Source organism: Amorphus orientalis, assembly GCF_030814015.1.
GTDB lineage: Bacteria > Pseudomonadota > Alphaproteobacteria > Rhizobiales > Amorphaceae > Amorphus > Amorphus orientalis.
The window spans coordinates 1084569-1199911 of record NZ_JAUSUL010000002.1 but is presented as its reverse complement, the minus strand read 5'-3'; the positions used below and the strand labels follow the sequence as shown (position 1 = coordinate 1199911).

The 115343-nt window shown below is 65.4% G+C and carries 102 protein-coding genes and 2 riboswitches (2 of these 104 cut by a window edge); of the genes, 46 read left to right on the top strand and 56 right to left on the bottom strand.

The features are described from left to right. Window positions 1–1381 carry the 5' portion of a RimK family ATP-grasp domain-containing protein gene (locus J2S73_RS13350; RefSeq protein WP_306886042.1) on the bottom strand. 86 nt of this gene lie to the left of the window's left edge, so the window shows 1381 of its 1467 coding nt (coding positions 1–1381); its start codon is at window positions 1379–1381; its stop codon lies beyond the left edge, outside the window. Further along, on the bottom strand, window positions 1378–1791 hold the full coding sequence (locus J2S73_RS13345) for a GNAT family N-acetyltransferase (RefSeq protein WP_306886321.1): 414 nt from the start codon (window positions 1789–1791) through the stop codon (window positions 1378–1380). Before J2S73_RS13345 ends, J2S73_RS13350 begins: the two co-directional genes overlap by 4 nt. Between J2S73_RS13345 and J2S73_RS13340 the strand changes: the two genes are divergently transcribed. The 3 genes from J2S73_RS13340 to J2S73_RS13330 are packed head-to-tail and all read left to right on the top strand — an operon-like array spanning window position 1700 to window position 3908. Continuing rightward, window positions 1700–2098 carry a hypothetical protein gene (locus J2S73_RS13340; RefSeq protein WP_306886329.1) on the top strand — a complete coding sequence of 133 codons (399 nt, stop codon included), beginning with the start codon at window positions 1700–1702 and terminating at the stop codon, window positions 2096–2098. The genes J2S73_RS13345 and J2S73_RS13340 overlap by 92 nt on opposite strands. Continuing rightward, the gene (locus J2S73_RS13335; RefSeq protein ID WP_306886041.1) at window positions 2099–2788 is read left to right on the top strand and encodes a protein tyrosine phosphatase family protein; all 690 of its coding nucleotides are present in this window, start codon (window positions 2099–2101) and stop codon (window positions 2786–2788) included. A gap of 55 nt (window positions 2789–2843) precedes the next feature. Beyond that, window positions 2844–3908 carry a glycosyltransferase family protein gene (locus J2S73_RS13330; protein WP_306886040.1) on the top strand — a complete coding sequence of 355 codons (1065 nt, stop codon included), beginning with the start codon at window positions 2844–2846 and terminating at the stop codon, window positions 3906–3908. Here the strand turns inward: J2S73_RS13330 and J2S73_RS13325 are convergent. Beyond that, window positions 3891–7556, bottom strand: coding sequence for a glycosyltransferase family 4 protein (locus tag J2S73_RS13325; protein ID WP_306886039.1), 3666 nt, complete (start codon window positions 7554–7556; stop codon window positions 3891–3893). The two genes, J2S73_RS13330 and J2S73_RS13325, sit on opposite strands and share 18 nt — an antisense overlap. Window positions 7557–7964: 408 nt before the next feature. Then, window positions 7965–8999 carry a GDP-mannose 4,6-dehydratase gene (gene gmd, locus J2S73_RS13320; RefSeq protein ID WP_306886038.1) on the bottom strand — a complete coding sequence of 345 codons (1035 nt, stop codon included), beginning with the start codon at window positions 8997–8999 and terminating at the stop codon, window positions 7965–7967. Window positions 9000–9471: 472 nt separating this feature from the next. On the opposite strand from gmd, the gene J2S73_RS13315 reads away from it, so the two are divergent. Continuing rightward, window positions 9472–11304 carry an ABC transporter ATP-binding protein gene (locus tag J2S73_RS13315; RefSeq protein ID WP_306886037.1) on the top strand — a complete coding sequence of 611 codons (1833 nt, stop codon included), beginning with the start codon at window positions 9472–9474 and terminating at the stop codon, window positions 11302–11304. Window positions 11305–11329: 25 nt separating this feature from the next. Here the strand turns inward: J2S73_RS13315 and J2S73_RS13310 are convergent, their stop codons facing one another. The 10 genes from J2S73_RS13310 to wecB form a co-directional block, all read right to left on the bottom strand. Then, window positions 11330–12610, bottom strand: coding sequence for a glycosyltransferase family 4 protein (locus J2S73_RS13310; protein WP_306886036.1), 1281 nt, complete (start codon window positions 12608–12610; stop codon window positions 11330–11332). Beyond that, entirely contained in the window at window positions 12607–14007 is a 1401-nt protein-coding gene (locus J2S73_RS13305) for a mannose-1-phosphate guanylyltransferase/mannose-6-phosphate isomerase (RefSeq protein WP_306886035.1), read from the bottom strand. Before J2S73_RS13305 ends, J2S73_RS13310 begins: the two co-directional genes overlap by 4 nt. Window positions 14008–14108: 101 nt before the next feature. Continuing rightward, a complete protein-coding gene (locus J2S73_RS13300; protein WP_306886034.1) occupies window positions 14109–14702 on the bottom strand; it encodes an acyltransferase in 594 nt (197 codons plus the stop codon). Window positions 14703–14798: 96 nt separating this feature from the next. Further along, window positions 14799–16169, bottom strand: coding sequence for a nucleotide sugar dehydrogenase (locus tag J2S73_RS13295; RefSeq protein ID WP_306886033.1), 1371 nt, complete (start codon window positions 16167–16169; stop codon window positions 14799–14801). A 2-nt stretch (window positions 16170–16171) separates the two neighbouring features. Then, the gene (locus tag J2S73_RS13290) at window positions 16172–17305 is read right to left on the bottom strand and encodes a DegT/DnrJ/EryC1/StrS family aminotransferase (protein WP_306886320.1); all 1134 of its coding nucleotides are present in this window, start codon (window positions 17303–17305) and stop codon (window positions 16172–16174) included. Window positions 17306–17362: 57 nt separating this feature from the next. After that, on the bottom strand, window positions 17363–18313 hold the full coding sequence (locus J2S73_RS13285) for a Gfo/Idh/MocA family protein (RefSeq protein ID WP_306886032.1): 951 nt from the start codon (window positions 18311–18313) through the stop codon (window positions 17363–17365). A gap of 101 nt (window positions 18314–18414) precedes the next feature. Next, complete coding sequence (locus tag J2S73_RS13280) at window positions 18415–19194, bottom strand: glycosyltransferase family 2 protein (protein WP_306886031.1); 780 nt, start codon at window positions 19192–19194, stop codon at window positions 18415–18417. Between the two features lie 8 nt (window positions 19195–19202). Continuing rightward, window positions 19203–20207: an NAD-dependent epimerase/dehydratase family protein gene (locus tag J2S73_RS13275; RefSeq protein WP_306886030.1), complete on the bottom strand. Its 1005-nt coding sequence runs from the start codon at window positions 20205–20207 to the stop codon at window positions 19203–19205. A 4-nt stretch (window positions 20208–20211) separates the two neighbouring features. Continuing rightward, on the bottom strand, window positions 20212–21231 hold the full coding sequence (locus tag J2S73_RS13270) for a lysylphosphatidylglycerol synthase transmembrane domain-containing protein (protein ID WP_306886029.1): 1020 nt from the start codon (window positions 21229–21231) through the stop codon (window positions 20212–20214). Window positions 21232–21437: 206 nt separating this feature from the next. Further along, window positions 21438–22508, bottom strand: coding sequence for a non-hydrolyzing UDP-N-acetylglucosamine 2-epimerase (gene wecB / locus J2S73_RS13265; protein ID WP_306886028.1), 1071 nt, complete (start codon window positions 22506–22508; stop codon window positions 21438–21440). A 433-nt stretch (window positions 22509–22941) separates the two neighbouring features. Between wecB and J2S73_RS13260 the strand changes: the two genes are divergently transcribed. Genes J2S73_RS13260 through J2S73_RS13250 form a run of 3 tightly spaced genes read left to right on the top strand, consistent with a single transcriptional unit; the run spans window position 22942 to window position 28032 of the window. Beyond that, window positions 22942–25047, top strand: coding sequence for a glycosyltransferase family 39 protein (locus tag J2S73_RS13260; protein WP_306886027.1), 2106 nt, complete (start codon window positions 22942–22944; stop codon window positions 25045–25047). Further along, window positions 25048–26556, top strand: a complete 1509-nt coding sequence (locus tag J2S73_RS13255) for a hypothetical protein (RefSeq protein WP_306886025.1) — start codon at window positions 25048–25050, stop codon at window positions 26554–26556. It abuts the gene before it with no gap. Between the two features lie 12 nt (window positions 26557–26568). Continuing rightward, entirely contained in the window at window positions 26569–28032 is a 1464-nt protein-coding gene (locus J2S73_RS13250; protein ID WP_306886024.1) for an MBOAT family O-acyltransferase, read from the top strand. A 76-nt stretch (window positions 28033–28108) separates the two neighbouring features. Here the strand turns inward: J2S73_RS13250 and J2S73_RS13245 are convergent, their stop codons facing one another. From J2S73_RS13245 to fcl, 6 genes are all read right to left on the bottom strand, one after another. After that, entirely contained in the window at window positions 28109–28708 is a 600-nt protein-coding gene (locus J2S73_RS13245) for a sulfotransferase family 2 domain-containing protein (RefSeq protein ID WP_306886023.1), read from the bottom strand. A 28-nt stretch (window positions 28709–28736) separates the two neighbouring features. Then, window positions 28737–29642, bottom strand: coding sequence for an FkbM family methyltransferase (locus tag J2S73_RS13240; protein WP_306886022.1), 906 nt, complete (start codon window positions 29640–29642; stop codon window positions 28737–28739). Window positions 29643–29733: 91 nt separating this feature from the next. Next, window positions 29734–30963 carry a hypothetical protein gene (locus J2S73_RS13235; RefSeq protein WP_306886021.1) on the bottom strand — a complete coding sequence of 410 codons (1230 nt, stop codon included), beginning with the start codon at window positions 30961–30963 and terminating at the stop codon, window positions 29734–29736. Between the two features lie 201 nt (window positions 30964–31164). Further along, on the bottom strand, window positions 31165–31812 hold the full coding sequence (locus J2S73_RS13230) for a hypothetical protein (RefSeq protein WP_306886020.1): 648 nt from the start codon (window positions 31810–31812) through the stop codon (window positions 31165–31167). Then, the gene (locus tag J2S73_RS13225) at window positions 31809–33356 is read right to left on the bottom strand and encodes a glycosyltransferase (protein WP_306886019.1); all 1548 of its coding nucleotides are present in this window, start codon (window positions 33354–33356) and stop codon (window positions 31809–31811) included. Before J2S73_RS13225 ends, J2S73_RS13230 begins: the two co-directional genes overlap by 4 nt. Before the next feature lie 253 nt (window positions 33357–33609). After that, on the bottom strand, window positions 33610–34548 hold the full coding sequence (fcl, locus tag J2S73_RS13220; protein WP_306886319.1) for a GDP-L-fucose synthase: 939 nt from the start codon (window positions 34546–34548) through the stop codon (window positions 33610–33612). A gap of 268 nt (window positions 34549–34816) precedes the next feature. Here fcl and J2S73_RS13215 point away from each other — a divergent pair, with 268 nt between their 5' ends. Further along, on the top strand, window positions 34817–36433 hold the full coding sequence (locus J2S73_RS13215) for a hypothetical protein (protein ID WP_306886018.1): 1617 nt from the start codon (window positions 34817–34819) through the stop codon (window positions 36431–36433). A 117-nt stretch (window positions 36434–36550) separates the two neighbouring features. Further along, entirely contained in the window at window positions 36551–36973 is a 423-nt protein-coding gene (locus J2S73_RS13210; RefSeq protein ID WP_306886016.1) for a GtrA family protein, read from the top strand. Window positions 36974–36999: 26 nt separating this feature from the next. Here the strand turns inward: J2S73_RS13210 and J2S73_RS13205 are convergent, their stop codons facing one another. From J2S73_RS13205 to rsmI, 8 genes are all read right to left on the bottom strand, one after another. Beyond that, window positions 37000–37971 carry a glycosyltransferase family 2 protein gene (locus J2S73_RS13205; RefSeq protein WP_306886015.1) on the bottom strand — a complete coding sequence of 324 codons (972 nt, stop codon included), beginning with the start codon at window positions 37969–37971 and terminating at the stop codon, window positions 37000–37002. Between the two features lie 195 nt (window positions 37972–38166). Then, the gene (locus J2S73_RS13200; protein ID WP_306886014.1) at window positions 38167–40221 is read right to left on the bottom strand and encodes an NAD(+) synthase; all 2055 of its coding nucleotides are present in this window, start codon (window positions 40219–40221) and stop codon (window positions 38167–38169) included. Window positions 40222–40356: 135 nt separating this feature from the next. After that, complete coding sequence (locus J2S73_RS13195) at window positions 40357–42429, bottom strand: DUF2207 domain-containing protein (protein ID WP_306886012.1); 2073 nt, start codon at window positions 42427–42429, stop codon at window positions 40357–40359. Between the two features lie 113 nt (window positions 42430–42542). Continuing rightward, the gene (locus J2S73_RS13190; protein ID WP_306886011.1) at window positions 42543–43112 is read right to left on the bottom strand and encodes a LemA family protein; all 570 of its coding nucleotides are present in this window, start codon (window positions 43110–43112) and stop codon (window positions 42543–42545) included. A 75-nt stretch (window positions 43113–43187) separates the two neighbouring features. After that, entirely contained in the window at window positions 43188–44600 is a 1413-nt protein-coding gene (mgtE, locus tag J2S73_RS13185; RefSeq protein ID WP_306886010.1) for a magnesium transporter, read from the bottom strand. A 167-nt stretch (window positions 44601–44767) separates the two neighbouring features. Continuing rightward, on the bottom strand, window positions 44768–45715 hold the full coding sequence (gene gshB / locus J2S73_RS13180; protein ID WP_306886009.1) for a glutathione synthase: 948 nt from the start codon (window positions 45713–45715) through the stop codon (window positions 44768–44770). A gap of 88 nt (window positions 45716–45803) precedes the next feature. After that, window positions 45804–46190 carry a YraN family protein gene (locus J2S73_RS13175; RefSeq protein ID WP_306886008.1) on the bottom strand — a complete coding sequence of 129 codons (387 nt, stop codon included), beginning with the start codon at window positions 46188–46190 and terminating at the stop codon, window positions 45804–45806. Next, window positions 46187–47026: a 16S rRNA (cytidine(1402)-2'-O)-methyltransferase gene (gene rsmI, locus J2S73_RS13170; RefSeq protein WP_306886007.1), complete on the bottom strand. Its 840-nt coding sequence runs from the start codon at window positions 47024–47026 to the stop codon at window positions 46187–46189. Before rsmI ends, J2S73_RS13175 begins: the two co-directional genes overlap by 4 nt. Window positions 47027–47240: 214 nt before the next feature. Here rsmI and J2S73_RS13165 point away from each other — a divergent pair, with 214 nt between their 5' ends. The 10 genes from J2S73_RS13165 (at window position 47241) to J2S73_RS13120 (ending at window position 57943) form a co-directional block, all read left to right on the top strand. After that, window positions 47241–48431 carry a penicillin-binding protein activator gene (locus J2S73_RS13165; RefSeq protein ID WP_306886006.1) on the top strand — a complete coding sequence of 397 codons (1191 nt, stop codon included), beginning with the start codon at window positions 47241–47243 and terminating at the stop codon, window positions 48429–48431. 41 nt (window positions 48432–48472) lie between these two features. Then, window positions 48473–49714 carry a bifunctional phosphopantothenoylcysteine decarboxylase/phosphopantothenate--cysteine ligase CoaBC gene (gene coaBC / locus J2S73_RS13160; RefSeq protein WP_306886005.1) on the top strand — a complete coding sequence of 414 codons (1242 nt, stop codon included), beginning with the start codon at window positions 48473–48475 and terminating at the stop codon, window positions 49712–49714. Next, window positions 49711–50172, top strand: coding sequence for a dUTP diphosphatase (gene dut / locus J2S73_RS13155; RefSeq protein WP_306886004.1), 462 nt, complete (start codon window positions 49711–49713; stop codon window positions 50170–50172). Before coaBC ends, dut begins: the two co-directional genes overlap by 4 nt. Before the next feature lie 64 nt (window positions 50173–50236). Beyond that, window positions 50237–51019: a HesA/MoeB/ThiF family protein gene (locus J2S73_RS13150; RefSeq protein ID WP_306886003.1), complete on the top strand. Its 783-nt coding sequence runs from the start codon at window positions 50237–50239 to the stop codon at window positions 51017–51019. 181 nt (window positions 51020–51200) lie between these two features. Continuing rightward, on the top strand, window positions 51201–52397 hold the full coding sequence (locus J2S73_RS13145) for a multidrug effflux MFS transporter (protein ID WP_306886002.1): 1197 nt from the start codon (window positions 51201–51203) through the stop codon (window positions 52395–52397). Window positions 52398–52952: 555 nt separating this feature from the next. Further along, complete coding sequence (ccoG, locus tag J2S73_RS13140; protein ID WP_306886001.1) at window positions 52953–54407, top strand: cytochrome c oxidase accessory protein CcoG; 1455 nt, start codon at window positions 52953–52955, stop codon at window positions 54405–54407. A gap of 87 nt (window positions 54408–54494) precedes the next feature. Further along, complete coding sequence (locus J2S73_RS13135; RefSeq protein WP_306886000.1) at window positions 54495–55028, top strand: FixH family protein; 534 nt, start codon at window positions 54495–54497, stop codon at window positions 55026–55028. Next, window positions 55025–57277 (top strand): heavy metal translocating P-type ATPase, encoded by a 2253-nt coding sequence (locus tag J2S73_RS13130; RefSeq protein ID WP_306885999.1) that lies wholly within the window; start codon window positions 55025–55027, stop codon window positions 57275–57277. Before J2S73_RS13135 ends, J2S73_RS13130 begins: the two co-directional genes overlap by 4 nt. Continuing rightward, entirely contained in the window at window positions 57274–57468 is a 195-nt protein-coding gene (gene ccoS / locus J2S73_RS13125) for a cbb3-type cytochrome oxidase assembly protein CcoS (protein WP_306885998.1), read from the top strand. Before J2S73_RS13130 ends, ccoS begins: the two co-directional genes overlap by 4 nt. A 100-nt stretch (window positions 57469–57568) precedes the next feature. Then, window positions 57569–57943 carry a DUF427 domain-containing protein gene (locus J2S73_RS13120; protein WP_306885997.1) on the top strand — a complete coding sequence of 125 codons (375 nt, stop codon included), beginning with the start codon at window positions 57569–57571 and terminating at the stop codon, window positions 57941–57943. Window positions 57944–57998: 55 nt separating this feature from the next. Here the strand turns inward: J2S73_RS13120 and J2S73_RS13115 are convergent, their stop codons facing one another. From J2S73_RS13115 to J2S73_RS13085, 7 genes are all read right to left on the bottom strand, one after another. Beyond that, on the bottom strand, window positions 57999–58691 hold the full coding sequence (locus J2S73_RS13115) for an SDR family oxidoreductase (protein WP_306885996.1): 693 nt from the start codon (window positions 58689–58691) through the stop codon (window positions 57999–58001). Window positions 58692–58899: 208 nt separating this feature from the next. Then, a complete protein-coding gene (locus J2S73_RS13110; protein WP_306885995.1) occupies window positions 58900–60234 on the bottom strand; it encodes a M16 family metallopeptidase in 1335 nt (444 codons plus the stop codon). Window positions 60235–60328: 94 nt separating this feature from the next. Next, entirely contained in the window at window positions 60329–61702 is a 1374-nt protein-coding gene (locus J2S73_RS13105) for a M16 family metallopeptidase (RefSeq protein ID WP_306885994.1), read from the bottom strand. A gap of 394 nt (window positions 61703–62096) precedes the next feature. Then, window positions 62097–62819 (bottom strand): hypothetical protein, encoded by a 723-nt coding sequence (locus J2S73_RS13100; RefSeq protein WP_306885993.1) that lies wholly within the window; start codon window positions 62817–62819, stop codon window positions 62097–62099. Window positions 62820–62911: 92 nt separating this feature from the next. Next, on the bottom strand, window positions 62912–63442 hold the full coding sequence (gene lspA, locus J2S73_RS13095) for a signal peptidase II (RefSeq protein WP_306885992.1): 531 nt from the start codon (window positions 63440–63442) through the stop codon (window positions 62912–62914). Beyond that, the gene (ileS, locus tag J2S73_RS13090; protein WP_306885991.1) at window positions 63442–66480 is read right to left on the bottom strand and encodes an isoleucine--tRNA ligase; all 3039 of its coding nucleotides are present in this window, start codon (window positions 66478–66480) and stop codon (window positions 63442–63444) included. Before ileS ends, lspA begins: the two co-directional genes overlap by 1 nt. Before the next feature lie 264 nt (window positions 66481–66744). Next, window positions 66745–67230 carry a peroxiredoxin gene (locus J2S73_RS13085; RefSeq protein ID WP_306885990.1) on the bottom strand — a complete coding sequence of 162 codons (486 nt, stop codon included), beginning with the start codon at window positions 67228–67230 and terminating at the stop codon, window positions 66745–66747. A gap of 282 nt (window positions 67231–67512) precedes the next feature. Between J2S73_RS13085 and J2S73_RS13080 the strand changes: the two genes are divergently transcribed. The 6 genes from J2S73_RS13080 to J2S73_RS13055 all read left to right on the top strand — a co-directional run bounded on the left by J2S73_RS13080 (window position 67513) and on the right by J2S73_RS13055 (window position 75239). Next, window positions 67513–68109, top strand: a complete 597-nt coding sequence (locus J2S73_RS13080) for a YqgE/AlgH family protein (protein WP_370874431.1) — start codon at window positions 67513–67515, stop codon at window positions 68107–68109. 126 nt (window positions 68110–68235) lie between these two features. Continuing rightward, window positions 68236–69648: a threonine synthase gene (gene thrC / locus J2S73_RS13075; protein WP_306885989.1), complete on the top strand. Its 1413-nt coding sequence runs from the start codon at window positions 68236–68238 to the stop codon at window positions 69646–69648. Beyond that, window positions 69645–70946 carry a M16 family metallopeptidase gene (locus tag J2S73_RS13070; RefSeq protein ID WP_306885988.1) on the top strand — a complete coding sequence of 434 codons (1302 nt, stop codon included), beginning with the start codon at window positions 69645–69647 and terminating at the stop codon, window positions 70944–70946. The genes thrC and J2S73_RS13070 overlap by 4 nt, the downstream gene beginning before the upstream one ends. Window positions 70947–70949: 3 nt before the next feature. After that, complete coding sequence (locus J2S73_RS13065) at window positions 70950–71576, top strand: GNAT family N-acetyltransferase (RefSeq protein ID WP_306885987.1); 627 nt, start codon at window positions 70950–70952, stop codon at window positions 71574–71576. 176 nt (window positions 71577–71752) lie between these two features. Beyond that, on the top strand, window positions 71753–74518 hold the full coding sequence (locus J2S73_RS13060) for an EAL domain-containing protein (RefSeq protein ID WP_306885986.1): 2766 nt from the start codon (window positions 71753–71755) through the stop codon (window positions 74516–74518). 250 nt (window positions 74519–74768) lie between these two features. Continuing rightward, window positions 74769–75239, top strand: coding sequence for a P-loop NTPase family protein (locus J2S73_RS13055; RefSeq protein WP_306885985.1), 471 nt, complete (start codon window positions 74769–74771; stop codon window positions 75237–75239). Between the two features lie 98 nt (window positions 75240–75337). On the opposite strand, the gene J2S73_RS13050 is transcribed toward J2S73_RS13055, so the two are convergent. The 4 genes from J2S73_RS13050 to ispH are packed head-to-tail and all read right to left on the bottom strand — an operon-like array spanning window position 75338 to window position 78755. Then, window positions 75338–76279 (bottom strand): diacylglycerol/lipid kinase family protein, encoded by a 942-nt coding sequence (locus J2S73_RS13050; RefSeq protein ID WP_306885984.1) that lies wholly within the window; start codon window positions 76277–76279, stop codon window positions 75338–75340. A gap of 59 nt (window positions 76280–76338) precedes the next feature. After that, window positions 76339–76821 carry a ribonuclease HI gene (gene rnhA, locus J2S73_RS13045; protein WP_306885983.1) on the bottom strand — a complete coding sequence of 161 codons (483 nt, stop codon included), beginning with the start codon at window positions 76819–76821 and terminating at the stop codon, window positions 76339–76341. Beyond that, entirely contained in the window at window positions 76818–77783 is a 966-nt protein-coding gene (locus tag J2S73_RS13040) for a homoserine kinase (protein WP_306885982.1), read from the bottom strand. The genes rnhA and J2S73_RS13040 overlap by 4 nt, the downstream gene beginning before the upstream one ends. Before the next feature lie 9 nt (window positions 77784–77792). Then, entirely contained in the window at window positions 77793–78755 is a 963-nt protein-coding gene (ispH, locus tag J2S73_RS13035; RefSeq protein ID WP_306885981.1) for a 4-hydroxy-3-methylbut-2-enyl diphosphate reductase, read from the bottom strand. A gap of 67 nt (window positions 78756–78822) precedes the next feature. On the opposite strand from ispH, the gene J2S73_RS13030 reads away from it, so the two are divergent. The 6 genes from J2S73_RS13030 to gcvPB all read left to right on the top strand — a co-directional run bounded on the left by J2S73_RS13030 (window position 78823) and on the right by gcvPB (window position 85322). After that, a complete protein-coding gene (locus tag J2S73_RS13030; RefSeq protein ID WP_306885980.1) occupies window positions 78823–79416 on the top strand; it encodes a GNAT family N-acetyltransferase in 594 nt (197 codons plus the stop codon). A 117-nt stretch (window positions 79417–79533) separates the two neighbouring features. Beyond that, on the top strand, window positions 79534–80127 hold the full coding sequence (locus J2S73_RS13025; RefSeq protein ID WP_306885979.1) for a hypothetical protein: 594 nt from the start codon (window positions 79534–79536) through the stop codon (window positions 80125–80127). Window positions 80128–80542: 415 nt separating this feature from the next. Further along, window positions 80543–80631: riboswitch (glycine riboswitch) on the top strand. Between the two features lie 163 nt (window positions 80632–80794). Further along, entirely contained in the window at window positions 80795–81937 is a 1143-nt protein-coding gene (gcvT, locus tag J2S73_RS13020) for a glycine cleavage system aminomethyltransferase GcvT (RefSeq protein ID WP_306885978.1), read from the top strand. 50 nt (window positions 81938–81987) lie between these two features. Next, window positions 81988–82359 carry a glycine cleavage system protein GcvH gene (gene gcvH, locus J2S73_RS13015; RefSeq protein WP_306885977.1) on the top strand — a complete coding sequence of 124 codons (372 nt, stop codon included), beginning with the start codon at window positions 81988–81990 and terminating at the stop codon, window positions 82357–82359. 37 nt (window positions 82360–82396) lie between these two features. Next, on the top strand, window positions 82397–83737 hold the full coding sequence (gene gcvPA, locus J2S73_RS13010) for an aminomethyl-transferring glycine dehydrogenase subunit GcvPA (protein WP_306885976.1): 1341 nt from the start codon (window positions 82397–82399) through the stop codon (window positions 83735–83737). Between the two features lies 1 nt (window position 83738). After that, the gene (gene gcvPB / locus J2S73_RS13005) at window positions 83739–85322 is read left to right on the top strand and encodes an aminomethyl-transferring glycine dehydrogenase subunit GcvPB (RefSeq protein ID WP_306885975.1); all 1584 of its coding nucleotides are present in this window, start codon (window positions 83739–83741) and stop codon (window positions 85320–85322) included. A 105-nt stretch (window positions 85323–85427) separates the two neighbouring features. Here gcvPB and J2S73_RS13000 read toward each other — a convergent pair whose 3' ends face one another. From J2S73_RS13000 to J2S73_RS12980, 5 genes are all read right to left on the bottom strand, one after another. After that, the gene (locus J2S73_RS13000; RefSeq protein WP_306885973.1) at window positions 85428–87047 is read right to left on the bottom strand and encodes a BCCT family transporter; all 1620 of its coding nucleotides are present in this window, start codon (window positions 87045–87047) and stop codon (window positions 85428–85430) included. 240 nt (window positions 87048–87287) lie between these two features. Next, entirely contained in the window at window positions 87288–88325 is a 1038-nt protein-coding gene (gene ruvB / locus J2S73_RS12995) for a Holliday junction branch migration DNA helicase RuvB (RefSeq protein ID WP_306885972.1), read from the bottom strand. Window positions 88326–88346: 21 nt separating this feature from the next. Next, complete coding sequence (ruvA, locus tag J2S73_RS12990; RefSeq protein ID WP_306885970.1) at window positions 88347–88961, bottom strand: Holliday junction branch migration protein RuvA; 615 nt, start codon at window positions 88959–88961, stop codon at window positions 88347–88349. Next, on the bottom strand, window positions 88958–89479 hold the full coding sequence (gene ruvC / locus J2S73_RS12985; RefSeq protein ID WP_306885969.1) for a crossover junction endodeoxyribonuclease RuvC: 522 nt from the start codon (window positions 89477–89479) through the stop codon (window positions 88958–88960). The genes ruvA and ruvC overlap by 4 nt, the downstream gene beginning before the upstream one ends. Window positions 89480–89551: 72 nt before the next feature. Beyond that, a complete protein-coding gene (locus J2S73_RS12980; RefSeq protein ID WP_306885968.1) occupies window positions 89552–90403 on the bottom strand; it encodes an alpha/beta fold hydrolase in 852 nt (283 codons plus the stop codon). 314 nt (window positions 90404–90717) lie between these two features. On the opposite strand from J2S73_RS12980, the gene J2S73_RS12975 reads away from it, so the two are divergent. Then, window positions 90718–91467: a YebC/PmpR family DNA-binding transcriptional regulator gene (locus tag J2S73_RS12975; protein WP_306886318.1), complete on the top strand. Its 750-nt coding sequence runs from the start codon at window positions 90718–90720 to the stop codon at window positions 91465–91467. 6 nt (window positions 91468–91473) lie between these two features. Here the strand turns inward: J2S73_RS12975 and J2S73_RS12970 are convergent, their stop codons facing one another. Beyond that, on the bottom strand, window positions 91474–91944 hold the full coding sequence (locus tag J2S73_RS12970; protein ID WP_306885967.1) for an Lrp/AsnC family transcriptional regulator: 471 nt from the start codon (window positions 91942–91944) through the stop codon (window positions 91474–91476). Window positions 91945–92077: 133 nt separating this feature from the next. On the opposite strand from J2S73_RS12970, the gene J2S73_RS12965 reads away from it, so the two are divergent. From J2S73_RS12965 to J2S73_RS12955, 3 genes are all read left to right on the top strand, one after another. Then, complete coding sequence (locus tag J2S73_RS12965) at window positions 92078–93037, top strand: DMT family transporter (RefSeq protein ID WP_306885966.1); 960 nt, start codon at window positions 92078–92080, stop codon at window positions 93035–93037. A 62-nt stretch (window positions 93038–93099) separates the two neighbouring features. Further along, window positions 93100–94632, top strand: coding sequence for a cryptochrome/photolyase family protein (locus J2S73_RS12960; RefSeq protein WP_306885964.1), 1533 nt, complete (start codon window positions 93100–93102; stop codon window positions 94630–94632). A 98-nt stretch (window positions 94633–94730) separates the two neighbouring features. Beyond that, entirely contained in the window at window positions 94731–95165 is a 435-nt protein-coding gene (locus tag J2S73_RS12955; protein WP_306885963.1) for a c-type cytochrome, read from the top strand. Window positions 95166–95273: 108 nt separating this feature from the next. On the opposite strand, the gene J2S73_RS12950 is transcribed toward J2S73_RS12955, so the two are convergent. Beyond that, on the bottom strand, window positions 95274–95816 hold the full coding sequence (locus J2S73_RS12950) for a VOC family protein (RefSeq protein WP_306886317.1): 543 nt from the start codon (window positions 95814–95816) through the stop codon (window positions 95274–95276). A 140-nt stretch (window positions 95817–95956) separates the two neighbouring features. Beyond that, a complete protein-coding gene (locus J2S73_RS12945; RefSeq protein WP_306885962.1) occupies window positions 95957–96502 on the bottom strand; it encodes an MOSC domain-containing protein in 546 nt (181 codons plus the stop codon). Window positions 96503–96645: 143 nt separating this feature from the next. Here J2S73_RS12945 and J2S73_RS12940 point away from each other — a divergent pair, with 143 nt between their 5' ends. Continuing rightward, window positions 96646–97044, top strand: a complete 399-nt coding sequence (locus J2S73_RS12940; RefSeq protein ID WP_306885961.1) for a hypothetical protein — start codon at window positions 96646–96648, stop codon at window positions 97042–97044. 164 nt (window positions 97045–97208) lie between these two features. On the opposite strand, the gene J2S73_RS12935 is transcribed toward J2S73_RS12940, so the two are convergent. Both J2S73_RS12935 and J2S73_RS12930 read right to left on the bottom strand, forming a co-directional pair. Then, window positions 97209–97694, bottom strand: a complete 486-nt coding sequence (locus tag J2S73_RS12935) for a hypothetical protein (protein WP_306885960.1) — start codon at window positions 97692–97694, stop codon at window positions 97209–97211. A gap of 80 nt (window positions 97695–97774) precedes the next feature. Further along, window positions 97775–98011 (bottom strand): Lrp/AsnC ligand binding domain-containing protein, encoded by a 237-nt coding sequence (locus tag J2S73_RS12930; protein ID WP_306885959.1) that lies wholly within the window; start codon window positions 98009–98011, stop codon window positions 97775–97777. A 240-nt stretch (window positions 98012–98251) separates the two neighbouring features. On the opposite strand from J2S73_RS12930, the gene gatB reads away from it, so the two are divergent. From gatB to J2S73_RS12905, 5 genes are all read left to right on the top strand, one after another. Beyond that, on the top strand, window positions 98252–99733 hold the full coding sequence (gatB, locus tag J2S73_RS12925) for an Asp-tRNA(Asn)/Glu-tRNA(Gln) amidotransferase subunit GatB (RefSeq protein WP_306885957.1): 1482 nt from the start codon (window positions 98252–98254) through the stop codon (window positions 99731–99733). A 627-nt stretch (window positions 99734–100360) separates the two neighbouring features. Beyond that, a complete protein-coding gene (locus J2S73_RS12920; RefSeq protein WP_306885956.1) occupies window positions 100361–100816 on the top strand; it encodes a YaiI/YqxD family protein in 456 nt (151 codons plus the stop codon). 73 nt (window positions 100817–100889) lie between these two features. Continuing rightward, the gene (locus J2S73_RS12915) at window positions 100890–101405 is read left to right on the top strand and encodes a DUF421 domain-containing protein (protein ID WP_306885955.1); all 516 of its coding nucleotides are present in this window, start codon (window positions 100890–100892) and stop codon (window positions 101403–101405) included. Then, a complete protein-coding gene (locus tag J2S73_RS12910) occupies window positions 101402–102109 on the top strand; it encodes a GNAT family N-acetyltransferase (protein WP_306885954.1) in 708 nt (235 codons plus the stop codon). The genes J2S73_RS12915 and J2S73_RS12910 overlap by 4 nt, the downstream gene beginning before the upstream one ends. Before the next feature lie 114 nt (window positions 102110–102223). Continuing rightward, entirely contained in the window at window positions 102224–102697 is a 474-nt protein-coding gene (locus tag J2S73_RS12905) for a PaaI family thioesterase (RefSeq protein ID WP_306885953.1), read from the top strand. Between the two features lie 12 nt (window positions 102698–102709). Here J2S73_RS12905 and J2S73_RS12900 read toward each other — a convergent pair whose 3' ends face one another. Beyond that, window positions 102710–103102, bottom strand: coding sequence for a GFA family protein (locus J2S73_RS12900; RefSeq protein ID WP_306885952.1), 393 nt, complete (start codon window positions 103100–103102; stop codon window positions 102710–102712). 94 nt (window positions 103103–103196) lie between these two features. Beyond that, window positions 103197–103847, bottom strand: a complete 651-nt coding sequence (locus tag J2S73_RS12895) for a class I SAM-dependent methyltransferase (protein ID WP_306885951.1) — start codon at window positions 103845–103847, stop codon at window positions 103197–103199. Between the two features lie 262 nt (window positions 103848–104109). Between J2S73_RS12895 and J2S73_RS12890 the strand changes: the two genes are divergently transcribed. Beyond that, window positions 104110–105279, top strand: coding sequence for an isovaleryl-CoA dehydrogenase (locus tag J2S73_RS12890; protein ID WP_306885950.1), 1170 nt, complete (start codon window positions 104110–104112; stop codon window positions 105277–105279). Between the two features lie 14 nt (window positions 105280–105293). Here the strand turns inward: J2S73_RS12890 and thiE are convergent, their stop codons facing one another. The 4 genes from thiE to J2S73_RS12870 form a co-directional block, all read right to left on the bottom strand. Then, complete coding sequence (gene thiE / locus J2S73_RS12885; RefSeq protein WP_306885949.1) at window positions 105294–105929, bottom strand: thiamine phosphate synthase; 636 nt, start codon at window positions 105927–105929, stop codon at window positions 105294–105296. A 4-nt stretch (window positions 105930–105933) separates the two neighbouring features. Continuing rightward, window positions 105934–106734 carry a hydroxyethylthiazole kinase gene (gene thiM, locus J2S73_RS12880; RefSeq protein WP_306885948.1) on the bottom strand — a complete coding sequence of 267 codons (801 nt, stop codon included), beginning with the start codon at window positions 106732–106734 and terminating at the stop codon, window positions 105934–105936. A gap of 94 nt (window positions 106735–106828) precedes the next feature. Beyond that, window positions 106829–106921, bottom strand: a riboswitch (TPP riboswitch). Window positions 106922–107004: 83 nt separating this feature from the next. Beyond that, window positions 107005–108048: a helix-turn-helix domain-containing protein gene (locus J2S73_RS12875; RefSeq protein WP_306885946.1), complete on the bottom strand. Its 1044-nt coding sequence runs from the start codon at window positions 108046–108048 to the stop codon at window positions 107005–107007. 119 nt (window positions 108049–108167) lie between these two features. After that, window positions 108168–109196 (bottom strand): AraC family transcriptional regulator, encoded by a 1029-nt coding sequence (locus J2S73_RS12870; protein ID WP_306885945.1) that lies wholly within the window; start codon window positions 109194–109196, stop codon window positions 108168–108170. Between the two features lie 236 nt (window positions 109197–109432). Here J2S73_RS12870 and J2S73_RS12865 point away from each other — a divergent pair, with 236 nt between their 5' ends. The 4 genes from J2S73_RS12865 to J2S73_RS12850 all read left to right on the top strand — a co-directional run bounded on the left by J2S73_RS12865 (window position 109433) and on the right by J2S73_RS12850 (window position 114208). After that, a complete protein-coding gene (locus J2S73_RS12865) occupies window positions 109433–111103 on the top strand; it encodes an arylsulfatase (RefSeq protein ID WP_306885944.1) in 1671 nt (556 codons plus the stop codon). Window positions 111104–111309: 206 nt separating this feature from the next. Next, a complete protein-coding gene (locus tag J2S73_RS12860; protein WP_306885943.1) occupies window positions 111310–112323 on the top strand; it encodes an HAD family hydrolase in 1014 nt (337 codons plus the stop codon). A gap of 14 nt (window positions 112324–112337) precedes the next feature. Next, complete coding sequence (locus J2S73_RS12855) at window positions 112338–113180, top strand: neuromedin U (protein WP_306885942.1); 843 nt, start codon at window positions 112338–112340, stop codon at window positions 113178–113180. Window positions 113181–113218: 38 nt separating this feature from the next. Continuing rightward, complete coding sequence (locus J2S73_RS12850) at window positions 113219–114208, top strand: formylglycine-generating enzyme family protein (protein ID WP_306885941.1); 990 nt, start codon at window positions 113219–113221, stop codon at window positions 114206–114208. Between the two features lie 76 nt (window positions 114209–114284). On the opposite strand, the gene mgtE (J2S73_RS12845) is transcribed toward J2S73_RS12850, so the two are convergent. Further along, window positions 114285–115343 carry the 3' portion of a magnesium transporter gene (mgtE, locus tag J2S73_RS12845; protein WP_306885940.1) on the bottom strand. Its footprint extends 348 nt past the window's final position, so 1059 of the gene's 1407 nt are visible here — the last part of the coding sequence; the start codon falls outside the window, past its right edge — the gene reads right to left on this strand; it ends in the stop codon at window positions 114285–114287.

The window sequence follows — 115343 nt, the reverse complement described above, 5'->3', positions numbered from 1 at the left end:
TATCGAGATTCGGATTGTCGTTGATCTCGATGACCACCGGGCCTGCGGGGCCGACCTTGATGTCCACGCCATAGAGGCCGTCGCCGATCGGCGCGGCAGCCCTCAGGGCAAGGTCGATAACCTCCGCAGGCGCGTTGTCGACGGGGAAGGTGCGGAATCCGCCTTCGCGCGCGGGTTTTCCGTCCTCGTGCTTGATGATCTGCCAGTGGTTCTTGGCCATCAGATACTGACACGCGAACAGGGCTTTTCCACCCAGGACGCCGACACGCCAGTCGAACGAGGTCGGGAGATATTCCTGGGCCAGGAGCAGATCGGTCTGGCCGAGAAGGCTCGCGCTCAGCCTCTCCAGCTCCTCCTGTGTGTGCACTTTGTGTACACCCCGGCTGAAAGAGCCATCCGGGACCTTCAGGACGAGTGGCAGACCAAGGCTTTCTCCAAGGCGTCGTGCGTCGGAAAGGCGGCTGACCACCCGGCTGGCAGGCATGGGGACCCGGTGCGCTTCGAGAAGCTCCTTCAGGTAGATTTTGTTGGTGCACCGGATCATCGACACGGTGTCGTCGATCACCGGCATGCCTTCCTGTTCGGCACGACGTGCGAACCGGTAGGTGTGGTTTCCGATCGATGTGGTCTCGCGGATGAACAGCGCGTCGTATTCGGCCAGCCGCGTCAGGTCGGACTTCTGGATGGGCTCCACGGCGAATCGCATCTTCTCGCCAACGGCAGCAAGCTGCTCCAGCGACCGTCGGCTCGAGGGTGGCAGCGCTTCGCGCGGGTCGTGCAGGACGGCGAGGGTATAACGGGCTGGCCGTCGCGCCTTCGGCATCCGCCACCGCCGGCGCGTGTGCCTGGCCAGACTGGCCGCCACAAAGGCACGTCGCTCGCCGGACAACGTATGTATGGATGGTGTGCGCAGCCGCTCCACGGTCGCCCAGGCTTCTCCGCCGACCGTCACCTCGATCAACGGGGCGCGGTACCAGTCGAACAGAAGGGCGGCGAAGCGCTCGAACCCGGAGATGTCCGGAAGACCGAATGCGACCAGAAGCTTGAAGGGCCTTTGGTGCCCCTCGGAGACGCGCTTCCAGTCGCGATTGAGCGCATCCTCCAGCTCCGGCAGGCCGGCGCGGTACAGCGCCTTGCGGGACAGCTCGATGATCGTCTGGACAGAGGGCAGAACCCGCTGCCCGCGCGCTTCCGCCAGGAGTGAGGCGTAGTAGCCCATGCTCTGATAGGCGAAGCTGCGGGCGAGATTGATGAGGATCGGGCGGCGGCCTTCGAAGATCTCGGGGCGGGCCACATAGTCGCGCACCGACAGGACCTTGTGGATCGTGTCCGCCTGGTCGAAATCGCGGTACTGGTCGACAAGAATGACCCAGTCGCTCATCGCGCGGCCGCCGCTGCGCGCGCCACGCTGGCGGCCGCCTTCTGCGGAGCGAGTGTCTTTCTGAAGAGAAGGGCGGTTTCGCCGTCCTGGTAGTAGTTCGTCCGCCGCCCGCTGATGCGGTATCCGGCCCGGTCGTAAAGCGCAATGGCGGCTGCATTGTCGGCACGCACCTCGAGCCGGACGGCCGATTGCCTGCGGGAGACGGCATCTTCCTCCGCCGCGCCCAGCAGTTTCACGGCAACCCCGAGCCCGCGGGCGCGGGGCTCCACGGCGAGCGAATAGAGCCTGCCCACCGAAGCGGTCCGACGGTAAAGGACGATGACCGATCCGACGACCTCGGCGCCCAGCTGGGCCACAAGGACCGAAGCAGACGGCCGCGCGATCAGGGTCCGCAGGCTGCGCGGCGACAAACGGTCGCCGGAAAAGGATTCGGCTTCGATGCGCTCGAGCGCGGGAAGATCCGCACGGCTCGCCCTACGAACCGTCACCGACCTGGCGGATTGCGATCCGGAAGCTGAGGGACGTCTGATGGTCTGGAAGCTCATGGAGCACGTTCCGGGCAAGGTCCAGGCAGGACAATGCCGATCTGTCGCGATTCGATCCAATCAATTGGGTATTGCGGAGCCGAACACCATATTCCGGCTATGGAAAATTGCAGTGTGCGACCGCGTGGGCTATGCACGCGTGCTCGGCCGCCGCATCGGACCTCGGGACTGAATGACAAACGAAGATCGCGATCTCGGACGTTGGGAGCGTCCTCTCAAATCCGCTCCCGAACGATACGCCGCGTGGGCGAGCACGCTGGTCAAGGACCACGGCGTCTTCCGTCTGATCTACCGCAACCGCCATCAGGTGAGCGAGGAGCTCTGGCGGTCCTCCCAGCCGATCCCGTCCGATATCCGGTGGGCGCGGCGCAAGGGGGTTCGCACCATCATTTCGCTCAGGCACAGCTCCAACTTCGGGGCCTGGCCGCTGATGAAGGAGACCTGCGAGCGCAAGGGTCTGGCTCTGGTCAATCTGCCCCTGTTCTCCCGCGAGCCGCCGACGCATCAGGCCGTGCGCTACGCCAAGCATGTGTTCGACACGATCGAGTATCCGGCACTGCTGCACTGCAAGTCGGGTGCGGACCGGGCGGGGATGGGGTCGGCCCTCTACGTGCTGTTGCGCCAGGGCGGGACGGCCGACGAGGCGATTCGCCAGCTGAACTGGCGCTTTGGCCACTTCAGCTTCGCCAAGACCGGCATCCTCGACGCCTTCCTGAGGCGCTACAAGGAAGACGGCGAAGCGAAGGGCATCTCCTTCGTCGACTGGATCGAGACCGGATACGACCGTGCCGCGCTGTTCGAGGAGTTCCGCTCGAACTACTGGGCGGACGTGCTCACCGACAAGCTGCTGCGGCGCGAATGACCGGCGGCGAGGGGCGGTGGGACCCGTCTCTGCACCCGCATTCAGGGGGGCGATCGTGATCGAAACCGACCGTCCGCTCCGCATTCTCGTCTTCGCCAATTTCGATCGACGGCGGCGGCAGACCTTCTATTACAACGTCGACCAGAAGCTCTATCGGGGACTCATCCGCCTCGGGCACATGGTCCTCGGCTTTTCCGATCGGGACACCGCCCGCGAACTGGCGCCGTTGCCGGGCAAGCGGTGGGGCGTGGGTCGGATGCATGCGCGCCTGATCGAGACGGTCGCCCACTTCAAGCCTCATGTGGTGCTGATGGGCCATGCCGATCTCACCGGGCCGGAGGTGTTCGCGAAGATCCGCGGAGCGGCGCCGGGCGTGAAGATCGGCCGCTTCTGCGTGGACGACCCTCAAGTGAACACCAAGGCGGTTGCAGCGTTTGCGGATCAGGCCGCACTTGCCGATGTGGGGTTCATCACCACCGGCGATGCCGACGCCCTCAGCCGCATAAGCCGGCGGCCCGGATCGATCGCCTACCTGCCGGCGACCATGGTGGACCCTGCGGCCGAGACCGGCCGCGTCTTCGAGGCGCCGGCGACAAGCCTCAGGTGGGACGGCCTCTTTCTCGGCACGGGCCGGCTCGGCCGGGCCGCCCAGCTCGACTATCTGAAATCGCATCTTCCGGAGGGCTTCCGCTTCGAAATCGGCGGACGGGCCGCCACCGGCGTACAGCTCAGAAGTCTGGAGTTCTACGAGACGCTCGAAAAGGCGGCTATGTCGCCCTGTCTGCCGATCGACGAACGGGTACCGTCGCTGCGCTACTACTCCTCCGACCGGATCGGCCAGCTTCTCGGTGTCGGCGTCGCGACGCTGACCCATCGGCCGGCCGCGTTCGACGAGCTTCTGGAAGACGGTGTCATCCCTTTCGACGGGAGGGAGGACCTGGCTGAGGAAATGGCGCGGCTTTGGCGTGACGACGCGGAGCGGCGGCGGCGGGCTGAAATCGGCTGGCGGCTGGCCCGCGAACGCACCCCCAACTGGCGCGTGGCGCAGTATGTCGTGGAGACGCTCCTCGGCGAAGGCTATTCGAAGCGCTACGAGTGGCCCTCAGGGCCGATTGCCTGAGCGGGCCTTGGCCGTCCCAAGCGGAGGCTGGTCGGCTTCGCCGGTAAGGCTGGCAGTTCGGTAGAACTCCCCCTCGACGATCTTGCGGCCGAACGCGTCGGCGGCGTCCTTCCAGCTCAGATACGGCATGGCATCGGAGCGGGGATGGTCTCCGCGCTCGTAGGCGTCGAGCCATTTGCGAATCGCCGCGGCGAGGGCCGCACCGGTCTCCCCGGAGAAGTAGGCGGCATGCTCTCCGGCGACCTCGCGGAACACCGGAATGTCCCGGGCGAGGATCGGGATCTTGTGCTGGGCAGCCTCGATCAGCGGCAGGCCGAAGCCTTCGCCTTTCGAGGCGGCGAGCAGGCCGGCGCTTGCGCCATAGATCTGCTCCAGGAATTCATCGCTGATGCCCTCCAGCCAGAAGAGGCGCTTCTGGCGCTCCGGGTGTCCGGCCAGTCGTTTGACCAGCGGCTTCACCATCCAGCCTTCCTTGCCGACGATCACGAGATTCACGTCGACGCCGGCGCGCCACAGTTCGTCGAAGGCATCGAGCACCTGGGTGTGACCCTTGCGGGGCTCGACGGTCGCGACCATCAGGAACGTCGGCTTGGCCTTGATCGTCTCGATCAGCTTCTGTGCGTTGGCGGGAAGGCCGGTCCACGACTTGGCGGCCGTGAAGTCGGCGCCGAGATGGAACCAGCCGATATTGAACGGCCTGTCGGTCAAGCGGTCGGTGGCCGCGAGCCAGTCGGCGAGCTCGTCGGCCACCGCCCGCGAGATGCAGAAAGCGCCGTCGCTCTCCCGGACGACGTCGAGCCAATCCTCGTGCAGCTTCGTCATGCTCTTGGGGAAGGCGCCATCGATCAGGATCGGCAAGAGGTCATAGACCACGAAATAGACGCCCACCCCACGGGCTCGCAGCCAATGGAAGTAGGGGCGATTGACCGAGGCGACATGGTGCTGGAGGTCGAGCATCAGAAGCAGGTCGCCCGGCGCCGTATCGACGCCCTGGTCGACGATTCCGGACGAATCCTGGCCGAGCAGATCGAAGGTGAAGCGGGTGGCGTAGCGATAGCCGCGCGCCGATGCATAGACGGGCTCGACGCGCCAGCCCTTCGGTGGATTGCGGAGCCATTGGAGGACGATGTTGCGCACCACACGCTGGACCCCGCTGCGGGCATCGCGGTGGGTCAGCTCAGACACGTCGACCAGGAGCTGGCGCAGCGCGAACCGGGGCGGAAAGGTGTTCGCGATCGCGATCGCCGCGGCTTCCTGGTCCAGAACGCTCGTGTCGTTGGAAGGAGCCGTTCCCTGTGAGCCGGCCGACCCGGACAGATGCGCAATCGCACGTTCGGCTTGCAGGAGCCCGCCAACGGCTTCGTCGTAGATCTCTTCAAGTGCCGCACCGAACGCTCGCGCGGCCTCGGAGATAGCCGCCGGGGCGGTCGCAGCGGGCGTGACGGGTTCGTTGCCATCGATCCGGATACGTTCACCGGCGCCGGCTTCTGCCAGAAGGCGTGCCAGTCCGGACTCGCCCTGCGCGACCCGTTCTCCCGCAATGGCGATCGTTGATGCAGCCGCAACCGCGGCAGACAGGCTCGGCGCGTGGGTCGGATCGACAACGACGACATTTCCGATGTCGGAGCTGATGCGTCCGATCCGGGTCGCAAGCCGTTCACGGTCGGCATTGGTGCGGGAATCGAGCACCACGATCTGGACGTCGCTGCCGCCGGATCGGTCGATCTGGTCGAGCAATGCGGTGTCGGTCGGAGGGTCGGCTGCGACCGCTATGACCGGTCCCTCGCCAAGCCCGAGCGTCGCAAGCGCCTCGCTCCTGGCCATCGTCGGTCCGGTCGCGTCGGAGGAGGGGATGTCGATGAAAGGGACAACCGGCCACGCGCCACCGCCCGGCGGCGCTCCATATGTCTGCTGGAGTCGATCCCTGATCAGATCGCTTCCGGCGATGACGCCAACGGCTCGGGTGAGCGTGTCCTGCCACACCAGGGGAGCAGAACCGGTGTGCGTTCCGGTCGAGGCCAGGGCCAGAAAGCCTTCGGTGTCGTAGAGCAACTTCGACCGGGACGAAGGTGGCGCACCCTCCAGTCGGTTGGAGAGCGTGCTGTCGAGCAGGTAGATTGCGCCAGGCACGTCTTTGGCGAGCGCTGCCGAAAGCTCGGCGCCGCCTCCGTCGCCGAGGCAGTGCACCACGCGCTCGTAGGCAGGCAGTTGTGCTCTCGCCGTGTTGGCGCCCAGAACCAGACCGATCCCGGGAAGGGGCGGTTCGGGCGCGCGCCCGTCGAGACAGAACAGGTCGACCGAGTAGGTGCGGGCAAGTTCGGGGATCAGTGCCCGCATCCGATGGGCCGGTCCGCCCGCAAGCCGACCCGTCGGGACCACGATGGCGAGACGCCGGGATTGGACCGAAACATTTGGTTTGGTGCCTTCGGCGTCCTTTCCGAGTGCCTCCAGGCCTTTCAGCGCGGCCTGCGCGGTCGTGTCCCAGGAAAAGGCGTCGGACCGTTCCAGCGCGTAGGCCGCGAGATCCTTCCGGCACGCCTGGTCCGAAAGCACCGCCTTGATGCAGCCAGCGATCGCAGCGGGATCGGTCGGGTCGAACATGGCGTCGGCGCGCCCGATGACCTCCGGAATGCTCGATCTGTCGGAGCCGATGGTCGGTGCGCCGCAGGACATCGCTTCCAGGGCCGGCAAACCAAAGCCCTCGTGCAGCGAGGGAAACACGAACAGCTCGCAGAGCCGATAGAGATCGATGAGGTCGTCTTCGGGAACATAGCCGGTGAAAACAGTCTCGTTGTCTGCGAGCCCCTCCTTTCGGCAGGTCCGCGACAACTCCGACTCCAGGCCCGTGGGGAGCCGACTGGCGATGACGAGTTGCCGTTCGCCGCGCACCGAACGGGGGACCGCCGCCCAGGCACGGAGCAACCGCGGGATGTTCTTTCGCGGGTCGAACCCGCCGGGCGCATAGAGGACGAACTTGCCTTTGATCCGGTAGGCTTTCCGGATCCGCGAGGCCGTGTCTTCCGAGACGGGTCCCGGGGTGAACTCAGGCCCGGCCGCCCCGGAAATGTTGGTCAGCCGCTCGGAGGAGAAACCGAGATGCGTCGCGGCCTCGCGCGCACTTGACTCCGAGATCGCGAGTAACGCGTCGGCGCGTTTCAGATTGCTGATCCGATGGTCGTACCAGTCGCGTGTCAGCGCGTTGGTCAGATAGTTTTCGCGGTTGAGCAGCGGGATCAGGTCGTAAAGGACGGCCGCCGTCGGGTACGGCGCGGATTCTGGTATCGAGGTCACCGCGTCGTCTGCGAACCCCTCGAACAACGAAGAGATCAGGACGACGTCGGGCCGGAGGGAGGAGATGAAGGCTTCCCGTATTGCCTCGGCGGCAAGACGGCGCCAGCCATTGGCCGTGTCGCGACCGTTGACGTGGTCCAGCCCGTGAAAGACGTGGATGTTTTCCGGACCGATCAGGTCGGAGAAACTGGCGCGGATGGCGGCCACGGATTCGGGGAAAGCGGTGTTCAGGACCAGGCTGACGGTATGGCGCTGCCGGTTCCGCGCAATCGCCTTCGCCAGCGACAGTGAATACCGTCCAATGCCGCGAAAGCGGCTTTCCGACTGGGCGCCCTGCAGGTCGATGACGATGTGCACTACGGCCTCGTCTCGCTGAGGCGGCGGATATCAGCGGCGATCTGGGAGCTGCGCGGGGTCGGTGGCAGCCGCAGCTGCGGGGTCGCGACTGGACCGTTCGGAGAATACTTGATCAGGCGCCGCTCGAATTTTCGAATGTAGCGACGCGGCAGTACAGGAGACAGACGAAGCAGAAATTTGGCGGTCAGGTATTTCCGGCGCCGTTTGTCAAAGCCGCGGAGAGATCCGCCCTGTCCAAAAATAGAAAGCGACATGTCTGCCTGAGATCCCAGTCTACACCATCAACGCCCAGTGCCCGGCTGAACTCTGGAAGCACCCCGGTGCAGCGAAGGTGTGCAGCAATCGGCCGCGATTCGGCAACGACCATCGCGGCTTCTTAAGTGGATCTATCTATTAGCGTGTTCTAATTCAGAAGAACACCCGGCCGCTCTTCACTCGGTCGTAGTCCGCCTTCGCCATCATGTCGGCAAGACCGCGCACGTCGGTCTTAGGCTCCCAGCCGAGCTGCTTCTTCGCCTTCGCAGGGTCGCCGATCAGGATTTCGACCTCGGCCGGGCGGTAGAACTGGGGATCGACGCGCACGATCGTCTTGCCGGACTTGCGGTCGATGCCGACCTCGTTCTCGCCTTCGCCTTCCCATGCGATGTCGAAGCCGAGGCTCTCGCCTGCCCAGCCAACGAAATCGCGGACGGTATGGGTCGAGCCGGTCGCGAGCACGTAGTCGTCGGCCTCGTCCTGCTGCAGCATCCGCCACATGCCTTCGACATATTCCTTGGCGAAGCCCCAGTCGCGCTTCGCAGACATGTTGCCGAGGTCGAGGGTCTCCTGGTTACCCTGGGCGATGTTGGACAGCGCGAGCGTGATCTTGCGGGTCACGAACTCGACGCCGCGCAGCGGGCTCTCGTGATTGAAAAGGATGCCCGAGGAAGCGTGCAGATTGAACGATTCCCGGTAGTTCACTGTGATCCAGTGGCCATAGAGCTTCGCGACGCCATAAGGGCTGCGCGGATAGAACGGGGTGTCCTCCGTCTGCGGGATCTCACGGACGTGGCCGAACATCTCCGAGGTCGAGGCCTGGTAGTAGCGGCACTCGGGGAGTATGTCGCGCATGCCTTCGAGGATGCGGCAGACGCCGACGGCATCGGTATCCGCGGTGTAGAGCGGCACGTCCCACGACGAGCCGACGAAGCTCTGGGCCGCGAGGTTGTAGAACTCGTCAGGCTTGTATTTGTCGAGAAGGCGGAGGATGTGCTGGAACTCGCCGAGCTCGAACGTGGTGAGCTCCACGTCCTTGTCGATGCCGAGTTCGGCAAGCCGATGAATGATCCCGGTGGAGGTGCGGCGAATGCCGCCGATCACCCGGTAGCCTTTTTCGAGAAGAAGTGCGGACAGGTAGGCGCCGTCCTGACCGGATGCGCCCGTGATGAATGCCGTCTTTGTCACCGGGAAACCTTCTTCTGGAAATGCGCTGCCGCGCGGCGATCGAAACACGGCCGCCTCGGACCCGCCGCGGGGCCGACGGCCCTCGCGGAAGTTGGATGCCTTCACACGGCATCATGGCGATGTTGTCAAGATTGCCAACGCGAACCGCGCTGGATATTCGTAATATCGTGCTCACGTGCGAAGAAGCTTGACGGTGGTGGTGCGACCCTCTAGTCGGGCCGCCAAAGGGGCTGGCATTCCGTCCCTTGCGCATAGGTGATCCGGCGTCAGGCGACCATCGATCCATGGCGTGAGGTCCAATGCGGTGGCCGGTCCGGAGACGGATTGATGTGCTGGGGCCTGAGCTGGCAAGGGATCGGCCCGAAGCGATCCAAAATGGGAAGCAGGCCCGAGGCGAGCGAGCGGCACCCGTCTTCCCCAGGCGGGGCTGCGCTGCGGCTATTCGAAGGTAATCTGTATGGTTTCCAGTGACATGCGTGCCCGTCTTCCGAAATGGCTCGCGCGGATGCTCAAGGTCCCGAGCACCGGCGACCTCAGCCTCATCTATGGCATCTTCACCCAGTATTTTCGCCAGTTCTGGAAAAAATACGTCATCATTTTCATTCTGATCGGGTTCGTGTCCGGAACGACCGCCGGCATCGCCTGGATGGTGAAGGACGTCGTCGAAACCGTTTTCGTCGAGCAGAATGCGCCCCTGATCCTCCCGCTCTTTGTTGCGGTCGTTGTCGTATTCCTGGTTCGTGGCCTGTCGCTCTATGGTCAGAGCGTGCTCTCCAACCAGATCTCGAACGCGCTTGTCGCGGACGTCCAGATGCGGATGTTCCGCCATATCATGAAGCAGCGGGTTTCCTTCTTCTCCCGCTACAGCTCCGACGACCTGCTGATGCGCTTCAATCAGGGCGCGAACGGTTTCAACTCGATTCTCAACCAGGTGATGGTCAACGGGCTCAGGGACGTGGCCACGCTGGTTGCGCTGCTCGGGGTGATGCTCGTCCAGGACGCCTATCTGACCATCTGCTCGTTCCTGGTTGCGCCGATTGTCTTTTACGGGGTGAGCCGCCTCCTGAAGCAGGTTCGCGGGCTCGTGGGCGGCGAGCTGGCCGGCTATCAGTATCTGAACCGGCAGGTCCGGGAGACGGTGCAGGGCATCACCGTTATCAAGGCTTTCCGGCTTGAACGTCCGCTTCTGGACGAGAGCGGGAACATCATCGAGGGCCTGCGCAAGCAGAAGGACCGGATTGCGGCGATCAGTGCCGCGCCGCTGCCGCTCCTTGACACCGTCGGCGGCGTCGCGGTCGGTCTGGCCATCCTGTACGCCGGCTGGCGCCTCACGATGGGCGAGTATTCGCCGGGCACCTTCATGTCGTTCCTGACGGCCCTGTTGCTCGCCGCCGATCCCGCGCGCCGCCTGAGCCAGATGCGCGTCCAGATCCGCACCGCGCTGATCGCCGTCGAGATGGTGGAGCAGCTGCTCGCGGACAGCGATTTCGAAGACAGCGGCCCGCAGCGGCTGTCGCCGCCGAAAGCTGCTCCCGCCATCGGGGAAAATGCCGATCCGGGCGTGCCGGCGATTGCCTTCGACAACGTCGATTTCCGCTACGGCGATGGTGGTCTGGTGCTCGACGGGTTGAACCTGGACATCAAGCAGGGCGAGATGGTTGCCCTGGTCGGCCCGTCCGGTGCCGGCAAATCGACGCTCTTCAAGCTCCTGTTGAAGTTCTATCTCCCGATCCAGGGGACGCTGCGGCTCTACGGGCACGATGTCGGCCAGCTCGACACCGGCGACATCCGCGATGCGATCGCGTTCGTCAGCCAGTCCAACTACATCTTCTCCGGGACGATCCGGGACAATCTGACGCTCAAGGATCGCACGGTCGACCACGAGCGCGTTGTTGCGGCCTGCGAGGCGGTTGGGCTTCATTCCTTCATCGAGGCGCAGCCCAACGGCTATGACACCGACGTGGGCGAACTCGGCGCCATGATCTCCGGCGGGCAGGCGCAGCGACTGAACATGGCGCGCGCGATCATACGCGATGCGCCGATCCTGCTGCTCGACGAGGTGACATCCGCCCTGGACGCCGACAACGAGCAACTGATCAAGGAGTATGTGCGCTCTCAGGCGTCGAAGAAGACGATCCTGGTGATCGCTCACCGCCTGTCGACCGTGAAGGAAGCCGACCGCATCGTCCTGATCGACAGCGGACACGTGACGGATCAGGGGCGGCACGACGAACTCGTCGCGCGCAACGAATACTACCGGCGGATCGTCACGCTGCAGTTCGAGATGGGCGAGGCGGCGGAGTAGCCGGACGGTTTCGGCTGTCGCAGGATCAGCGGCCGGCTCCGACCGCCTGGTCGGCGTAGGACGCAGCAACCTGGCTCCAGCTCCGGAGCGTGTCGTGCGCCGCCACGACGCGCTGTCGCTGGTCATCGATCCATGTGCGATCGGTGGCTGTGCGCCGGATCAGGGCCGCGAGCGCGTCCGCATCGGTGGGATCGAAGTACGTCACGAGATCGCCGCCGACTTCCGGGATGGATGTCGCATTGGACGCAAGGACCGGCGTGCCGAGCCAGAGGGCTTCGCCGACCGGGAGCCCGAACCCTTCATAGAGGCTTGGAAACACCAGGGCGTCGGCCGCCAGGTAGAGCGCTTTCAGCGTCGCGTGGCTCGGCTGGTCGACCAGCCGCACGTGGCTTTCGACGTCCCGGTATCCGCCGAGCCGGTCGAGGAGAGCGCCGGGATCCGACCCGACCCGTCCCGCGAACACCAGGGTCGGGAGATCAGTGCCGTGGCCGGCCCCGATCAGTCGGCGGTACGCTTCCAGCGTGAGTTTGCCGTTCTTGCGGCCCGTGGGCGCGCCGACCGACAGCAGGTAGGGCGCGTTCGGCAGCGGCGCGGGTACGCTCCCCGGCGTGGGGTCGCGGAACTCGTGGGCGAGCAGGATCGCCGCTTCGGGCCTGACTGACGGGTCGAGGCCGTCGCCCGCGATCGCGGCGATCGCCTCCTGCCGCGTGTGTTCCGAAATCGCGATGAAGCGGGCGCCGCTGCGGCCGAGGGCGCGATAGGCTTCCCGGTAGGCACGGCCGAACCCGGCGCTCACGCCGGCGGCCGGGCCGGCGAGCGGGATCGTGTCGTAGAGGACGGCGACGACCTGGACGTCCGGATGAAGCGCTTTCGCGCGCAGTCCCACGCGCCGAGCGATCTCGAAGTTCGCGGCCGTCAGCAGGACGCCGCCGGCCAGATCGACCGGATCGCCGACGGCCGTGCCGACGCGCTGGGGCAGGGCGGCGCGGATCGCGCCGACGACGGCCTGTTCGGCCGCGTAGACGGCACGCTTGGCGCCCCGGTACTTGCCGAGGCTGCGCACCTTCGGCAGCAGGCCGAGGCGTTCGCGTACGGTGTCGGTGGCGTAGAGGTGTTCGAGCTCGAAGGCCCAGGGCGCCACCGACCGGAAGCGGCCGGTGAGCGGGTTCAGCACCACCGCCGTCGCCCGGCCTGCCGTCACGAGTTCATAGGCAAACTCAAGGCAGGTCCGCTGGACGCCGGTCAGTTCCTCGGATTTGCGGCCGAGCGCGGAGACTTCGGTGACGTCGACGAAGAGCCGCGTCATTGCCTTCCGAAATCGTCCTGGATGCGGACGATGTCGTCCTCTTCCAGGTAGGCGCCGGTTTGCACCTCGATGATCTCGACGCCGATCTTGCCCGGGTTGGCGAGCCGATGGACTTCGCCCATCGGAATGAAGATGCTCTCGTTCTCGCGCAGGATGCGGGTGTCGTCGCCGACCGTAATCTCGGCGGTGCCGCGCACGACCACCCAGTGCTCGGCGCGGTGGAAGTGCTTCTGCAGCGACAGCTTGGCACCCGGCTTCACGGCGATGCGCTTCACCCGGAAGCGGTCGCCGATGTCCATGGTCTGGTACCAGCCCCAGGGCCGGTAGACGCGGGCATGCTCGGCGGCTTCCGAGCGACCGAGCGAGGCCAGCGTGCCGACGAGGTCCTTGACCTTCTGCGACTGCTGCATGTCGGCGACGAGGACGGCGTCCGGCGTCTCGACGATCGCGAGGTTCTCCACGCCGACGGCGCAGATGAGGCGTCCGCCCGAGCGGATGATGGAATTCCGCGACTCCAGCGCGACGACGTCGCCGGTGGTGGTGACGCCATCTTCGCCGTGGTCGGTCGCCTCCCAGAACGCCTTCCAGTCGCCGACGTCGGACCAGCTGAAGTCGACCGGAACGACGAACGAGGCGTCGGTGCGCTCCATCACGGCGTAGTCGAACGAGATCGAGCGGGCATTCTCGAAGGAGGGGCCGAGGAGAACGAAGCCGACATCGTCCTGGGCCTCGTCTACGGAGGCTTCGATGGCTGCGAGCGTTTCCGGCTCCAGCCGTCGCACCTCGTCGAGAAGGCTTTCGGCGCGGAAGCAGAACATGCCGGCGTTCCAGAGGCAGCCTTCGTCGATCAGCGTTATGGCCGCCTCGGCGGAAGGCTTCTCCAGGAAGCGCGCGACCTTGAACGAGCCGTCCGGGCCGGGCTCGCCGGGTGCGATATAGCCGTAGCCGGTGGCCGGATGGGTCGGCTTCACTCCGAGGGTGACGATGCCGCCCGTCTCGGCGATCCGCGCCGCCGTCGCGGCGGATTCTGCAAAGGCTTCAACGTCGGCGATCAGGTGGTCCGACGGCATGATTAGGATGACGGCGCCGGGGTTGTCCCGGTACGCGATCACAGCTGCCGCAGTGATCGCGGCGAGGGTGTCGCGGCGGGTCGGCTCGAGCACGATCTTGCCGTCGAGGCCGAGATCCTGAAGCTGCTCGCGGATGAGGAAACGGCCGTCCGCCGAGGCCAACACCATCGGAGTTTCGTAGAGCGGCGTTCCCGTGACGCGGCGGACGGTGTGCTGGAACAGCGATTCCTCGCCGAAAAGAGGCGCCAGCTGCTTCGGCAGGTCTGCCCGTGAAAGCGGCCAAAGCCGCGTGCCCGAACCGCCGGACAGAATGACCGGAACCACCATCTGCGTTCTTCTCCTTCGAGGCGCGAGCCGGCCCCTCTAGTCTTTCCAATCCAGCGCCGTGTCAATGAGGGCGACCGGTGCGCCGCCCGCTCCGGCACACCTCACTCGACGAGGTGAAGGTTCCCTTTGTCGTCCAGCTGATAGCGGCTGCCGTCCACAGGGCACACGAGATCGTCGCCGAGCCGGCCGCCGGCCTTGCTCATCCATCCGATGCGGCGCGCCGGAACACCGGCCATCAAGGCGAAATCGGGCACGTCGCCGGTGACGACGGCACCAGCTGCGATGAAGCTGTACGCACCCAGCGTGTGGCCGCAGACGATCGTGGCGTTGGCGCCGATCGTGGTGCCGCGTTTCACCAGCGTGTGCCGGAATTCGCTCTTGCGGCTGATCTCCGCACGCGGGTTGTTGACGTTCGTGAACACGCAGCTCGGGCCGCAGAAAACGCCATCCTCGAGCTCGACGCCGTTGTAGAGGCTGACGTTGTTCTGAATCTTGCAGCTGTCGCCGACGGTGACGTCCGGCCCGATCATGACGTTCTGACCGACCGAGCAGTCCTTGCCGATCCGGCACCCCTTCAGGATGTGCGCGAAGTGCCAGACCTTGGAGTTCGGCCCGATCTCGCAGGGTGCGTCGACATAGGCGCTTTCGTGAATGAAGACGCCTTCGAATTCGGGTGCTCGGGGACTGCTGGGCATGATCTTGTTCTTTGAATAAACGGCAGCGATGCCGACCTGAAAGCAAATGAACTCTGATGTGACGCTCGCGGCCACGCGGGGCGCGTGGCCGGGACACTACGCCTTCAGGATCTCGGCGTTGCCGGAATAGGAGGCCAGCGCGTTGCGCGTATCGACGATGACCGGGACGTTGTCCACGAGAAGCTGCCAGTCCATCCCGTCATGGTCCGTCGCGAGGATGGCGAGATCGAACCGCTTCAGCGTTTCCGCGTCCCACTCCACCGATTTCCGGCCCGCCAATCGCGCATGTTCGCGGGTGGACGGAATGGTCGGCATGTAGGAATCGTGGAACTCGACGATGGCGCCGCCGTGCTCAAGCATTTCGAACAGCTCGAGCGAGGGGCTTTCGCGGATATCGTCCACGTTCTTCTTGTAGGCTAGGCCGATCAACAGGATGTTCGCGCCGGCAAGCGACTGCTTGCGATGCCGGCTGAGGGCTTCCACAGCCCGCGCCACCACGAAGTGCGGCATGCTCCGGTTGATCTCGCCCGACAGCTCGATGAAGCGGGTGTGCAGACCGAATTCGCGGGCCTTCCAAGTCAGATAGAACGGATCGACCGGGATACAGTGACCACCGAGCCCGGGACCGGGATAGAACGCCGTAAAGCCGAACGGCTTCGTCTTTGCGGCATCGATCACTTCCCAGATGTCGAGGCCCATCCGGTCGTAGATGATCTTCAGCTCGTTGACGAGGGCGATGTTGACCGCCCGGTAGATGTTCTCGGTCAGCTTGACGGCTTCCGCCGTCTTCGTGTTGGAGACCGGGACCACCTGCTCGACCGTATTGCCGTAGAGCAGAACGCCGAGTTCGCGGCTGATGTCGTCATCCGCGCCGACAACCTTCGGGATCGTCGCGGTTTCGAACGCGATATTGCCCGGATCTTCACGCTCCGGCGAGTAGACGAAGAAGAAGTCTTCGCTCGCCTTGAGACCCGACGTCTCCAGCGCCGGGATGACGTCCTCCGCGGAGCTGCCGGGATAGGTCGTCGATTCGAAGCAGATCAGCTGGCCGGGGCGGAGGTTCCGCCCGATCATCTCCGCCGTCGAGACCACGTAGGAGAGATCCGGCTCGCGGTAGCGGTTCAGCGGCGTCGGCACGCACATGATCAGCACGTCCGCTTCCACAAGACGCTTTTCGTCCGTGGTGCCCACGAAGCGCTGCCCCGCGATCAGCTGCTGGACGGCTTCGTGCTTGACGGTCCGGATGTAGCTTTCGCCCCTGAAGAGGGCGTCGATCTTGCTCTGGTCGATTTCGAAGCCGAAGGTCGGGAAACCGGCCCGGTCGAGTGCGATCAGAAGGGGAAGCCCGACATAGCCGAGGCCGATCACGCCGACGCGCGCGGTCTTGGATTTCAGCTTCTCGGCGAGGCCGAAATCAGGAGACTTCAAGCTGTTGCCGGCCTCTGCGATGTCGTGCGGGGAGCGCATGGTCAGACCTTTTCCTTCACGGCGACGGCGTTCTTGACGGCGTCGATGATCTTCGCCTGCGTTGCTTCATCCAGATAGGGGTGCATCGGCAGGCTCATCACGTGCTCTGCAGTGAACTCCGTCTTCGGCAGTCCGCCGGGGCCGACCGGATAGTGCTTGTAGGCGGTCTGCAGGTGCAGCGGCTTGGCGTAGTAGACCACCGAGGGAATGCCGCTCTCCTTGAGCGACGCCATCACGGCGCTCCGGTCGCCATCGACGATGATGGAGTACTGGGCCCAGGAGGAGGTGAAACCCGCCGGCACGCGCGGCGTCCGCACGTGGTTCGAAAGGGCTGCTTCATAGCGCTCCGCCGCCGCCTGACGGGACACCAGCTCCTCGTCGAACACGGCCAGCTTTTCCTTCAGGATTGCGGCCTGGAGGGTGTCCAGGCGCGAGTTCATCCCGATGCGGACGTTGTCGTACTTGTCCGTCCCCTTGCCGTGGATGCAGAGGGAGCGCATGACGGCGGCCCGCTCCGGATCATTGGTCAGGACGGCACCGCCGTCGCCGTAGCAGCCGAGCGGCTTGGCGGGGAAGAAGCTCGTCGTGGCAACCGTGCCGAAGCTGCAGGCCCGGCGGCCGTTCTGGGTGCCGCCGAAGCCCTGTGCGCCGTCCTCCAGAACGTAGAGGCCGTGCTTGGCGGCGATCGCTTCGATCGAGGCATAGTCCGCCGGAAGCCCGAACAGATCGACCGGGATGATCGCCCGCGGCTTCAGATCGCCGGCAGACGCGATGGCATCGATGGTCGCCTCGAGATGCTCGACGTCGATGTTGAAGGTGTTGGGATCGATGTCGACGAAAACCGGCGTCGCACCGATCAGCGCGACCATCTCGGCGGTTGCGGCGAAGGTGAAGCTCGGCACGAAGACCGCGTCGCCGGCGCCGATCCCCTCGGCGAGCAGCGCGATCTGAAGGGCGTCGGTCCCGTTGCCGCAGCTGACGGCGTGCGCCACACCGACATAGTCGGCCAGCTGCTGCTCGAACTCCGCCACTTCGGGGCCGGAGATGTAGTTGCCGTTCGCCAGCACGCGCGCAATGGCGGCATCAAGCTGCGGCTTGATCCGCTCCTGCTGCGCCTTCAAGTCAATGAATGCCACCATCGGCTCTCTCCAGCAGTATCTCGTTCCAGGGCCGGCGCTCGCCGTGTGGCCCGTTCAGGCGTGTCGGACGCTTGCTTCGGACAAAACGTCGAGGACCCTGAGGGCTTCCTCGCCGTCCGTGAGCGGCCGGCGGTTTTCCGCAACGCAGCTCAGGAAATGCCGGCACTCGTCTTTGAGGGGCTCGGACGGTTCGAGCGCAATCGGCTCGCCGGAAGCCTTTACCAAGTGCGGAGCGCCTTTGTCGATGCGTGCCTCGTGGCGGTAGCACATCAACTTTTGTGACCAATCGCACGTGTCGTCGAAGACGATCATCGCGTTCTCGCAGACGGCCACCAGCTTCTGTTCCTTGAACGGGTGCAGCCAGCTGACGAACACATGCGCGCCCACACCGGACGGGAAGGCGAGATGGACGGTCGCGAAATCGGAGAGCGGCTGCAGGAAGGCGCTGCCGAGACCGGTGACCTCCGACGGCTTTTCGCCGGCGAGCGCGATGATCATCGACAGGTCGTGCGGGGCAAAGCTCCACAGCACGTCCTCTTCGGTGCGCAGCTTGCCGATGTTCAGCCGGTTCGAATAGACGTAACGCAGCGATCCGAATTCGCCGCTGCGGACCAGTTCGAGCAGCTTGCGGAAGGCGGCGTGATACTGCAGCAAATGGCCGACCATCAGCACGCGGTCGGCCTTTTCCGCGGCCGCGATCATCGTCTTCGCATCGTCCGGCTTCAGTGCGATCGGCTTTTCGACATAGACGTGCTTGCCGGCGGCGATCGCTGCGAGTGCGTGCTCGGCATGAAGGTGGGCCGGAGTTGCGAGCACGACGCCCTCGATCTCCGGATCCGCCAGGAGTGCCGGATAGTCGAGTGCAGTCACCGAGTACCGCTCGGCGGCAGCCGCCGCCGTTGCCGGGTTGGCGTCCGAAACGGCGTGCAGGGCGCCCAGTTCATGCATGGTGCGCACGAGGTTGCCACCCCAGCTGCCGCACCCAACGACCCCGATCTTCGTCACGCCTGCTCCTATCCGGTTGTTACATCAAGTCTGGTGCCGTGCGGTCGGCGCAGGTGAACGCACGCGCCCGAACCAGACCAGGCGGGGCGATCAACCGCCCCTCAGTGCCGATAGCCATGTGACGTGGCGACCGACGCCCATTTTCCCTTCTGCAGGCCGACGCCGAAATAGCCGCGAATCGTCCGCGCTATCTTCATCTTGCTCTTGCCGGCGCGCTGTGACGTGTCGAGGACCATGGCGACCTCGGAGATCGTGGCGCCCAGATACATCATCTTCAGGGTCAGCTCCAACATGCTCTCGAAGCCGGTGCGCTGGAGAATGCGGGGTCCGTAGACGCCCTGAAGCCGGAGGAGAATGCGTCCCCGATAAAGCCGGAAGAAGCTCGACACGGTCAGCAGACCATGGATCTGGAGGATCTCCTTCACGAAGGCGTTGCTCATGTGGCTGAGAAACCGCCGGAAGGAGGAGGTGTTCATGACGCCGCCGCCGTACATGTACGGGCTCGCGAAGACCGCGTCGTAATCCTCTTCGGTCTGCCGCCTGAGCATCTTGTCGACCAGTTCGTAGCGCGAGGTATTGTCGCCCTCGATGGTCAGCACGTAGTCGTCGTCGGAAAGCCGGCCGGCCAGAAACTCGAAGGCGGTCCCGAACGCAGCGCCGGGGCCGCGGTTCACCTCGTGCTTCAGCACGTGCAGTTCGAGGTCGCCCGCGTGGGTCTCGGCCCGGCTCACCGTCGCATCCGTCGAGCCGTCATCGACCAGGACCACGCACATGGTGGTCCCGGCCGGGATGCCCGTCGCAATATGGCGCAGCCCCGTGAAGAAGCGCTCGATGTTGTCCTCTTCGTTGAGGACCGGAACGACGACATAGAATGCGGCCATGGTCGCCCTCAGCAGGCCGGATCGCGGGTTTCGATGCCGAGCGCGCGCCGCCGGGCCACTTGCCACTGAATGGTCTTGACCATGCCGTCGGGGAGGGCGACCTCGGGCTTGTAGCCGAGCAGCTCCCCGGCCTTGTCCACCGACGGAACGCGACGGTTCACGTCTTCGTACTTGCCGAAGGTCTCGTAGGGGATCAGCTTCAGCTTCGGCTCGGAGTCCTCGCCGCGGACCAGGCGCCAGATCAGGCGGGCCAGGTTCTCGATGGTGATCTCGTAGGTGTTGCCGAGATTGAAGACCTGCGCGTTTGCCTCGTCCTTCATGCCCATCAGGATGAGCCCGCTCACATGGTCGCTGACGAAGGTGAACGAGCGCGTCTGCTGGCCGGAGCCGTGCAGCTCGATTTCCTTGTCGTCCAGGGCCGCGTCGATGAACACCGACTGGGGGCCGCCCCACCAGCTCAGATGCTGGGCCGGGCCGTAGCCGCCGAAGAAGCGGGCGATGCTGAAGGGGAGGTTGTCCCGCTCGCCCATCGCGAAGATCAGCTGTTCCTCGAACATCTTGGAAATGGCGTAGGCCCAGCGGCGGACGTCCGGGTTGCCGACGACGAGGTTGCTGGTCTCCGTGAACGGCAGATCCGGGTTCTTGCCGTAGACGTCGGAGGTGCTGGCGGCGACGAGCTTCGCGCCCACCTTGCGGGCGGCAATGGCGACGTTGTGCGACCCCATGCCGTTGACGGTCAGGGTGTCGTAGGCGTCCGAGTACCTGGGAATCTTGCGCGCGGCGAGATGGTAGATGAGATCGCAGCCTTCGCAGGCCTTCTCGAGCGCGTCCTGGTCCATGATCGTGCCAAGGACGAGGGAAAACTTGTTGTTGCTCTTCTTGGCTTCTTCGAGATTGAGCATGTCGCCGTGCGACATATCGTCGAAGCCGACGACCTCGTGACCCTCGCGCAACAACGCATTGGTCAGGTTCGAGCCGATGAAACCGGCGGCGCCTGTGATCAGTATTTTCATTTTGTCACTGTGGTTCTTTGTCAACTGGGTCGTCGCGATGGACAGTTTCGCCGACCGAAGCAGCCCGAGATGAAAGATGCGGAAGCATCCAGACCAGCGCGCCCGGAAGGCTCACTAGCAGGAACAGCGCTCCATAAGCAATTGAGGTCGAGACCGCAACATCGGCCGGGACCTGAAGAAGAGCAAAAGCGACCGAGATCGCCCCTTCGCGCAGTCCCCATCCGCCGAGCGAGAACGGCATGCCGGCAAGCAGAAGTGGGATAGGGACCACCACGAGCGTCTCGAGGAAGGTCAGATTCGCGCCGAACCGTCGGGCCAGTTCGTACATGACGACGATGTTGATGATGTGGGTGAGGAACCCGAAGCCGACGATGCCGATCCCGTAGCGCCAGCTCTTGAACACCGACAGGCTGAACGCCGCGGTTCGGATCACCCAGCGGATGAAGCGGTTCCCGATCAGGTGGCTCGGCAGCAGCGCGAGAAGCAGAAAGACAACGGCGCCGCAGAACATGGCGGCCATGGCGATATAGAGCTGGGTGCGGTGCCACTCGTTCTCGATCAGCTGGCTGAGCGGCCAGAGAGTGAGAAGGCACAGGCCGAGCAGCGTCCCGAGCCCGAAGAAGCGATCCAGTCCGACAGCGCTCGCTGCCTGGGAAATCTGGATCTTCGCGCGATGCAGGACGAGAAGGCGCGCGGCATCCCCGCCAACGATCGTAGCCGGCGTCTGGGCGAGGAGCTGGCCAAGCCAACAGGAATGCACGACCGGAAGCAGCGTCGGCTTGGCGCCGCACAGGACGAGCGCCGTCCAGAGTCTTCCGCTGCCCACGACGATCTGCAGCAGGAGCAGGCCGCCTGCGACGACAAAGGCCTCGACCCCGACTTTTGAGAAGTTGCGCGCGACCTCGGACAGGCTGACCCTGCCCAGGACGACGTACAGAAGAACGGCGGACAGCGTGAGCTGAAGCCCGACGATGATGATTTTCGTCCAGAAACGCCGAGAGCGGGGAGATTCTTTGGTTCGCATTTTCCGTTCGACGTTCTCAGATCACGTCTATCCGATTCACTCGACAGACCGGTTGTCGGCGCCTTGGGGCGGCTCGGACACCGAATTCCGGTTCGAGCGCAGCGCTATGTACACGCCTTTGCGTATCAAGCCCATCCCCGTGCCCGGCGAGGCGGCCAGCTCTTCCGCCGCATCGGCGGCGACGGATCTGCCCGACCGGCCGAGGTCTATACCGCCGCGGTCGTTACCATCCGGCCGATCAGGGCGTCGAGGATTTCGGCTGCTGCGGCGCCGTCCCCGTAGTCCGTGATTTCGGTGCGCTCGCGACTGGTCTCCGGAGATGTCCAGAGCCGGTTCCAGCCCGCGTCGATCGTCTCCACCCACTCCGATTCGCTGCGCAGGGTGATGCAGGGAACGCGGTGGAAATAGGCTTCCTTCTGCAGGCCGCCGGAATCGGTCAGGACCTCGTGCGCTGCGGCCAGGAGCCGGTGCATGTCGAGATAGCCCAGCGGATCGATGAGCCGCACCGCGCCGAACGAGACACCCAGCCGATCGGCAACCGTCCGGGTGCGCGGATGCAGCGGGAGTACCAGCGGCATCTCCTCTGCCTTCTGCCGAAGATAGTCCGCCACCCGTTCCAGCTCGGGTTTGCCCTTGGTGTTCTCCGCCCGGTGGACGGTCGCGAGCCGGAACTCGCCCGGCGTCAGACCCAGGGTGTCGAGGATCGACGACCGCTCCCGCGCCCGGTCGCGGGCGAAGATCGTGGCGTCGTACATCAGATCGCCGCTCTTGATGACGCCGCGCGTGATGCCTTCGTTGGCGAGATTGGTGACCGCGGTGCCGGTCGGGCAGAACAGCAGCGTGGCGAGATGGTCGGTGAGGACCCGATTGATCTCTTCCGGCATGGCCCGGTTGAACGAGCGCAGGCCCGCCTCGACGTGGACGACCGGGATGTGCCGCTTGGCCGCCGCCAGCGCGCCGGCGAGAGTGGAATCGGTGTCGCCGTAGACAAGAACGCAGTCGGCCTCGAGCGTCGGCAGCAGGCGGTCGAGTTCGACCAGCATCCGGCCGGTGATGTCGCCGCTGCCGTCGTTGCGCACCTCGAGCTGAATGTCCGGCTTCGGGATCGCCAGTTCGTCGAAGAAGACGTCCGACATGTTGCTGTCGTAGTGCTGACCGGTGTGGATCAGAATTTCCCGGACGCCCTCGCGCTCGGCGACCAGCCGCGAGAACGGGGCCGCCTTGATGAACTGGGGGCGGGCGCCCACGATCGTCGCGATGGTCAGGTCTTTGCTCAAGGTCATCTCCTTAGCCGTGTTCCGGCCTCGCGCCTGTTGGCACTGGAGCGGCCAGGGCGGCTGTCGCGGGCCGGTCACGGCACACGGATTATGTCACGGTCGAGTGCTGCCTAGCCGGATCGCTTGGCTAATCCAAGTGCTGATTTTGGCCGTCGGCTGTCCTTGGCGCGGCAGCGCGCCGTTCCAAATCGGCGGGGAGGAGGGTGTGCCGGTTCAACTGTCGATAGCTTTCGGTGGTGGACGCGGCTATCCCGGGCCGAATGCCAGCGCGGTGTCGGGCGCCGTGCGCCGGCCGACTTGACTCCGTTCCGTTTCGCGGCCTTTACCAAGGTGGCGTTGCGGTCGGGGCTGATTCAAAAGCGGAGGTAATCCGCACGGCGCATGCAGCGTTGGCGGGCACGTGATCAATGGGCAGCAAAAGGTAGGCAGCGCCTTGAGCAATCAAGAGCACCCTGAACGGCGTGGGTGGTGGGCAGGCGTATCGCCGCTTGTCTGGAGCACCATCGCGATCGCGGTCTTCGTTCTCATCCATGCTCGGATCGAAGTCCTCATCCGTGCCGACATGGCTCCGGTTGCCGATTCGCTCGTCTATCAGTCGACCGCGCTCGAACTCGTCGACAAGCTGACAAAAGGGACGCTTTCGCTCTTTGATTTCCTCTATTCGGCGAGGCCGTCGCCGCCGCTCTTCATCTGGTCGCTGTCCATCGGCTATATCCTGTTCGGAACCGGCGATTTCGCGGCCTATTTCGTCTCGGCGTTCTGGATCGGTCTGACGGCGTTCGCCCTGATGCTCAACGCCTCGCTGTTCCTCGGACGCAGCTGGTGGGCGGGGCTGGTCGGCCTGCTGTTCCTGGCGCTGCCGGTGGCGAACCTCTACGGCTACGGCGACACCCGCAACGACTGGCCTCCCATCGCGCTTCTGCTGCTCTGCGTCTATTTCGTTGCAGCGTCGGATCTGTTCGCACGCCGCGGCATGTCGCTTCTGGCTGGTGGCGCGGCCGGTCTGGCCTTGCTCGGCAAGTCGTCGATGGCCGGCTATGTCGTGTGGCCCGCCCTTGTTCTGCTCGTTTTTCTGGCGTTTCACATCCGGACGCTTCGACGTCGCCAATACATCAATATCGCCCTGTGTCTGGCGGTTTGTTTCGTCGTTGCGGGCTGGTTCTACATCCAGATGTGGGACGTCATTTACAGCTACTACAGTTTCTGGGCGGGAAATAATCAGTTCAAGCGCGAGATGTACCAGCTTTCCGGTGGCTGGGATGAGTGGCTGTTCTTCCCAAGGAACATTCCGGCGCAGTATGGGCTGTGGCTGGCCTTGGCGGTGTCGATCCTGGCTGCGTTCGCCGTTGTTGCGGCGCTCGTCTCCTGGATAAGCGGTGGGCGCGTGGGGCCTCGATTGAGCCGAAACGAGGGTTTGCTTGTCGTCCTCTGCGTGGGGCTGGGCTATCTGCCCTACCTGAGCCTTCTAGCGACGCACTCCTATGCGGGGCCGGCCGACCTGACCATGATCCCGTTCCAGATCGTGCTCGCTGCCATGGGCATCTGGATGCTGGTTGCGCCGTCGCGCCGCGCGACTGACGAACGCCCGCGCGGCTTTGCTCGGGCAAATGCCGTGGCAATCGTCGTCGCTGCCGCGCTTATCGTGATCATGAACGTCATGTCGTTCCGCACCCACCTCGCCCAGCCGCGCTATGCTGGAATCCATTCGCAGCAGACGACCGAAAAAATTCTGGCGGTGCTGGATCAGTATGGCATCAACGACTTTACTCTGTTCAACCTGTTCATGGATCTCGACTACAATTCACAGACACTCATCTATGATGTGTTGCGATCTCCGTTGCTGAGATTGACCTATCAGCCGACGTTGTCGGGAGGGCTCAATCTGTCGAAGGTCCGAGGCGAGAACGACTACAACGACGGCGAGCCCGACCCCGAGCCGGATTGGGTTCCGGAGGGGGTGAACCTCAGCGCGTTCGACCGGTACGACACGCTCGTCACGAACTCCAACGTCCTGCTTTATCCGAGCCGCCCGAAAGGGCCGGGTTTCAGTCCGTTGAACAAGGAATGGGCCGACTATGGCGCATTGCTCGAGGCCGACCCGCGTGTCCGCCAGATCGGCGCGGTGACGGCCTACCGCGATCGCACGGAAATCCTCGTCTACGCGACGACTGACGTGGAGGTCTTCGAGACTCCCGACCAATGGCTGCCGGCGGACGGACCGATCAGCATCGTGAGTTCTCCGGATCGTTCGCTCGCCTTCGAGTTGATCGGAACTCCGATCCGCGATGTGCCGATCGATGACGTCCGTCTGAAGATGGAAGACGGCAAGTCGCTTGAGGCGCAGTCCTGCGAGGCGCCTGCTGGAGCCACGGAGCGGTGCTATCGCTTCGTCGTCGAGCACGACGATCCTGATGCCTACACGGGCAACCTGTCGATCGATCCGGCCGTTCTCGGGGCGGCCTCGGATGCGGATCAGCGTCGGCTCTTTCTCTGGAAGCCGTCCGTCCGCGTGGCCGAACCCGCTGCTGACGAGCACTAGATGTCGTACGACGCCACCGGTTCAGACCCCGATTCCAGCAAACGTGTCACTGACGCAACTCCGACTTACAAGAAGCTGGGGCTTTTTGTCGGCTGCTTGCTCGCGGGTGTCGTCGCCATCGGACTGCTGCTTGTCTGGCTGGTCCCGTCGACGCCGACATCCGCGCGGCATTTCGGTCACGTGACCGGCTCCCGGCTGATGGAATCCAAAATTGCCTGGTACCGCGAGCAGACGAGGACCCGTCAGTTCGACGTGATCGTGGTCGGCAATTCAATGTGCGAGTTCGGCATCGACGGCGACGTCGTCACCCAGGCGATGGACGGTGCGCCGTTCAATCCGAGCGGGACGCCGGCGTCGAAGGTCTTCAACGCCTCCATCGGCGGGCTGTCTCCCAAGGTCGCCGATCAGTATGTTCGCGTTCTTTTCTCAATTCAGAAGCCGAAGTCGCTGATTTATTGCGCGTCGCTCATTGGTCGTGCCCTTCGAGACGGTGACGACGAGAATGCGATCTGGAACGCTGCAATGGATGAAGAGCGAATTGACTATTTCTTCGATGCTTACGAAGGGTCGATCTTCCAGAAGCTGTCGTTCAGTCCCTATCTTTCCAACCTGTCACTGGTCGTCTTCGATTCGCACGCGTATCGTAAGATCTTTGCCTTTTTTGCCGATCTGTTCCGTACCAACGCCGATCGACTGGGCGCCGGCTATCAGGACACGGTTCCACTTGGGTCTGACGGTGGCTATGAATTGCCCAGCACTGCGGTTGCGCAGCCGGAATTTCGTGAAGCCAACTATTCGGTCCTTACCGGACCAAGCTGGACGGCGATAGAGGCCTTACAAGGTCTGACTGACTCGATCGGCGTCGATTTTTATGTGATGCCGATTTTCATTTCCGGCATGATGACAGCCGACACCGATGTTGCCGACATTCCGCTGGCGCGGCTCGAGGCCATCGGGGTCCGGACCATCGACTGTGCTATCCGGATGTCGGCGAAGGCGGTGGACCTCGCGGACGACACGCACCTGTCCTGGCTTGGCGAGCAGCGTCTGTCCAAATGCGTCGGCGACGCGCTGCGCACCGGCCAGCTTCACGATCTGCCGATCATCGACAATGCCAGCGACTATCTGAGCGAAGCCGACATGCCGGTTTCCGACCGGCGCGCTCCCGCGTTCGACGATATCCTTCCAAGGGCGGCCTCGTTTCCGAACTACTTCCTGACCACCGTTCGGCCCTCGTCATCGCCAGACGCCGTTCTCGAGATCAAGCTCTCTGACTCTTGGCAGACAGCGCCGCTTCCTGTCGCGGCATTCGATTTCTCCGCTCGCGTCCTCACTGCGTCCGGTGAAGACACCGAAGCCGAGATCCTGGACCTCTCTCCCTATTCCTTCACGATTGCCGTGCCGGACCGCTGGACGCCGGGGACCGTTGCAATGGTACGCCTCGGCGTCTTCAAGGAAGGCGATTTCGTGCCGGTAAACACTCCAGTCAAATCCTATTCCTGGCGCTGAGCCCCTCCGCAGATGCTGTTTCACACCCCGGCCTTCATCGTTTTTCTGATCGTCGTCTTCACGCTCTGGTCGCTCACGCCGCGTGCCTGGTATCGCGAAGTCATTATCCTTCTCGCCTCGCTGTTCTTCTATGGCTTCTGGGACGTCCGGTTCCTGCCGCTTCTTGTGGGCGTCTGGGTTCTTACCTGGCTCACGATCAACCGGATGCATGCTGCGCCGGACGGGTCGCGAAAACGGGCGATGTTCTCCATCCTCGGGGTGGTGCTGCTGCTCGCCATCCTCGCGATCTTCAAATATGTCGGTTTCTTTGGCGACGTGTTCGGCGGACGGGAGCAACTGGCCGCGCTCGAACTGCTGCCGGCCAATCTCCTGGATTCCGTCGCGCCGCTCGGCCTCTCGTTCGTCACGTTCCAGGCCATCGGTCTGATCGTCGACTACCGGCGCGGCGAGTTGACCGAGGCGCCGGGCCTCTTTGCCACCGGCCGCTTCCTCACCTTCTTCCCGCAGCTGATCGCCGGTCCGATCGAGCGCTACACCCATCTGGCGCCGCAGCTTGAGGGCAAAGCGCTTGCGCAGCAGCCGCCCATCGACAGGCGCATCGCGACGGGGTTGACGCTGTTTGCGATCGGTTTCTTCCGGAAGGCTGTGGGCGATCTGCTCGGCTTCTACACCGATCCGATCTTCGACGACATCGGGAACGCCGAGCCGCATCTGGTCATGCTCGGCCTGCTCGGATTCACGCTGCAGATCTATTTCGATTTCGCCGGCTATTCGGAAATGGCACGCGGGATCGGCCGGCTGTTCGGCGTCGACCTCGCCATCAACTTCCGCGCTCCCTATTTCGCGCGCAATATTCAGGACTTCTGGCGCCGCTGGAACATGACGCTGTCGTTCTGGTTCCGGGACTACCTCTATATCCCGCTCGGCGGCAGCCGGCTCGGCGTGCCGCGCCACGTTCTCAACCTCTTCGTGACCATGACGCTGTGCGGGCTCTGGCACGGGGCTGCGATCAATTTCGTGGTCTGGGGCGCGCTCCACGCGATCTTCCAGAGCGTCCTGGTCCTCAAGCGTCTGGCATTGCCGCGCAGGCGCGAGCGGGGGGCCGCCACGACGCCGGCGGACTGGATCTCCTCGGTCGGCGCGCGAATCCTGACGCTGCTTTGCGTCATCTACGCCTGGATGTTCTTCCGGATCAGAAGCGCCGAGGATCTCTGGATCGCCCACGAAAAGCTCGGCGCATTCTTCCTCGACCCGATCATCGGCGCCGTGAACCTGCCCCTGATGGTTCTGATCGGATGCTGTTTCGCCCTCGACGGCTGGATCGAGAGGCGGGGCGACTATGTCACGCCGCTCGGCCAGGCCATCGGCCACAGGCGCCTGATCGTGTGGGGCCTGCTGTCGGCGGTGCTCATCTGCGCCGGCGCCCTGATCCTGAGCGTGATGCCGGCGCGCGTGTTCATCTACTTCGAGTTCTGAAACTCGGATACTTCCTAGCCGTGGAGCGCGGGCGCTTCGGACAAACGGCGGGCGGCCATCGCCTGCACCGGATAAATCAAATTTCGTAGCCGAACCGCTCTAGGTCGCGGGCGTAGAGCTGCGCAATGGAAGATTTTGTCTCATCCGAAAGGGCATCGGTCGATATCGGAGGATTGCTCTTCTCTGTGGTTTCCAGTCTGCTGACATCGAGTCCAAGCTCCTTTGTCAGGATAAGGAGTGTTTCATCAATGGCTTCGAGTTGGCCAATGTGATCCAAATCGGCGTCCAAGATGTTTCCGTATACCTGATTTGGCAGATGGCTTGGAGATAGTAGATCTTCTCTTCTATAGAATCTATGATCATGTTCGAGAATAATATGCTGGCCAAATTTCTGATGGTAGCCGAATAAGTCGATATCGTTCCCATCCAGTTCAATCCCAAAATGATCTGCATATTTTAAGCAGGAAATCATTCTCGCGAAAGGATTTCGGACGATGGAGAATTTAAAGTAATCGTCCCAGTGCTCGCTATAGAGTGATTTGGCCTGGCGTGCTGTCAGGTGCTTGGTTTCTGGGCTGAGATCCCACCAATCCCCGCCCGCCATCAGCGTCTCAACGCTGGTCCCGCCGCATCTCGGGATGTGGATGAAAATGCACTTGTATTCATGGCTTATCATCAGTGAATTCCAAGCCTGTCAAATAATTTCAGTTTTGTTTCCCGTTCTGCTTTTCCATCTCGTTGGTAATTTGCGTGATCGTCTCGTTTAGTTCGTCAATATGCGCAGCTTGTCGATTAATGAGGTCGAGCCGCTCATCACAGGCTTTCTGCAGTGCGTTCGCTGCGGAGTCGAGTTCGGTAATCAGCCTCGCCCTCTTTTCAAGTTCGGTTTGGAGGATGGCGGTCTGGCCCGCGAGTTCAATCTCGTCGAAAACACAGGGAGGAAGCCTAAAGCGCTTCACGAGATTCTGGGATTTCTCCTCGATGTAGTATCGGTTCAGCCCGTCAAAATACGCGAAGACGTATCCGCTCTGGATTACAGATTCTTCCCATGCCTGATTATTGAGGATCGCGTCAGTATCTTCCCATGAATCTGGGCGCTGTCCCTGTATGACACTTTCGATAACGAGCACAGTGGGGCGAAACTGGCGGAAGTCGATACTTTCAATGACCTCCGATTCGAGGCCCTCGACGTCGATCTTCAGAAAATCAATATTCTCAACTTTGTGTTCGGCCAGGATGGTGGAGAGCGGCACTCCACTCACGGCGTACTCCTCGATCGGAAGACCCTTATTCTTCATCACTTCGGCGACTGCGGGGTCGGCCGTCGAGAAGTAATCCTCGCTCGGGCACTCGAAGAAAGGTATCTCTCCAGATAATTTCGTTATTGCCACGTTGAGGTTGATGTCTCGGGTGCGCTCCCGAACGAAATTCTCGAAACGCGATCGAATAGGCTCGATATTGATGCCGCTCCAACCCAGATCGTAAAAATGTTTGGTGACCGAGTGCTCGTTGGGATCCCATGCCCCAACGTCGACATAGAAGCCGTCCGTTTTGCCGTCGAAGAGACGGCTCAACATGACGTCTTCGAAATTCTGTGCGTAGCTTTTCAATTTGCTGTCTCCAGAACTGGGATACTGCCGGAGGTCTGCGGAGCAGCAGCTTCCCCATGTCTGCCGGGGGCGCTTACCAAATAGGACAAGGCTAGTTCTTCGGGGAGATTGTGGAGTTTTCGCGTCCTTCCACCGTGAGGTTCGGTGAATGCGCGGTTTCGTCGCCATCGCTAGACGCCGGCATGTCCTGCAGGAGCCTGTCGATCGTCTTGCGCTGGACATACGCGTTGTGGTGGGCGCTTTCCAGCGCCTTGGTGAGGATGTCGACGTGCTCCTGAAGGGCACGGACCGCCGAATAGTGGGGTTGATAGATGCACTGCCCCAGATCGACGGAAGAGGGTTGCTCGGGCAGTTCGGAGGGGGCCGGGGAAAGTCCGACACCGAGACGTGCGGGAGTAGGTGGACCTCCTTCCGCGCGCAGAGCCTCTACCGCCTTGGCGAAGATCGCGCCGTGGAGAACGTAAGTGTTCGGATGCCGGTCGATGAAGCCGGGCATCGCGGTCTTGCTGAAAAAGTTGGCGTCCGCCTCGCTGGAGATGTTCATCACATAGTCGGTGAAGACGAACTTCATGTAGGTCTTCTGGAATTGGCGGAACTGTTCGACGTTGTGACGCCTGAGCGCGATCGTGAAAGCCCATTCGAGGTAGATGTCGTAGGCGACGCGCGGATCTTCGGTCTTGACGAAGTGCTCCAGCCCGGGCCGCCAGATCGACTTCACGAACGTCTGGAACTGCGGATCGCAGACGGCATAGATCGCGTTGCCGTTGATGTGACGGGCGAATTCGAGGGGCAGGGCAGCTTCGCCGCAATAGGGGCTGCCCATCACCCAGAACGGTTCGGCGCGCGCAACCCGGCGGCTGAGGGCTGCGAGCCAGCCTGATCGGATCGGGACGCAATCGGTCTCCATCTGGAACACGGCGCCCCGCTCGTCCTTAAGCCGTTCGATCAGCTCGAAGAACTGGTTGTTGGGTCCGGCCTTGTAGCCGCCCTTCGGCTCGGGAAGGACGTTCTCGCGGAGATAGAGGTCGCGCTCGCCGCGCAGGTCCAGATAGATGAAGTCGAGGGTGGAAAACCGCCGCTTGAGCGTCTCGGTCGCCTCGAACGCGGACCTGATCCGCTCTTCCTCGGACGCTGCATCGTCGTTGTTGAAGCAAAGGACGAGGCGCGGCTGCGGACCGTCGGTTGCGCCGGGATCGAAATCCGGCTGGTCCCAAAGCCAGAAGTTAGTGAGCAGCCGCGGGATCTCGCGCAGATTGAGCGGGATGGCAACCGACGTGAGCGACAGGCCCTTGAGCGTATCTTTCGGGCGATCGGTATCCATGTTTCGTCTCCCGTGCGCTCATCGGTCGGCAATCGACTGAGCACCTTGGCTGATTCTCTCGGCCGCATGACCCGTCGGGCGCCGTCCGACGCGTGTCTCTAGATCATTTCCCGGCCGCGTGGAAACCGGTCGGCCACCCGGAACATGCTTCGAAACATAGGGTTGGGGCCGTTCGGCGATTTCGGGAAAGGCCGAAGGGCGCTAGAAGTCGACCTCTGCCTGAAGCGCCCTCAACTGGGCCCATTTCTGATAGAAGCGGACCTGTTCCTCGCGCTTCGACCGCTCGGCAACCTCGTGGAGGGCCGAAACCAGGTCCTCGGCAAGCACTGCCACGGCCTCAGGGGGAGGCGAAGCGCCGGCAACCAGGTCGACGGCGGGAGCGACGGTAATGCTATCCTTCGCAAGATAGGGAAACAGCGTCTCCAGATCGTCACCGGCCTTCGCGCCCAGACAGATCCGCGCCTGCGCATAGAGGATTGCGATCTCGCGCTCTCGCCATTCACGAGTGGCTGTCTTCTGGTGCAACGCTGCCGGCAGCAGGTCGCCGACCAGGATCGCCATCGGCGTCTCGAGCGGCGTGGTGAAGCGGGTCGACGTGAAGACATCGGCCGCCAGATGTTTGCAGAACCTGTCGACAAGAACGGAATCGGCAGCCGTGTCCCGGCCGGTGTGGGCTGGAAACCCAACGAACTCGGCTCCGTCGACCCTCGGCGCGCCGCCGCGATCCAGAATGGTCAGCCGCACGTTCTCCGCCAGCTTCGGCAGCAGGTCGTGCCAGAGCCGGGACGACGGACTGTCGGGAAACTGGAAGGCCACCCCGTCGACGATCAGATGCAAATCGCGGCTCACCGGACCTCCTCGGCGTGCCGTCGGAACTCGTTTTCCTGGGCGAGGTCCCGCAGCAGCAATTGAACGTGGTCATAGCGCGACCCGTTGACCGCGCTGAGTGTCAGGCCATGGATGGCGGAGCAGCGCCTCAGAAAGTCTGAAGGCTCCTCGATGGAGGCGCGCGGCGCGACTTCTGACCATAGTTTCTTGGAGATCCGCCGGGCCTCCTCGACGCCGGGTGTATCCGGACGCGTCGAGATGCCCTCGGGATTGACGTAGTATGCCACGTGCGGGTCGTTCAGCTTGAAGAACGTCCGGCCCGCGACCGTACACCGGACCCAGAATTCCCAATCACCGGCCGAGCGGAGGCTGTCGTTGAAATAGCCGATGTCGGAATGCAGGGCCTTCCGCCACATCGGCGCGTTGTGCGGGGAATTGAAGTGCACGATGTTGTGCGGGGTCACCGACGGGAGCTCGGTCTTGACGCCCACGGCTTCGATCTCTGCGAAGGAAAGCGTCGGATCCAGCGTGTAGAAGACGTCCTGGTAGACGACATCGACGAACGGCAGACTGTCGAGGGCACCGACCTGGCGTTCCAGCGAATCCGCGCGGCGAAGGTCGTCCAGATTGGCGTTGGTCAGGTATTCGCCGCGGGCCATCGAAACGGCGATGTTCCACGCCGTATATATCCCGATCCGATGCGGCATTCGAAGATAGACGATCTGCGGGAAGCGCGCCTGGTACTGCTCGATGACCTTGTGCTCATCCTCCGGCGAATCCGCATCGATGATGATCAGTTCGCAGTCCTGAAAGATCGTCTGTGAGGTGATGTTGTCGAGATAGCGCTCGATATACTGGCCGCCCCGGTAGAGGCTGGCGATTATTGTGGCCCGAGGGGGTGAAGCATCGCGGCGGGGTGTGAAATGGCTTGCGGCGGCAGCCGGTGCCTTCTCATGGCGCCGGGGGGCGTTCGCGAGCCGCGCCCAGCTCTTCCGATCAAGGACCTGCTCAGTTCCGAGAACCAGGCTTTGACTGACATCGTGCAGGGGTGAAGCGGCGGACTCGGCACGCCGTCTGGCGAGATACTGTGCGAAATGGGCGATCACCAGGTCGGAGCGGGTGCTATCCGGGTCGACGAGGTCAGCGCGGGTCATCTCGATTTCTTGCGCCGTCGCGCCGCGGCCGACCAGAGCTTCGTAGAGCCAGGAGATGAACTCTCCGTCGCTGATATCGGCAGAGCCGAGACCGGCCGAAATATGCTTCTTGCGTGCTGCCGCCTCGTCGCTCAGACGGACCGAGTTGAGGAAATGAGGGAAGGGACTGCCCGACGCGAGCTCCAACGCACGCTGCTTGAGTTCGTCCGGATTGGGATCCCGTCCGAGGTACGTCTGATAGACGAGGGAGACCGCCGCTTCCCAACTCTGCTGGACCGCGGCAGCTTCCATGCTGCTGGACAGATCAGCCCCCGAGGCAGCGTGCGGCGAGGGTGCGTCGAGCCGCTTTGTGTCGGGTCTGCCTGCGGTCTGAAGAGCGCGCCGCATGGCATTACGGATCGATCGCAACATGAAACGGGGCTTCGCTGACGCTAGGGAAATGATCGGCGGTCATCGGGTAGCGCGGTCGCCGGCAGAAGTCCACATCGGCGCGCCGCCGGCATCCGATCGCAGCCGCTGATTTCGAACCAATCAGGCGGTCCTGCTTCTTCCGCTTGGACCCGGTTCTGCTGCAAACCGACAGGCTTACACGCAGACAACCCCGAGGCGGTTTATGGCAGAGGGGACTGGCTCGCGCAGGGTACAACCCGAGCGGATGGTGACCTCAGACGGCAAATTCCGTGGTGAGGAAATCCTCGTAGGTCTGCTGGATGCCTTCCTTCAGCTGCAACTGCGGGGCCCAGCCGAGTTTGCGAAGGCGGCTGCTGTCCATCAGCTTGCGCGGCGTACCGTCCGGCTTCGACAGATCATGCTTGAGGGCACCCTTGAAACCGACGACCTCTGCAATCATCGCCGCGAGATCCTTGATCGAGATTTCGCTGCCGGTGCCGACGTTGATGTGCTCGTATTCGGAGTAGTTCTTCATCAGGAACACGCAGGCGTCGGCCAGATCGTGCACGTGCATGAATTCCCGCAGCGGCGAGCCCGACCCCCACATCACCATGCTGTCCTGATTGGCGATCTTCGCCTCGTGCATCTTGCGAAGCAGCGCCGGCAGCACGTGGCTGGTGCTGAGGTCGTAGTTGTCCTTCGGGCCATAGAGGTTGGTCGGCATCACGGAGATGAAGTCCGACCCGTACTGCTTGCGGTAGGCTTGGCAGAGCTTGATGCCGGCGATCTTGGCCACCGCATACCATTGGTTCGTCGGTTCAAGCGGGCCGGTGAGGAGCGAGTCCTCCGGGATCGGCTGCGGCGCGAACTTCGGATAGATGCAGGAGGAACCGAGGAAGAGGAGCTTCTCCACGCCCATCTGATTCGCCTCGTGAATCTGGTTCGAGGCGATCATAAGGTTGTCATAGATGAAGTCGGCCGGCCGGCTGTCGTTGGCAAGAATGCCGCCGACTTTGGCGGCCGCGATGATCATCGCCTGAGGCCGGTGCCGCTCCATCCAGGCGCGCACCATCGCTGGATCACGCAGATCGACGCTGCGGTCGGAGACCAGGATCTCGCAATCTTCCGACTTCAGGCGCTCCACGATGGCAGAGCCAACCATGCCATTGTGGCCGGAGACCCACACCCGTTTTCCAGCGAGGTTGTAGCCCATTGACCGATAAATCCTTCGCAATTGCCCTCGAAAAGGACAGTTAGCACCGGGTCCCGTGTCAGACAAGATTGCGGCGGGGCGCGAAAGAGGAGGGATCGGCGCGACCACCCGTGTCATCCATCGGTATCGATCGTGGAGGCATGCGCGCCGCTGGCGCGCGTCCTGGGTTTGGGAGTGCAGGCTCTTTATTCTCGGACGAATCTCGTATTCGAAAGAGCTGGCCGGGTCGGAATGACCCTCGTGGGCCGTCCCCTAGAGAGGGCAAACCGTGCCGTACCCGAAGACTTCGCCTGCCTCATCCGTCCGGATCGGAACCGATTGGCTTGTCCTGTCGGCGTTCGTGCTCGTCATCGTCTTCCTGTGGCAGGTGACCTACATCTCGTGGCCGCCGGTGCCTGGCAACAATCCCGAGTATCCGATCGGCTGGTGGGGCTGGTTCGACCAGGGCAACTATCTGCGCGGAGCGCGGGCGCTGCTTGAGGGCAATTTTTCGCCGTCGGAGCACTATTATCCGCCGCTGTATCCGCTGATCGGTGCCGCATTCATCGGCCTTTTCCCGCAGCACGCCTACTACTTCGTCGATCTGTTCGCGACCGTCGGCTTCTTCCTGCTGTTTGTGGCGACCACGCGCCGCCACATCGGGTTCTGGCCGGCTGCGATCATCGGCTTCACCTTCATCGCGCCGATCAACATGATCCGCCTGCAATGGGTCATTCCCTGGACGAGCACGGTCTCGGCCGTTCTGGTCGGCGCATCATTTCTCCTTTTCGACCGCTTCGAACGTGCACGGCGCCATGGCTTCTGGGGCATGCGGACCCACGTGGCAGTGGCCTTCCTTTTCGGCCTCATGTGCGGACTGCAGCTGCCGTTGCGGCCGGGTGACATCGTTCTGATGGCGCCCGTCGCGCTCGCCTATGCCGTTCTGGTCGGGATCGACCTTGTGCGGGGAGGGGAGGACGGCCAGCGACGGAAAGCCGTGGGCGCCGCGATTGCCGGAATTCTGGGACTGGTGCCCGGCGCCGCCATCATGTCGGGCTTCAATCTCCTGGCGTTCGGCGATCTTCTCGGCGGCTATTTCGCGCTGTCGGTCTCCCGAGGCTTCTACTTTGCGGATTTCGGCGAGAAGCTGTTCTCGCTGGTCGTTGCCTCCCATCCGCTCTACGTGGAGCGCGGCGCCGACTGGCTGACGGAATTGCCGATCAATGCGCTGTGCCTCGGGTTCCTGCCCGCGGCGGTGCTGTTTGCGCGGCCGCTTCTGTTCCGACTGGTGGCGATCGCCGCGCTTTTGCAGATCTTTCTTTATTTCTCCTATGGCGATGCGATCCCGCCCGGCACCTTCCGCTACTGGAACATCCACTATTTCAAATGGATGCTGCCCTGGATCGTCGCCCTCGCGGCCTATTTCGTCTATCACGCGCTCACCGCCGGCTCCGGTCACCGCCGCCAGGCGGTCGCCGGCCTGGCAACGGGTGTCGCCGCTACCCTGCTTCTCTTCAGCGTGAACGTCGATCCGCTGCCGCGTCCGGTCTCCTCTCTGGAGGGCGGGGGCGAAGGGCCGGTCGTCTTGCATTTTCCGGAGGGCCCGGCCATCGACTACATCGACTTCGATGGAACCCCGGGCGGCTGGAACGAGGTCTATTTCGACAATCGGGCTACGATCCGCGCCGATGGCGGCGAGCCGCTGGAGAACTACAGCGAATACCGGATGCTGCCGCGCGGGGGCGACGGGATCCGGCTTCTGTTCATACGTCCTCTTGACGCAGAGACGGTATCGGTGGATTTCGGGACCGCTCTGACCCGCGAGGCACCGCTCGCGGCGGGCGATGTGCATGCTGCCTCGGCCGAATTCGGTCTCGACTGGCCGTTCGCCAGCCATTGGCGGTGATCGAAAGATCGCAAACGGACGTAGGTCCAGTTTGACGCGGTCGATCCATCCAGACCGATGTCCGTCCACTTTCCCAACCTGGAGATCGACTGTATGTCAGCGCCGCAGCCCGGATCCGTGAGCGGTTCGCGAGACACCTCGTTCGATCGTTTGCGGCGGATCTTCCGGTTCCTCGTGACCGGCGGTGCCGGCTTCATCGCAGATGCCGGAGTTCTCTGGCTGATGATGACGTTCACGCCGGCCGGACCGATTCTGGCGCGGTGCGTCTCGTTCCCGGCCGCCCTGACCGTCACCTGGATCCTGAACCGCTCCTGGTCGTTCGGGGACCGCGAGCGCCCGCACCTGAGTGCCGAACTGATCGGCTACGTGACCATCCAGGTGATCGGCTTCCTCGTGAACTCGGGGATCTATGTGGTGCTGGTCCTGGGATGGCTGGGGTTTTCGCTCCCCGCCCTTGTCGCGCTCTTCTTCGGATCCGGAACGTCGGCCTTCGTGACGTTCGCCCTGTTGAACATGCGTCTCTACCGAGCTGCAGACTAGGCTGTCCACGCCGGCAGCGTCCGGCGCTAGCCGTCGGCCTCGAGCCGATCCAGGTGGGCGTTCCACTCCCGCTTGCGCTGCAGGAAATCGGCAATGGTGCTGCGGCGGCGGTCGCCCCCGATGATGCCGAGGACAAGCCCGCTATAGAGCGACTGCAGGCCGACCATTCCGAAGGTCGCGGCTGCGACGGTGGTCGCGATGTAGGGAACTTCCCCGAACTTGAAGAACGTCGAGATGATGAAGATGCCCCAGATCAGCGAGATCAGCAGGCAGAGCGCGCCGGCAAGCCCGAAGATCACGAACGGGTAGAAGGTGATCGCGTTGATGATCGCAAACATCAGAATCCGCGCCCCGTCCCGGAAGGTGTCCAGCTTCGATTCAGAGTCTTCCTTACGGGCGCGGTAATCGATCGGGATCTCGCGCACGTCGGCCTTCGCGTAGGCGGCGATCACGTTCAGTTCCGTTTCGAGCTGGAACCCGTGGCTCTGGACGTCCAGGAGAGTCACGAAAGGCGCCGACATGATGCGCATTCCCGAAAGAACGTCCCGGTAGCGCTTGTTCGACAGGAAAGAGATCAGCTGGGTCAGCACCCGGTTGCCGAAACCGTGGAAGCTGCGCGTGTTCTGCTTGTCGTACGCGCCATCGGAGACGCGGTCGCCCACGACCATGTCGCAGCGTTCGCGGATCAGTTCGTCGCACAGGCGCCGCGCGTCAGTGGCCGGGTAGGTGTGGTCCGCGTCGATCATGATGAACACGTCGGCCACGATCCGCGACAGCGCCTTCTTCACCGCGCGGCCCTTACCCTGCTCGCCTTCCCTCAGAAGCAGATGCCGGGTCCCGCGGAACTCCTCCTCGACGATTTCATAGGTGCGGTCCTTGGAGTTGTTGTCGACCACGACCATGACCGCGTCGGGGAAGTGCGCACCGTAGTCCGCGATGGTGTCGGCGATCGCGTGCTCTTCATTGTAGGCGGGAATGACGATGCAGATCTTGGCCATGGAACAACTATGCAGAGGGGGTGAGGTCGGCGGAGTGGGGTACCCTGCGGCGGAGCGTGCGCGCGCGCAACAGATTGTTCGACGACGGTGCGGGCGCCGCTAGCGCTTTACCCGTCGCACCCGTGCGGTTCAAGGAATGTTCATTGGCCCGTGTGACGACCCGACCTGGGGCCGGGTGAATTCGGGCCTTGCCCGTCAGCTCTCGGGTACGTTGCGATCGAGCTCCTCCAGCCAGACCTTTGCCGACGCGTCGCTCGGTGCGCGCCAGTCGCCGCGCGGCGAGAGAGAGCCGCCGGAGCCGACCTTGGGTCCGTTCGGGACCGCCGAGCGCTTGAACTGGCTGGTCTGGAAGAAGCGGTGCAGGAACACCCGCAGCCACTTGCGCACCGTCGCCAGGTCGTAGGCGTTCCGGGACGGTTCAGGGAAATTCGGTGGCCAGGCGCCGGCACTGCTGTCCTTCCAGGCATGCAGGGACAGGAACGCGACCTTGCTCGGTGCGCAGCCGTGCCGGGTGACGTGGTAGAGATTGAAGTCCTGCAGCTCGTAGGGGCCGACGAAGTCCTCCGTGCGCTGGGCCGGCTTGTCGCTGTCGGCATCGCCCGGCACCAGCTCCGGCGAGATCTCCGTGTCGAGCACCTTCAGCGCCACCGCGCTCGCCGCCTCGCTGAAGCGGTGGGTGCTCGCGGCCCAGCGGATGAGGTGCTGGATCAGCGTCTTCGGCACCGAGGCGTTGACGTTGTAATGGGACATGTGGTCGCCGACGCCGTAGGTCGCCCAGCCGAGCGCCAGCTCGCTGAGGTCGCCGGTGCCCAGCACCAGGGCGTTGTGGAAGTTGGCCAGCCGGAACAGCGTCGCCGTGCGCGCGCCGGCCTGCACGTTCTCGAACGTGATGTCGTAGACCGGCTGACCCTTCGCGAACGGGTGCCCGATGTCTTCCAGGGTCTGCCGGCAGACCGGTGTCATGTCGATCTCGTCCGCGCTGACGCCGAGCGCCCGCATCAGATCCCAGGCATTCTCGCGGGTGGATGCGCTGGTGGCGAAGGCGGGCAGGGTGTAGGCGAGGATGTTCTCCCGCGGCAGCCCGATCTCGTCGAAGGCCTGGCAGGCGACGAGCAGGGCCTGGGTGGAGTCGAGGCCGCCGGAAACGCCGATGACGATCCGCTTGATCCCGGTCGAGGCAAGCCGCTGGGCGAGCCCGCTGACCTGGATGTTGTAGGCTTCGAAGCACAGCTCATCGAGCCGGGCCGGATCGGCCGGCACGTACGGAAAGCGCGGCACCGCGCGCGCGAGCGGCAGGACCGGATCGCTCGGCGGCTCGAAATCGAAGGAGATGCGCCGCATCGGCTGTTCGTGATGGGCTGCGCAATCGCCGAAGGTGCCGTGTCGGATCCGCTCCTGCACCAGAAGACCGACATCCACATCGGCCGTGGTCAGTTGCGCTCCACGCAGGAAGCGCTCCGATTCCGCCAGCAGCGACCCGTTCTCGTAGATCATCGCGTGGCCGTCCCAGGCGAGATCGGTGGTCGATTCGCCGGCGCCGGCAGCTGAATAGAGATAGGCGGCGAAGCAACGGGCGGAATGCACCCGGCACAGCGCGTGCCGGTAGTCCGACTTGCCGATCGTCACGTTCGAGGCGGACAGGTTCAGAAGCACCGTCGCGCCGGCAAGTGCGGCGTGGGTGCTGGGCGGGATCGGGACCCAGACGTCCTCGCAGACTTCGGCGTGGAGCACGAGGCCCGGTACGTTGGGCGCGTCGAACAGCAGGTCGGTGCCGAACGGGATCTCCTCGCCGAAAAGCCGCACGTGGGAGCGGGCCGTCGCACTGGCCGGCGAAAAGTGGCGGCCCTCGTAGAATTCGCGGTAGTTCGGCAGGTAAGCCTTCGGCACGATGCCGAGGATCCGGCCCTTGTGGATCGCGACCGCCGTGTTGAAGAGCCGGTCCTCCAGCACCAATGGGGCGCCGACCAGAACCATCGGGCGCAGATCGCGGGTTGCCTCGGTCACGTCCTTCAGCGCGGTCTCCACCGCCTCGAGAAGGGCTCCCTGCTGCAGCAGATCGTCGATCGCGTACCCCGACAGGCAGAGTTCCGGGAAGAGCACGACGGCCACCGAGCGGTCGTGTGCCTCGCGGGCCATTGCGATCACGCGCTCGGCGTTGGCGGCGGGATCCGCCAGTGCGACCTCCGGCGTGGCCGTGGCGACGCGGACGAAGCCGTGACGGTAGAGATTGTGGAAGCTCAGTTCTTGCATCGTGCCTCGACCGGGCGGAACCGTGTGCTGTCTCGCCGCCTTGCGCGACGACCTTCAACGCGCGGGCAGCTAACCCGTTATTCTCATAGTGAGCAATAGTGGCTGAGAGGCGTCACGATGTTCCGCCCGCCGAAGCTACCAGCCGCCGCCGCCTCCACCGCCGCCACCCCCGCCGGAGAACCCGCCGCCGAAGGAGCCGGAGGATCCGCCGCTTGCGGCCTTGATCGATGATACACCCTGGCTCACGGTCCGGCTGATCCCGGAACCGATCCCGTCGGAGACGGAATTGAGCGCCGCGGGCGACCAGGCTCCCGAATGGCTGCCGTGGTACCAGGCGGGCGCCACCATCGCGCCGGCCGCCACCAGATGCGCGAACTGGTTGGTCCAGGCCGTTTCGACGCCGAGCGCCACGGCATAAGGCAGCATCTCCTCGAAGTGCTCGAACGTCCGGTCCGGCGGATTGGCGAACTTGAGGCGGTCGGCTTCGGCCACGGTCAGATAGAGGCGCGTGCCCTCGATTTCCCGGAGAGCATCGAGCCCCGCGCTCGTCGGCCGACCCATCAGCCAGAAGAAGACCGGCGGGACGGCCGCCGTGATCAGGAGTGCGGTACCGGCCAGGAAGCCGGCATCGCCGATCAGCAGGATCGACGTGCCGAGCGAGAAGACGAGCGCGATCGCGGTGAAAAAGGAGAAGAACAGGGCGGTCGGCAGGCTCGACCAGTTGCGTCGGAACACCAGCCACCAGCTCTTCAGGGCCAGCGTCCCGGCGACGATCAGTCCGACGACGGTCGCGAGCGCGAAGATCCGGTAGGCAGCGCCGGCCAGCGGGTCGGGGCTGAACAGGTCGCCCACGATCCAGGTCGCCGCGGCGATCGCCGCACCGCCGAGCCACCATCCGAGATTGTGTTCGACGTGGCGGCGCAGGAAGCGGCCGCCGAGGAAGGACTTCAGCGTCGTGTTGGCCTTGGCCATCACGACGGAGTCGGCCTTCGAGAGCGTGACCGTGTCGCCCTCGTCGGCGAACAGCTTGGCCAGGACCTTCGCTTCGCCAGGGCTCGGATCCGCCTTGCCAGGCCCGACGCGCGTCAGTGTGAGCGTCTTGTCCGGGCCCTCGGAAATCTCGACGTGTCCCTTCACAGCCAGATCGAGGATCGCAGCGACCAGGCACTTCGTGTCGTAGACCATGCGATCGAGATAGCGCATGGCATGGGGCGGCACCTGCGGCCGGTAGACCGGTATGATCGGCCCCAGCGCCGGATCGCGGCCCACCTTGTTCCATGCGTAGAGAAAGTAGCCGATCGTGGCGAGCGCCCCGAGAACGGTGACGACAACCTCGAACGGGTTGCCGACGTGGCGCGCGAGCCATGAGGGTTCGGCGACGATGCCCTTGGGGAACGCGACGGCGACGGTCATGCCGCTTTCGGGGGGGAGGGCCTGACTGGTCACGAACAACGCCCCGGATCGGCCTGTCTCGACCGTCGCGCTGTCGCCGCTTTCGCCGAAGCTCCCCGTATAGACCGAGGCATCGAGGACCGATGCGCCGTCCGGAAGGGTGACCAGGGCCTCCGCCTTCTCGATCGGGAAGGCCCACTGGTCGCCGGTCGCGTTCCAGTAGATCTCGTCGTAGCCGTCGAAGAAGCCGACCTGCTTGGTCATCGAGTAGGCGATTTCGTAGGTGTAGACGCCCGGCTTCAGAATGACCTCGGCATTGCCGATGCGGATCTTCGCCTGACCGGTCTCCATGGTCAGCTGGTACGAGGCGGGGCTGCCGTTCATGGTGACGGACGTGAGCTCGAAGTCCGCCGTCAGCCGGCCGAGCCCCATGACACGGGTCAGCGGGATCTCGCGGAAGATCCCGCGCCGGATCTGGTCGCCCTGGGCGACGACCTGAATGGTCTCGTGCACGTCTATGGCGCCGCTGTCCCGAACGTCGATGCGGCTCTGAAAAAGGCGAATGCGCTCCGGTCCCGAGACCGGTCCGCTGGGCGCTGCAGGGACTGGGGGAAGCGTCGGCATGGGACCGGTTGCCGGCTCGGCCGCGGACGGAGCCGTGGTCGTGTCCTGGGCCTGGGCAGGGGCAACGGCGACGGTTTCCAGTGTGGAAACGGCTGCCCGTCCTGCACCGAACAGATAGTCCGATGCGGCCGAACCGAGGCCGGACATGCTGAAGATCGCAATGAGGATCCAGATGACTTGCCTGACCGACATGCCTGCCTTTCCCGAACGGATCTGCGTCTATTGGAGCAAACGGACGTGCTCAACCTATCGAAATTGGAGCCAGTCCCGATTGCTCAGGTGGCTGCGTCCGAGCAGGGAGGGCTTTAAGCCTGGGGCATGCCGAAATCGACCTTGACCGGCTCGGCGACCTTCGGGTCGTCGAACTCCAGGAACTCCCGCTCCGAAAAGCCCAGCGAACGGGCGAACAGGTTCGCCGGGAACGACTGGATCATCACGTTGAAGGCTTTGACCGAGCCGTTGTAGAAGCGCCGCGACCGCGAGATCTGGTTCTCGGTCTCTGCCAGTTCTTCCTGCAGATGCCGGAAGTTCTGGTCGGCCTTGAGGTTCGGGTAGGATTCGGCCAGCGCGAACAGACGCCCGAGCGCACCGGTCAGCATGTTCTCCGACTGGGCCTGGCTGTTGGGCGAGCCGGTGTTGGTCGCCGCCTGATTGCGCGCCTCGATGACGGCCTCCAGCGTCTGCCGTTCGTGGCTCGCGTAGCCCTTCACCGTTTCCACCAGATTGGGGATCAGGTCGTAGCGGCGCTTCATCTGGACCTGGATGTCCGACCAGGCCTCGTCCACCTGGGCGCGCGCGGCAACCAGCCGGTTGTAGAGAAGAATGGCGAAGATCGCGATCAGCACGATCACGCCAAGCACAATCCAGGTTGTCATCGCTGCGAACCCTCCGCGCCCGAACCCGATCCAGCAGGTTTTAGGCGATGCGCCGCCCGGTCGAAAGCCCGGAGTTCAGGCGAGGTCGAGAATGTAGCGGGCGGCGGTGAAGTAGATCATCAGCCCGGTCACGTCGACGAAGGTGGCCAGCAGCGGGGCGGATATGACGGCCGGGTCGAGACGCACCGCCCGGATGCCGAGAGGCAGCAGCGATCCGACCACGTTGCCCCAGGTCACGATGCCGAGGACGCCGATCGCGACGGTGAACGTCACCAGCTCCGGCGAGAACTTTCCATGCTCGGTGTAGTCCGCCCAGCCCAGCACGTCCCACAGCGTGATGCGGGCGGTGGCGACGAGACAGAGCAGCGCGCCGAGGATCAGTCCGGTGACGATCTCGCGGCGGAAGATGCGGAACCAGTCACTCAGATTGCATTCCTTCACCGCAAGGGCGCGAATGATGAGGGTCGAGGACTGGGACCCGCTGTTGCCGCCGCTCGACAGGATCAGCGGCAGGAACAGGGCCAGCACGACGGCCTGGTCGAGCTCCGCCTCGTAATAGGTGAGGGCGGTGGCGGTCAGCATTTCGCCGAGGAACAGGATCGCCAGCCAGCCGCCGCGCTTGCGCACCTGCTGGAAGACCGAAGTCATCATGTAGGGCGTGTCGAAATTCGAGACGCCGCCCATCTTCTGCATGGTGTCGGAGAAGGCGTCCTGGGTGAGGTGCAGGATATCGTCGGCCCGGATCAGGCCGATGAGCCGGTTGTCGGCGTCCACCACGGGCATTTCGACGGCGTCGCGGACCTGGAAGCGATGGATCGCGGTCTCCACGGAATCGCTTGCCTGAAGCGACGTCACTTCGCGGTCGAGCAGCTTTTCGATCGGGTCGGTCGCCTCGATGCGGACCAGCTCTTCCAGCTCGAGCCGGTCGATCAGCCGGTTTTCCTGGTCCACCACGTAGATGCTGACGACCGGGTGACTGCGCGGCGTGCGCGCCCGAAGCCGCTCGTAGATCGCCCTTGGGGTATCGGCCGGCGCGGCGGTCAAGAACGTGTAGCTGATCCAGCGGCCGACCTCGTCGCGGTCGTAGTGCAGCAGCTGCCGGCCGATCTCCGGATCGAGCTCGGTCAGCTCCTCGTAGATCGTGCGCGCCCGGGTGCGCGGCATCTTCCTGAGCAGGAGAGCGATATCCTCCTCCGGCACCTGACGGATCAGCTCAAGGGCCTGGTCGAGCGGCACCGAGCGGAGAATGTAGTTCTGATGGACAAACGAGATCCGGCCGAACACGTCCGCCCGCAATTCCTTCCTGATCACCGGAAAGAGCTGGGCGGCCTGGGTGCGGGAGAGATTCTCGATGATCTCGGAAAAATCGCCCGCCCTGAAATGTTTGGTGATCGTGGCGAGAGTCTTGCGGTCGTCCGTCTCCAGGGCGGCCCGGATCGGCTCGATCTGCTTGTAGGGGTCTACCGTCTTCACGTCGAACTCCACCATCGGCAGCGATCCCGTGTCCGGCGAAGCCGGCCTGACACCGGCCGCGCAACGGCGATTTTGCGTGCGCGGCCAGATGGATCGCTCGGATCTCTGCACCGCCTTCTGACGCTGCAGGATGAAGCCTGTGTGAAGTTGGCGTCGCAATTTGCCGGCTGAGCTTCCGCCGGTCAGTTCTGGCCGCGTTCGGTCTCGATCCAGTCCCAGATCATGCCGGCGATGTCGGGTCCGCCGAGCTTCGCCACGGCCCGGATGCCGGTCGGCGAGGTGACGTTGATCTCCGTCAGATTGCCGTCGATCACGTCGATACCGGCGAAGAGGATCTTCTCCTCCCTGAGCGCCGGTCCGACAGTGGCCAGGATTTCCCGCTCGCGCTCCGTGAGTTCGGTCGCCGCGGCCGCGCCGCCGCGCACCATGTTGGAACGGAGGTCGCCCTTGGCCGGAACCCGGTTCACCGCACCTGCGAACTCGCCGTTGACCAGGATGATGCGCTTGTCGCCATCCGACACCTTGGGCAGGAAGCGCTGGATGACCCAGGGTTCCCGGAAGCTCGCGGCGAAGAAATCGTAGAGCGAGCCGTAGTTCAGGTCGTCCTCGGTGAGCCGGAAAACGGCCTGTCCGCCGGCGCCGAACAGCGGCTTCATGACGATGTCGCCGTGCTCGGCCCGGAACGCATCGATCTCGGCCCGGTCACGGGTGATCAGCGTCGGCGGCATCAACTCGGGAAACCGCATCACGTAGAGCTTCTCCGGTGCGTTGCGCACCGCCGCCGGGTCGTTGACCACCAGCGTGTCCGGCTGGATCCGCTCCAGCATGTGGGTGGCGGAGATGTAGGACATATCGAACGGCGGATCCTGCCGCATCAGCACCACGTCGACTTGCCTGAGCGAGGTGCGCCTGGCTTCGCCGAGCGAGAAATGGGCGCCGACTTCGTCCTTGACCTTAAGGGGCTCAAGCGCGGCGACCACGTCGGTCGCCGTCTCCGCAAGCCGGTCCGGCGTGTAGTGAAAGAGCTCGTGGCCGCGCGCCTGGGCTTCCAGAAGCAGCGCAAAGGTGGAATCCCCGGCGATCTTGATCGACTCGATGTGATCCATCTGCACGGCGATCTTGAGCGGCATGGCGGGCTCCTGAGATGGGAAGAGAAGAAGAGAGCGGTCCTTGATGAGCCAGTTCGCCGCTACGGTCCAGACCGGTGCGGGTGGAAGGTCAGAACCGGGTCCGCTCCTCGAATGCGTTGCTGAGATGCTGCGGCCAGCGGCCGGGCGTGACCACCACGATATCGAACCGCAGGGTGTGATCGGCATAGGCGGGATTGCGGGCCAGCCATGCGGCGGCCGCGCGGCTCAGACGGTGCTGCGCCTTCGGACCCACCGCCTCGAGCGCCACGGCCGGGTCAGCGCGCGCCTTCACCTCTACGATGGCGACAGTGGACCCGCGCCGGGCCACAAGATCGATCTCGCCGGCACCGGTGCGCACCCGCCGCCCGATGATGCGGTAGCCTTTCAGGATCAGGGCGATCGCCGCCCGTGTCTCCGCCGCCAGCCCCCACCGATAGGCCTGCTGGCGGCCTGCGGGCGGCACGGGGGCTGTCACGCCTCGTCTCCGCCGGGGGGCGCACTCTTGAGGGTAAGGGCGAGCTGAAACAGATCGCGCCGCTCGCGTCCCGTCACCCGGGCCACCTCAGCTGCCGCCTTTCCGGCCGGGAGACGCTCCAGCGCCGCCGCCAGAAGCGCTTCGGCGTCTTCTTCGCTGGTCGTGTCCTCTTCGGGCGGTCCGACGACCACGGCGATTTCGCCTTTGACCTTGCTGTCCGTCGGGAACGCCTCGCACAGCTCCGCCAAGGTCCCGCGCACCACGGTCTCGAACCGCTTGGTCAGCTCGCGGCAGACGACGGCTGCGCGCTCAGGGCCGCAGATGTCGGCGAGGTCGATCAGGGTCTGGGCGAGCCGGTTGGGCGATTCGTAGAGCACTAGGCTCGTCGGCTGCCGGGCGAAGGTCTCGATTCGCCGGCGCCTTGGGCCGCCCTTCTGTGGCAGAAACCCGAGAAAGACCACGGTGTCCGTCGGCAATCCTGCCGTGGTGAGCGCCGCCGTCAGCGCCGACGCACCGGGAATCGGAAACACGGCGATACCGGCGGCCGCCACGTCCTCGACCAGCTTGTAGCCCGGGTCCGATACCAGCGGGGTTCCGGCATCCGACACCAGCGCGATCGACTCTCCGGCTTCCAGCCGCTCCAGGATCTTGGGCCGCTGCTTGACCGCGTTATGCTCGTGATAGCTGAACAGGCGGGTCTTGATCTGGTAGCGGTCGAGCAGCACCCGGGTGACGCGGGTGTCCTCGCAGAAAATCGCGTCGGCGGCCGCCAGGGTCTTCAGGGCCCGGATCGTGATGTCGTCGAGATGGCCGATCGGGGTCGATACGACGTACAACCCAGGCGCCAGCGCGGGCGCCTCGAAACGCGTTGAATCCAGCCAGAATTGGGGGTCACGTCGCAGTTCGGTCATAACCGTTTGTCAAGTGGTTAGGGGAAGGCCTTGCGGATCGGAATTCGCCAGTGTTTGTTGGGCGACGAGCCCGAGAGGCACCCTGCGCCGGGTTGGTGGGCGCGCGCAAGGCTTGCAAGAGGATCCGACAGAAATGACCATGGCCCGGTCTCGCATCGTCTCACGTCTGGCACGTACGGTGGCCGTGTTCGGTCTCGCCGGCACGCTTGCGGCCTGCGTCGGTACCCCGACCGGCCCGCAGACGCCGTCCCGGCCGACGCAGCCGAGCCAGCCGGCCGGCGAGGTGATCGGCTCAGGTTCCGTTCCCGTCGCGCTCCTTCTGCCGATGTCGGCCGGTGGCGAGGCTGCCGGGTTGGCAACCGCATTCCGCAATGCCGCCGAACTTGCGATGGACGACTTCCCGAATTCGGATATTCGCATTCTCGTGCGCGACACCGGCGGCACCCAGGGTGGGGCGCAGGCGGCGGCCCAGGCGGTGCTGGGTGAGGGCGCCAAGCTGATTCTGGGTCCGGTCTTCTCGCCGGCTGTTGCCGGCGCGGCCGGTCCGGCGCGTCAGGCCGGCGTACCGGTCATCGCGTTTTCCACCGATGCCACCGTCGCCAAGCGCGGCGTCTATCTTCTGAGCTTCCTGCCCCGGCAGGATGCCGACCGCATCGTCTCCTACGCCATCTCCAAGGGCAGCACGTCGCTGGCGGCGCTCGTTCCCGACAACGGCTACGGCCTGGTGATGGAGGCGGCCTTCCGCGAGGCGGTGTCGCGCGGCAACGGTCAGGTGGTCGCGGTCGAGCGCTATCAGCAGGAGCCCGGCGACATGGCCGCCAAGGCGGCGGCCATTGCCTCCAAAGGCAGCCAGGTGCGCGGCATCTTCATGCCGAACGGCGGTCGCGATCCGGGCGTGCTGGCGGCTGCGCTGCGCGAGAACGGGCTCTCCAGCGCCAAATATCTCGGCAGCGGTCAGTGGGACGACCCCAACGTGCTCGAATCGGAGGCGCTCAGCGGCAGCTGGTATCCGGCGCCCCAGGGACGCGGCTTCTCCTCCTTCGAAAGCAAGTATCAGCGCAAGTTCGGCGCGCCTCCGCCGCGGACGTCGTCGCTCGCCTATGATGCGGCGAGCCTGGCGGCCGGTCTCGTCCGGGCGCGCGGCGCCACGGCTTTCACCGACGACATGCTGACCAACCCCGACGGCTTCCTCGGCGTCGACGGCATCTTCCGCTTCCTGCCCGACGGCCGCAGCCAGCGGGGCCTCGCCGTCTACGAGGTGCTCGGCAACGGCAACTCGAAGGTCGTGTCGCCGGCGCCGCGCAGCTTCACCCAGGGCGGCGGGTTCTGACCCGCCGCATGCCGGTCTGTCCAGTGGCGGGGAACGGCTGAATGCTTGCTGGCAAGCGTGTCCTGCTCGTGATCTCCGGCGGCATTGCCGCCTACAAGGTCCTCGAACTCATCCGTCGCCTGCGGGAACGGGGGGCGAGCGTCCCGACGATCCTGTCCGGGGCGGCGGACCAGTTCGTGACGCCGCTTACGGTCGGCGCACTGTCCGGTGAGCCGGTCCATCGGGACCTGTTCGATCTGACGCGAGAAAGCGATATCGGCCATATCCGGCTCTCCCGTGACGCCGACCTGCTGGTCGTGGCGCCTGCGACGGCCGACCTGATCGCCAAGATGGCCAACGGACATGCCGACGACCTGGCCTCGACGGCGCTGATGGCCACCGACAAGCCGGTCCTGATCGCACCCGCCATGAACCCGCGCATGTGGTCGAACCCCGCCACGCGGCGGAACATGGACCTGCTGCGCGCCGACGGCATCCGGGTGGTCGGTCCGAATGTGGGCGAAATGGCGGAGCGCGGCGAGGCCGGTGAGGGTCGCATGGCCGAGCCTGCCCGGATCCTGGCTGCGATCGAGGCAGCCTTTGCCGCCGAGCCGGCCCTGATTTCCGGTCCGAAGGTGCTTGCCGGCCGGCGGGTCATCGTGACGTCCGGTCCGACCCACGAACCGATCGATCCGGTGCGCTACCTGGCCAACCGGTCGTCCGGGCGTCAGGGCCACGCCATTGCCACGGCCTGCGCGGCGGCGGGCGCGGACGTTACCCTGGTCAGCGGACCGGTGACGGTGCCCGATCCGGCGGGCGTGAGGACGATCGCCGTGGAAACGGCGTCCCAGATGCTCGAGGCCGTCGAGGCGTCGCTTCCGGCCGATGTGGCCGTGATGGCGGCCGCGGTTGCCGACTGGCGCGTGGCCTCGGCCTCGGAACGGAAGCTGAAGAAGCCCGCCGACGGCGCTCCGCCGGTCCTGGAACTGGTCGAGAACCCCGACATTCTCGCGACCATTGGCCGTCACCATACGCTTCGCCCCCGGCTTGTGGTCGGCTTCGCGGCGGAAACGGACGACCTGCTTGAGAACGCGCTTTCGAAGCTCGCCCGCAAGGGGGCCGATTTCATCGTGGCCAACGATGTCAGCCCGGCGACGGGGGTGATGGGCGGCGAGGCGAACACGGTCCGCATCGTCACGCCGGACGGCAATGAAGAGTGGCCCAAGATGTCCAAGATCGAGGTCGCCGACCGGCTCGTCGCGCGCATCGCGGCAAGCTTGGACAAGCCCGAAAGCGGCTCATGACAGGCGCTCCCGTCCTTCAGGTCGTGCAACTGCCGCACGGCGAAGATCTGCCGCTGCCCGCTTATCAGAGCGAGGCGGCCGCCGGCATGGATTTGCTTGCCGCAATTCCCTATGCCGACCCGATAGCGCTCGCGCCGGGCGAACGCACCCAGGTCCCGACCGGGCTGCGAATTGCGCTTCCCGTCGGTACCGAGGGTCAGGTGCGTCCCCGTTCGGGGCTTGCCGCACGCCACGGGCTGACGGTCGTCAACGCGCCGGGGACGATCGATGCCGACTATCGCGGGGAGGTCGGGGTGCTTCTGATCAACCTCGGAAGCGAGCCTGTCACAATCCGACGCGGCGACCGGATCGCCCAGCTTGTCGTGGCGCCGGTCGTGAAGGTGTCCGTCGAGGCGGCCGATGCGCTTCCGGATACGGTGCGCGGAGAGGGCGGCTTCGGCTCCACTGGCATCGGTTGAGCATCACGGCGCTCGCCATCAGGCCAAGGTTGACGGACGGGGCGGGGCGGCTGCAAATCCGGCCATGAGCTTTTCGCGCGACGAGATCGAACGCTATGCCCGGCATCTGGTGCTGCCGGAAGTCGGCGGCCCGGGTCAGCAGAAGCTGAAGGCCGCGCGGGTCCTGGTGATCGGAGCGGGCGGGCTCGGTTCGCCGGTCGTGCAGTACCTGGCCGCATCCGGGGTGGGGACGATCGGGATCGTCGACGACGACCACGTCGCTTTGTCCAACCTTCAGCGCCAGATCCTGCACGGAACCGGCGACGTGGGCCGGCTGAAGGTCGAGTCCGCCGCCGAAGCGGTCGCCCGCCTGAACCCCAACGTAACCGTGGAGCCGCACGCCGAACGACTGACCCGGGAGAGCGCCCGCAGCCTCGTTTCCGGCTACGACATCGTGGCCGACGGGTCGGATAACTTCGAGACCCGCTACGCGGTCTCCGACGCGTGCTTCTTCGAACGCAAGCCGCTGGTGACGGCGGCGGTCGGCCGCTTCGACGGATCGATCACGGTCCTGAAGCCCTACGAGACGGCGGCGGACGGTTCGCCCAACCCCACCTACCGGTGCCTGTTTCCCGAAGCCCCGCCGGAAGGGGTGGTGCCTACGTGCGCGGAGGCCGGCATCCTGGGCGTTCTGACCGGATTGGTCGGCACCCTTCAGGCGCTCGAGGTCATCAAGGAGGTCGTGGGACTGGGATCCACGCTCGTCGGCCGTTTGCTCCTGATCGACGCCCTGTCGCTTCGTTTCGAGACGATGGCCTACGGCCACGATCCCCGTAACCCGCTCAACGGATCCGGCCCGCCAGGATGAGCTTACTCAACTTCGATCCTGGCTGAGATGCGCTTCAGCGCTATGCAGCACGGAAGGGGGAGCAACCCACTTGCGGCATGGCGGGCTCCCTCAAGAATGGCTATCAGATCGTATGCAAAAGGCTGATCCTTCCTCCTCATCGCTGGGCGCTGCCAAGAAACAGGCCCGCGAAGAGCTTGGCATGTCGTTTGTCGAGTTCATCGCCCTGAATGCCCTCATGATGGCGCTCACCGCCTTGTCGGTGGACATCATGCTCCCGGCGCTGCCGGACATCGGGGATTCGTTCGGCGTCACCGAGGAGAACCATCGCCAGCTTCTCGTCGGTGTCTACATGCTCGGCTTTGCGCTCGGGCAGGTGATCTACGGCCCGCTGTCCGACCGGTTCGGCCGCAAGCCCATCCTCTATGTCGGCCTGCTGATCTATCTGGTCGGCACCGGGATCTGCATGCTGGCGCCGGAGTTCGGTCACCTTCTGCTGGGGCGCCTCGTCCAGGGAATCGGCTGTGGCGGCCCGCGTGTGATCGCGATCGCTCTGGTGCGCGACAAGTTCGAAGGCCGCGCCATGGGCAAGGTGATGTCCTTCATCATGATGATCTTTATCGTGGTGCCGGTGATCGCGCCGTCGGTCGGCGGAGCCATCACCGCGTTCGGCCCGTGGATCTGGATGTTCTACTTCCTGTTCTTCGTCGGCCTTGTCCTGCTGATCTGGACGGGCATCCGTCTGCCGGAAACCTGTCCTCCGGAAAACCGCACCGTCCTGTCGCCGGCAGGCATCGCCAAGGCCTTCAAGGCGGTTGTGACCACGCGCCAGAGCGTCGGATATGCGGTCTCGCTCGGCTTCATGTTCGGCGTCCTGATCGGCTATGTGAGCTCCGCACAGCAGGTCTATCAGCAGGTCTACGGCCTCGGCGCGATCTTCCCCGTCTTCTTCGGGGCAGTGGCGATCTTCATGTCGGCCTCCTCCCTCACCAACTCCCAGCTTGTGGAGCGGATGGGCATGCGACGGCTTTCCCACGGTGCGCTGATCGCCATGACCGTGATTCTGGTCGGCGCCATGCTGCTCGACGAGATCGCTCCGCTGTCGCTCGCGACGTTCACCTGTGCGTTCGGGGGCGTCTTCTTCTGCGTCGGCCTGATCCTGCCGAACTTCAACGCGCTCGCGATGGAGCCGCTCGGTCGTGTTGCCGGTATGGGGTCGTCGCTGATCGGCGCTTACATGACCGGGGTGGGGGCGATCCTGGGCACCTTCGTCGGCCAGCATTTCGACGGATCGATCCAGCCGATGACGCGCTGGTTCGCCGCCTTCGCCGTCTGTTCCCTCGTTGCGGTGTTGATCACCGAACGCGGCCGCCTGTTCGGAGTGGGCGAGGGCCGCTGAGGCGTTCTCTGATCGGGTCCGGACATCTGAACGCCGGACCATGCGCCTGAATCCGGACGATCGTGCCGTCTCGGTGCGGTCACGTTTCGTCGCCCGCATCGGATTCCCCCGGACAGGCTGCGCGCCATCTCTCCGATCCCATGCGCTCTGCCCCCATTGACCGCGGCGACTGTCGGAGTACGCTCACAGATTGCATGGACGCGCGGCGGTGGATTGCGACTCTTTGACGTGCCCGGCCGGTAGGGCGCGTGGCCCGATTGCGGGCAGAGCAAAGACAAACCTTCAGTCCGGATCTGAAGCGCGATCCATAAGGCGCTGTTCTGATTTAGGTTTTCTATAGCCGGCTCTGGTCGTTCGACGTATGCCGGGAGCCCGGCCCGGAGCGGCACGGTGCCCCGTGGCTGGCGCGAGCCTGTCGCTCGCGCCGCACTGCGGCATCGCGCCCCGGGATTGATGCCAATCAAGGCATTACATGATGATCCAGCTGAGAGTGGCTCCAATCTGAAAGCCCTCAGGCAATTGGACCTCGACGTGACGATCTCGAAGGATACGACAATGCGCGTGGACACGACCAGCGGGGGAACCGCCGGCGATGGGCCGATGTATGTCGCCGCGAAGAAGATTTACCCGCAGGCCGTGCACGGCCGGTTCCGGCGCATCAAATGGGGTGTGCTCGCCGTCACGCTGGGCATCTACTATTTCCTTCCGTTCGTTCGCTGGGACCGCGGCGCAAATGCGCCCGACCAGGCCCTGATGATCGATCTGCAAGCCGGCCGCGCCTACTTCTTCTCCATCGAGATCTGGCCGCAGGAGGTCTACTACGTCACCGGACTGCTGATCCTGGCGTCGCTGATCCTGTTCCTCATAAATGCGGTCGCGGGCCGTGTGTGGTGCGGCTATCTCTGTCCGCAGACGGTCTGGACCGACCTGTTCATGCTCATCGAGCGCTGGATCGAGGGCGATCGGCGCGAGCGCATGAAGCTCGACCAGCAGCCGATGTCGGCGCAGAAGCTCGCCAAGAAGGGTATCAAGCACACGCTCTGGCTGGCGATCGCCATGTGGACCGGCGGTGCGTGGATCCTCTATTTCGGCGACGCGCCGACCACGGTCGTGAATCTGTTCACGCTTCAGGCGTCGCCGATCACCTACGTGTTCGTGGGCATCCTCACCTTCACCACCTATTCGCTCGCCGGAATGATGCGCGAACAGGTGTGCACGTATATGTGTCCCTGGCCGCGGATCCAGGCCGCGCTCACCGACGAATGGGCCCTGAACGTCACCTACAAGACCGACCGCGGCGAACCGCGCGGATCGCTGAAGGAGATGCGCAAGCGGGCCGACGAGGGGCTGCCCGCCGGCGACTGCATCGACTGCTATCAGTGTGTTCACGCCTGTCCGACCGGTATCGACATCCGCGACGGCATCCAGCTCGAGTGCATCCAGTGCGGGCTCTGCATCGACGCGTGCGACACGGTCATGGAGAAGATCGGCCGCCCGACCGGGCTGATCGGCTACGACACTGACATGAACCTGGCTCGGCGGGCCGAGGGCAAGCCGCCGGTTTACAAGCTGATCCGGGCGCGGACGGTGCTCTATGCCGCGATCATCGCGCTGGTCGGCTCGGTGATGCTCTACACGCTGACCTCGCGCTCCTTCGCCGACATCAGCGTCCTTCATGACCGCAATCCGGTCTTCGTCCAGCTGTCGGACGGCGGTACCCGCAACGGCTACACCGTTCGCCTGCTCAACAAGCAGGGCTACGAGCGGACCTTCCTGCTCCGCGTCGCGGGCTTGCCGGAAGACACGCGCATCGAGGCTGTCGGTATCGAACAGTCCATCGACGGCAATCCGCTCATCACCATCGGGCCGGATCGGACCCGCGAGGTGCGTGTCCTCGTGTTCTCCGCGCCGGGTGCCGACCTTCCGCAATCGACGGACGTGACGTTCCAGATCGTCGATGTGAAGGACGGCGAGCGGGCAACCGCCGAGGACACCTTCAAGACCAGGTAGCCGGCCGGTTCCGGCCGGCCCCCTTGCCGAAACGCGGCTTGCGCCGGGCCTGGATGTATGAGTTGACTCCTGCATGGAGCGAGCAGCATGGCCATCATGACAGCCAACCGACAGCACTCCGGTTTCCGCATTACCGGCCGAAAGGTCTTCTTCGGACTTGTCGCCTTCTTCGGCATCATCATGGCCGCGAACGTCGTGCTGATCTGGCTCGCGATCGGTTCGTTTCCGGGTGTGGTGACAGACAGCGCCTATCAGGCGGGTCGCGAGTATCCGGAGTTCCTTGCCGCTGCGGAACGGCAGCGGGAACTCGGCTGGCAGGTGAACGAGAGCCTGAGCGTGGCCGGGCCCGATCAGCCGCTGACCCTGCGCATCAATGCTGACGACCGCGACGACGCACCGCTCTCCGGGCTTGCCGTGCTCGCGCGCCTTTCCAGTCCGACCCATGAGGGGCTCGATCGCGAAGCCCGGCTTCTGGAGGGCGAGACCGGCGTCTATCAGGGTCACATGGCAGGCCTGCCGGCGGGGCAGTATGACCTGGAGATTGAACTGACGGCCGGCAACGGCGACAGTTTCCGTTCGGTCAATCGGCTGGTGATTTCGGAGAACGGCGTGGTCCGATGACGACGGCCGAACGCGACTGGGCTTCTTTCGCCGAACCCGACGACGAGGGGCGGCTTTCCATGGAGCTCGCGGTCGACGGAATCTACTGTGCGGCCTGCATGACCCGGATCGAGCGCAGCCTCTCGGCGGTGCCCGGCGTCGAGCGCGCCCGGGTCAACCTGTCAAACAAGCGGGTTGCCGTCAGCTGGCGTCCGGAGGAGACCGACGGATCCGCCATCGTCTCGACGCTCGCCGACCTTGGCTACCAGGCGCGACCGTTCGTACGGGGCCAGATCGACGAGAGCTACAAGCGGGAGCGCAACGCGCTCTTCCGGGCCCTGGCCGTTTCCGGCTTCGCGGCCATGAACGTCATGCTCTTTTCCGTTTCGGTCTGGTCGGGCAACGTCACCGACATCACGCCGGAAACCCGCGAGCTCTTCCACTGGATTTCGGCGCTGATCGCGCTGCCGGCCGCCGCCTATGCAGGGCAGACCTTCTATCGCAGTGCTTTCAATGCGATCTCCCACGGCCGGCTGAACATGGACGTTCCGATCACGCTCGGCGTGATGCTGGCGCTGGGCCTCTCCTTCTACGGGACGCTGACGGCAAGCCACGACACCTACTTCGAATCCGCGCTGATGTTGCTGTTCTTCCTGCTGCTCGGGCGAACGCTCGATCATACCATGCGGCGTCGGACCCGGACCTATGCGGAGAACCTGGCCGCACTGCGCGCCGATACGGCGTTCGTCCTCGATGCCGACGGCGGCCTGAAGGAGCGTCCGGTGGCGGATGTGACGCCCGGCGAACTGGTGCAGGTGCCTGCCGGAACGCGGGTTCCGGTCGACGGGGTGGTGATCGAGGGCCGGTCCGAAATCGATCAGTCGCTGGTCACCGGCGAGACCATGCTGCAGGCGATCGGCGTCGACGACCGGGTCTATGCCGGCACCTTGAACGGTGAGGGCACGCTGACGGTCCGGGTGTCGGCAGCGGGCGAGGGGACGCTGCTGGACGAGGTCAACCGGCTCCTGGACCACGCCATGACCGCGCGCTCGCGCTCGCTGGCGCTGGCCGACAAGGCGGCGCGTCTCTATGCGCCGGTCGTTCACACGGCCGCGCTCCTGACGTTTCTGGGCTGGCTCGCCCTGGGGGCGGGCGCGGAGCGGTCGCTCGTCGTCGCCATCACCGTGTTGATCATCACGTGCCCCTGTGCGCTGGCGCTTGCCGTGCCGGCCGTCCAGGTGACGGCAGCCGGGGCCTTCTTCCGCAACCAACTGCTGCTTCATGCCGGCGATGCGCTGGAACGCCTGGCAGCGGTCGACACCGTCGTCTTCGACAAGACGGGCACGCTGACGATGCCGGCCGCCCGGATCGCCAACGCCGACAGTGTGCCCGATGCGGTTCTTAACGCGGCGCGCGCGCTTGCCGGTGGGTCACGGCATCCGGTTTCCGTCGCGATCGCGGCAAGCGGCAAGGGGACGGCGGCGGCGACGGATCTTCGCGAGATCGCCGGAGCGGGGATCGAGGGCCGTGTCGCGGGCACCTCCGCCCGTCTCGGCACGCCGGCTTTCGCGGGTGCCGAAGAGGAAGCGCAAGCGCTTGGAGCCGTCTTTCCGGACGCAACCCTGGTCGGCGTCCGACTGGAGGGTCTCCCCCCGTGCGTTCTCGCCGTCCAGCAGGTGCTGCGGCCGGATGCGGCCTCCACTGTGGCTGCGCTCCGGCGGAACGGGTTCGATCTTCGGATCCTCTCCGGCGACCGTGCGCCGGCTGTTCAAAGAGCTGCGGATAGCCTGGGTGTGAGCGATTGGCAGGCCGGGCTCAAGCCAGCCGACAAGATCGCCGTGCTGGAGGCGCTCAAGGCGGAAGGCCGGTCGGTCCTGATGGTCGGGGACGGTCTCAACGACGCGCCGGCGCTCGCGGCCGCGGATGTGTCGATCTCCCCGGTCACCGCCGTCGATCTCAGCCAGGCCGCGGCCGACGTCGTCTTTCTCGGCGACCGGCTCGCACCGGTGGCGACGGCCCTGGCGATCGGCCGCCGCGCCCGGCGGCTGATGAACGAGAATCTGGCGTTGGCGGCGATCTACAATCTGATCGCCGTGCCGATCGCCGTTACCGGACACGCGTCCCCGCTCATCGCCGCGGTGGCCATGTCGGCCTCGTCGATCCTGGTGACGGCCAATGCGCTGCGGGCGCAGCGGGTACCGGGGCAGGCGGAAGCAACGGTGGCGGCTACTCCGGCGCAGGGGTCCGCGGGCGAGGTCGCGCCGGCATGAACATCCTCCTCATCCTCGTTCCGGCTGCGCTCTTCCTCGGGCTCATCGGTCTCGCGGCCTTCCTCTGGTCGCTGCGCAGCGGCCAGTACGACGATCTGGAAGGCGCCAAGTGGCGCATTCTCACCGACGATGATCTGGGCCGCGACGGCGATCCCGGCGACGAGACGAGCGACGACCGGCGGCAGAGCTGAGACAATCTCGACGCGGCAGGGCGAACCCTTGCCGCGCGAAACCGTTGTCTGCCGGCGAAGAGCACTTACGTCCCTGTCAGTTGGAAGGAGGGAGTGCATCATGTCCCAGGCGAACCAGGACCATTCCATCGATATCGCGCCGTTCGAGGGGCGGGTGGTTGTGAGCCACGGCAACACCGTGATCGCCGATACCTCCCGCGCTCTGGCCATGCACGAAGCGGACTATCCGGTCGTGTTCTATGTGCCCAAGGCCGATGTCGCAATGAACTTTCTCGACCCCACCGACCATTCGACCCATTGCCCGTACAAGGGCGACGCCAGCTACTGGTCGGTGGATGCAGGCGGCGACCGCGCCGAGAACGCCGTCTGGACATATGTCGAGCCGCTGCCCGGCGTTGCGGAGATCAAGGATCACGTGGCCTTCTATCCGAAGAAGGTGTCGGTCAAGGCGTCGCCTGTTGCCGGATCGGACTGAGGTCCGCGGCCTCGGCGGCCGTCTCTGTCCGCGTATCTTCTAGGCAGGAGCGGCGTCAGAAGCGCTCCACCCACGGGCGCACCTCGAGCTCCCAAGTCCAGGCGCTGCGCGGCTGGTCCAGGAGCGCCAGGCAGCTGTCGGCGATGGCGTCGGGATCGAGCATGGAGTCCGGCGCATCGGCCGGCTCCGTGCGTCCCGGATTCCGGATGGCCCCGTCGATGACCACATGCAGCACGTGGACGCCCTTCGGGTGCAGTTCTCTGGCCATCGACTGGGCCATCCCCCGCAGCGCGAACTTGCCCATCGCGAACGGCGCCGATTTGGCGAACCCCTTCACGCTCGCCGAGGCGCCGGTGAGAAGGATCGCGCCCTTTCCCTGCGGCACCATCCGGCGGGCGGCTTCCTGAGCCACCAGGAACCCGCCATAGGCCGTGACGAGCAGCGCGTTGCGCACGTCCGCGTGGTCCAGGTCGAGAAAGTCGCCGCGGGCGCGGGCCGAAGGATTGAACATGGCGAAAGACAGCGGACCGAGATCCCGGTCGAGCTCGGTGAAGAGCCGGGCGACATCCGAGCTGTCTTGAACGTCGCAGGCGTAGCGCTTCGCTCCGATTTCCTCGGCAAGCGTTTCGGTCTTCTCGACGGATCGCGACGCCAGCGCGACGTCGTAGCCTTGCGCGGCGAGTTTTCGCGCAACCGAGCCGGAGAAGCCGACACCGGCGCCGGCGATCAGGGCTGCGGGCTTGGACATGGCATCCTCCTTGGCTGCGGCACTTCCGATCGGCCGCGTGCGGCAGAGTGCGCGGCGAAACCGCCGATGTCGATCCGTGACGTTGCCGGAAAGCAGGGCGGAGCCGGTCCGGGGAACCTCAAACACAACGACCGGTGCCCAAAGGCACCGGTCGTCGGACGTTTCAAGGCTGTCGCGGATCGCGGCCGTGGTACGGCCTTGGTCCGGTTCAGGCGCCGGACGGGCCCACCGTAACGATGGTCGGGGCATCGCCGCCGAGCACCCGCTCCGCGGCCTGGCGCACATCCTCGATGGTCACCGCCTCGATCAGTCCGTTGCGCTCGTCCACGTAGTTCATGCCCAGGTCCTCCATCTGGATGGAGAGCAGCTGGCTGGCGATGCCGTTGGAGGAATCGAACCGCAGCGGATATGCGCCGGTGAGGTACGCCTTCGCTTCCGACAGTTCCTCCTCGGTCGGGCCTTCCTCCGCCATCCGCGCGATCTCCTCCCGGATGATACGGACGGTCTCGTCGACCCGGTCGGCCCGGGTGGCCGTGCCGCCGCCGAAGATGGCGGTGTGGTCCAGCGGCGCCAGGTAGGTGTAGACGCTGTAGGCAAGGCCGCGCTTTTCCCGGATTTCCTCGAACAGGCGCGAGGAGAACGTCCCGCCGCCGAGGATGTGGTTCATCACGAACGCCGGGATGAACTCCGGATCGGAGCGGGCCAGACCCGGACCTCCGAAGCGAACCGCGGTCTGCGGGACGTCCATCGTCTCGGTCACGGTCTGGCCGGTGACCGGCATGACGTCCGCCACCGGCTTGAGGTCTGCCGTCTCGGGAAGATCGCCGAAGGCGTCGTCGAGAAGCGGCTTCAGGGTCTCCGCATCGATCGCGCCGACGACGACCACATGCAGGTTGTCGCGGGCGAAGCCGGCGGTCTTGAAGGCTTCGAGGTCGGACTTCTCGATCGCTGCGACGCTCTCCTCGGTGCCTTCGCTGGGGCGCCCGTAGGGGTGGTCCGGGTAGGCGGTGCGCGACCAGACGTCACTCGCAACGGCAGACGGATCGCGCTGGTCGCGGCGAATGCCCGAGATGATCTGGGCGCGCATGCGCTCGATCGGCTCGGCGTCGAAGTGGGGCTCGGTGAGTGCCAGCCGCAGCAGCTCGATCCCCTGGCCGGGGTCGTCGGCGAGCATCTCCAGATCGCCATAGAAGCTGTCGCGGCTGGAATCGAAGGAGAGCCGCACCGACCGGTCCTGGAGTTCGGTCTGGAAAGCCTCGGAATCATAGGGACCCGCGCCTTCGTCAAGCAGCGTGGACAGCAGGTTGGCGACGCCCGGCTTGTCCTCCGGGTCCTGCACGGCGCCCGCACCCTCGAACGCGAACTTCATCACCACCACCGGTACGGTGTCGTCTTCGACGAGCCAGGCGGTGATGCCGCCCGGGCTGGTGACGGGCTCGATGGTCAGGGCCGCGGAGGATGAGGCCGCACCAAGGCTTGCGGCCAGGGTGAATCCAGTTGCCAGGAGGCAACTGCGGATGCGATCGGAAAATCCGCTCAGCATGGGAAGTCTCCTGTTCCGGCCGGATCCACGATTTGCGCCGATCCGGCGGCCGGGTTGTCTGGCAGAATGAATGGACGACGGGGTGGCGACGGGCTCAGGAGTCCTTGCCCGGCGCCTCGGCCTTCTCCAGGTAGCCGATCACGCCGGCATCGAGCGGCAGATGAGTCTGCGCGGCCTTCTGAACGTCCTCGGCCGTCACCGCGCCAATGCGGGCGGGCCATTCCTGAACGTCCTCGACCGTCTGACCGGTCGCGAGCGCCAGGCCGAAGATGCGCGCCAGACGCTGCTGGCTGTCCTGGGCGAAGAGGGCGTCTGCGACGAGCGAGCGTTTGGCCCGTTCCAGCTCTTCTTCGCTGATGCCGTTCTCGGCGACGTCGGTGATCGATGCCTCGATGGCGGTCTCCAGCGCATCGAAGCTCACACCGTCCCGCGGCACCGCGTAGACACCGAACGTGTCCGGATCGACGGCTGACGACTGGTACCAGGCCGCGACCGAGGTCGCCGGGCCACCGTCGCGCACCAGCTCGTCATAAAGCCGGCTGGTGGACCCGCCGCCCAGCACCTGGGCCAGCACGTCGATGGCCTCGGCTTCGCCGGGCTCGGCCGTTGCGTAGCTCGGGACCACCCAGCCGCGCCGCAGAGAGGGCTGGCCGACGCGGGGGTCGGCATAGCGCACCGTGCGGAGCGAAGTCAGGTCCGGTGTCTGGGACCGCGTGCGCGGCGCGAGATCGACCCGGCTTTCCAGCTGTCCGTAGGTGTCTTCGGCAAGCGCGCGCACCTCGTCGACGGTCACGTCGCCGGCCACCACGAGGATGGCGTTCTCGGGCGTGTAGAAGCGGTCGTAGTAGGAGATCGCCGCCTCCCGGCTCAGCGCGGAAACCTCGTCCGGCCAACCGATGATGGGGTCGGCGTAGGGGCTGTTGACGTGCAGGGTGGCATCGAAGGATTCGCCGAGGATCGCCGACGGGTTGGTGTCGACGCGCATGCGGCGCTCCTCCAGGACCACGTCGAGTTCGCGGGCTACCTCGTCCTCGTCCAGGGCGAGGTTCGCCATCCGGTCGGCCTCGAACGTCATCATCCGGCCGAGATGCTCTTTCGCGATCTGCTGATAGTAGGCGGTGTAGTCCTGGGAGGTGAAGGCGTTCTCCTGACCGCCCAGCGCGGTGACCACGTCGGAAAAGCCGTCGGGATGCGCCTCGGTGCCCTTGAACATCAGGTGTTCGAGGAAATGGGCGACGCCCGATTCGCCGGGTCCTTCGTCGGCGGCGCCGGTCCTGTACCAGACCATGTGGGTGACGACGGGGGCGCGATGATCCGGGATCACCACGACCTCCATGCCGTTGTCGAGGCTGAAGCTGGACGCGTTCGGCGCGATTTCCAGGTCGGCGAAACTGGTCTCTGCTTGAGCGACGGGCGCCGCGGCGAACAGGAGGGCGGCGACCGTGCTCAGGGCAATGGGAGCCTTCATTCGCGGGTCTTCCTCTGATGACATGTCCTGCAGCCTGATCCTTTCGAACCGCGTTCGGGCGGGGCGAGGATGGCTGCTCAACGCACTGACTGGTCCGCTTTCGGCATCCGGATGCCCGGAGCGAGAAATGCGGTGGTTGCCCGGGCTCGCGCCCGCTGTCCGACATGTGGGATCGCGGAAGCGGGGAGGCGAGGGCGACCGTGGAAAACTATAGGTCCCGCCGCCCGCTCGACCACTGAACTATCCGTAATCTTCGCGTGGGCGAAAGCGCGCGTGAGGGCTCGGGAACCGGCCATTGGTATTGGCCGGAACCATCTGTGTTCTCAGGAAAAATCGAAACCGTTGGGTAAAGAGAAGGCCGGTCCGGAGCTTGACGCCGAACCGGCCTGCCGGATCAGTTCACGTTGTCGTAAACCGGATTGCGGTTCTCTTTGCGCCCGTAGAGCTGGTTCTTGAACCAGTCGCTGTCTTCGATGTCGCCCTGGTCGGGGAGCGGCGCAGTGTCGGCGGGCTGGCGATACTCGTCCGGCGGCTGGATCAGGTACTGCCGCGGCTGGGCGGAGCCGTCTGCCGTCAGCACGCGTCCCGAGCCCTTGCCGTCCGGGCTTTCGAAGCCCTGCTTCATCTCCGCAGGCGTCAGCCGGCGGTCGCCGGAATCGCGCTTCAGATACTTCGGATCCTCGAGCTTCTGACCGGGCATGCCGCCCGCGACGCGCCCGGCCTGGATCTGCTCCGGTGACAGGCGCGCACCGTCGAGCGGATCGTCATAGACGCCTCCGTTGGCGGCAATCGCCTTGGCCTTGTTCGCATCGGGGTCGTTCGGCCAATCGGCGCTGGCCAGCGCCGCGCCGCCTTCCGGCTGCGGCTCGGGCAGCTCCGTGGTGGGCGGCACCGCGATCGGGGAGCGCGCGGTGTACTCGATCGGCGTCTGCTCCCGCTGGACGACGCCGGTCGATTCCAGCATCGCGCCCAGAAGACCGACGCTCTGGTCGGCCTGCGGAGGCTTCTCTTCGTAGAAATAGTTGTGGCTCGTGTTGCAGGCCGCCAGCGTGCCGGCGGCGACCGCGAGAGCGGCGATCCGGCCTGCGACCGAAAGAGAGCGCGAACTTTTTGCCACGTCGGCTAGCCTTCGATTGTTCCTGCGGGCGACCGTCGGATCCGCCAGCGTGTCGAGCGCACCGGCCGGCTCCTGACAATACGCAACGATTCTCAGCGTTGGGACCCACCGGACGTGTTCATTGCGGCATTATTGCGACGACGCAACACCGCATCGATCAACAGTCCGATCACGCCGAACGCGATCGTCGCGTCGGCAACGTTGAAAACGTACCAGGAGAACGAGCCCGCATAAAGGTGGACGAAGTCGGCGACCGCCCCGTAGGCGATCCGGTCGATGATGTTTCCGACCGCGCCGCCGACGATCAGGGCGAGGCTGGTTGCAATCCAGCGGTCCCGTGCTGTGGCGAGCCAGTAGCACAGGAACGCGACGATGATCAGCGTGAAGACGACCAGCAGCCAGCGGCCGAGCTCGGTCTCCTGCTGGAACATTCCGTAGCTGATGCCCTGGTTCCAGACCAGGACCAGATCCATGAACGAGGTGACCCGGATCGGCCCCGTGGCGGCGATGTCGACCACGCGGAGAAGCCACAGCTTCACCGCCTGATCGACCACGAGCACGATGGCTGCGACCAGGAAGCCGTAACGCCAGAGCGGGCGTTGGGATACGGGCTCTCCGCTCATCAGGCGTGCCCGCTCTTGGCTTCGAACTCCCGCATCGCTTCGGCGTCGCGCAGCGACAGGTCGGGATAGTCCGGGTCGCTGCCGACCTCCGGCAGGACCTTCCAGGAGCGCGCGCACCGCTGACCTTCCGCATGGGTCACGATCACGGCGACGCCCGGCGTGTCGTCGAGACGGAACGCCTCGGCCGGGGCCTCCTCGTGGGTGAGGGTGGCCTGGCTGGTGATCGACACGTCCGCCAGATCGACGTCGGCGACCGCCTGATAGAGAGCCGGGTTGGTCACGTGCACGGTGACGTGGGCCTCCAGCGAGCCGCGGATACGCTTCTCGCGCCGTTCGACCTCGATGGCACCGAGCACCACGCGCCGGACCTCCCGCACCTTCGCCCACTTCTCCGCGAGCTGCGGGATTTCCCAGGTCGGATCGATCTCGGGGAAAAGCTCCAGGTGGATGGAGCGGTCGGCCTCGTCTCCATGGCGGGCCAGATGCGACTCTTCCATCGTGAAGGGCAGCATCGGGGCGAGCCAGCGGGTCAGGGCCTCGAAGATGATGTCGATCACCTGCAGCGCGGCCTTGCGCCGGGTTGAGGAGGCCGGGTCGCAGTAGAGCGCGTCCTTGCGGATGTCGAAATAGAACGCCGACAGGTCGACGGTGGCGAAGTTCACCAGCGCGTGCGCGACCTTCTTGTAGTCGTAGTCGCGGTAGCCCTGGCGGACCAGCCGGTCGAGTTCCACAAGCCGGTGCAGCATCAGCCGCTCCAGCTCCGGCATGTCGGTCAGCGCAACCGTAGCGCCGTCGGCATGGGCCAGCGTTCCGAGCATCCAGCGGATCGTGTTGCGCAGCTTGCGATAGGTGTCGGAGGTGCCCTTGAGGATCTCCTTGCCGATGCGCTGATCGTCGGCGTAGTCGCAGGTCATCACCCACAGCCGCAGGATATCCGCGCCGGACTGGGCGATGATGTCCTGGGGGGCGACGTTGTTGCCGAGCGACTTCGACATCTTGCGACCGTCCTCGGCCATGGTGAAGCCATGGGTGATGACGGTGTCATAGGGGGCGCGGCCCCGGGTGCCGCACGATTCCAGCAGCGAGGAGTGGAACCAGCCGCGGTGCTGGTCGGAGCCCTCCAGATAGACGTCGGCGGGCCATTTCAGGTCGGGCCGCTTCTCCAGCACGAAGGCATGGGTCGAGCCGGAATCGAACCAGACGTCCAGGATGTCGGTGACCTGCTGCCAGCGATCGAGGTCGTTGACGAGATCGCCCAGGAACCGGGCCTTGGCGTCCTCGGCGAACCAGGCGTCGGCGCCCTCCGCCTCGAACGCCTCGGCGATGCGGCCGACAAGCGTCTGCGAATGCGAAAACTCCGGCCCCGGCGCCAGCCGGCCGTCCTCGTGCCGGAATACGCAGATCGGCACGCCCCAGGCGCGCTGGCGCGACAGCACCCAGTCGGGCCGGTTCTCGATCATGCCGCGCAACCGGTTCTTGCCGGCGGCGGGCACGAAGCGGGTCTGGTCGATGGCCGCGAGGGCACGGGAGCGCAGGGTGTCCTCGCCGGCGGGCGAAGTTCCCTCGGGCAGGCCGTATCCGCCGAGATCCCGGTCCATGTGGACGAACCACTGGGGCGTGTTGCGGAAGATGACCGGCTTCTTGGAACGCCAGGAGTGCGGGTACTGGTGCTTCAGCCGGCCGCGTGCGAACAGCCGTTCCGCGGCGATGAGCGCCTCGATGACGGCCTTGTTGGCGTCGCCGGTCTTGCCTTCGGAGGTGATCACCGCCTTGCCCTCGAAGCCGGGCGCTTCGCGGGTGTAGGTGCCGTCGCCTTCGACCGTGTAGGGGATGGTGGTGTCGATGCCGCGGGCCTCGAGGTCCCGGCGGTGGTCCATCCAGACCTCGAAGTCGTCGGTGCCGTGGCCGGGGGCCGTGTGCACGAAGCCGGTGCCGGCGTCGTCGGTGACGTGGTCACCGGGCAGGAGCGGGACGGCGAACTCATACCCGCCGCCGAGCCCCTTGAGGGGGTGCCAGCACGTGAGCGGAGAAAGCTCGTCGGCGCCGACATCGCGCAGGCGCTCGAAGCCGAGCTTGGCCTTCTCGAAGCATTCGCCTGCCAGGGCGTCGGCGAGGATCAGCTTCTCGCCGGCCTGCGGCCCGAAATCGTTCTCCGCCGAGGTGACGCGGTAGAGACCGTAGGCGATGCGGTCGGAGTAGCTGATCGCCCGGTTGCCGGGGATGGTCCACGGAGTGGTCGTCCAGATCAGGACGAAGGCGTCGGCCAAAGAACCCGCGTTTTCATTTTCCTCCGAGGCGTGTTCGGGATCATGGAAAATGTTGATCACATTTTCCTGGGCTTGGGCAGTCCGCACCGGAAACTTCACCCAGATCGTGTCCGACTGGTGTTCGGCGTACTCGACCTCGGCTTCGGCCAGCGCGGTCTTCTCCACCACCGACCACATCACCGGCTTGGAGCCGCGATAGAGCTGACCGGACGTTGCGAACTTCATCAGTTCGCGGGCGATCTGCGCCTCCGCGTCGAAGCTCATGGTGAGGTACGGCTGCGCGAAGTCGCCCTCCACGCCGAAGCGGCGGAACTCCTCGGTCTGAACGCCGACCCAGTGCTCGGCGAACTGGCGGCATTCCTGGCGGAACTCGATGACCGGGACCTTGTCCTTGTCGAGGCCCTTGGCGCGGTAGGTCTCCTCGATCTTCCACTCGATCGGCAGGCCATGACAGTCCCAGCCGGGCACGTAGTTGGAATCGTAGCCCAGCATCTGGTGAGAGCGGGTGACGACGTCCTTCAGGATCTTGTTGAGGGCGTGGCCGATGTGGAGGTTGCCGTTCGCGTAGGGCGGACCGTCGTGCAGCACGAACTGCGTCCGGCCCTTTGACGTCTCGCGCAGGCGGCGATAGAGGCCCATCTCGCTCCAGCGGGCGAGAAGCTCGGGCTCCTTCTTCGGCAGCCCGGCCCGCATCGGGAAATCGGTCTTCGGCAGATAGAGGGTATCGGAATAGTCGCGCGCCTCGGGCTGCGCGGTGGTCGTCTCGGTCATCGGATCGGTTCCGCTCGGCGGTTGTCGCAGGTCTGTCGGCTGGTGGGCTCGAGACGAACGCTCGTCTCCCGGTGTCCCGGTCCGCGGCGCATGCTTACGCGGCGGCCGGGCCGCTAATTCGCCGTATGTCGATAATGATGCCGATCACTCTGCGCATGCGCGCCTTCTAGCAGCGGTTTGGGGAAGGATAAAGCCTTCCGGCCGCGGCCGATTGGCCGCGGCTCAAGAGACATGTCGGTCTCGAATGTCGGAAGTCCAGGGCGCTCAGAGCGCTTCGAGAATCGACGCGGCGCCGGACGTGACCGCCTGGCCGGGGCTGTCCTCGATGTTGAGGGTCGTCACCTTGCCGTCGTCCACGATCATGGCGTAGCGCTTGGAGCGCACGCCCATGCCGAAGCCCGAGGCGTCCAGTTCCAGGCCGACCGCCTTGGTGAACTCCGCCGACCCGTCGGCCAGGAAGAGGATCTTGCCCTTCGCATGGGTCGATTCCGACCAGGCATCCATGACGAACACGTCGTTCACGGCCACGACCGCGACGGTGTCGACACCCTTCTCCTTCATGATATCGGCGTTCTCGAGGAAGCCGGGAAGGTGGTTGCGGTGACAGGTCGGCGTAAAGGCGCCGGGAACCGCGAACAGGACCACTTTCTTGCCGGAGAACACCTGGTCTGTGGTGATCTGGGTGGGGCCATCGTCGCCCATCGTCGTGAAGGTCGCGCTCGGAAGCTTGTCGCCAGGTTTGATTGCCACGTCATCGCTCCATTCGGGGATCGTCGATCGGTCCCGGGCGGGAAAAGGACCGCGACATCCGGTCCTTGCGCCCGCCCGGGTCTCGCCTTTCATGTAGCGGTTCGCCGTCGTCGGGTCGATGGCTAAGAGACAAGGTCTGGAACGGGCGGTGCGCCGTATGCGTCTATGCGTTAACATTCCGACTTCGGCGTCTTACGTTGACGGGAGCGACCGGGCCGGACGAATGAGACGCCGAACGCCGCAAGGAGCGAAAGCAACTACGTGATCCAGGATGTGAATTTGATGAGCGGCACAAGCGAGGACGGCTACTTGGAGGGGCAGCTTCTGATCGCCATGCCGACGATGGGCGACAGCCGGTTCGAGCGCACGGTGATCTATATGTGTGCCCACTCGGCCGAGGGGGCGATGGGGATCGTCCTGAACCAGACGGCGGAGGAGGTCTCCTTTTCCGATCTTCTGGTCCAACTCGAGATCCTGCCCGAAGGCGAGCCGATCCAGCTGCCGGACGACGACGAGGGGATCCAGGTCCACAAGGGCGGACCCGTCGAGACCGGCCGCGGGTTCGTGCTGCATTCGGGCGACTATTTCATCTCCGATTCCACGCTCGCCATCGACAGCGACATTTGCCTCACCGCGACGGTGGAGATCCTCAAGGCGATTGCGGAGGGAAGAGGGCCCCGGCAGGCGCTGCTGGCGCTCGGCTATGCGGGATGGGCGCCGGGTCAGCTCGAAGCCGAGATCCAGCGCAACGGTTGGCTCACGTGTCCCGCCGATCCGCGGATCGTGTTCGCGCCGGATGTCGAGCAGAAATACGATCTCGCACTGCAGAAGATCGGGATTGACCCGCGGCTGCTTTCCGGCCAAGCCGGCAACGCCTAGCGCATCCCCGATGGCCGCATTGTTGTCTGCCAGGTGGCGCGAAGATACTCTCTCTCGCCGCCTCGCGCCCGTGGTCTTCTGCGGAGGCGCCGGCGAGTTGGAAGCGGACAAGGAAAGGACATCCGCGTGAAGTATGTCAGCACCCGCGGCGAAGCGCCGGTGCTTGGGTTTTCCGATGTCCTGATGGCGGGCCTCGCCGCCGATGGCGGCCTCTACGTACCCGAGCAATGGCCGACCCTGAGCGAGGCGGAGATCGCCAGTTTCGCGTATCGGCCCTACGCGGAGATCGCGGGGCGGGTGATCGCTCCGTTCGTCGGTGACGACATTGATGGCGACCAGCTGAACGAGATGATTGCCGCCGCCGCGGCGACGTTCCGGCACCCGGCCACAACGCCGGTCACGCAGATCGCGCCCAATCATTTTCTGCTGGAACTGTTTCACGGCCCCACGCTCGCCTTCAAGGACGTGGCGATGCAGCTTCTGGCGCGGCTCGTCGACCGCAAGCTGGCGGAGACCGGCGAGCGGGCCACCATCGTCGGCGCGACGTCGGGCGACACCGGAGCCGCCGCGGTCGAAGCCTTCCGCGGCCGTCCGAATGCGGACGTGGTGATCCTCTTCCCCGAAGGCCGGGTCTCTCCGGTACAGCGGCGGCAGATGACCACGGTGGCGGACGAGAATGTCCACGTGCTGGCGGTCGAGGGAACCTTCGACGACTGCCAGGCCATCGTGAAGGACATGTTCGCTCACGAAGCCTTCCGCCGGTCGGTCGGGCTCACCGGCGTCAATTCGATCAACTGGGCGCGCATCGTCGCCCAGGTCGGCTACTATTTCGCTGCGGCGACGGCGCTCGGCGCGCCCCACCGCGAGGTGTCCTTCACGGTGCCGACCGGGAATTTCGGTGACATCTTCGCCGGTTACGTCGCCAAGCGCATGGGTCTTCCCATCCGCCGCCTCGTGATCGCCACGAACGTCAACGACATTCTGGTCCGGGCACTGACGGGGGGCGATTACCGGACCGGCGCGGTGACCCCGACCAGCTCTCCCTCCATGGACATTCAGGTTTCCTCCAATTTCGAGCGGCTTCTCTTCGAGGCCTACGGGCGCGACGGGGCTGCCGTCTCCGGGCTGATGGCGCGGCTCAAGCAGGGGGGCGGCTTCGAGATCGGCGATGGTCCGCTCGAGCGGATCCGCGCGGAATTCTCCGCCGCGTCCAGCGACGAGGCTGCCACGCGCGAGACCATCGCGCGCATCCATCGGGCCACCGACCTGGTGATCGACCCGCACACGGCCGTCGGCGTCGGCGCTGCCGAGGCCCATCTCGACGACGGGGTTCCGATGGTCACGCTGTCCACCGCCCATCCGGCGAAGTTTCCGGACGCCGTCGAAGCGGCCATCGGGCGGGCACCGCTTCTTCCGGAGGCCTTGTCCGACCTCGGCGACCGCACCGAACGGATGACCCGGATCGCAGCGGATACGGCGGCGGTGGAGGCCTTCGTGCTGGACCGCAGCCGGGCCGCGAGCAGCGAGGCCGCACGATGAGCGTCGAGATCACCACGCTCGCCAACGGCCTCACCGTCGTTACCGACCAGATGCCGCATGTGGACTCCGTTTCGCTCGGCCTGTGGGTCGGGCGCGGCTCGCGCTGTGAAAGCGAGGCCGAGCACGGCATTTCCCATCTCCTGGAGCACATGGCCTTCAAGGGGACCCGGCGGCGGACCGCCCGGGGCATCGCCGAGGAGATCGAGGCGGTCGGCGGCGAGCTCGATGCTGCCACGAGCGTGGAGAGCACGTCCTACTACGCTCAGGTCCTGCGCGGCGACGTTCCGCTGATGATCGACATCCTGGGAGACATCATCCGCGACTCCGTCTTCGACGGCGAGGAGCTCGCCCGCGAGAAGCACGTCATCCTCCAGGAGATCGGTGCGGCCCGCGATACGCCGGACGATTATCTGTTTGACCTGTTTCCCCAGGCAGCCTGGCGCAGCCAACCCATCGGCCGGCCGATACTGGGCACGCCGGAAACCGTCATGGGCTTCGATGCCGGCTCCCTTCGTCGCCATCTCGACCGTCACTACCGGGGCGGAGAGATGGTGTTCTCGGCCGCGGGCGCCGTGAACCACGACGAGATCGTGGCGCTCGTCAGCGCGCAGTTCAGCGATCTGCCGGCCGGTACGGGCCCGGGCATCGAGAGCGCTGCCTATTCCGGCGGCCAGCTGATCGAGGCGCGTGACCTGGTGGAGACCCAGATCGTCCTCGGCTTTCCCGGCGTGGGCATCCGCGAACACGACTATTTCGCGGCCCAGGCCCTGGCGACGCTGCTCGGCGGCGGCATGTCCTCGCGGCTCTTCCAGGAAGTGCGCGAACAGCGCGGTCTCTGCTACTCCATCTATGCCTTTCACTGGGGATTTTCCGACACCGGCGTGTTCGGCATCCATGCCGCCACCGGCCCGGAGGACGTTGCCGAACTGATGCCGGTGGTCGTCGACGAACTGGCGCGGGTTGTCGACGACGTGAGCGACGAGGAACTCAGCCGGGCGCGGGCGCAGCTGCGGGCGGGCCTGTTGATGGCACGCGAGCGGTCCTCGGCGCGGGCAGGCCAAATGGCCCGCCACATCCAGACCCACGGCCGCGTCATTTCGCCGGAGGAACTGGTCGACCTCATCGATTCGGTCGACGTTCAGTCGGTGCGCAAGGTCGCCGCGCGCATGCTCGGCGGCCAGGCGCCGACGCTGGCTGCGGTCGGCGACGTCGCGAACGTGCCCTCAGTCGACTGGATCTCCCAGCGTATGGGGGCATATGCGTCCGACGCGCCGCACCGTCTTTCGCGTACGGGATGAGCCATGGGGTTTTTCACGCATGGTTCCGCCGACGCGTTCGGCCCGGTCTTGAAGGGGCAGCGGCTCTATCTGCGGCCGCCGACCAGCTCCGACTACCCGGCATGGTCCCAGCTTCGCGCGGAAAGCCGGGCCTTTCTGGAGCCATGGGAGCCGAAATGGCCGGCTGACGATCTCAGCCGGATGGCGTTCCGTCGCCGGCTGCGCCGGTACCAGCGCGACATCCGCGAACAGGACGGCTACGCCTTCTTCGTCTTCGACAGCTCCAATCACGCGCTTCTGGGCGGCCTGACGCTCTCCAACATTCGCCGCGGCGTCACCCAGTCATGCTCGCTCGGCTATTGGATGGGGGAGTGCTACGCCGGTCGCGGCCATATGACGGAGGCGGTGCGGATCGTCGTCCAGTTCGTGTTCGGCAACCTGCGCCTCCACAGGCTCGAGGCGGCCTGCCTGCCGACGAACCAGGCGTCGATCCGTCTCCTCGAAAAAGTCGGGTTTCAGCGCGAAGGCTATGCGCGCAGCTACTTGTGTATTAATGGGGCATGGCAGGATCATCTCCTGTATGCGCTCGTTTCGAGTGATCTGAGGGGTGGGGAAACCGTCGTGGGCAGCGAACTCGCCGTGCAGCTTTGAGCGGGGACTGTCCGATCGGCGCGCAAAGTCCGACCGAAGACGGGTCGGTATCCGGAGATGTGTGTGTGTTTCGGTTGGTTCGCATCGTCGCGCGGCTTTTCTTATTCGTTCTGATCGCGTTGGCAGCGACGCCTGCGTCCGCGCTTGAAGCCGTTCCGGTCTCGCGCGATGCCGACGTGATCAATCTTCTCCCGGATGTGGAGATGTATCTCGACGTGGAGGACCGCCTGCAGGTCTCCACGGCGCCCGGCCCGGACGGCATCGTCCGGCGCATCGAGGTGCGGGCCCTTTCGGAGGAGCACCGCAACTGGGCGGTGTTCGCGCTGGCAAATCCTTCCGACGAACAGATCGACCGGCTGTTGGTCGTGCCCCATTTCCGCCTCGTCGGGTCGGGGATCGTGTGGCCGGACCTCGGCGCGGAGCGGGTCGCGGCGATCACGCCGAGCCAGGGCTTTCCGCCGGAACGCCAGGCAAGTCTGGATTCCGACGTCTTCCGGATCACGCTCGATCCCGGCGCGGTGGTTACCTACATGGCCGAGCTGTCGTCGCCGACGCTGCCCCAGCTCCGGCTGTGGGAGCCGGACGCCTACAAGGATTCCGTCAACGCCTACACGCTCTACAAGGGCATCGTTCTCGGGATTTCCGGGCTTCTCGCCCTGTTCCTGACCATCGTGTTCGTCATCAAGGGAACGGTGCTGTTCCCAACCACCGCGGCGCTCGCCTGGGTGGTACTCGGCTACGTGATGGTGGATTTCGACTTCTGGGGCGAGATCCTGCGGGTCGCGCCGTCGGAAGACCGGGTCTACAGATCGGCGACCGAGGTGCTCTTGGCGCTGATGCTGGCGGTCTTCCTTTACGCCTATCTCAATCTCAACCGATGGCACGTGCGCTACAGCCACACCATGATCGGCATCTGCGTGCTGTTCCTGGGCGTGCTGGCCGTCGCAGTGGCTGATCCCCCGATCGCCGCCGGCATCGCCCGCATCGCGCTGGCCGTGATCGCCGTCGGCGGGCTGGCGATCGTCGTCATCTTCGCCATCCGCGGCTACGACCGCGCGATCATGCTTATTCCGACCTGGAGCCTTTTCCTGGTCTGGCTGTTCGGAGCGGCGCTCGCGGTCACCGGGCGGGTCGACAACGACATCGTCCAGCCGGCCCTCGACGGCGGCCTGGTCCTGATCGTTCTCCTGATCGGCTTCACGGTGATGCAGCACGCCTTTGCCGGCGGCGCCATCGCCGATGGGCTGATCGGCGACATCGAGCGCAGCGCGCTGGCGCTGGTCGGCTCCGGCGACATCGTCTGGGACTGGGACGTGACGCGCGACCGGATCGTCGTCGGCAAGGAGGCGGAGGAACGTCTCGGCGCCGAGGCCGGCTCGCTGCAGGGGCCGCCCCAGGACTGGTTCGCGCTGCTCCACCCGCAGGACCGCGACCGGTTCCGCGCGACCCTCGACACCATGGTCGAACAGCGGCGCGGCCGCATCTCCGACCGCTTCCGGCTGCGCGGCATCGACGGTCATTTCCGCTGGTTCCACCTGCGCGCCCGGCCGGTGATCGGCTCCGACGGCGAGGTCATCCGCTGCGTCGGCACGCTGCTCGACGTCACCGAAGGTCAGACCCGCGAAGAACGGCTGCTGCACGATTCCGTTTACGACAACCTGACCGGCCTGCCGAACCGGATGCTGTTCATCGACCGCCTCGACATGGCCATGGGATGGGCCGACGAGGACACCCGGTCGCGTCTGTTCGTGATGCTGGTCAACGTCGACCGGTTCTCCGAGGTCAACGACCAGTTCGGCCTGTCCGTCGGCGATTCGGCCCTTCTGACGATCGGCCGCCGGCTGGCCCGTGTCTTGAAGCCGCACGACACCATCGCCCGGCTCGGCGGCGATACCTTCGCCATCCTGATCTATGCCGACACCGGCGATCTGCGCAGCTTCATCGACGACACCCGGCGGCTGATCCGTACGGCCATCGAGTTCGGCGACCGCGAGATCTTCCTGTCGGCATCGATCGGCGTGGCCTCGTTGCGCGCGGAGACGGCCGACGGCGAGGAACTGGTGGCCGACGCCGAACTCGCCATGCGCCGGGCCAAGCGCCTCGGCGGCGATCGCGGCGAAGTCTACGATCCGCTGATGCGCAAGCTCTCCGTCACCGGCAAGTCCATCGCCGTGGACCTGCGGCAGGCGGTACAGCGCGACGATCTGGCGCTTTCCTACCGGCCGATCGTGCGGCTCGTCGACAAGGCGGTTGCGGGCTTCTCCGTCGAGGCCTCCTGGCGCCACACCATCCAGGGTCATCTGACCTGGTCCTCGCTTCTGCCGCTCGCGGAGCGGGAAGGGCTCTCCACACAGCTCGTCCTGTCCGTCCTGGAGCGCTCGGCCCAGCAGTTCAACGAATGGTATTCGGCGAACCCGGAAGCGACGCCCGGCTTCATCTGCGTACCGATCCCGGTCGCCGGACCGTTCCGGTCGGAGCTGGTCAACGACGTCAAGGCGGTCATCGTCCGCAACCAGCTCGAACCGGGCCGGCTCAAGCTTGCGGTCAGCGAGCACGTCGTCGCCCGCAACCCCGAATTTGCAGCCCAGCTGATGCATCGCCTGCGCGAGGTCGGGGCGTCGATCGCCTTCGATCGCTTCGGAGCCGGGTCCACCTGGCTCGGCTATCTGGAGCGCATGCCGATCGACACGATCCGGCTGGAATCCCGCTATCTGGGCGGGGCCGGGAAGGGGCGTCGCTCCCTGCTTCTGCGCTCGCTGGTCGGCCTCGGTCACGATCTGGGCCTGCAGGTGCTGGCCTCGGGCGTGGAGAACGACGCCGATGCTCTCGACCTGCTTCAGCTGGGCGTCGAGATGGCGGAGGGCGACCTGTTCGGCCGCACGCTGGCTCCCGCCGCCGCAACCCGCATCCTCCAGGACCACGCGGCCCAGGCGGCGGAATAAAGCAACGCCAGCGAAAGTGGGAACCGGTTTCGCGTCCGGCATTGCGTCGGGGAGAGTTTCTTTTCCGCTCACGCGAGTCCGCTTTGCTGGCGAGCAAAGCAAGCAGTCGAGCAGTCCCCCCGTCGCCGACGCGATCGGTTCCATGCTCAGGCGTTCGGACGGCTTCATCAGCGTCCTTCAGGACAGCTTGATCTGCCTGGCGAACAATGCGGCCGAACGGCCCTGCGCAGCATTGGCCCGGTAGGAAGCCATGGCTATTTCAAGGATTATGATTGTCGGCGGTCCGGGCTCTGGGAAGACCTGGCTTGCCCGGCAACTCGGGCTTCGGCACGAGCTACCCGTCTATTCCGTCGACGAGGAAGTTTGGGATCGGAATGGTGCCTTGCGAGCACCGGAGGATATTGACGCGCGGGTCCGCCGGCTGGCGGCTCAAGACAGGTGGATCATCGAGGGTGGAAACAGTCGGACCTATGCGGACCGTATTCAACGAGCCGACGCAATCATCCGCCTGTCACCACCGATATGGCTGCGGCTCTACCGTGTGCTGCGTCGAGATGGCCTGCGGATAGAGCTGTTTCGTTGGACGCTTCGATACGACACGGTGTTCGGAGCAAAGGATCGTCTAGCCCTTCGAAATGGGAAGGCAACGGCAACTTGCATTGAGGTCCGTTCAGACCAGGACATGCAGCGTCTGCTGCGCGTCGGAGTTGAGTGCTTCTGAAACTCATCCGGCATCATCTATCACTGCAGCCTCGACAGACGCCTCAGACCGGCCGTCCACCCCATGTCGCGGTCTGCTCCGGATGCTTCCCTTCCCGTTCAGGCGACGATGATCGGGATCGGGCGCAGATCCGGCAGGATCGTCACCGGGGTCGTGGCAAAGCGGTCCCCGTCGACCTGGCAGGGAACGGGGCTCGCCGCACTCAGCCGGACTTCCCGTGCCGGCCGCATCATGAAATTGTCCTGCCGGGAGATCCGTCCGGACAGGAGCGCGAGCCCGACCTTGACGATCGACATCGGGTCGTCCCGCTTGAGGGCGATGAAATGAAGCGTCGGGTCCGTCGCGCTGGCCTCGGGACACAGCACGAACGGACCACCATAGCGCGACACGTTGGTCACCGCCGCCAGCCTGCAGGTGATCGTTTCGCCGTCGACCTCGGCGGTGATATCGGCCGTGCGGGCACCGAACAGGTTCCGGATGGCGATCAGCGCGTAGGCGGTCTTGCCGAAGCGCCGCTTCAGAGCCGGCGGGAGAGCATGAACGACGCCGGCGTCGTATCCGGCGGACACCACGAGTACGAACGGATGGCCGTTTGCGCGCCCGTAGTGCAGCGGAACCGTGCGGGCGTTCGAGATCATGTCCGCCAGGGCTTTCGGTCGGCGTGGAAGTCCCAGTTCCAGCGCCAGAACGTTTGCCGTGCCGAACGGGATCACGGCGAGCGAAGGGGGCGTGGTAACGCGCTGGAAGCCGGCCAATCCCTCGTTGACCGACCCGTCGCCGCCGGCGATGACGACGGTGTCGACGGTATCGGCGAGGCCGGCACAGGTTTCCCGGATGTCCCCCGCCTTGCGCGTCAGTTCGACCGTCACCTTGTGTCCGGCGGCGCTGAGACGGCGGGAGACCGCGTCCAGGACGACCCGGCGATAGGCGCCGGCAGTGGGATTGGCGAGGATCAGGATCCGCTGGGTGGCGAGCGGAGGCCGGCGACGGAGCGCGGGGTCTGAGCCCGCCTCGTCCCGGATGGTCGGTTCCGGTTCCACTGGATGATGTCGGAACAGGGTCACGGGCTCGCCTTTCTGGCGCAGATGGAACCGTCAGCTCAGTTCTTCGAGGCCTCCCGTACGGCATCGATGCCGGCACGGGCGAGTTCGTCGGCCCGTTCGTTGCGGGGGTCGCCCGCGTGGCCGCGCACCCAATGCCATGTAACGTCGTGCTTGCGGGTCAGTTCGTCCAGTGTCTGCCAGAGGTCCGCATTCTTCACGGGCTTCTTTCCCGCCGTCTTCCATCCGTTGCGGCGCCAGTTGTGGATCCAACCGGTGATGCCGCCGCGCACGTACTGGGAGTCGGTGTAGAGGTCGACTTCGCTTCTGCGCTTGAGCGCACCGAGGGCTTCGATCGCCGCCTGCAGCTCCATCCGGTTGTTGGTGGTCTCCGGCTCTCCGCCGTTCAGCTCGCGGATCTTGCCGCGCCACTCCAGGATCGCGCCCCATCCTCCGGGGCCCGGATTGCCGCTGCAGGCCCCGTCGGTATGGATCTGCACCCGGCTGCTGTTGCTGTCCGTCGCCGCGCCGTCGTCACTCATCGGTCGAGGCCATAGTCGCTGGCCGATGTGATGCCCTGATGAAAGCGCACCCTGCGGAGATATTCGGCCGGATCCTTCGGCGTCACCAGCGCGCCGGCTGGAACCCGCAGCCAGTCGTGCAGGCGGGTCAGCAGGAAGCGCATAGCCGCACCTTCCGCCAAAAGCGGCAGCGCATCGAACTCCGCGTCGGTGAAGGGACGTATCTCGGAATAGCCGGAAAGGAGTGCGCGCGCCTTGGTGATGTTGAAGGCCAGATCCGGCTCGAAGCACCAGGCGTTCAGGCAAATGGCCACGTCGTAGGCAAGCGCGTCGGTACAGGCGAAATAGAAGTCGATCAGGCCCGACAGCTTGCGGCCGAGAAAGAACACGTTGTCGGGAAACAGGTCGGCGTGAATGGTCCCGACCGGCAGATCCTCCGGCCAGTTCGCTTCCAGGCGGTCGAGGGAATGGGCGACCTCTTCCGCGAGACCCGGCAGCACTTCTCCGGCGCTGTTTGCGGACTCGGCAAAGAGCGGCCGCCACGCATTCACCCCGAGCGTGTTGGGCCGTGTCATGCCGAAATCTGCGGAGGCGGCGTGCATGGTGGCCAGCGCCCGGCCGAGTTCGGCGCAGTGATAGGGCTCCGGCCGCCGTCGCCACATGCCTTCCAGGAAGGTGATGATCGCGGCCGGCCGACCCGCGAGCTCCGAGAGGAGGGCGCCGGAACGGGTTTCCACCGGCGTCGGGCAGGGCACGCCGCGCGCCGACAGGTGCTGCATCAAGCCCAGGAAGAAAGGCAGGTCACGGCGCTCGACGCGCTTTTCGTAGAGCGTCAGGATGAACGGGCCGCGTTCGGTCCGGATCAGGTAGTTGGTGTTCTCGACGCCTTCCGCGATCCCCTTGGAGGACAGCACGGCGCCCAGATCGAAATCGGCGATGAAACGCGCGAGATCGTCGTCGGAAACCTCGGTGTAGACGGCCATGGTCCGGAATTACTCGGCGGCCGCGGTGCGAAGTTCGCGGGGAAGATTGAAGGCGATCGTCTCGTCTGCGGTTCGAACGGTTTCCACCGTCACTTCATAGTGTTCGGCGAACGCCGCAATGATTTCCTCGACCAGCGTTTCCGGAGCCGAAGCACCGGCCGTGATTCCGAGGCTGCGGATGCCCTCGAACGCGGACCAGTCGATCTCGCCGGCGCGTTGCAGGAGCACGGCCCGGGGACATCCGGCGCGCTCTGCGACCTCGCGCAGCCGCTGGGAGTTCGACGAGTTCGGCGCGCCCACGACGATCATCGCGTCCACGTTCGGCGCGACCGCCTTGACCGCTTCCTGCCGGTTGGTAGTGGCGTAGCAGATGTCGTCCTTGTGCGGGCTCGCGATTGCCGGGAACCGGTCCGACAGCGCCGCGACGATGGCGCGCGTGTCGTCGACCGACAGGGTCGTCTGGCTCACCCAGGCGAGATTGTCCGGGTTCTCGGGCTTGAGGTTCGCCACGTCCTCGACGGTCTCGACCAGGGTGATTGCGCCTTCGGGCAGTTGGCCCATCGTTCCGACCACTTCCGGATGGCCGGCGTGGCCGATCAGAATGACCTCGCGGCCGCGCTTGAAGTGGAGCTGGGCTTCCTTGTGCACCTTCGAGACGAGCGGGCAGGTGGCGTCGAGATAGAACATGTTGCGGGAGGCCGCTTCGGCCGGAACCGCCTTGGCCACGCCATGGGCCGAAAACACCACCGGCGCGTCCGTGTCCGGCACCTCAGACAGTTCCTCGACGAAAACCGCTCCCTTGGCGCGCAGCGAATCGACCACGAACTTGTTGTGCACGATCTCGTGGCGGACATAGACCGGCGGGCCGAACCGCTCCAGCGCGAGTTCGACGATCTGGATGGCGCGATCCACGCCCGCGCAGAAGCCGCGCGGTGCGCACAGTTCGATCTTGAGTGGGGCCAGGTCGCTCAAAGATGCCAATCCCGGTTGTGTCGCGTAAGGTTCGCCGCAGTCTCGAGCCGCCGTGCGGATCGCTGCGATGACCTACCACGTATTTATCACGTGGCGCGAGTTGAAGTGTCGTCAATCCGCGCACGCTTTGAAAGATCCGCGGGCCTGGAGCCGGACCATGTCTGAAAATACGGGAGGCGGGGCCTCCGCTGACGAATCCGGTGAGGTTTCACAAAACGTCGTCATCCGCCCGGCCGTTCCCACCGATCAGGCGCGTGTCCGCAATATCGTCGACGCCGCCTATCGGCCATATATCGCGCGGATCGGGAAACGGCCCGGACCCATGGATGAGGATTATGGTGCACTGATCGAACGCGGCGACGTGTTCGTCGCCCAGGAGGGAGACACGGTCGTCGGTCTGGCGGTTCTGCTCGATGACCGCGACGCGCTGCTTCTCGACAATGTAGCTGTCGCGCCCGAACGACACGGCCGCGGCCTGGGACGCCGTCTCGTCGGCTTCGCCGAAGACGAAGCGCGTCGGCGCGGCCGGCGGATGGTGCGGCTTTATACCAACGAGGCCATGGTCGAGAACGCCGCGCTCTATGCCCGGCTCGGCTTTGTGGAGACGCACCGCGCGACGCAGAACGGATTTCGCCGCATTTTCATGGAGAAAACGCTTTAGCGAGCCGCGGCATCGCGCCGTCCTCCGGACGACGTCGAACGGAGACCATTCACGTCGCATCCGGTGTGGTGCTATAGCCCTCGGCCATCTCGGATTTTCGATTGAGGAGACTTCGCAATGCGTCCTGTCCGCCGGTTGGTACGCGCGGCCGCTCTCTCGGTGCCCGCTCTGGCGTTGAGCCTGGCGGGGTGCTCCTCCATCAGTTCCGTCACGGACGCCGTCACGCCGGACGCCGATTCCACGTTCGGCAGTTTCCTGCGCGGAACGACAGCCGAGCCGACCACGATCGACGTCGAGCAGTTCCGTAGGCAGCAGGCGTGCCCGAGCATCGAGATCCTGCCGGATACGAATACCCTGCGCGTGACCACGGGCGGAAACGCATTCGAGGAGGGCGTGGTGCGCTATCAGGCGACGATCGCCCGGACCGCCCGGGAGTGTACCGAGGCGGCCGGCGGCGCAACCGGCATAAAGGTCGGTCTGGCCGGGCGCGCGATTTCCGGGCCGGAAGGGGCTGCGGGAACTCTGAAGCTTCCGCTGCGGATCGCGGTGCGCGAAGGCGACTCGGTCACCTATTCGAAGCTGCACGTCGTTACCGTCGATCTGACCGATGCGAAGCCCTCCGACGACTGGGTGCTCGTTGATCCCGGGATTACCGTTTCCGATCCGGACAACGCCAAGATCCTGGTCGGTTTCGACAACAAGCGCAGCTAGACCAGGGGCGGTCGGCGCAGGCAGCGTTCAGCGCTGGAGGCGGCTTCGGTGACCGGCCGGATGCCGCTGCCATCCGACTCGGATTGCAACCGCGCGCGGGGTGCCGCGGGTCCCTTCACCGGGTTGGCGCGTCACCCTGCGACATGCTTGGGTTGTCCGTGAGGCGCTTTCTTGTGCTGTGAAGGGGCTGATCGCCTTTCTTGTTCGCTATTGCGGATACCCGTTTTCTATCAATGGGTTGATAGGTTTTCTTGAGAATTGATTTGAGCGGATTCGTCGTCATTGGCTGCATTGGTACGCCCAGTTCGATTTGACAACGGGCAGGGTCTCTTCATAATCGCAGCCATGCATCGGGGACATGGTCGCGTCCCGTTGCATGCGGGGCTCCGACTTTTCGGTCGGGGTTCGGCCGAGTTCAGACGTTGCGGGAGAGGCCGGTTTCGCACCGGCGCCGAAGGAGCAACCGCCCCGGAAACTCTCAGGCAAAAGGACCGCACGTCTCAAGCGACCCTCTGGAAAGCAGCCGCCCCGGCTTTGGGGTGGCTCACCGAAGGGGTAACCGGCGCGTCCTGCCGGGAAATCTCTCAGGTTTTGCGACAGAGGGGGCACGTGGTCGGCTCGTAAGGAGTCGGTGGCGTGTGACCCCTTGTCGACACCGTGAGAGATGATGGCCCAGACCGCCGACCAATCCGCACTTTTCGAAACGCCGCTCGCGGAGCGCCACCGCGCCCTCGGCGCCCGCATGGTTCCGTTTGCGGGCTATGCGATGCCGGTCCAGTACGAGGGCATCATCGCCGAACACGTCTGGACGCGGACCCATGCCGGTCTGTTCGATGTGTCCCATATGGGCCAGGTCTTCGTCGTCGCTTCCGAGGGTACGCACGAGGCGGCCGCCGCAGCCCTTGAGGCCTTGATCCCCGGCGACATCCAGGCGCTTCAGCCGGGCCGCATGCGCTACAGCTTCCTGACCAACGACGGTGGCGGCATCCTGGACGACCTGATGGTCACCCGGTCCACCGATGAAATCGACGACGGCCGGCTGATGCTGGTCATCAACGCCGCCTGCAAGCAGGCGGACATCGCCCACCTGAAGGCCAACCTGCCGGATACGGTCAAGCTCGACGTCCGCGACGACCGGGCGCTTCTGGCCCTGCAGGGACCGGATGCGGAGGCTGCCTTGGCCATCCACGCGCCCAAGGCAGCGGGGCTGCCGTTCATGAGCGCAATCGCCACCGTCTTCGACGGGATCGACTGTCATATCAGCCGCTCCGGCTACACCGGCGAGGACGGGTTCGAGATTTCCGTTGCCGCTGACGATGCCACCGCGATCTGGGATGCGCTCGTCCGGGACGACAGGGTCAAGCCGATCGGGCTGGGCGCGCGGGATTCGCTGCGCCTGGAAGCCGGGCTGTGCCTCTATGGTCACGACCTCGACGAGACGACCAGCCCGGTCGAGGCCGGCCTGATTTGGGCCATTTCCAAGCGCCGCCGGGCCGAGGGTGGCTTCCCCGGCGCCGGCCGGGTCCAGAGCGAGATCGCCGACGGGCCCGCGCGCAAGCGGGTCGGGATCAGGCCGGAGGGTCGCGCCCCGGCACGCGAGGGAACCCGCATCCTGGCCGACGACGGCACCGAGATCGGGACCGTCACCTCCGGCGGCTACGGGCCCAGCGTCGAGGCGCCGGTTGCCATGGGCTACGTCAGTTCCGACCGGGCCGAGCCCGGAACCCGTCTTCTGCTCGACGTTCGCGGCCGGCACCTGCCCGCCACCGTCGTCCCCATGCCGTTCGTTCCTCACCGCTTCAAACGATAACCCACGACGCGGTCCCTCCCACCGCTTCCCCACATCGAAGGTCACCAGACATGGCAAAGCGCTTTACCGAAGATCACGAATGGCTCGACATCGAGGGTGATGTCGCGACCGTCGGCATCACCAACTACGCCCAGTCCCAGCTCGGCGACGTCGTGTTCGTGGAGCTTCCCGAGGTGGGCAAGACCGTTGCCAAGGGCGACGAGGCGGCGGTCGTGGAATCGGTGAAGGCAGCCTCCGAAGTCTACGCGCCGGTGTCTGGCGAGATCGTCGAGGTCAACACGGCGCTGCCCGATGCGCCGGACACGGTGAACTCGGCTCCGGAAGCCGGCGGCTGGTTCATGAAGATCCGCTTCGCCGACGAGGCCGAGGTCGCCAATCTCATGGACGAGACGGCCTACAAGACCTTCCTCGACACGCTTTGATCCGCCCTGAAACCGATCCGGAGAGGAGACCTGGCCCATGCGCTATCTCCCACTGACCGATAGCGATCGCGCCGACATGCTGGCCGCGATCGGAGTCGAGACCATCGACGACCTGTTTGTCGACATTCCAGACGACAAGCGCGTCGACGGGGCGCTGCAGCTCCCGTCGCACCGTCCCGAAATGGCGGTGGAGACCGCGCTGAAGCGGCTCGCCGCGCGCAATGTCCCGGCGGACTCGGTTCCGTTCTTCGTCGGCGCGGGTGCCTACAAGCATCACGTGCCCGCCACCGTCGACCATCTGATCCAGCGTTCGGAGTTTCTGACCTCCTACACGCCCTATCAGCCCGAGATCAGCCAGGGCACGCTTCAGGTCCTGTTCGAGTTCCAGACCCAGGTCGCCGAACTGACCGGCATGGAGGTGGCGAACGCTTCCATGTACGACGGCTCCACGGCGACCGCCGAGGCGGTGCTGATGGCCAACCGGGTGACCAAGCGGCGCAAGGCCGTTCTCGCCGGCGGCCTGCATCCGCACTACCGCGCCGTCGTTGAGACCACCGTCGGCATGGCCGACGACGCGCTCGTCCTGCTGGATCCGGATCCGTCCGGTACGGAGGACGTCATCTCCGCGATCGACGAGGAGACCGCCTGCGTCGTGGTCCAGTGTCCGTCCTTCTACGGTCATCTGATCGACCTGAAGCCGATCGCCGAAGCCGCCCACGCCAAGGGCGCGCTGCTGGTCGCCGTCTTCACCGAGGTCGTGGCCCTTGCGGCCATCGAGCCGCCCGGCGCCCAGGGCGCCGACATCGTCGTCGGCGAGGGCCAGTCGATCGGCAATCCGCTGACGTTCGGGGGCCCCTATGTCGGGCTCTTCGCGACGCGCCAGAAATTCCTCCGGCAGATGCCGGGCCGGGTCTGCGGCGAGACGGTCGATGCCGACGGCGAACGCGGCTTCGTGCTGACGCTCTCCACCCGCGAGCAGCACATCCGCCGGGACAAGGCGACCTCGAACATCTGCACCAACTCGGGTCTGTGCGCGCTGGCGTTCACGATTCATGCGACGCTCCTGGGCGGGACCGGGCTGACCCGGCTGGCTGCGGTCAATCACGCCCAAACGGTGAAGCTTGTCGAGCGCCTCGAGGACGTTCGCGGCGTGGAGGTCCTGAACGACACCTTCTTCAACGAGGTCACGCTCCGGGTCGACCGGGACGCGGCCGCGGTGATCGAGGATCTCGCCGAACGCGGCGTTCTGGCCGGGGTGCCGGTGTCGCGGCTGCTGCCGTCCGCCGGCCTCGACGATCTGATCGTTGCCGCCGTCACCGAATGCGTCTCCGATGACGACATCGAGGCGTTTGCGACCACGCTTGCGGAGGTCCTTTGACATGATGAACCAGCAGGGTCGTCCGACCCGCGCGGAAGAGGCGGTCAGCTCCGCCGATCCGCAGACCTTCACCGGGAATGCCGCGCTCGACATCGAGGAGCCGCTGATCTTCGAGATCGGGCGGTCCGAGACCACCGGTGTCGACCTGCCTGAGCCGGCGCCGGTGAAGAGCCGTCTCGGCAAGCACGCACGCTCCAATCCGGTCGCGCTGCCCGGCCTGACCGAGCCTGAGACCATGCGCCACTATGTGCGCCTGTCGCGGCAGAACTACGCGATCGATCTCGGCATATACCCGCTCGGATCGTGCACCATGAAGCACAATCCGCGGCTGAACGAGAAGGCTGCCCGTCTGCCGGGTTTCGCCGACATCCATCCGCTGCAGCCGGCCTCGACTGTCGAAGGCGCGGTGGAGCTGATGGCGGAGCTCTCCCGCTGGCTTCTGGAGATGACCGGCATGTCGGCGGTGGCGCTGTCGCCGAAGGCCGGCGCCCATGGCGAACTGTGCGGCATGATGGCCATCAAGGCCGCGCTCGCCGCCCGTGGCGAGACCCGGACAAAGGTGCTCGTTCCGGAATCCGCGCACGGCACCAACCCGGCGACGGCCGCTCTGCTCGGCTACAAGGTGGAGCCGATCCCCGCGCGCGAGGATGGCACCGTGGACGTGGCGGCCGTCCGGGAGCGTCTTTCTGAAGACGTCGCCGCGATCATGCTCACCAATCCGAACACGTGCGGGCTGTTCGAGCGCGACATCGTGGAGATCGCCGAGGCGGTGCACGAGGTCGGCGCCTATTTCTACGGCGACGGCGCCAACTTCAACGCGATCATGGGCAAGGTGCGGCCGGGCGATCTCGGCATCGACGCCATGCACATCAACCTGCACAAAACCTTCTCGACGCCCCACGGCGGCGGTGGGCCGGGTGCCGGTCCGGTGGTGCTGTCCGACAAGCTCGCGCCGTACGCGCCGCTTCCCTACCTGCGCACCGAGGACGGCAAGCCGGTGCTGGTGGAGGATCCCGGCGAGACCGAGACCGGTGCGAAACCGTTCGGGCGCCTGACCGCCTTCCACGGCCAGATGGGCATGTATGTCCGCGCGCTCGCCTACATGATGTCCCACGGCGGCGACGGTCTGCGCCAGGCGGCCGAGGATGCGGTGCTTTCGGCGAACTATCTGAAGGCCCGGCTCGGCGACGTGATGACCGTGGCCTATCCGGAACGGCCGGCAATGCACGAGGTGCTCTTCTCCGACGCGTTCCTGGAGGGAACCGGAGTGACGACCCTCGACTTCGCCAAGGCGATGATCGACGAGGGCTTCCATCCGATGACCATGTATTTCCCGCTGGTCGTCCACGGTGCGATGCTGATCGAGCCGACGGAATCGGAAAGCCGCGCCAGCCTCGATCTGTTCGCCGCGACCCTGCGGGATCTCGCGATGGCGGCCGGTCGCGGCGAGACCGACCGCTTCGCCGGCACGCCCCGCTTCGCGCCGCGCAGGCGCCTCGACGAAACCCGTGCGGCGCGCAGTCCGAGCCTCAAATGGACGAAGCCAGAGCCCCGGCCGATCGAGCCGGCCGAAGCCGCGGAATAGGACCCTCTCGACGGACCTGTCGGGTGCAAAAAAGCCCCGCGCTCCCATGGAGCGCGGGGTTTCTTCATGTGCGGGCTTATGACGCCGGGTGGATGATCCGACCCGTCAGCTCTCCCGTCCGACGGCGGGCGCCGGCTGATACGAGCTGCTCCCGTGGCGGGGAGTAACCTTTTCATCCACCTTGTGGATGCCCGCACGCTCGAACCTGAGCTGCCGGATCAGCCCCCAGCACATCAGGGCGATGACGATGGAGAAGGGCAGTCCGGACGTGATGGCGGCGGTCTGCAGGGCCACGAGCGGATTTCCGTCTGTCATCGAGCCGGCGACCAGGAGCACGGCCGCGACCACGCCCTCGAGGATCGCCCAGAACATGCGCTGCTGCCAGATCGGGTTCGGATCGCCGCCATTGGTCAGCATGTCGACCACCAGCGAGCCGGAATCGGACGAGGTGGCGAAGAAGATCGCGACAACGACGATTCCGAGTGCAGCCAGGACCGTGATCCAGACCGACGCCATCGGAAGTTGTTCCAGGAGCACGAACAGGGCGTCGTTGGTCCCAGCGTCGATCAGCGCCTCGGCGCCGTTGCCGTCCCGGATGTACTTGATGGCCGAGCCGCCGAAGATGGTGAACCAGACGATCGACGCGCCGGTGGGCGCCAGCAGGCAGCCCGCGACAAACTGCCGGATCGTGCGGCCGCGGGAAATGCGGGCGATGAACATGCCCACGAACGGCGACCAGGCGATCCACCAGCCCCAGTAGAACAGCGTCCAGGCGGACAGCCAGTCTGCGGCCTCCTCGTCGAAGACGAACATCCTCAGGCTCGTTTCGGGGAGGTGCTGCAGATAGTGCCCGGTGCTGCCCACCATGAACTGCAGGATGAACAGCGTGGGACCAGCGATGAACACGGCCGCCGCCAGGAAAATGGCAAGCCACAGATTGACGACGGAGAGCCGGCGGACACCCTTGTTCAGCCCGGCCATCACCGAGGTGACCGCGACCGCTGTGACGACGCCGATGATCAGCACCTGGACGGTGGCGTTGTCGGGGGTGCCGAAGATCGTGGAGAGTCCGGCGCTGATCTGGCTCGCACCCAGCCCCAGCGACGTGGCGAGACCGAACAGGGTGCCGAACACGGCCAGGATGTCCACCACGTTGCCGATCCAGCCGTAGATCCGATCGCCGATCAGCGGATAGAGCGCCGACGCCGGCCTGAGCGGAAGATCATACCGGAAGCAGAAATAGCCCAGCGATAGGCCGATGACGATATAGACCGCCCAGGCATGCAGGCCCCAGTGGAAGAACGTGATGTTCATGGCGTCACGGGCGGCTGCGGCGGTCTGCGGATCCGCGTTGGGTGGGGCCGTGTAATGGAAGATCGGTTCGGCCACCCCGTAGAACACGAGCCCGATGCCCATGCCGGCGGTGAACAGCATGGAGAACCAGCCGAAGGTGCTCCACTCCGGCTCCTCCTCCGCCTTGCCGAGCTTGATCGAGCCGTAGGGCGTCACCAGCAGCACGATGGCGAAGATCAGGAAGCCGCTCACGGCCAGCAGATACCACCAGCCGAACACGGTCGAGATCCAGGATTTGATCGTATCCGCCACGGTGCCGAGATTGCCCGGCGCGATCACACCCCAGCCGACGAAGGCAAGAACCATGATCGCCGAGAATATGAATACAGGCGGGTTGGTGTGTTCCTTCAAGTATTCCTTGACATTGGACATTTGCACCGGTCCCCCAAAGAGTTGACGAGCAGTATTGCTGCGCAGCGAAGGGGTGGAAGGGTGCTGATGTCACGCCGCGAACACGTTTCCGACCCGGTTTGCGCACACTGCTAACGAGGTCGGGGCGTGAAAGTTCACATATTTTAATGATCTTTTGTGGAACCGGGCGCGGCGGCGCGGATCGGCTGTGCGGCGGAGCGTTCGGCAGCCACCGGGATCGTCACACCGTGGGACGGTCGATCAGCCGTCGGAGCCCCCGAAAAGGCCGATCTGCTCGGAGGGAAGTCGGGCAGGGGGGGAAAGCCCGAGATGGGCGTAGGCGGCAGGTGTCATGGCGCGTCCGCGCGGCGTGCGCTGAACGAAGCCCTGCTGGATGAGATAGGGCTCGACGATGTCCTCGATGGCGTCGCGCGGCTCCGACAGGGCCGCCGCGATCGTCTCGATGCCGACCGGACCGCCGGAAAAGCTCTCGGCAATGACCCGCATGTAGCGACGGTCGAGGGCGTCGAGGCCGGCGCTGTCCACGTCGAGCCGGGTGAGCGACTGGTCGGCCAGCGCCCGGTCGATGGTGTCCGATCCGCCGACGATGGCGAAATCCCGGACGCGCCGGAGCAGGCGTCCGGCAATCCGCGGCGTGCCCCGCGCCCGCCGGGCGATCTCCACGGCGCCCTCCGGCGTCACGCCCATGCCCATCAGCGAGGCGCCGCGCGTCACGATCGAGGTCAGTTCCTCGACAGAATAGAACTCCAGCCGAAGCGGGATACCGAACCGGTCGCGCAGCGGCGTCGTCAGCAGACCCAGCCGGGTGGTCGCGCCGACCAGGGTGAATTTCGCCAGATCGATCCGGACGGAGCGCGCCGCCGGACCTTCGCCGATGATCAGGTCGAGCTGGAAGTCCTCCATGGCCGGGTAGAGGATCTCCTCCACGGCCGGCGAGAGCCGGTGGATCTCGTCGATGAACAGCACGTCGCGCTCGCCGAGATTGGTCAACAGCGCCGCGAGGTCGCCGGCCTTGGCGATGACCGGGCCCGACGTCGCACGGAAATTCACCGACAGCTCGCGCGCCACGATCTGGGCGAGCGTCGTCTTGCCCAGCCCCGGCGGGCCGACCAGCAGCACGTGATCGAGCGCCTCGCCGCGTGACGCGGCCGCCTTGACGAAGACCTCGAGGTTGGCGCGGGCCGCCGCCTGGCCGACGAAATCGGACAGCTGCTGCGGGCGCAGCGGCGCCTCGATGTCGTCTTCGCGTTCGTCGGCGGAAATCAGTCGCTCGCTCATCGCTCTATCGTGGGCCGCCCGTCATCGCTCCGAAAGGGTCTTGAGGCCGGTGCGGATCAATTCCGCCGTGTTGGCGGCGCCGTCCTCGCGCGCCTTCGCCACGGCCTTGCGCACCTCCGGCTCCGCATAGCCGAGATTGACCAGTGCCGATACCGCGTCGGCGATCTCCGGATCGGCCGACCGTCGGGCCACCGGCGTCGCGGCGAAGCTGAGGTCCGCCCCCGTCGCCATCACGCTGCCGACCTTGTCCTTCAGTTCCGCCACGATGCGTTCGGCAACCCGTTTGCCCACGCCCGGCGCCCGTACGATGGGCCGGGTGTCCTCGATCGCGATCGCTTCGGTGAGTTCGTCACCCGACAGCACACCCAGGACCGCCAGCGCGACCTTGGCGCCAACGCCCTGAACGGACTGCAGCAGCCGGAACCACTGACGCTCGGTCTCGCTGGCAAACCCGTAAAGGCGGATCATGTCCTCGCGCACGACCGTCTCGATCGTCAGCGTGACCGCTTCGCCGGCCGCCGGCAGGTTGCCGAGAACGCGGGCCGGGCAATAGACCTCGTAGCCGACGCCGTGCACGTCGATGATCGCGGCATCGTCGCCGATCGCTTCCACCACGCCCTTCAGCCGCCCGATCATCGCGCCGCCTCCTCGAGCCGGGCCGCGCGGACCCGCGCCTCCCGGTGCTGGGCGTGGCACAGCGCGATGGCGAGCGCATCGGCCGCATCGTCGCTGTCGAACGTCGCCTTGGGCAGAAGCACCTTCACCATCATCCGGATCTGCTTCTTGTCGCCGTGGCCCACGCCGATGATGGTCTTCTTCACCTGGTTCGGCGCGTATTCGGCCACCGGAACCCCGGCCTGGGCCGGGGCGAGCAGGGCGACCCCGCGGGCCTGGCCCAGCTTCAGGGTGGCGCTGGCGTCCCGGTTGACGAAGGTCTGCTCTACGGCCGCCTCATGCGGATCGAGCTCGCGCACGATCGCCTCCAGGCCGGCATGGATGGCGGCAAGCCGGGTCGCCAGATCGTCGGTCGCGACGGACGACACCGAACCGGCGCCGAGAAAGGTGACGGCGTTGCCCTTGCAGGCGATCGCGCCCCAGCCCGTGCGCCGGAGGCCGGGGTCGATGCCGAGTATGCGAATCGCGTGTGGCTCCATGGAACATGGGTAGAACGAAATGGCCGTCCGTGCCTACACGGAGCCGCGGAATTTCTGAGGCGGCCTGAGGCTTCACCCCGGATGCGCGTCGGTAAACGCGATGATCCGATCGGCGATCAGATCGGGATCGTTTTCCATGACGAAATGGCCGCCGCCCTCGATCACCTCCAGGCTCGACCCCGGAATCGCCTCGTGCATCCTGTGGGCCCAGGCGACGTCCTGCCATGCGTCCTTCTCGCCCCACAGGATCTGGACCGGCATGTCGGCCAGCTTGTGGAAATGCGGCACGACTTCCATCGTGTGCTTCGGGTCGTAGTGGGCGATCTGGTGCTGGTAGAGGCTCGACTGTCCGACAGGGCCTGAGATCATCTCCAGATAGGCGTCGATCGTCCCGTCGCTCAGCCGGTCCGGGTTGGTGATGGCGCTTTCCAGCCAGGAGCGTGTGTGGGCGCGGTGTTCGGCGTCGGGAGCGGAGATCAGGGCGTCCAGCCCGGCGGCGATCTGCTGCCGGGTCCGCGGCGAGGGCCAGCTGTCGAACGAGACGTTGTCGATCAGCGTCAGCGAGATGATCCGCTCGGGGTGAAAGACGGCGAGCCTCTGGGCGATTGCGCCGCCGATGTCATGGGCGACGATGTGGGCGCGGTCGAGGCTCCATGCCTCCATCAGGTCCAGGAGAACCGGAACCTGGGCGGTCACCGACGTGTCGACGGACGGATCGGCCGGCCGCTCCGAACGACCGAAGCCCAGCAGGTCGTAGACGAAGACACGGTGTCCGGCCGCCACCAGAGGCGGCGCCACGTTGCGCCAGATGTGGGAAAAGGCCGGCGTTCCGTGCAGCAGGATGACCGGGGCGCCGGTCCCTTCGATCCCGTAGGCGATGCGGTGGCCGCCGATCACGATGGAGTGGGGCGTGAGGTTCGTCATGGTTGGCTCCGACAGGCTGAACAGGGCTGCCGGCTTTCGGGAACGGCCCGAATGGCGCTCGGCAGATCGCGGTCAGGCTGACGCGAAGCGGTCATCGCGAAAAGCGATTTTTTATGGCGCCAAACATTGCATTTTCCGATGTGTTTTAGCGCTGGCGGTGTCGCGATGCTGGACGCGAAGCCCCTGAAGGGCCACATCTTCCGGCAGAGGCGCGCGGATCGTGTCTGCCACCTGCGTTGCGGGAAGCGGCAGACTTGCTTATTGCAGACGGTTACACCAAGCAGATCTCGCTGAAGAACACGAACGGTTGGACGATGGCCGGACATTCCCAGTTTAAGAACATCATGTACCGCAAGGGCGCTCAGGATGCGAAGCGCTCCAAGGTTTTCTCCAAGCTTGCCCGCGAAATCACCGTGGCGGCCAAGACCGGCCAGCCCGATCCCGAGGCGAACCCGCGACTGCGCTTGGCCATCCAGAACGCGCGCGCGGAAAACATGCCGAAGGACAACATCGAGCGGGCCATCAAGAAGGCCGCCGGCGGCGACAGCGAGAACTACGAGACCGTGCGCTACGAGGGCTACGGTCCCGCCGGCGTCGCTGTGCTGGTGGAAGCGCTGACCGACAATCGCAACCGCACCGCCAGCAACGTCCGTGCCGCGTTCTCCAAGCATGGCGGTGCGCTGGGCGAGACCGGGTCCGTGGCCTTCATGTTCGATCACATGGGCGAGATCGTCTATTCGCCCGAGGCGGGCGACGCCGAGGCGATCATGGAGGCGGCGATCGAGGCGGGTGCCGAGGACGTCCAGTCCGACGACAATGGCCACGTCATCGTCTGCGCTTTTGAAGACCTCAACGACGTGTCCACCGCGCTTCAGGATCAGCTCGGCGAAGCGACCTCGGTGAAGCCGATCTGGCGCCCGCAGACCATGTCGCCGGTCGATGAGGACAAGGCGGAGACGCTGATGAAGCTGATCTCGGTCCTCGACGACGACGACGACGTCCAGGCGGTGTTCGCCAACTTCGAGATCTCCGACGAAGTTCTGCAGAAGCTGACGGCCGCTTAGACCCATTCAGCCCTCCGGCAGTGCGAGCGCGCCGTTCGTCTTCGCCGTGCGGATGGCGAAATTGGAGCGGATGTCCTCGACCATCGGCAGCGTGAGAAGCCGATCGGTGAGGAGTTGCTCGTAGGCCGCAAGGTCGGGGACCACCACCTCGGCCAGGAAATCGGCCTCGCCCGACACCATGTGGCAGGCGACCACTTCCGGCATTGCGGCGAGCGCCGTTTCCAGGCCCGCGGCGTTGTCGCGGCTGTGGTGCGCCACCTTGATCTCGACGAAAACGGTGAGGCCGAATCCCATACGCACCCGATCGAGCACGGCGCGGTAGCCCGCGATCAGGCCCGCCTCTTCGAGCTGGCGGACACGGCGCAGGCAGGGCGAGGCGGACAGCCCCACCTTGTCGGCGAGCGCGGCATTGGTGATCCGCGCATCGTCCTGAAGCGCGGCCAGGATTCGAAGGTCGATCGCGTCGAGAGCGGTCATCGTCATATTCTGCCAGAAGAATGGATCTGCACGGCAGATCCTTGCGCGATAGTGCGTCGTCACGGGCCAGTTCGCAAGGACATGTGCCGCCAATCCGGCGCAGAGTGAGCCGACCTCGACACGGAGAAACGACATGTCGGCCCATGGCACTGCCGCCGCAACGGATTCCGGGACGGACACGGAGAACCGGGCAAGCGTCCTGATCGGTGTGGCGGCGGCGCTTGCGACCGTGCTCGCGTGGGCCGGCTGGATCGTCGGCACCCGCTTCGCCGCGACGGCCGAGCTTCCGCTCGCCTGGGTCGGGCTGTTCCGGTTCATCGTGCCGACACTGGTGCTGGCGCCGTTCTGGATCCGGATGGGACCGCTGCCCAAGGGCGTTCCGCTGTGGCTGCTTGCGCTCGTCGTCGTCGGCAGCGGCGCGCCGTTCTTCGCGGTCGTCGCGGCGGGGCTGCAGTTCGCCCCGGTCGCGGAGGCAGGCGTGCTCCTGCCGGGAACGATGGGGCTCTGGGTGGCGCTCCTCTCCAAGCTGATCCTCAAGGAACGGTTCGGCCGCGACCGGGTGATCGGACTGGCGCTGGCGGCGTTCGGTGTCGTGCTGATCGCAGCGCCCGTCTTCCTGGCCGGACACGGGGCGTCCGGAACTGGGCGGCTGCTGTTGCCCGTAGGCGCACTGATGTGGGCCGTGTACACGCTGGCCTACCGCCGGACCGGGCTGCCGCCGCTGGCGGCTGCCGGCATCGCCTGTTTCTGGTCGACGGTGATGACGCTCCCGGTCGCGCTCTGGACTGGGGTCGGTCCGCTACTTTCGCATCCCCGCGACGAGATCCTGATCCAGCTCTTCGTCCAGGGCGTCTCGTCAGGGCTGATCGCGCTGGTCGGCTATGGAATCGCGGTGTCGCGCCTCGGCGGGTCGCGGGCCGCGGCTTTCTCCTCGCTGGCGCCGGCCCTTGCGGCCCTGATCGCGATTCCGGCGCTCGGGGAGATCCCGGCCCCGATTGTGGCTGTCGGCGTAGCGGTCACCGTGGCGGGGGTGGCGCTCTCCAGCGGTGCGCTCCGGGGCGTGGTGGCGCGGCTCGTGCGATCCGGACGGTGAACCGGCGAGGTGCCGGCCGCGTAGGCAACCGGTGAACCATTGTCCGTCCCGGGAAGCTTTCCTTGTCCGCCCTTCGTCTCGTTCTCGGTGATCAGCTCGACCGGCAGATCTCCAGCCTGTCCGACATCGATCCCGCTGCCGACACCGTGCTGATGGCGGAGGTGGAGGACGAGGCGACCTATGTCCGCCATCATAAGCAGAAGATCGCCTTCGTTTTCGCGGCCATGCGCCATTTCGCGCGCGACCTGGAAGAGGCCGGCATTTCGGTGCGCTATCAGCGTCTCGACGACCGCAAGCGCGCATCCAGCCTGAAGGAGGCGGTCCGCATCGCGCTCAGCGCCACCGGTGCGTCCTGCCTCGTCGTCACTGAGCCCGGCGAGTGGCGCCTGCTTCAGGACATGCAGGACTGGGAAGACGATCTCGGCGTTTCCGTCGAGATCCGCGAGGACGATCGCTTTTTTGCCTCCCATGCCCACTTCGAGCGTCATGCCAAAGGCCGCAAGACCCTGCGCATGGAGTATTTCTACCGCGAGATGCGCAAGTCCACCGGCATCCTGATGGACGGGAACGAACCGGCCGGCGGCGAGTGGAACTACGACAAGGAAAACCGGGAAAGCCTTCCGGACGACATCGATCTGCCATCGCTTCCCCAGTCCCGCCCGGACGAGATGACCCGCGCGGTGATCGACCTGGTCGAAGCCCGCTTCTCCGATCATTTCGGCGATCTCCACGGGTTCGCCTGGCCCGTCACCCGCCGTGGGGCGCTCGCCGCCCTCGACCGCTTCATCACGGAGCGGCTGCCGTCCTTCGGGACCTATCAGGACGCCATGGCCGGGGGCGAGCCGTTCGTCTTCCACGCCGTGCTCTCGCCGCTGATCAACATCGGCCTGTTGCGTCCGCAGGAAGTCTGCGAGCGGGCGGAGCAGGCCTACAAAGACGGGGACGCGCCGCTCAATGCGGTGGAGGGCTTCATCCGCCAGATCCTCGGCTGGCGCGAGTTCATCCGCGGCATCTACTGGCTGAAAGGGCCGAACTACGGCTCGGAGAACGCTCTCGATGCCAGGCGACCCCTCCCGGACTTCTACTGGACGGGCGAGACCGACCTTGCCTGCCTGGGCGAGGCGATCGGCGCGACGAAGGCCCATGCCTATGCCCACCACATCCAGCGCCTGATGGTGACGGGCAATTTCGCGCTTCTGGCGGGCATCGATCCGCGTGCGGTGCAGGAATGGTATCTGATCGTCTATGCCGACGCCTATGAGTGGGTCGAGCTGCCGAACGTGCACGGCATGGCGCTGTTTGCCGACGGCGGCGTGTTCGCCTCCAAGCCGTATGCGGCGTCGGGGAGCTACATCGACCGCATGTCGGACTATTGCGGCGGGTGCCGCTTCGACGTGAAGCAGAAGACCGGGCCGGAGGCCTGCCCGTTCAACTATCTCTACTGGGATTTCATTGCCCGTAACGAGTCGCACCTCGCCGGCAACCGTCGGATGGCGATGATCTACAAGTCGCTGGAGCGGATGGACCCGGACAAGGTTCAGACCATGCGCAAGGATGCGGCTGCGTTCCTCGACGAGGTCTGTGGGACCAACTGATGCAGGCCCTGGCTTGTGTCTGCTCCGTCCGGCCGGCGTCGACGCCCTGTCTGGAATCATGCGAATGTCGCGCCTCAATGGGAGAGGGATTCGCGGCAATGCGCACGACACGACTCCTCGGGCTTGCGGGAGGGCTCGTCCTGGCAACGGCCCTGTTCTGGCAGCCAGTCAACGCTCAGGACGCCACCCCATCGGCTCCTGAGGTCTCCGATGCAGAGGCGGCGCCGGACGGCCCGACGCCGATGGACGAGGCGGCCGCATCGCCGGATGCCGTGGCCGAGGGGCGGGCGCTTGCCATAGGCAATTGCGGCGGCTGTCATGCCACCGGTCTCGAAGACGAAAGCCCGCTGGCCGAAGCCCCGCCGTTCCGCACCCTGGGGTGGAACTATCCGGTCCGCTATCTCCAGGAATCGCTCGCGGAAGGCATCGTGACCGGCCACGATGACATGCCCGAGGTGGCGTGGGATCCGGGGACGATCGGCGTCTTCCTGGCCTATCTTGAATCCATTCAGGTGCCGAAAGACAGCGAATAGCGCCCCGGCGCGTTCGCGGACCAGACGGGCGTTCGGAACTGCAAATAAGAACGGCCGACCCGAAAGGGGGCCGGCCGGACGTCAAAGGCGTTGGATGTGGGGCGAGGCTTACGCCTTCTCCAGTTCCTTGGCGTGCAGCCAGTCGGCGTGCTTCGGCGCCTTCTTGGTGCGCGACCATTCCTCAAGCATGTCCCACTTCACCTCGTCGAGGCGCTTGAGCATCTGCTCTTCCTCCGGATCCGGGCACGCCAGCTCGATGCGGTGGCCGTTCGGATCGAAGAAATAGATAGAATGGAAGATCGAGTGATCGGTCACGCCGAGAACCTCGATCCCGTTTGCCTCCAGATGCTCCTTGAAGGCGACCAGCGTGTCGCGGTCCTTCACCTTGAAGGCGATGTGCTGGACCCATTTCGGCGTGTTCTCGTCGCGGCCCATCTCCGGCTTGGTCGGCAGCTCGAAGAAGGCGAGCACGTTGCCGTTCCCGGCATCCAGAAAGAGATGCATGTACGGATCGGGCTCATGGGTCGACGGCACGTGGTCCTCGGCAATGGCCAGCACGAAGTCCATGTTGAGCATCTTGGTGTAGAACTCGACCGTCTCCTTGGCGTCCTTGCAGCGATAGGCGACGTGATGGATCTGGTCGATCTTCAGGGCGGGAGCGGTCATGGACATCCTCCATTCGTTTCATTTGAAACGAATATAGCGCCATCAAGCGGCGGCTTCAATTAAAATCGTTTCAGATGAAATGAAAAGGCGACGCGTCCGCCAAGCCGGTAAGCCGGATGCTTCGGCTACAGCACGGGGAGGGGGATGTGGTCCTCTTCCGGCATGTGGATGTGGATCGGGTCGCCGGCCCGCACGGTCCCACCGAACAGGACAACGCTCATCACGCCGGTCTTTCGCACCAGATTGCCGCCGGCATCGCGCGCGACCATTTCCTTCATCAGGTCCTTGCCGAGCCCGTTGATCTTCGCGCACGGATTGCGCAGGCCGGTGAGTTCCACGACCGCGGTCTCGCCGAGCTGGAGCCGGGCGCCGAGCGGCAGGGCAAGCAGGTCGAGCCCGGCGGTGGTGATGTTCTCGCCCATCGAGCCGGGAGCGAGCTGATAGCCTTTTTCGGCCATTTCCGCGAACAGCTCCGACTGGATCAGGTGGACCTGCCGCAGATTGGGCCGGTTCGGATCCCGGACCATGTCGGCCAGATGCTTCACCGTCTCGCCGGCGTGCGCGTCGCCTTTCACCCCGATCCCTTCGATCAGGGTGATCCCCTCCTCGGAGGTTTTGGAAAAGGAGTGCCGGGCGGACCGGTTGACGGCGACGATGGTGGCGGTGGCCATAAGACAGGGATCCAGTTGCGTTCGGTTGGGAAGGCCGGGGGCCGAATCAGGATAGACTATCGACCCCATACAGGACCATGGCACCCGTGTACGCCATTCGCACCCCCAACTGCCCAAAGCGAGATCTTGCCAGGCGGTGGGCGTTGCCCGACCGGGTGTTTTTCGCCTGCGGCGCCTGCCACATCCTGGCCTATGCCTTCTTGGAGCAGCATGGGGAAAAGGGCTGGCAGGCGGTCTGGATCAAGCCGGCCGCCGGCCATACGGGCAACCACATCTTCGCGACCGACGGCGTCCGCGCGTTCGATTATCACGGCGTGTGCGATCGCGGCCGACTGCTGTCCCATTATTGGCGGCGCGCGCGTCTCCATCATCCGGGCTGGGATGCGACCCTGGAGACGCTCGATGCCGAGATCCTGATTGCAGGACCGGCTTCGCGGCAGATCGACGGCCTCTGGCTCAGGGGGCCGAGCGAGTACTTTCAGGACGCCCTGCCGCGGGCGCGGGCCTTTCTGGACCGGTTTCCGGCGCTTGCCGCGCTGTGAAGCGTTTCAGCCCGGCTCGAGCCGCGCCACGGCGCTGTCGGTGAGGGAAGGGGTGGGGTGTTGAGCCACAGCACGACCTTCCGGCCGCCGTCGGCAACGCGCTCGCCGGGTGTCTTCATTTCCTCGACCGCGAGCGCCATCCTCGCATCGTCCACCAACGCAGGTCAGTCCGCCTTCCGGCAGTGGCCCTGTTCGGTGACGAAGTCGAACGCCAGGCCGTCGGAAAAGACCTGGGGCTCCGAATAGAAGAGGGTGTAGCGGAAGTCGCCCCGCCCCGGACGGAAATCCAGCATCGAGGGCCCGTTGCGGAAGATCGTGCGCCCGCCGGATCCAATCCGCTGATCGCCCGCAAAAAGGGTCGCGAAGGACGGTTCCGGGCGATCGGTCAACGTCGCGGTATAGAACGGCGCGTCCGTTTCCTGACAGAAGTCGATGATGGCGTTGCTGTCGGCGCTGGCGGCTCCGAGGCAGTTGGTGAAATTGTCCGCCGGATCGGCCTCCGCGATCAGTAACCGGAAGTCCGGCGCGACCGGGCTCTCGCCGCCGCTCACCGGATCGCCGCTCTCCTGCTCGCGGATCGAGACGGCCCGGTCGGCTTGGCACGCATAGGCGCCGATGGTGACCTCCTGGGCCGCCGCCGGGGTTGCCATTGCCCAAAGCGCGAGACTGGCCGGTACAGCCAGGGCACACTTGGCAGTCGCACGCACCGAACCGGTACGAGCCGCGGGCATCAGAACGCCTTGAAGGTGATGATGGTGCGGGTGTCGCGGATATGCGGGATGGAGTGCAGCTTCTCGTTCATGAACTTGCCGACGTCCTGGCCGTCCTCCAGATAGAATTTCACCAGGAGATCGTAGTCGCCCGCGGTGGAGTAGATCTCGGAGGCGATTTCGGCGTCGGCGATGTCGTTGGCCACTTCGTAGGCCTTGCCGAGCTCGCATTTGATCATCACGAAGAAGGGCTTCATCGGGGGGCTCCGGTTGCGGCATGACGGCGGACGGAATGGGGCGGAAACCGGTCCGGTTCGCCCGTCTTGAGGCCGCGAAGTGAAGCCGATCGCGCCGGCCAGGGCAAGCGCCGACCAAACTCCGTGCGCGGCCGGACTTGACCGGATACGATCGGATGGCCCAGACGAGTGCGAAACGGCGTGGCGGCGCGGTCTGTTGAGACCCCGGCACGGCGTCAGCGAAAGGCGGTTGAGACGATCATGAACGAAGCGGTTCTGGAGAAGCGGCCCGGCTCCATCATCAAGGGCGCGACGGGCGACTGGGAAATCGTCATCGGGCTGGAGGTTCACGCCCAGGTCCAGACCGAGTCCAAGCTCTTCTCCGGCTCGTCCACCGCCTTCGGGGCGGAGCCCAACAGCCACGTCTCGCTGGTCGATGCGGCGATGCCGGGCATGCTGCCGGTCATCAACGCCGAATGCGTCCGCCAGGCGGTCCGCACCGGCCTCGGCCTCAAGGCCCAGATCAACCTTTTTTCGCGGTTCGACCGGAAGAACTATTTCTATCCGGACCTGCCCCAGGGCTACCAGATCTCCCAGTACCAGTATCCGGTGGTGGGCGAGGGCATCGTCTATGTCGACATGCCCGACGGATCCGTGGTCGAGGTCGGCATCGAGCGCGTGCATCTGGAACAGGATGCCGGCAAGTCCATGCACGACCAGCACCCCACCAAGAGCTTCGTGGACCTCAACCGGTCCGGCGTCGCGCTGATGGAGATCGTCTCGCGCCCGGACATGCGCTCCGCCGACGAGGCCAAGGCCTACATCTCCAAGCTGCGCACCATCCTGCGCTATCTCGGCACCTCGGATGCCGACATGGAGAAGGGTAACCTGCGCGCCGACATCAACGTCTCGGTCCGCCGGCCGGGCGATCCGTTCGGTACGCGCTGCGAGATCAAGAACGTCAACTCCATCCGCTTCGCCGGACAGGCGATCGAGTACGAGGCGCGGCGTCAGGTGGGCATCCTGGAGGACGGCGGCACCGTCGATCAGGAAACCCGGCTGTTCGATGCCCGCACCGGCGAGACCCGCTCCATGCGGTCCAAGGAAGAGGCGCACGACTACCGCTACTTCCCCGATCCGGACCTGCTGCCGCTGGAGATCTCCCAGGCGGACGTGGACGAGCTGGCCGCCAACCTGCCGGAACTGCCGGACGCCAAGAAGGCGCGCTTCGTCGAGGACTACGGCCTGACGCCCTACGATGCCGGCGTGCTGATCTCCGACAAGGCGTCCGCGGCCTATTTCGAGGCCGTCGCCGAGGGGCGCGATTCCAAGCTCGCCGCCAACTGGGTCATCAACGAGCTGTTCGGCCGCCTCAACAAGGAAGGCTACGACATCGAGAACAGCCCCGTGTCCTCCGCCCAGCTCGGCGGCATCGTCGACCTGATCTCCGACGGGACGATCTCCGGCAAGATCGCCAAGGACCTTTTCGAGATCGTCTGGTCGGAGGGCGGCGATCCGGCGAAGCTCGTCGAAGAGCGCGGCCTCAAGCAGGTCACCGACACCGGCGCCATCGAGAAGGCGGTGGACGAGGTCATCGCCGCCAACCCGGACAAGGTCGAGCAGGCCATGGCCAAGCCGACGCTCGCCGGCTGGTTCGTCGGCCAGGTGATGAAGGCAACCGGCGGCAAGGCCAACCCGCAGGCGGTCAACGAAATCGTCAAGTCCAAGCTCGGCGTGGAGTAGGGTCACAAAGAAGTCCCACTTAAGGCGGGAACCATCCGACTGGGCCAGGTCTTTCCCATCCGGCTTTTCGGCGCAGATCTGCTTGTTCAGATCTCGTGTCGAAGGGCGTAGAGATAGGAGGACGGTTTTATGTCCAGGATCAGATGGGCTTTGATACTAGGCGCCGCGATTGCTGCTGCGCCGGTAGCCGCCACTGCGCAGAACGCACCGCAGACGCGGGGGGTCATCATATTCGATCAGCAGCGCGCCTGGCAGGCGCCGACTGCGCGCGGTTTCGATCAGGGCCGGCGCTACGATCGTGGACCTCGCTACGAACGCAGACCCCGTTACAGTCGAGGGCCCCGTTTCGAGAGGGACGCATACCGGATGCCCGGCCCGCCTGCTTCGCGACCGAATTTCCGTCGGGGGCCGCCGGCTCACGCTCCAGCGCACGGGTATCGGAACAAGCAGGGCTACAGGAGCCAGCAGATCCTGCCCGGTTTTAACGTCGTGACGCCGCGACGCTGAGCAAAACCAGCCGGGCGTGCCATGCGGCCGGTGCAAGCCCCTTCGCGGCCTTGAGTCGAAGAGGTTCAGGGACCGGAAATGCGGCTTGGCGCGCTCGTCTGATATGCGCATAACGAGCGCATGAGCATCATCTACATCGACGCGGACGCCTGTCCGGTGAAGGACGAGACCCTGAAGGTCGCCGAGCGCCATGGCCTGGAGGTGGTCATCGTCTCCAACGGAGGCATCCGTCCGAGCCGCGATCCGATGGTGAAGACGGTCGTCGTCCCGGAAGGGGCTGACGCGGCCGACATGTGGATCGCCGAGCGGATCGGGCCCGGCGATGTCTGCGTCACCGGCGACATTCCGCTGGCCGCCCGCTGCCTGGAGGCCGGTGCCCAGGCGATCCGCCACAACGGTGAGGCGTTCACCCAGGCCAACATCGGCAACATGCTCGGCATGCGTGACCTGATGGCCGACCTGCGCGCGGCCAATCCGCTCGCGGCAGGCGGCGGACCGAAGCCGTTCTCCCGCGCCGATCGCTCGCGCTTTCTCCAGTCCCTCGACCAGATGGTGCGCCGCGCCATGCGTTCCTGACGAACTGGGCGCCCCCCTTCCTTCGAACGAATGCGGTCGCCCGATGTTGGTGACGAAATCGAAGGAGGCGCAGATGTTCTTTCAGTCCGGACCTGACATCGCTCATACGCTGGTCGTCGGCGCACTGGCCTATCTCGCGCTGGTCGCAATGCTGCGCCTGTCCGGTAAGCGCACGCTGGCGAAGATGAACGCCTTCGATTTCGTGGTGACGGTCGCGCTCGGGTCGACCCTCGCCACGGTCCTGCTGTCCACCGACGTGAGCCTTTTGCGCGGCAGCATCGCGATCGGGCTTCTCGTTCTTCTTCAGTTCGTCGTCGCAAGCCTCTCGACCCGGTCGGAAGCGTTCCAGGCGGTCGTCAAGTCGCGGCCGCGTCTCCTGCTTGAGGCTGGCGTCATGGACCGCGCGGCGATGCGCGAGGAGCGGGTCGCCACCGAAGAGATGCTTGCGGCGGTCCGCGGAGGCGGATATGCGCGGCTGGAAGACGTGGGCTACGTGGTGCTGGAGACCGATGGGTCGTTCTCCGTGCTGCCGGAGGGGAATGCGCCTCCGACCGCCCTCGCCAATGTCACAGGGAAGGGCGCTCAATGATCGACAGCGCAGCAGATCTTCCGATCGGTGCGGAAGTCCCCGGCTGGACCGAACGGCCGCGGCCGCCTCGCACGCCGCTCGATGGGCGGACGTGCCGACTGGAGCCGCTCGATCCGGTTCGTCATGCCGCCGACCTCTATGCCGCCTTTTGCGAGGATGCCGACGGGGTGCTGTGGACCTATCTGCCCTACGGGCCCTTCGCGAGCGAGGAAGCCTATGTCGATTGGGCAAAGACCGCGGCGCTTGCCGAAAGCGACGTGTATTTCGCAATTATCGACCGGGAGAGCGGCCGGGCCGTCGGGGTCTCTGGCTATCTGCGCGTCGATCCGGCCAACGGATCGATCGAGGTCGGCAACATCGCCTATGCGCCCGCCCTGCAGCGATCCGTGGCCGGGACCGAAGCCCAATATCTCCTCATGCGCCGCGCTTTCGACGAGCTCGGCTATCGGCGCTATGAATGGAAATGCAACGCGCTGAACGCGCCGTCGAAGCGGGCGGCGGAACGCTACGGCTTTTCCTACGAGGGCACGTTCCGCCAGGCCTCCGTGGCGAAGGGGCGCAACCGCGACACCGCGTGGTTCTCCATTCTGGATTCCGAGTGGCCGGCGGTCCGTGCCGGGTTCGAAGCCTGGCTGGATCCGGTCAATTTCAAGGAGGGGATCCAGATCGGCCGGCTGTCTCAGCTGATCGAAGCCAACCGGTGATTTCCGGCTCGAAGGACGGTTCGATCGGCTTCACCGGCGTGCGTCTTCGGCTATTCTCGCCGTCACAACAGGCTTCGCACCGCGCGCGTGCGATGAAAGCCGAGGGATGGAGAGATGCCTATGGATGCCCGCGCCACCGATCTTCCCCGTTTCGAGCCGCGCAATCCCGACTATGAGCGGCTGATCCGGGACTCCTTCTACAAGCAGGGGCTCATGCGCACGCTCGGGGCCGAAATCGCGGACATCGTGCCCGGCGCGGTCGATCTTCGCCTTCCCGCCTCCGACGGGGTCACCCAGCAGCATGGCTATATTCATGCCGGCGCCACGACGGCGCTTGCCGACACCGCCGCCGGCTGCGCGGCGCTGACCCTGTTTCCGGCGGGCACCGGCGTTCTCACCAGCGAGTTCAAGGTCAACCTTCTGAACCCGGCCGTGGGCGACGTGGTCGTGGCGGAAGGCCGCGTGATCAAGTCCGGCCGACGACTCACCATCTGCAAAGCCGACGTCTATGGCGAACGGAACAACGCCTCTGTTCACATTCTGACCGGGCTGTTCACAATGGTCTGCGTGGAAAATCTCGAAGGCTGAGGCACATCGAGCCTAGTCCTCGCTCCGGCCGCTTTCCTCACGGTCGCCGGCGTAGCTGTGGGCGAGATCGAAAGGCGGCAGCCATGCCTCGCGGCGGACGGTCCAGCTTTCGTAGCTCGGAACGAAGCGGTCGGGTGCGTCGAAGGTGCCCAGATAGACCTCGATCTCGTCGCCGCTTCTGGCAAAGACGGACGATCCGCAGGTCGGGCAGAAGTGCCGCCCGGCGTAGCTGTGCGTCTGGCCCTCGATCGTGACCGCCGTCTCCGGAAACACCGCGGCGGCATAGAAGAGCGCGCCGTGGTGCTTGCGGCAGTCGAGGCAGTGGCAGAGCCCGACCCGGTACGGTCGTCCCGCCGCCGCCAGTCGGACCCGGCCGCAGAGGCAGCCGCCGCTGTGATGTTCCATGCCGGACCTCCTGACCGCTCGAACACCCGATTCAAATGGACCGGGCAGGCGGCCGATGGCAATCGCCGGGATGGGGCGTCGGTGTGTGTCGGTCTCAGGCGGAGAAAGGGCCGCCGGCCGGTTCGGTCCGGGGCGAGGCGATGCCGACGTGATGGAAGCCCACCACGTCCGGCACCCCGCGAAGCGATCCCTGTTCCACGCAGTCGATCTCGAAACCGGCCCGGGTGAGGAGACAGACCGGATCCCGGTCGAGCCGGCATCCGCACGCAAGCGGTTGCCAGAGCGGCGTCAGGCGTTCCTGCAGGCGCGCGGTCGATGGTTTGGTTGAGCGGCCGTGCTCGCAGAACAGCAGTCGTCCGCCGGGCTTCAGGATCCGTTTGGCTTCCAGGAGGGCCGCCTTCACGTCCGGGATCGAGCAGAGCGTGTAGGTCACGACCACGGTGTCCGCGACGCCTGTGTCCAGGGACAGCGCCTCGGCGGATTCCTCCACAATGTCGAGGGAAAGGCCGTCGGCGGCGGCCGTCAGCCGGTCCGGGTCGCAGAACCCGTCCTTCGGGTTGACGGCAATCAGCCGGCTGACCCGAGATCGATCGTAGAAGGGAAGATTGGCGCCCGCGCCGACGCCGAGCTCGACGACGGTTCCGGCGGCCTTGGGCACGATGCGCCTGCGCTGCTCCGCCAGAAGCGACGTTCCGCAGGCAATCCGGACGAGGTGGGGACCGATGCTGCGTTGATAGAATCCCATGCGCTTGGTCCTTGGGGTCGGGCGCCCGGAGCGAGTCGGCACCCGCTTATCGCCGCTCGCTCCGGGTGATGGTCGTCTTGCCGACGTCCTGGAAATCGGTATCCGCCCGCGAAGATCAACGCCGAACCGTGCGAAGCGTGATCGGCATCACACTTTTTCACGGGACCGGAACCGCCTTGCCTAGGAGGAAGGGGGAGCGGCATGGTGGGGGAAACGGAACCGGGTCAGCGAGCCGGTTCGCGATTGCGAGGAAACAGGCACCATGCGCAACGACCTGCCCGTCTTCGATTTCGGTCTCGGCGAGACCGCCGACATGCTGCGCGACACCGTGCGGTCGTTCTCTGACGATCGCATCGCGCCGCTTGCCGCGGACATCGATCGGACCAACGAGTTTCCCCGCCATCTCTGGCCGGAGATGGGCGCCCTCGGACTGCACGGGATCACCGTGGAGGAGGAGTTCGGCGGCTCCGGGCTCGGCTATCTGGAACACTGCGTGGCGATGGAAGAGGTCAGCCGGGGCTCGGCGTCGGTGGGGCTTTCCTATGGCGCCCATTCCAATCTGTGCGTGAACCAGATCCGCCGGAACGGGACCCAGGCCCAGAAGGAGCGCTACCTGCCCAAGCTGATTTCCGGCGAGCATGTGGGCGCGCTCGCAATGTCGGAGCCGGGTGCAGGCTCGGACGTGGTGTCGATGCGCACCCGCGCCGACAAACGCGGCGACCGCTACGTGCTCAACGGCTCCAAGATGTGGATCACCAACGGCCCGCTCGCCGACACGCTGGTCGTCTACGCCAAGACCGACCCGGATGCGGGGCCGCGCGGCATCACCGCGTTTCTGATCGAAAAGGGAATGCCCGGCTTCAAGCCGGCCCAGAAGCTCGACAAGCTCGGCATGCGCGGGTCCGACACGTCGGAGCTGGTCTTCGAGAATTGCGAGGTTCCCGAGGAAAACGTCCTTGGGGCGGAGGGGAAGGGCGTCAACGTGCTGATGTCCGGCCTCGACTACGAGCGGGTGGTGCTGGCGGCCGGTCCGCTCGGCATCATGCAGGCCGCCCTCGATGCCGTGGTGCCGTACCTGCACGAACGCGAGCAGTTCGGCCGGCCGATCGGCGAGTTCCAGCTCATGCAGGGCAAGCTCGCCGACATGTACGTCGCCCTCAACGCCTGCCGGTCTTATGTCTACGCCGTTGCGAAGGCCTGCGACGCGGGCAGGACGACGCGCGAGGACGCGGCCGGTGCGATCCTCTATGCCGCAGAGCAGGCGACGAAGGTCGCGCTCGACGCGATCCAGTGTCTCGGCGGCAACGGCTACATCAACGACTATCCGACCGGCCGGCTCCTGCGCGACGCCAAGCTCTACGAGATCGGCGCCGGCACCAGCGAGATCCGCCGGATGCTGATCGGGCGGGAGCTGTTCACCAAGACCGGCTGATTCAAGTCGATATGCTAACCGCGCCCCGTCTCGAACGCGGCCCGCAGCCGGTGGGCGGCGGCGCGCGGATCGGACGCTTCGGACAGCGCGCTGACGACCGAGATGCCCTCCACGCCGGTCGTAGCGACGTCCGCGGCGTTGGTCTCGGTGATGCCGCCGATGGCGACCATCCGCACTGGGCTCAGCCGGCAGGCGTGCCGCGTGCCCTCTATCGCGAGCGCGTCCCCGGCGTCGCCCTTGGTCGTGGTCGCGGCGAACGGCCCGATCCCGACATAGTCGACGGCGGCCGGGTCGATCGCCGCCATTTCCTCCGGGGTGACGGAAGACAGACCGATGATCGCGTCCGGTCCGAGGATCGCCCGCGCCGCCGCGGCGGGCAGGTCGCTTTGGCCCACGTGAACACCGTCGGCACCGGCGGCGTGGGCCACGTCGATCCGGTCGTTGACGATCAGCGGCACGCCGGTTCCGGCAAGCACCGCCTTGAGCGCCAGCGCCTCTTCCAGAAGCTGGCGTCCGTGGGCCTCCGGCTTGCGGAGCTGGACCATCGTCACGCCGCCGGCGACCGCCGCCCGGGTGATGTCCACCGTCTGCTCGATCGGCTGGCGGTGGTCGGTCACGAAGTAGAGGGTCAGATCGAACGGGACGGGCATCGGGTCAGACCTCCGATATGGCGGCATGACCGGCGAGCAGGTCCCGGTCCAGCTTGTGAAGGGCGTCGAACAGGAGGGCCGGCAGGGAGCCCGGACCCTCGGCCCGGCTTCCCGCGTATCGGCCGGCCGCCGCCAGTACCGCGAGTGCCGCCGTGGTCGCGGCCATCCGGTCCTCTTCGACCGCGCAGAACGCGCCGATCAGGGCGGTCGCTGTGCACCCGAGCCCGGTCACCTGGGGCATCAGTTCGTGCCCTCCGTCGATGCGGATCAGCCTGCCGCCGTCGGTGACGTAGTCGCTCTCGCCGGTGACGGCGACCACGCCGCCCGTGCGCGCGGCGAGGGTACGGGCGGCATCGAGGGCGGTCTCGGAACCATGGAGGCTGTCGACCCCGCGCCCCTGCGCCGCAACCGACCCCGAAAGGGTGATGATCTCGCTGCCGTTGCCGCGCACCACCGTCGGCCCCATGGCCGCCAGATCGCTGGCCAGCCGCGTCCGGTACGTCGTCGCGCCGATCCCGACCGGGTCCAGCACCCACGGGATCGGACGTTTGTTGGCCACCCCGACCGCGAGCTTCATCGCCGCAGCCCATTCCGAGGAGAGCGTGCCGATGTTGATGACGAGCGCCGACGCCAGGCCGGCGAACTCCTCCACCTCGTCGGCGGAATGGACCATCGCCGGAGACGCGCCGGCCGACAGGAGCGCGTTCGCCGTCGTGTTCATGACGACGAAGTTGGTGATGTTCTGGACAAGGGGGTGTGTCTGACGCACGCGATCGGCGATCGCGGCGAGGGTGTCCATATCCATGGAAATCGCCTCCGTTCGATGTCGCGCCATCCCGGTGCGCGAACACCGGGGTGCGTGACGGTGAGGCGAAGGAAACTCATGCGCGGAACCGGAGGACCCGTCCGCGTGAAGATCCCTTCGCTGGCATGACCCAGATCAGGTTCGACGGGTGCTTCTCAGCCCAAAAAAGGCGCCCCGCTTCACGTGCAGGACCGTGCAGGCAGGCCGGTCCGGCGTCAAGTCCGGGTGGGGACGTCGGACTTTCGGGGAGATGCGGAGGCGGCCGCCGGATCAGCCTGCCTTGCGCGTCGGCCGGTATCGGAACCGATAGGCTGTCGGTGCGCAGCCGACCCAGTGGCGAAAGGCGCGGGTGAAGCTCGCGTGATCCTGGTAGCCGAGGGTGAGGGCGATCTCCAGGACGGACAGATCGGTCTCCCGAAGCAGGCTCATCGCGCGCTCGCGCCGTGCGGCTTCCACGATCTCGCGATAGGTGTAGCCCCTTTCGCGGAGCCGGCGCTGCAGTCCCTGAACGCCGATGCCGACCAGCCTTGCCGTGCCCTCGATATCGGTGTGTCCGTCCAGAAGTCTGAGCGCCACGATCGCCGACAGCGATCTGGCCGGCTCCTCCGCAGCCTGCAGGACGCCTTCCGCCAGCACGGCGCGCAAGGGGAGGTCATCGGCTGACAAGAGGGCGTGCCGGAACGGTCCGGCCTGCAGGTCCTCTGAGCGGATCGCGATTCCCGTTCCGCGCCGATCGAACAGGATCGGGACCTGCAGCCGGTCCTCGAGAAGGTGGGCCTGCGGATCGCGCGGATAGCTGACCTCCACCCATTCCGGCATCCAGTCCTTTCCGAGATACCGGCGGGCGACGATGATCATCGGACCCAGCAGATGGTCGGCGTGCTGAATGGAGCTGCGGCTGAAGCTCGGGCCGAAGCTGCGCCAGAGCCAGCTGTTTTGATGCTGCAGCAGGTCGATGCCGCCGCCGACCGTGTGGGCCCAGACCGTTCGGTTGTAACGTTGGATCGCTTCGCCGAGCGTCGCCGATCGCCAGCCATACTGACCCCAGGTGCCATATCCCCAGTCGGTTTCCATGGCGAAGCCGACATCGAGGCCGAACGTCCGATCCCCGAGCAGTCGGGCGCATCGTTCGAACAGGCCGACCATGGCGTAGGTCGGGATCGGCAGATTGGGGTCTGAGACAATGTCCACGGGCAGACCGGCCTGCTCGAGCGCGCGCCAGAGCTGTCGTTCGCTGGTGCGTTCTCCGAAGATACGGGGCAGGGGACCCAGGCCGCTGGCGCGGGCAAGCGCGATCGAACCGCGAAAGTCCATGTCCGCCTTCCCCCATGACCGCGCTCCAGCGAGCAGCGCTGATCTTGATGGCCAATTAACAAATGTTGCGCAAGGGAAGGGGCGGCAACGGTAGGTTCGGAGGCTGACCGTCCGACACCTTATTGCGGCATCTGCTGTCGGCGGTAGTTGAAAGGCGCCGATCCCGTCCAGCGACCGAAGGCGCGGGTGAAACTCGCGTGGTCGTCGTAACCGAGCGAGAGGCCGATTGCGGTCACGCTCATATTCGTATCGGCAAGAAGCCGGACAGCTCTGGCCTTTCGCGCCGCGTCCACGACCTCCCGGTAGGTGTAGCCCTTCTGCATCAGACGTCGTTGGAGGCCGCGAACACTGAGACCGGCCAGAGAGGCGGTGCCTTCGATATCCGTTTCGCCGTCCAGAAGCCGCATCGCGAGGATGGCAGAGATCGCCCGCGCCGGTTCGGGGGCATTCGCAAGAACCGCCTCTCCGACGACCTCGCGCAAGGTGACCACGCGCCGGGTCTGCGCGAAGTCGATCTGACTTTGCACACCGAGGTCCGCATGCGCGACCGGAAGCCCGACCCCTTCGCATCCGAACCGCACCGGGATTTGGAGCTTTTCTTCGATCAAATGCGCGTCTGCATCGCGCGGATAGTTCACCTCGATCCATTTCGGTGCCCATCGCCGGCCGAGATAGACCCGGGCGAATTCCACCATCGGGATGATCACGTGATCGGAATGGTGATGGTTCACCGCATCAAGTGCGGGTGGGATGTAGCGCCAGAGCACGTGGCTGCCGCGATCGATCACGTCGACTCGGCAGCCGCTTTGATGGGCCCAGATCGTGGCTGCGTTGCGCCGAAGCGCACCGCCGAAGGTCGGGGCTAGGAGGTTCTGCTCGACCCAGAGCCCGAATCCGCTGTGGGTCATCTGGCTTCCGACTTCGAGGCCGAACGTCCGGTCGCCGAGCACGCGGCCCGCCCGAGCGAACAATGTCATCATCGCCCAAACCGGAACCGGGGTCAGCGGCGCGTCGATGATTCCCATCGGAACCCGCGTCTGCTGGAACAGGTCGACCAGTTGGCGTTCGCCCGCGCGCGCCTCGAACAGGTTCGGCAGTGTGCCTAAACCTCCGGCGCGCGTTAGCGCTATGTCGCCGCGGTGAATCATCGGGACCTTTCGAATGGCGCAAAATGGCAAGCGCCGATCCCATTCATCTCAATTGTTACCGGGGGGAGCAAGGTGCACCCCAGATATGCCGGGGAGAGGGCAGGGGTTTCTGCGCCCTCTTGCCGACGCCTTCAAGCGGATTTGACCTTTGTGTCGGGACGCGGAAGCGCGGCTAAGGCCATCGCCGGCGATGACGAGATCCCGCGCAGAAGCGCCGGGACAATGGGAGATCCTAGATGAAAACCACACTGATCGCCGCTGCCGTTCTGGCCGTGACGGTTGGCGGCCCGGTCTGGGCGCAGGACGCGTCGACAAGCGCCAGTGCGTCAGCCTCCGGCGCGGCCGCCAAGCCAAACATTTTGTTGATCGTGTCCGACGACACCGGGTGGGGCGATCTCGGCCCGTATCTCGGTGGCGCCGCCCGCGGCATGCCGACGCCCAACTTCGACAAGCTGGCGTCGGAAGGCATGACCTTCACCGACTTCTACGGCCAGCCGAGCTGCACGCCCGGCCGCGCCGCCATTCAGACCGGCCGCATTCCGAATCGCTCGGGCATGACGACGGTGGCCTTCCAGGGCCAGGGCGGCGGCCTGCCGAAGGCGGAATGGACCCTTGGCTCGGTGCTCAAGAACGCCGGCTACAAGACCTACTTCACCGGCAAGTGGCATCTGGGCGAGGCGGACTACGCGCTGCCGAACGCCCACGGCTACGACGAGATGAAGTACGCCTTCCTCTACCATCTCAACGCCTACACCTACACCGATCCGAAATGGCACAAGGCCATGTCGGAGGAACAGCGCGAGATGTTCCAGAAGGCCACCCGTGGCGCGCTGTCCGGCAAGGCCGGCGAGACCGCCAAGGAGGACTTCAAGGTCAACGGCGAGTATGTCGATACGCCGGACAAGGGTGTCGTCGGCATCCCCTATCTCGACAAGTACGTGGAGAGTGCGGCGATCGAGTTTCTCGAGGATGCCGCCAAGGATCCGTCCGAGCCGTTCTTCATCAACGTCAACTTCATGAAGAACCACCAGCCCAACATTCCGGCGCCGGAGTTCGAGGGCAAGTCCGTCACCAAGACCGACTACGCCGATGCGGTCATCGAGCTCGACACCCGAGTGGGCGAGGTTCTCAAGAAGCTCGACGAACTGGGTCTCGCCGACAACACGCTGGTCTTCTACACCGTGGACAACGGTGCCTGGCAGGACGTCTATCCGGACTCCGGCTACACCCCGTTCCGCGGCACCAAGGGAACCGTCCGTGAAGGCGGCAACCGCGTCCCGGCGATCGTCCGCTGGCCCGGTCATGTGAAGGAAGGCGTCGTCAGCAGCGACATCACCGGCGGTCTCGATCTGATGGCGACGTTCGCCTCCGTCGCTGGCGAGAAGCTGCCGACCGAGGATCGCGAAGGTCAGCCGATCATCTTCGACAGCTACGACCTCACGCCCGTCTTCGAAGGCACCGGTGAAGATCCGCGCAAGGAGTGGTTCTATTTCACCGAAGACGAGCTGTCCCCGGGCGCCGTACGGGTCGGCCAGTTCAAGTATGTCTTCAACCTCCGCGGCGACGACGGTGCGTCGACGGGCGGCCTAGCAGTCGACACCAATCTCGGCTGGAAGGGCGCGGAGAAGTACGTCGCCACGGTACCGCAGATCTTCGACCTCCTGTCCGATCCCCAGGAGCGCTACGACATCTTCATGACCACGTTTACGGAGGCCACCTGGACGCTGCCGGTGGCGAACGAAGCGGTCGCGAAGAAGGTCAAGACGTACGTCCAGTACCCGCCGCGCAAGCTGCAGAGCGACGTCTACACCGGACCGATCACCATCACCGACTACCAGCGTTACGAGTGGGTCCGTGACCAACTCGCCAAGGACGGCGTCAACATCCCGATGCCGACTGGCAACTGATCGCCGACTGAAACACGTCCGGGCCGGCGTTCGCCGGCCCGGCAACGGCATCGTCTCTCCGGTAAAACGCTTGCGAGGTCCCGACGAGTGTGCGGACGAAGCCGGCTATTTAAAGTAGAGTGAGACTTGGCGGACGTGAAACGGGTCCGCCTCGTTTCTTTCAAGAAGGCCGGGCCCGGAAGCCCGTCTCGTCGAGGAGCGCTTTGATGAGGTTCACTATTCGACTTGCACAGGTGTCCGGTGCCGCAGTGGCCTTGAGCCTTGCCGCGGGCACTGCGGCCTTCGCCCAGACCGATCCGCTACCCTCCTGGAACGACGGGGCGACCAAGACGGCGATCGTCGAGTTCGTCGAGGCGGTCACCACGGCAGGCGGACCGGACTTCGTCGGCGCGGCCGACCGGATCGCCGTCTTCGACAATGACGGCACGCTCTGGGCCGAAAAGCCGGCCTACGTTCAGCTCTTCTTCGCGCTCGACCGGGTGAAGGCGCTGGCGCCCGAACATCCGGAATGGACAACCCAGGAGCCATTCGCCTCCGTCCTCAAGGGCGACATGAAAGGGGCGCTGGCCGGCGGCCACAAGGCGATTGCCGAGATCATCGCCGCCACGCATTCCGGCATGACCACGGACGACTTCGCCGAGACCGTCGCGGCCTGGTTCTCGACCGCCAAGAATCCCGAGAAGGACCGGCTCTTCTCGCAGATGACCTATCAGCCGATGCACGAGCTGCTCGACTATCTGCGCGCGAACGGCTTCCAGACCTTCATCGTGTCGGGCGGCGGCATCGACTTCATGCGCGTCTTTTCCGACGACCTCTACGGCATCCCGCCGGCCCAGGTGATCGGCAGCACCGGCCAGCTCAAGTTCGAGCTGCAGGACGGTGTGGGTCCGGTCCTGATCAAGCAGCCGGAGATCGCGCTCGTCGACGATGGCCCCGGCAAGCCGGTCGGCATCCAGATGCATATCGGGCAGGAGCCGATCTTCGCCTTCGGCAATTCCGACGGCGATCTGCAGATGCTCCAGTATACCTGCCTTCCGGAGGGGCCCAGCTTCTGCGGGATCGTGCACCACACGGACGCAGAGCGCGAGTGGGCATACGACCGCAACTCCGACGTCGGCAAGCTGGACAAGGGCCTCGACGCGGCCGCGGCCGACGGCTGGACCGTGGTCGACATGAAGTCCGACTGGAAGACGGTGTTTCCTGCTGAAGGCAACAACTGATCGGGATCGTTCAAATGGCCATGGACACGATGCGAGGGATAACCATTGCCTCCGCGCTGGGGATCGTCCTCGCGCTCACTGGCGGAACGTCCGGGGCGGCCATGGCCCAGGACGGCGGCGCTGCAACGGATCTGCAGGTCGCCGCCCAGAATCCGATCGCCGACCTGGTCTCGCTGCCGTTTCAGGAAAATCTCTATTTCGGCGGCGGGCTCGACGAACCGTTGAGCGTCCTCAACATCCAGCCGGTGTTTCCGGTCGCCTTCAACGACCGCTGGAACGTGATTTTCAGGCCGATCCTGCCGGTGATCTCGGCGCCAGGCGCCTTTCCGGGAGACGGTCGGACTACGGGGCTGGGCGATCTCCTGTTCGAGACCTTCCTGTCGCCCTCCACGCCGCTGGAAACCGGCCTCGGGTCGATCACCTGGGGCGTCGGCTCGGCGCTCACGCTGCCGACCCACACCGACGACGGGCTGGGCTCACGGACCTATTCGGCCGGCCCGGCCTTCGTGGCGTTCATCGTGAAGGCGCCGTTCTCCTACGGCTTCCTCGCGTTCAATCAGTGGTCCTTTGCCGGACCGCAGAATGCACCGGACGTGAACCAGCTCGTCTTTCAGCCCTTCGTGAACTTCAACCTGTCGGACGGCTGGTCGCTGCAGACGTCACCGGTCGTCACCGTCGACTGGACCCGCTCCGATGACAACGTGACGCTGCCGATCGGCGGCGGCGTGTCCAAGCTCACGACCATCGGAAAGCAGCCGGTCAAGTTCTCCGCCAACCTCTACTACAACGCCCTTCGCCCAGACAGCGGCCCGGAGTGGCAGAGCCAGTTCCAGGTCACGCTGCTGTTTCCCAAGTGACGGATGTCCGTCCCGAATTCCGGTTGATGATGTTGCGAATGAGCCTTTCGAAGTTGTCAGTCCTTTTCGCCACAGTGGCTGTTGCCGCGCTTTCGATGTCCGGACTTTCCGCCCGCGCCTACGATGGCTTCGTTCGCCTCGATGGCGGCACCTTCACGATGGGCTCGGAGCGCTTCTACCCGGAGGAAGGACCTGCTGAGCAGGTCACGGTCGGGCCCTTCGCGATTTCAACGACGGAGGTCACCAACGCTGACTTCGCAGCCTTCGTGGAGGCGACCGGCTATGTGACCACCGCGGAACGGGGCCTCAGTGCCGAAGATCACCCGAACATGCCGGAGGAGCTTCGCAAGCCCGGGTCGATGGTCTTCGCCCAGCCGCCGGAATCGGTCTCGCTGGCCGATCCCAACGCTTGGTGGCGCTACGTCGCCGGTGCGGACTGGCGTCATCCGGCTGGACCGAATACCTCCATCGAGGGTCTGGACGATCACCCGGTCGTGCAGGTCTCGCCGGAGGATGCCGCGGCCTATGCCGAATGGGCCGGCGGACGGCTGCCTACCGAGGCCGAGTGGGAATTCGCAGCGCGCGGCGGTCTCGAAGACGCGGACTATGCCTGGGGCGACACCTTCCACGATCCGGAAGAGGGCTGGAAGGCCAACACCTGGCAGGGCCTTTTTCCGAGCGTGGACATGGCGGAAGACGGCCATCATGGCACCGCACCGGCAGCGTCGTTCGCGCCGAACGGCTACGGGCTCCACGACATGGTTGGCAACGTCTGGGAATATGTCGGCGACTGGTGGGTGCCGGGCCATCTGAAGGGGCCGAAAACCGATCCAGCAGGTCCGCCCCAGGCGCTGGCGGCGCGCTTCAGCGCACCCGAAGTCGGTCCGATGCGGGTGGTGAAGGGCGGGTCGTGGCTCTGCGCGCCGTCCTATTGCAAGCGGTACCGCCCGTCCGCCCGTCAGCCGGCCGAGCTGAGCCTCGGCACGAACCATATCGGCTTCCGGATCGTGAAGGACGTCGAGGACTGACCCTTGGCGCACCCGATGCGCGGCCGCGAAAAGAAAGCCGTGTCAGGGATTTGTGCGCGTCTTCTGCAGCGGGTTGTCAGAAGATCCCGAACCACCAGGCCGCCAGGCCCAGAAAGGCGAGGAAGCCGATCACGTCGGTGAGTGTGGTGAGAAACACGCTCGACGCCACGGCAGGGTCGGCACCCAGCTTGTTCAGCAGGATCGGCGTCACGACCCCGAAGAACCCCGCGCACAGTACGTTGAAGACCAGGGCTGCCGCGATGACACCGCCGAGATCCGGGTTCTGAAAGACGAGGCCGGCGATCAGTCCGACGATCGCCGCGATGATGCTGCCGTTGGCGAGCGCGACCAGGACTTCCCGGCCGATCACGCGCGCCGTGTTGCGGCTCGAGATTGCTTTCGAGGCCAGCGCGCGAACCGTCACTGTCATGGCCTGGATGCCGGCATTGCCGCCGATCGAGGCGACGATCGGCATCAGCACGGCGAGGGCGACCATCTCCTGGATCGTCCCGTCAAAGATGCCGATGACGAATGCGGCGAGAAACGCCGTGGCCATGTTGACCAGAAGCCACGGAATCCGGGTCCGGGCCGTGTAGTAGACGGTGTCGGAGAGTTCCGCGTCACCAGCACCGGTGAGATACCGGATGTCCTCTTCGGCCTCTTCTTCGATGATGTCGACGATGTCGTCGATGGTCAGCACGCCGACGAGCCGCTCGTTCTCGTCGACAACGGCCGCGGAAACGAGGTTGTAGCGCTGGAAGACGTGGGCGACCTCTTCCTGGTCTTCCGTGGCGAGCACCGTGTGCGGTGCTTCGTTCATGATCTCGGAAATCCGCGTCGGACGGGGCGTTCGCAGCAGGCGGTCGAGGGCGACGGTGCCCAGGAGCCGGAACGCGGGATCGACGACGAAGATCTGATAGAAACTGTCGGGGAGATCCTCTTCCTCGCGCAGGGCGTCGATGACCTGGCCGACGGACCAGAACGGCGGCAGCGCGACGAAGTCGGACTGCATGCGCCGGCCGGCGGTCTCCTCCGGATAGTCCAGCGAGCGGGCGAGCCGATGCCGCTTTGCGAACGGAAGCCGGGCGAGGATCGCCTGCTTTTCGTCCTCCTCGAGGTCTTCGAGAATGTAGAC

Coding starts and splice junctions, on each gene's coding strand:
- J2S73_RS13340 (WP_306886329.1), top strand. CDS start 1,700: ATGACCGATCCGACGACCTCGGCGCCCAGCTGGGCCACAAGGACCGAA.
- J2S73_RS13335 (WP_306886041.1), top strand. CDS start 2,099: ATGACAAACGAAGATCGCGATCTCGGACGTTGGGAGCGTCCTCTCAAA.
- J2S73_RS13315 (WP_306886037.1), top strand. CDS start 9,472: ATGCGTGCCCGTCTTCCGAAATGGCTCGCGCGGATGCTCAAGGTCCCG.
- J2S73_RS13310 (WP_306886036.1), bottom strand. CDS start 12,610: ATGACGCGGCTCTTCGTCGACGTCACCGAAGTCTCCGCGCTCGGCCGC.
- J2S73_RS13305 (WP_306886035.1), bottom strand. CDS start 14,007: ATGGTGGTTCCGGTCATTCTGTCCGGCGGTTCGGGCACGCGGCTTTGG.
- J2S73_RS13300 (WP_306886034.1), bottom strand. CDS start 14,702: ATGCCCAGCAGTCCCCGAGCACCCGAATTCGAAGGCGTCTTCATTCAC.
- J2S73_RS13295 (WP_306886033.1), bottom strand. CDS start 16,169: ATGCGCTCCCCGCACGACATCGCAGAGGCCGGCAACAGCTTGAAGTCT.
- J2S73_RS13280 (WP_306886031.1), bottom strand. CDS start 19,194: ATGGCCGCATTCTATGTCGTCGTTCCGGTCCTCAACGAAGAGGACAAC.
- J2S73_RS13275 (WP_306886030.1), bottom strand. CDS start 20,207: ATGAAAATACTGATCACAGGCGCCGCCGGTTTCATCGGCTCGAACCTG.
- J2S73_RS13270 (WP_306886029.1), bottom strand. CDS start 21,231: ATGCGAACCAAAGAATCTCCCCGCTCTCGGCGTTTCTGGACGAAAATC.
- J2S73_RS13255 (WP_306886025.1), top strand. CDS start 25,048: ATGTCGTACGACGCCACCGGTTCAGACCCCGATTCCAGCAAACGTGTC.
- J2S73_RS13250 (WP_306886024.1), top strand. CDS start 26,569: ATGCTGTTTCACACCCCGGCCTTCATCGTTTTTCTGATCGTCGTCTTC.
- J2S73_RS13245 (WP_306886023.1), bottom strand. CDS start 28,708: ATGATAAGCCATGAATACAAGTGCATTTTCATCCACATCCCGAGATGC.
- J2S73_RS13235 (WP_306886021.1), bottom strand. CDS start 30,963: ATGGATACCGATCGCCCGAAAGATACGCTCAAGGGCCTGTCGCTCACG.
- J2S73_RS13225 (WP_306886019.1), bottom strand. CDS start 33,356: ATGTTGCGATCGATCCGTAATGCCATGCGGCGCGCTCTTCAGACCGCA.
- fcl (WP_306886319.1), bottom strand. CDS start 34,548: ATGGGCTACAACCTCGCTGGAAAACGGGTGTGGGTCTCCGGCCACAAT.
- J2S73_RS13205 (WP_306886015.1), bottom strand. CDS start 37,971: ATGGCCAAGATCTGCATCGTCATTCCCGCCTACAATGAAGAGCACGCG.
- J2S73_RS13200 (WP_306886014.1), bottom strand. CDS start 40,221: ATGCAAGAACTGAGCTTCCACAATCTCTACCGTCACGGCTTCGTCCGC.
- J2S73_RS13195 (WP_306886012.1), bottom strand. CDS start 42,429: ATGTCGGTCAGGCAAGTCATCTGGATCCTCATTGCGATCTTCAGCATG.
- J2S73_RS13190 (WP_306886011.1), bottom strand. CDS start 43,112: ATGACAACCTGGATTGTGCTTGGCGTGATCGTGCTGATCGCGATCTTC.
- mgtE (WP_306886010.1), bottom strand. CDS start 44,600: ATGGTGGAGTTCGACGTGAAGACGGTAGACCCCTACAAGCAGATCGAG.
- gshB (WP_306886009.1), bottom strand. CDS start 45,715: ATGCCGCTCAAGATCGCCGTGCAGATGGATCACATCGAGTCGATCAAG.
- J2S73_RS13165 (WP_306886006.1), top strand. CDS start 47,241: ATGGCCCGGTCTCGCATCGTCTCACGTCTGGCACGTACGGTGGCCGTG.
- coaBC (WP_306886005.1), top strand. CDS start 48,473: ATGCTTGCTGGCAAGCGTGTCCTGCTCGTGATCTCCGGCGGCATTGCC.
- dut (WP_306886004.1), top strand. CDS start 49,711: ATGACAGGCGCTCCCGTCCTTCAGGTCGTGCAACTGCCGCACGGCGAA.
- J2S73_RS13150 (WP_306886003.1), top strand. CDS start 50,237: ATGAGCTTTTCGCGCGACGAGATCGAACGCTATGCCCGGCATCTGGTG.
- J2S73_RS13145 (WP_306886002.1), top strand. CDS start 51,201: ATGTCGTTTGTCGAGTTCATCGCCCTGAATGCCCTCATGATGGCGCTC.
- ccoG (WP_306886001.1), top strand. CDS start 52,953: ATGCGCGTGGACACGACCAGCGGGGGAACCGCCGGCGATGGGCCGATG.
- J2S73_RS13135 (WP_306886000.1), top strand. CDS start 54,495: ATGGCCATCATGACAGCCAACCGACAGCACTCCGGTTTCCGCATTACC.
- J2S73_RS13130 (WP_306885999.1), top strand. CDS start 55,025: ATGACGACGGCCGAACGCGACTGGGCTTCTTTCGCCGAACCCGACGAC.
- ccoS (WP_306885998.1), top strand. CDS start 57,274: ATGAACATCCTCCTCATCCTCGTTCCGGCTGCGCTCTTCCTCGGGCTC.
- J2S73_RS13120 (WP_306885997.1), top strand. CDS start 57,569: ATGTCCCAGGCGAACCAGGACCATTCCATCGATATCGCGCCGTTCGAG.
- J2S73_RS13115 (WP_306885996.1), bottom strand. CDS start 58,691: ATGTCCAAGCCCGCAGCCCTGATCGCCGGCGCCGGTGTCGGCTTCTCC.
- J2S73_RS13110 (WP_306885995.1), bottom strand. CDS start 60,234: ATGCTGAGCGGATTTTCCGATCGCATCCGCAGTTGCCTCCTGGCAACT.
- J2S73_RS13105 (WP_306885994.1), bottom strand. CDS start 61,702: ATGAAGGCTCCCATTGCCCTGAGCACGGTCGCCGCCCTCCTGTTCGCC.
- lspA (WP_306885992.1), bottom strand. CDS start 63,442: ATGAGCGGAGAGCCCGTATCCCAACGCCCGCTCTGGCGTTACGGCTTC.
- ileS (WP_306885991.1), bottom strand. CDS start 66,480: ATGACCGAGACGACCACCGCGCAGCCCGAGGCGCGCGACTATTCCGAT.
- J2S73_RS13080 (WP_370874431.1), top strand. CDS start 67,513: ATGAGCGGCACAAGCGAGGACGGCTACTTGGAGGGGCAGCTTCTGATC.
- J2S73_RS13070 (WP_306885988.1), top strand. CDS start 69,645: ATGAGCGTCGAGATCACCACGCTCGCCAACGGCCTCACCGTCGTTACC.
- J2S73_RS13065 (WP_306885987.1), top strand. CDS start 70,950: ATGGGGTTTTTCACGCATGGTTCCGCCGACGCGTTCGGCCCGGTCTTG.
- J2S73_RS13055 (WP_306885985.1), top strand. CDS start 74,769: ATGGCTATTTCAAGGATTATGATTGTCGGCGGTCCGGGCTCTGGGAAG.
- rnhA (WP_306885983.1), bottom strand. CDS start 76,821: ATGAGTGACGACGGCGCGGCGACGGACAGCAACAGCAGCCGGGTGCAG.
- J2S73_RS13040 (WP_306885982.1), bottom strand. CDS start 77,783: ATGGCCGTCTACACCGAGGTTTCCGACGACGATCTCGCGCGTTTCATC.
- J2S73_RS13030 (WP_306885980.1), top strand. CDS start 78,823: ATGACCTACCACGTATTTATCACGTGGCGCGAGTTGAAGTGTCGTCAA.
- J2S73_RS13025 (WP_306885979.1), top strand. CDS start 79,534: ATGCGTCCTGTCCGCCGGTTGGTACGCGCGGCCGCTCTCTCGGTGCCC.
- gcvT (WP_306885978.1), top strand. CDS start 80,795: ATGGCCCAGACCGCCGACCAATCCGCACTTTTCGAAACGCCGCTCGCG.
- gcvH (WP_306885977.1), top strand. CDS start 81,988: ATGGCAAAGCGCTTTACCGAAGATCACGAATGGCTCGACATCGAGGGT.
- gcvPA (WP_306885976.1), top strand. CDS start 82,397: ATGCGCTATCTCCCACTGACCGATAGCGATCGCGCCGACATGCTGGCC.
- gcvPB (WP_306885975.1), top strand. CDS start 83,739: ATGATGAACCAGCAGGGTCGTCCGACCCGCGCGGAAGAGGCGGTCAGC.
- J2S73_RS13000 (WP_306885973.1), bottom strand. CDS start 87,047: ATGTCCAATGTCAAGGAATACTTGAAGGAACACACCAACCCGCCTGTA.
- ruvB (WP_306885972.1), bottom strand. CDS start 88,325: ATGAGCGAGCGACTGATTTCCGCCGACGAACGCGAAGACGACATCGAG.
- ruvA (WP_306885970.1), bottom strand. CDS start 88,961: ATGATCGGGCGGCTGAAGGGCGTGGTGGAAGCGATCGGCGACGATGCC.
- ruvC (WP_306885969.1), bottom strand. CDS start 89,479: ATGGAGCCACACGCGATTCGCATACTCGGCATCGACCCCGGCCTCCGG.
- J2S73_RS12980 (WP_306885968.1), bottom strand. CDS start 90,403: ATGACGAACCTCACGCCCCACTCCATCGTGATCGGCGGCCACCGCATC.
- J2S73_RS12975 (WP_306886318.1), top strand. CDS start 90,718: ATGGCCGGACATTCCCAGTTTAAGAACATCATGTACCGCAAGGGCGCT.
- J2S73_RS12970 (WP_306885967.1), bottom strand. CDS start 91,944: ATGACCGCTCTCGACGCGATCGACCTTCGAATCCTGGCCGCGCTTCAG.
- J2S73_RS12965 (WP_306885966.1), top strand. CDS start 92,078: ATGTCGGCCCATGGCACTGCCGCCGCAACGGATTCCGGGACGGACACG.
- J2S73_RS12955 (WP_306885963.1), top strand. CDS start 94,731: ATGCGCACGACACGACTCCTCGGGCTTGCGGGAGGGCTCGTCCTGGCA.
- J2S73_RS12945 (WP_306885962.1), bottom strand. CDS start 96,502: ATGGCCACCGCCACCATCGTCGCCGTCAACCGGTCCGCCCGGCACTCC.
- J2S73_RS12935 (WP_306885960.1), bottom strand. CDS start 97,694: ATGGCAACCCCGGCGGCGGCCCAGGAGGTCACCATCGGCGCCTATGCG.
- J2S73_RS12930 (WP_306885959.1), bottom strand. CDS start 98,011: ATGAAGCCCTTCTTCGTGATGATCAAATGCGAGCTCGGCAAGGCCTAC.
- gatB (WP_306885957.1), top strand. CDS start 98,252: ATGAACGAAGCGGTTCTGGAGAAGCGGCCCGGCTCCATCATCAAGGGC.
- J2S73_RS12920 (WP_306885956.1), top strand. CDS start 100,361: ATGAGCATCATCTACATCGACGCGGACGCCTGTCCGGTGAAGGACGAG.
- J2S73_RS12915 (WP_306885955.1), top strand. CDS start 100,890: ATGTTCTTTCAGTCCGGACCTGACATCGCTCATACGCTGGTCGTCGGC.
- J2S73_RS12910 (WP_306885954.1), top strand. CDS start 101,402: ATGATCGACAGCGCAGCAGATCTTCCGATCGGTGCGGAAGTCCCCGGC.
- J2S73_RS12905 (WP_306885953.1), top strand. CDS start 102,224: ATGCCTATGGATGCCCGCGCCACCGATCTTCCCCGTTTCGAGCCGCGC.
- J2S73_RS12900 (WP_306885952.1), bottom strand. CDS start 103,102: ATGGAACATCACAGCGGCGGCTGCCTCTGCGGCCGGGTCCGACTGGCG.
- J2S73_RS12895 (WP_306885951.1), bottom strand. CDS start 103,847: ATGGGATTCTATCAACGCAGCATCGGTCCCCACCTCGTCCGGATTGCC.
- J2S73_RS12890 (WP_306885950.1), top strand. CDS start 104,110: ATGCGCAACGACCTGCCCGTCTTCGATTTCGGTCTCGGCGAGACCGCC.
- thiE (WP_306885949.1), bottom strand. CDS start 105,929: ATGCCCGTCCCGTTCGATCTGACCCTCTACTTCGTGACCGACCACCGC.
- thiM (WP_306885948.1), bottom strand. CDS start 106,734: ATGGATATGGACACCCTCGCCGCGATCGCCGATCGCGTGCGTCAGACA.
- J2S73_RS12875 (WP_306885946.1), bottom strand. CDS start 108,048: ATGGACTTTCGCGGTTCGATCGCGCTTGCCCGCGCCAGCGGCCTGGGT.
- J2S73_RS12870 (WP_306885945.1), bottom strand. CDS start 109,196: ATGATTCACCGCGGCGACATAGCGCTAACGCGCGCCGGAGGTTTAGGC.
- J2S73_RS12865 (WP_306885944.1), top strand. CDS start 109,433: ATGAAAACCACACTGATCGCCGCTGCCGTTCTGGCCGTGACGGTTGGC.
- J2S73_RS12860 (WP_306885943.1), top strand. CDS start 111,310: ATGAGGTTCACTATTCGACTTGCACAGGTGTCCGGTGCCGCAGTGGCC.
- J2S73_RS12855 (WP_306885942.1), top strand. CDS start 112,338: ATGGCCATGGACACGATGCGAGGGATAACCATTGCCTCCGCGCTGGGG.
- J2S73_RS12850 (WP_306885941.1), top strand. CDS start 113,219: ATGAGCCTTTCGAAGTTGTCAGTCCTTTTCGCCACAGTGGCTGTTGCC.